Source organism: Rothia sp. P5764, from assembly GCF_048512965.1.
GTDB lineage: Bacteria > Actinomycetota > Actinomycetes > Actinomycetales > Micrococcaceae > Rothia.
Map to the genome: position 1 here is coordinate 57,672 of NZ_JBLXXQ010000002.1, position 115,343 is coordinate 173,014.

Sequence of the window (115,343 nt, forward strand, 5' to 3'; positions counted from 1 at the left end):
GAACAAACCACCCACCAGCGCACCAATAAAGAGCGCTAGGACAACATGCACACGGGCCGCGGAGAGGACAAGCATCACGAGTACTGCAAGCAGAACCGAGTTCATCATTTTCCTAACCTTTGCGAGAAGAAGCCAGTATATTTTAGCTGTGAGGGAGCTGTAAGCCCCTACACATACAGGCCGCTGAGACTGTGATGGTGATTATCTTTACTGCTTCAGGCGCTCAAGGCACTAGCATGGAAACAGCACATCATCTTGACCGAGGAGACTTCATGACCTGCCATATTCACCCGTCTATTCTGAGTGCAGACTTCTCGCGGCTGGGCGAAGAACTCAAGGCTATTTCTTCAGCCGATGCGGCCCACATCGATGTGATGGACGGGCACTTTGTCCCAAACCTGACCTGGGGCCTACCCGTGGTGAAGAGGCTCAAAGAGGTTTCCCCGGTGCCGTTTGATGTGCACCTGATGATTGAGGAGGCTGATCGCTGGGCTCCCGCCTACGCCCAAGTGGGCTGTGAATCGGTGACCTTCCACGCTGAGGCGGCTACCGCCCCGATTAAGCTGGCTCGTACCCTGCGTGAGTCCGGGGCACAGGCCGGTATGGCTCTGCGCCCGGCCACCGGGGTGGAACCCTATCTGGATATGCTCACCGAGCTGGATATGCTATTGATTATGACGGTCGAGCCCGGCTTCGGCGGCCAGCCCTTCTTGGACCTTACTCTGCCCAAGATTCGACGTGCGGCCGCCGCTATTGAAGGCTCAGGCGCTGACCTGGTGCTACAGGTTGACGGCGGGATAACCACCGAAACGATCCTACGCGCGGCAGAAGCCGGTGCCACCTGCTTTGTGGCCGGTTCTTCGGTCTATGGGGCCGACGACATCCCCGCCGCTATTGCCGGGCTGCGCCGGGCGGCAAGTCTCAGCCCGCAAGCATAAATGAAGGGAAAATAATGAGTAGCCAAACACACCTTCTGACCCAAGCTGATGCTGCGCTCTCACGGGCGCAGGAAAAAATCAGCCAGAAACGTCTGGAAGAAGCTCTGGCTGACCTGCGTGAAGCCAGCGCTGGGTTTGAGAATGCCGGCGAAGTCTTTGGCCTGATTCTTGCCCTTAAAATCTCAAGCGAGGTTAACCGCGATCTAGGCAGGCTTGATGGCGCTCTGGAGCAGGTTAAAGAGGCTTACACTCTACTGGCTGAGAAGAAACCCCATGCCGAACAACTCCCGGATTTTGCCACAGAAACGGGTTCAATCTATGCGGAGCTGGGGCAGCTTGAAAAAGCTAAGCAATGGTACGCTCAGGGGCTAGGCGGCTACGAGTCCTCCGGTAACGTCCAAGGGCAGGCTCATAATTACCTGGCTTTAGCGGGTTTAGCGCGCTACGGTTCGCAAGAGAGCCAGGCCCAGGAGCTTTTAGAAACCGCCTATGGGCTCTACCGTCAGGCTGGTATGCCCCAGCAAATGGTGCAGGTACGTAGTGCTATGGCCCAGGGGCTTCTGGCAACCGGTGAAGAGCAACAAGCTCTGAACTACCTCACCGAGGCACTAGACCTTGCCCGCGAACACAATGACCTGGTGGGCTTGGGGGAGACTCACCAGCTTCTAGCCCTGGTTATTGCCCAGCAGGGGAATTCAGAGCGGGCCGAAGAACACCTGCGAGCAGCTACAGAGCACTACCGTGCGGCCGGTGACCTAGAGGCCGCTGAGTTTGTCCAGGACTTGCTTCAGAAACTGCCCCCAAGCTCATAATGCCTAGGCCACAGGTTCAGTTTTTTACTGCCCAGGTTTACTGCCCTCGGTGGTGGTAATGAATTTCCAGTTGCCCTCGATGTACTCAGCAATAAATACGACTTCCATGGCGGGGTCACCCTCGATGTCGTAGGTGTATTCCCTTCCTGTTCGCGGGTCTGTCCCGCGCATGAGGCCGTCTGTAAGCTCAAGGCTGATGACCATACCTTGGGCCCCCTTGCCCACATCGGCTAGGGGAGAGTTGAGCCGAGATATAGACATCGTGTTGCCTTCAATCCACCCCTTGATGGTGTAGACGTCCTTACGCGATGCAATAATCTCTGACCACCGGGGGCTGACTCTGGGTGAAAGTGTATCTTCAAGGGGCTTGAAGTCACCCGTCTCGACCGCGTAGTTGAAGGTTGCGGCCCAATGCTCGGCAAAGAGATAAAGCCCATCTGCGGTTTGTTGGCGAGCACCGGGGTCTGCCACCGGTGGGGCCAGCTCGGTTTTGGGGCCTTCGGTGGTTTTGCCGTGCAACCGGGGTGATACTGATTGTGAAGGAGTCACCCTGCCTGCTGAATCATGGGGTGAGGCAGAGGGCTGGGTCCCTAGCGTACTTTGGGGGCTGGGGCTTGAACTGGCTGAGGGGGTTGAGCTGGTGCTTTGCTCAGCTTTTTGATAGCCAGTCTTCTCTGGCTGAGGGGCTTGAAGAACGCACCCGCTCAGGCTGAGTACGAGAGCAAACCCTAGGGCGGCGGAAGGAAACAGGGAAGCGGTCATTGCGGGCTCCTTAAACACTGGTAGAAGAATCTGATACAACCAAAACAGGCTGTACCTTCTTCTTACTCAAGGAGCCGCATAAGCGCTAGTGACATGGGAAAACTAAGCTATTTATGACTCGGTTGTGACATAGTTATTGCCTCCGGGGGTAACTTATCCACAGATAGATGTAGATTATCTCCCATGCGTCCAGACTTCCCTGCTGGTGTGCTACGCCCTGATGTTTTCCTCTGCCCGCTGGGCCGCTAACGGGTTACCCATCGCCTGATGAATGGTAGCCAGCATCATCCAGTACTCGGTCTGCTCAGCCTCGGGGCGCTTGGCCAGAATGGGCTTGACCAGAGTGAGCACGTTAAGAGCCTGCTTGTTTTGGGCTTCGTCCAAGAGCTTCTGCGCACCGCGAACAGCACGGGCAATGGCCTGTTCCGGCTTGCGCTTAAGCAGATGAGCAACTGCCCCGTGCTCCTGCTTAAAGGTGGTATCGCGTTTTTGGACGTTAGCGGGTTTTGTATCGCTCATGGGCTTTACCCTTCACTGGGGAGAGAAAAAATCTTCACCTATCCTAGCAAGCCGACCTCTTATCTGCCCTGCCCGTTTAGAGCCGCCTAGTCGAGCTGAGTTCGGCGGTCAGCAAACAGGTACCCAAGACAGCCCCGTACGTGCTATAACTTGAACAGTAATAAAACATCGTGCTCCGGGACCCGGTGAAAATCCGAACCGGCGGTGATAGTCCGCTAATCCTTAGCCCCTTTGGGGTAGGGACCTGACAGGTGAAACTCCTGTACCGACAGTACAGTCTGGATGGAAGGTAGCACGAGCAAACCGTCGAGACGGCCCCCGTGCCGTCTGCCGTACCCGTTCGGGTGCAAAGAAGACCTGCCCTGGCGGGCACTATCTTGGCGCACCTGTGCAGGGCACACCTGGTTTTGTTCTCCCGGAGCCACTAGCTTCGGGAGTTTTTATGGATCTCTTGCGGTGGCTCTTCGACGCACAGATTGCCCTTGGCGATCACCAGTCACTGTTGGTGCGCGAAGTCCTCGGAAATATTTTTGGCCTGCTGTCTGCCCTGGGCGGTATGCGCCGTAAAGTTTGGGCCTGGCCGGTAGGCATTATAGGTAATCTGCTCTTGCTCACCGTCTTTTTGGGCACAGTCTTCGGGTCTGACTACGGTACTGCTAATCTCTTAGGCCAAGCAGGCCGACAGCTCATGTTTATCGCGGTATCCATCTGGGGCTGGTACCGGTGGAGCCAAACCCGCAGGGGCCTGGGGGCGAACCAGTCAGCTGTATCACCGCGCTGGGCCAGTGGCCGGGAACGAATTTTTATGGTGCTTTTTATGATCCTGGGAACAGGCTTACTGACCCCGGTATTCCGAGCGCTGGGCTCCTATGAGCCAGTCTGGTCCGACGCCTGGATCTTCACCGGCTCCCTGCTAGCAACCTTCGGCATGGCTAAGGGTTGGGTTGAGTTCTGGCTGGTCTGGGTAGCTGTCGATATCGTCGGTGTTCCTCTGCTCTGGTCAGCCGGTTACTACGCCAGCGCCTTCATGTATATTTTCTACGGTGCTTTCACGCTAACCGGTTTCTTTATCTGGTGGCGAACCCGCAACCGCGAGGCAGACCGGGTGGAACTGGAAACTATCTTCCCTGATCCCACAGTGGATGTCCGAAAATGACGCATGTGGGCAAGGTGCAGGCCATGCGGTTGGCGCTTGCGGCTGCACGGCGGGGCCTTCGGGGCGCCAACCCTCTGGTCGGCGCAGTCATCCTATCAGCCGATGGTCACCATCTAGTGACTGGCTGGCACCGAGGGGCCGGAACCCCGCACGCCGAGGCCCACGCTATTGCCCAGGCTCGCTCAGCCGGTATCGACCTGACCGGTGCCCGTATGCTGGTTACCCTAGAACCTTGCAACCATACCGGCCGCACCGGCCCCTGTGCCCACGCTATCGCCCAAGCCGGAATCAGCGAGGTCATCTACGCCTCCAGCGACACCACCGACCTGGCCGCAGGTGGGGGAGACTACCTGCGCTCCCAGGGAATCACGGTAGGCTCTGGGCTTTTAGCTGAGGAGTCTTTTGCCCTCAACAGGCGCTGGTTCCAGGCCCAGGTAGCCGGTCGCCCCTTCGTCACCGCAAAAATTGCCAGTAGTTTGGACGGCTTTATCGCGGCCGGCGACGGGACCAGCCAGTGGATTACCGGCCCAGAGGCCCGCCAGGATGGGCACACCCTGAGGAGCCGGGTAGACGCCATTGCTGTCGGTACCGCAACCGTTGCGGCTGATAACCCCCAGCTCACCGCCCGTGGTCAGGGCCGACTATCAGAGCGCCAGCCCCTGCGCGTCGTCATTGGGCGTAGCTCACTGCCTGACGCTAGCTACCTGCAATCTGCGGTAGCGGCAGGTCAAGCCCTGCACTACCGTAGGCGTGAACTAACCGAGGTTTTCTCAGACCTCTACAGGCAGGGAGTCCGTCACCTCATGATTGAGGGCGGCCCCACCCTGCTGACTGCCTGCATGGCTCAGGACCTGGTGGACGAACTCTACTGGTACCGGGCGCCCCTGCTCCTGGGCGCGGGGAAACCTGCTCTAGGGGAGCTGGGCATCGACACCCTGAGCCGGGCGGCCCGTTGGGAGCTCGATGACCTGGGCATGTCCCCAGCCCTGCGACAGCTTGGCGTCGACACAGCAACCCACCTGGTACCGGCCTCTCAGACCCCGCACTAAGACTTTTTACCTAGCCGAACTTTCCAACCAGCCCGAAAGACCCCCTCATGTTTACAGGAATTATTGCCGCAACAGGAACCGTAGAATCCATTGAACCGGTCCTCGACTCAGCAGGCCGCCCCAAATCCGCGGTGGTCACAATCAAGGCGGGCGATCTTATCGCTGACCTTGAGCACGGCGGTTCCTTAGCCGTCAACGGCGTGTGTCTGACCGCCACCCGCACCCAGGAAATTGCCAAGGGTAGCTTTGCTGCTGACATGATGGGCGAAACCCTAGAGCGCACCAACCTAGGCAGGTTGGCCCCCGGCGACCGGGTCAACCTGGAACGCTGTATGCCCGCCAACGGTCGCTTTGACGGGCACCTAGTGCAAGGACACGTTGACGGGCTGGGCACCGTTGTGCTGGTTCAGGACCACGAGTCCTGGCGGACCATCCGGATTAGGGCACCCCGTGATATGGCCTCCTACCTGACAGAAAAGGGCTCCATTACCGTATCTGGCGCTTCCCTGACCATCACCGCTGTTTCCCAACCCCAGGCGGACACCACCTGGTTTGAAGTGGGCCTGATTCCTGCCACCCTTGAAGCAACCACCCTGGGCGAACTCACCGTAGGTGATACCGTCAACCTGGAAACCGATGCGCTGGCCAAGTATGTCCAGCGAATTCTGGCTGTTTCCGGTTCTGTGCCGGGCCTGGGTATAGCTGCCCACGTCCCGGCTGCTTCATCGGCCCACCCTACCGAGGCCCTCGATACCGTTGAACGAGCCATCGCAGAAATCGCTCGTGGAGGGGCCGTAATCGTTGTAGATGACGAAGACCGCGAAAACGAAGGTGATATCATCTTTGCCGCCGAACATGCCACCCCTGAGCTCATGGCCTTCACCATTCGCTATACTTCCGGCGTGATTTGTGCCCCGATGAGCGGTGAGCGTGCTGACCTACTCAATTTGCCCCCTATGGTGGAGGTCAACGAGGACGCTAAGGGCACCGCCTACACCGTGACCTGCGATGCACGGTACAAGGTGACCACCGGCATCTCAGCGGCTGATCGAGCCCACACCCTACGAGTACTTGCAAACCCCGAGTCTGGAGCGTGTGACCTGACCCGCCCCGGCCATGTTCTGCCGCTCCGGGCGGTAGAAGGAGGTGTGCGCGTGCGCCCTGGACACACCGAAGCCGCCCTTGAACTGAGCACCCTCGCTGGCCTATCGGGTGTTGGTGTTATCGCAGAAGTAGTGAACGACGATGGCACCATGATGCGCTTTGATGGCCTGCGCGCATTTGCCACCCAGCACAAGATGCCCATGATTTCAATCGCTGATCTCGTGAGCTACCTAGAGGAACGTGACACCTTTGAACAGTAAAATAGCTGAACTGATCCAGAGCAGCGACCCTGTTCTGGTGCCCACTGCGCAGGGTATTTTTGCTGTGCGCGGCTTTGAATTTTCAGATGGTAACGAACACATGCTGGCCACAGCCGTTGATGCTGACGGGAATGAGAAAACGGGGGAGAGCTCCCCACTCATCCGGCTTCACTCAGAGTGCGCTACCGGCGATTTGCTGGGGTCCTACCGCTGTGATTGCGGACCCCAGCTAGAACAGGCGCTAGAGACCGTCCAGCGTCAGGGCGGGGCTGTTCTCTACCTACGCGGGCAGGAGGGCCGGGGCATCGGGCTGGTTAACAAGCTTCGGGCTTATGCCCTACAAGACCGGGGGATAGATACCCTGGACGCCAACCTTCAGCTGGGCTTGCCCGCAGATGCCCGCGACTACACTCAGGCCGCTGCTGTCCTCACAAGGCTGGGGCTCACACAGATCCGCCTGCTCAGCAACAACCCCGCCAAGGCAGAAGCCCTGGAAAGGCTGGGAGTAAGGGTACTTGAACTAGTACCTGACATTGTTGAACCCCGCCCCGAAAACGAGGGCTACCTAGCCACCAAACGCGACCGGATGCGGCACCGCCTGGCCTAGCAACCAGCCCTATAGGGCTCAATGGCCGATAGACTTCAAAACAAGAACTAAGAGAGTGCCTGCCCCTAAGCAGGCAGAACCGAAGGCCCCAAGCAAGGAGAACACCATGAGTGGCGCAGGAGCACCTACACCCACCATTAACCCCCAGGACACCGCCGGGCTATCCCTGGCTATCGTTGCCGCCTCCTGGCACACCCAGATCATGGACGGACTGCTTGATGGCGCCCGCCGTGCGGCCCAGGAGGCGGGAATTGAGCCCCTGATCGTGCGCGTTCCGGGCACCTTTGAGCTGCCGGTAGCTGCCGCTCACTTGGCGGAGAAGTTTGATGCTCTTGTGGCTCTGGGCGTTGTAGTGCGCGGTGATACCCCGCACTTTGACTACGTCTGTGATGCCGCGACCAGCGGTCTGACCAAGGTATCTGTTGAGAGCAAGACCCCTATTGGCTTTGGTGTTTTGACCTGCCATACCGAACAGCAGGGCCTGGACCGGGCGGGGCTTGCCGGTTCATCCGAGGACAAGGGCTATGAAGCTACCGCCGCCGCATTAGAAACCGTGGTCGCCCTGCGCTCAATCTAAGGCTTCATGACTCAGAAGGTAAGTGCTCAGGGTGGTTTTCAGCTCAGCCCACCCCAGCGCTGGCCTACCGGGGTGCCCGAAATGCAAGATGCGGGCTCCCCAGCTACTCCCACCCACCCAAATCACGGTAGGCTAAAGGGCGTGAAGAATTTTGAAACCCTGTTCGCAGAATTAGCTGAAAAAGCTCAAACCCGGCCTGAAGGCTCCGGCACGGTTGCCGAGCTGGACCGCGGTGTACACTTTATCGGCAAGAAAATTGTTGAAGAAGCGGCAGAAGTATGGATGGCTGCCGAATTCCAATCCGACGCTGAATGTGCTGAAGAAGCCTCACAACTGATTTACCATTTGCAGGTCATGATGATCGCCAAGGGACTGACTCCCGAAGATATCTACAAGTACCTCTAAATCTCATCACCTTGCAAAGGACTATAGACTATGCTGCGCGTTGCTGTTCCCAATAAGGGCATGCTCTCCCAAGCCGCCATTACTATGCTGACCGAGGCCGGTTACCTTCAACGTCGTGACTCTCGCGAGCTGGTTCTGGTGGACCGTGAAAATGATGTGGAGTTCTTCTACCTGCGCCCCCGTGACATTGCGGTTTACGTTGGCGAAGGTACCCTGGATGTTGGTATTACCGGCCGGGACCTGCTGATTGATTCTGGTACCCACGCCGAAGAAGCCCTCAACCTTGACTTCGCCCGTTCTACCTTCCGCCTGGCCGGTCCCGTAGGAGTGTACAGCGACCCCAAAGAGCTAGAGGGTAAGCGGATTGCAACCTCTTATAAGCGTTTGCTGACTGACTACCTGGAGCGTTCCGGTATCAAGGCTTCGGTTGTCAGGCTGGACGGCGCGATTGAGTCGTCTATCCGCCTGGGCGTTGCCGATGCTATCGCCGATGTTGTGGAAACCGGTAACACTATGCGTGCCGCCGGTCTTGAGCCTTTTGGTGACCCGATTATGCGCTCAGAGGCCCTGCTTATTAAACGCCCAGGTGTGGAGGACCATGCCGGTCTTGAACGTCTTCAGCGCCGGCTAGAGGGTGTGCTGATTGCCCGCCAGTACGTGCTGATTGACTACAACATTGCCGAAGAAAACCTTGCTCAGGCGACCCAGCTCACTCCCGGTCTTGAGGCCCCCACTATTTCACAGCTCTCTCGGGAAGGCTGGGTAGCTATCCGCTCAATGGTTCCCCGCAAGAGCGCCAATCTGGTGATGGATAAGCTCTATGAGATTGGTGGTCGCGGAATCCTGGTGACCGCTATCCAAGCCGCCCGCCTTTAACCTCCCCGCGCGGTTCCTCTTCGAGGCCCGCCTACCAAAACATTGACTGACCAATAAGAAAGGGCTAACCCGTGGGTGTAGCTATTCGTGTGATTCCTTGCCTAGACGTTGACGCTGGTCGCGTAGTCAAGGGCGTCAAATTCGAGGGCCTACGCGATGCCGGTGACCCGGTGGAACTGGCCAAGCGCTACAATGCCGAGGGCGCCGACGAGCTAACTTTCTTGGACGTTACCGCCTCTTCATCGGAGCGCCAGACCACCTTTGATGTGGTGGCTTCAACCGCTGAGCAGGTCTTTATCCCCCTGACAGTGGGCGGCGGTGTACGGTCGGTGCAGGACGTTGACCGGCTCCTACGAACCGGTGCCGATAAGGCCTCCATCAACACCGCCGCAATCTCCCGACCAGAGGTCATCAACGAGATTACCGAGCGGTTTGGCTCCCAAGTTTTGGTGCTCTCCTTGGACGCTAAAAAATCTGACGCGACTCCCAGCGGCTATGAGGTCACGACCCACGGCGGACGCAAGTCCACGGGCTTGGACCTGTTAGAGTGGGCCGCTGAGGCCGCCGAGCGCGGTGTAGGCGAGATCTTACTGAACTCTATTGATGCTGATGGCACCAAGGCCGGCTTTGACCTGCCCATGATTCGCGCCGTTCGTCGGGTGGTTTCGGTGCCCCTGATTGCATCGGGTGGCGCCGGTGCGACCGAGCACTTCCCGCCCGCCATTGAAGCTGGGGCCGATGCTGTCCTGGCCGCCTCTATCTTCCACTTCGGTGAAGTCTCTATCGGCGAGGTCAAAGCCGCAATCCGCGAGGCTGGCTACCAGGTACGCTAAACCCTCCCGCGCAAACAGGGGATAACTAGAGCGAAAGCGCCCGCCCCAAGAACTATGGAGCCACTGGTCAGCATAAGCTCACGTGGGACAGCCGATCCCCACAAACCACCGGCAAGGTAGCCAAGGAGCAAGCAGATTTTGACCAGCCAACCGTAGGCCGCCCAGGCTCGCCCCTGCTGGTTCTCAGCTACCCTGCTCATGATGGTGCTGTTCATGAGGCTGATAAAGATCCCGTTGCCAGCCCCAGCTACCAGGTAGATTCCTGCCGCCCCCAGCGCCGTAGGCAGAAGCCAGGCAATACTGAAAATACCAGCACCCATGAGCATGCCACCGGCAACCAAGGGTAGAACCGGGCGATGAGCCGGAATCTTAGCTGATAGAAGAGAGCCCATAATAATCCCCAGCGCCCAGCACCCCGAAACAAGACCGAAGACAGTCTCGTTCAAATGCAGGTAGCCGGTCAGCACAAAGACGGACACCACATCGTCTAAGGATGTTCCCAGAACGCAACAGACCAGAAAAAGAAAGCCTGCCCCGCCCAGAAGCTGGGGGCTTGACAATATCCTAAAACCGAGCAGGGCGCCCTTGGTTTCCCTTGCCTCCACAACGAGCGCGTCCCGGGTCGATACCGCAAAAGCCAGTAGGGCCACACAGAAGAGGGCCAGTGAACTGGCCAGCAGGAGCGCCTGAACAAGCCCCTGCCCAACCAGCAAGCCACCCACCGCTAGGCCCAGAACACCGGCAAGGCCCGCAATCATGCTCAACCAAGAACCTGTGCCTTGGGTATCGGTTGAATAGTGGGTGGCCAGTTTGCGAGCTACCGGCCCCACCAGCGCGGTAGCTGTGCTAACGGCGAGCGTTCCCAGAATGATAGCTGGCCAGATGGTCCATGCGGCTATCGCACAATAGATAAGGGACTGAAAGGCCAGGGCGAGCGGCCACCACCACCAACGGATAGCGGTGTCAGCGAGCTTGCCACCCCACAGACCCAGAAGAACCTGCGGTAGTAGGGAAGCTAGCAGGAGAGCTGAAAGCAGATTAGCCTGCCCCTCAGCGGCCGCCTTGAGCCCGAAAGCTATGCTGATCATGGACTCACTGACCGAAGAGAGAAAAACAGCACCCAGGACAAGTTTCAGTTTGAAAGGGGTGGAGCGAGTCATCTGCCTACCTTTCAGCCAGATAACCCGGCAACCAGATAGCCTCCCAATCGGGTGCCTCAGCGTGCAGGAGCGTGCCTTCGCGCACGGCAAGCTGGGTAGCTAGCCGGTAGCTCCTGCCGCTTGAGCTTCGCACCAGATAGCCGTATTGCACCATCTCCCGGCGCATGAACGCAAAGTCGTGCCAGAGTGCTTTCAAAATCTCGTTGACCTCTGGCTCAGAGTAAATTCGGCCCGGCTCAAAGTAGGTGACCAGGTGCAAGAGAATATGGGCCCGCGTTCTGCGTTTGGATGGCCAGCTTGTGAGAACCCCGTCTTTGAAGAAGCGCTGTACCACGGTTTGGTGGGTGAGTTCAGCTTGAGCTACGAGTGAGGGTTCTGCTGTTTGCTGAGCTAGTTCATCGATCAGACCCTGCCGGGCAGCGGTAAAGTTCAGCCCGGTTTCCTGCATGCGGGCGCGGACAAGTTTTTTAAAGTTTCGGTTAGCGGTCATAGATACAACGATTCCTGCGTACTCTAGCTACGCCGTCTATCGGTATTCCTATGCCAGCCAGCCCGCTGTCAGGGCTGCTCCCAGAGAAAATCTATTCCCTTCGCACTGTGTGCCGCTTGCTAGAGTTACGGCTGGTGCTGGGCGTTGGGGCCGCCACAGATATTAAAGCACACCCTCTAGCTTGAAAAAATAAAATAATTTATTTTTCCCTAGTTTTTAAAAAAATAGATGGATTTTTTAGCTTGCGGTGCCAAGCACGATAACCTATCTGATACCCAAACGTGAAAGAAACCGGGAGTCATTATGCCTACGCCTCGCCTGGTACCTCTAAGGCGCCAGCTTCCATCAGCTCACATGCTCAAGGACTTTATGAAGTTCGATCTGCCCACCACAGATTTCCGGGCCCGCCGCCTAGCTAGAGCAGCCGACTCTTGGGACCTGCGCGCTCTAGCCCAACGACGCACCCCAAAGGGTCCTTTTGACTATGTAGATGGTGCTGCAGAGAAAGAGCTGTCACTACAGCGGGCACGTCAAGCCTTTGACAACCTGGCCTTCGAGCCGGGGGTGCTACGAGATGTTGCCCAAGTCGATCTATCAACTGGCATGGCTGGAGCCCCTTCCGCTATGCCGCTGGCTATTGCCCCGACAGGTTTTACCCGCATGATGCATGCCGAAGGCGAAATCGCAGGTGTGAAGGCCGCTCATCAAGCAGGTATCCCTTTTACCCTCTCTACTATGGGAACTGAGACCATCGAAGATGTTGCCGCCGCAGGACCAGACGGTCGCCGCTGGTTCCAGCTCTACCTGTGGAAGGAGAACCGTTCTAAGGCTTTTGAGCTGGTTGAACGTGCCCACAAGGCAGGCTATGACACCCTCATGGTAACCGTTGACACCGCTGTGACCGGTGCCCGCCACCGGGACGTTCGTAACGGCATGACCTTCCCTCCCAAGCTAAGCGCCAAGACTGTCATTAACGCTAGCTACCGGCCTGAGTGGTGGTTCAACTTTCTGACCACCAAGCCTTTAGGTTTCACCAACTTTGGGGAGGGAACCAAGTCGGTGCAAGAGATCGGCAATATGTTCGATCCCACCCTCAACTTTGAGGACCTTGCCTGGCTCAGGCAGCAGTGGCCCGGCCAGTTGCTGGTTAAGGGGATTCAGACAGTATCAGATGCCCAGCTATCTGTAGAAGCTGGTGCTGATGGTGTTGTCCTGTCCAACCATGGGGGCCGCCAGCTGGATAGGGCACCAGTGCCCCTCTATACTCTGCCGGAAGTCCGCCAGCGCCTGGGGAATGACTACACTGTCCTGCTGGATACCGGTGTCATGTCCGGGGCAGATGTCGTTGCTGCCTGCGCCTTAGGAGCGGACGGTGTCATGATTGGACGGGCCTATCTTTATGGTCTGATGGCCGGCGGGGCAGAAGGAGTCTGCCGCCTGCTGGATATCTTCCGAGCAGAGATGACACGTACCCTACAGCTCATGGGCATCAGCTCTCTTGACCAGCTCACTCCCGATCACGTCCGTTTGGATTGGAGGCCTTAGAATGAGCACTCTTGCTACCCTCAAAGCAGACTTGAACCCTAATACCCGCAGAGCACTGCTGGCTTCTATGCTGGGCTCCTTGGTTGAATGGTATGACTATGCTCTATACGGAGCTGCAGCCAGTTTGGTCATCGGTCCGCTCTTTTTTGGGCAGATGGAATCAGGCTCGACCATCGCCGCCTTTGCCACCTTTGCTGTGGGCTTTGTGGCCCGCCCCCTGGGTGGTCTCTTGATTGCCTGGTTGGGGGATAGGCGGGGCCGTAAACCTGCCATGCTCCTGACCATTATCATCATGGGTATTTCTACGGTGGGTATTGGCCTTTTACCGACAGCTGAGCACCTCGGTGTCTGGGCAGTGGTTCTACTGGTTATTTTGCGTCTCTTGCAAGGGCTGGGTGCTGGCGCAGAACTAACGGGGGCACTGACGCTGGTAGCTGAGTACACTCCGGTACAGCGCCGAGGTTTTTGGACCTCTCTGGTTCTTTCAATGCCACCAGCTGGCTCCCTGCTGGCCACTTTAGCTTTTATGCTGGTGAGCGGACTGCCGGAAGAAACTTTTAGAGGCTGGGGTTGGCGTCTTCCCTTCCTGCTTTCGGCGGTACTTTTTGCAGTGGCAATTTTTATCCGTAACAAGCTGGAGGAATCCCCGGAGTACCGAGCTGCTATGGCTCAGCAGGAGCAGAAGAAAGAGGCCCTCAAAGTTCCCTTGGCAGATGTCTTGCGCACCAATTTCAAGCAGGTACTCATCGGCTTTATGGCTGTTACCGGCCACAATGCCAATAACTACATCATTTCGATTGTTTCGATTACCGTCATGATTAACTACGGTGGGCTAAGCCGCAGCGATGCCCTGATGCTGGTTATGCTGGCAACTATTTTTGGTGTTGTGCTATCACCGGTGGGTGGTGCCCTGGGCGATAAGCTGGGAGCTGGCAAGGTCATGCTCCTGGGATCAGTCACAGGACTAATCTTTGCCTTCCCACTGTTTACGGCACTAACGTCGGGTAGTTTCCTGCTCATTTTCTGTGCTCTCTCCATTTCTTTTGGTGTCGTCTTGGCGACGACATCGGGCCCCCAGGGTGCTTTCCTGGTTAACCTCTTTCCCATCAAAACCCGCTTTACTGGCGTTGCCTTGGCCCGTGAACTGAACGGTGTGGTGATTGCAGGTTTCACTCCTATGATCGTTGCTGCACTCTTTGAATTCGGTCAGGGGAGTATCGTTCTGCCCTCCCTCTATATGGCTACTTGTTTCGCTGTGACAGTGGTGGCAACCCTATGGGCTAAGGACTCGGGTAATAATTCCGCTGCCCAGGTTGTCCCGGCAGTCAATGGGTGGGATCCTGAGCTCAGTTCTAAGGTATAAACCGGGCTTTAGTCTGGAAGATTTTTGAGGAATAGATCCCACATGAAAAAGAAAACACGGGGCTTGGCCCTATTCCTAGTGCTGGTAGCCTTGGGTGTTTTAGCGGTGAGTGCTATCTTCCCTAAGAAAGATGACCTCAACCATGAATTGTCGGAGGGCTTTGAACCAATTGCAGAGCTCAGCCTAGAAAAGTACTACTTCACAGATATAGCAGTCATTGATGAGCCCGCAAAGGTTCTTGGCTTGGATATTCCCTTTGCACACAAGAAGGTCATCTTCACCTATGAGGGCTCAGTCAAAGCTGGGATCGATAACTTTGAGGCTATAGAGGTAGCAGTGAATCAGAAGTCACAGACAATCACTCTGAGAGCCCCAGATGTCAGGCTGCTAGAAACCAAAATAGACCCCTCCAGCGTCAGGGTCTACGATCAGTCCATGAACCCTTTCAACCAGCTAAAAGTGGAGGATATTACCGGGTTACTGGCTAGCAAAGAGCAAGAAGCCAAGGACAAAGCCCTTGAAAGCGGTCTGCTGGACCGAGCCCGGGACCGTGCCAAGAGCCTGCTTTTATCCCAGGTGCAGAGCCTGGTTACCGGGACCTCTCTTGAGGGCTATAAGGTTGAGCTTGAGTGGCAGGGCTAAGGGGTGACAGGGCTAAGGACGATCCCTGGGCGGGGGAGAGATGCTGGGCCTCTAGGCCATCAACTGTAGAGACTTTACTCTCATGATTAAGCGGTAGGGGTGGACGTACGCCACTCCTACCGCTGAGATTAAAACACAGGGTGAAAAGGATTAAAGAAAGTTCAGCCATAAAAAATGGCTGGCTCAAGTTAACCTGCGAGGGTAGCCTGAGAGGCATCTTCCCGGCCAAAGAGGTAGAGCACCAGTTCGCCCGGTTGGCCGGTCAGAATCTGCGCCCTTTGACCGGGATGCGGAGCAATAACTGTGTGGACGCTGGGCCGGTATCCCGGTGCATCCAGTACCAGGCCAGGGGGGAACTTCTTACCGGCCATGAGTCGAGCGCGTTTTCGCAGAGCCTCCCAGAGCTTTTGCTGAACTTCGTCCTGTAGGGTGCGCGGTTCCACGGTGGCATCGGCGGCCCGGCGTACGTCCTCGGTATGCACAAAGTACTCCAGCAGGTTCATGGCCAGGTCGAGCTGAGGGGCGCGCGAACGCATGCCCAAATACCCCGGCAGAGCCTGAAAACGCGCCAGCCCCTGCTCGTATCGCTCGGGTTCGGCCAAATCATCAGCCAGTTGCCCGGTCAGTCGGTCAGTGCGGGCGGCTAACGGTCCGCCAACAACACCTGCCGCGGCCAGTGGTTGCGACTCTCTCAGGAGTAGGTGGGCCAGCATGTGCCTGGTTTCCCAACCCTCACAGAGGGTAGGGGCCAAAGGGCCTGCTTGGGACAGTGCCAAGCAGAGAGCTTGGCGTTCAGAAGTTACGAGTTCTAAGGGAGAAAGTGCCGTCATGCTTCCTATCCTAACCCTAGGGCGAGAGCAAAGCGGCTTGGGGCCTATCGGTTAGGATAGTTGGGTGACTACACCACTTCAAACCGCCGCCCCCCAGCCCTCGCTTGACCCCGCTATTGCCGCTCAACTCAAGCGTGATGAGAATGGGCTCTTTGCCGCAATTATCCAGCAGTTCGACAGTAAAGAAGTTCTCATGCTGGGCTGGATGAATGATGAAGCCCTAGGTCGGACTCTGACCGAGGGGCGGGTAACTTTCTGGTCACGTTCTCGCCAGGAATACTGGCGTAAAGGTGATACCAGTGGCCACTACCAGTACGTTAAGAGCGTCAGCATCGACTGTGACGGTGACGCACTTTTGGTGCAGGTAGACCAGGTAGGAGCTGCCTGCCATACCGGAACCCCCACCTGCTTTGAGGCGGGTGGAGTTTTACCCGCCGTCAGCGGAACACGGCCTGTAGAATAGGCCCGACTAGGCCTTTTCGCAGGGCACCTTGTGCGGTTCCCCTGACCCTTGAGGGAACGCCCCCTACTCTCATTCGCCACGTATTGTCAGAGGTAAAGATGCAGGATCTTGGAATCATTGAACCCACCCTTGAAGAGTTTAGGCAACTCGCTACTACCCGCCGGGTTATTCCGGTTCGGGTCAAGGTTTTAGCTGATGCCATGACTCCCATCGGTATTTACCGGTCGCTGGTCCTTGCCGACGGTGCCCCGGCTCCTGGTACTTTCCTGCTGGAATCTGCCAATGAGCAGAAGCAGTGGTCACGCTACTCTTTCATCGGCGCCTCTAGCCGCTCTACTTTGACCACACACGACGGGAAAATTGTCTGGCAGGGTCTCACACCCAGCGGTGCGCCCACCGAGGGCGACCCCGTCCAAGCTATCCGCCAGACCCTTGAGATGCTCCATACCGAACCTTTTGAGAATCTGCCCCCGCTCACCAGTGGCCTGGTGGGCTACATTGGCTGGGATGTTGTTCGTCACTGGGAGAAACTCAGAGGCGGCCCCGCGGATGACCTTAAACTGCCCGAGTTTGCCCTCAATATCGTTTCAGACATGGCGGTTCATGATAACGCCGATGGCACTGTTACCCTGATTGCCAACGCTATTAACTTCAATGGCACCGACGAAAACGTTGATGCCGCCTATGCCGATGCCCTCTCCCGGGTGTACGCCATGATGGACAAGCTGGCCCAGCCTGCCTCCGAGAGCGTATCAACCCTGTCTGATATCGGCCAGCTTGAGGACCGCCTTGCCACCGTCAAGCACACCTGGCAGGAGCAGGGTTTCCTTGAGGCAATCGAAAAAGCCAAGAAGAACATCATCGATGGAGACGTCTTCCAGATCGTGATTTCACGGCGCTTTGAAGTGGAGAATCAGGCAAATGCGCTCGATGTTTACCGGGTACTGCGCCAGTCCAACCCCTCGCCCTATATGTACCTCTTTAACTTTGAGTCCACCGCAGACCGGGAACCCTTCCAGATTGTCGGCTCATCGCCTGAGGCGTTGGTGACCCTCAAAGACGGCCTAGCGACTACCCACCCGATTGCCGGTTCCCGCCCCCGCGGTGCCAGCCGTGAAGAAGACCTGGCTCTGGCAGAAGAACTCCTGGCCGACGAGAAAGAACGCTCCGAGCACCTCATGCTCATTGACCTGGCACGCAATGACCTCTCACGCATCGCTGTTCCCGGGAGCGTTTCGGTCACCCAGTTCATGGAAATTGAACGTTTTAGCCACATCATGCACATCTCATCAGAAGTGCAGGCTCAGCTGGCTCCTGGCATGAACGCCTACGATGTTCTGCGGGTAGCCTTCCCTGCCGGTACCCTCTCCGGTGCCCCTAAGCCCCGGGCCATGCAGCTCCTTGACGAGTATGAAATCAGCGCCCGAGGCGTGTACGGGGGCGTCTGCGGCTACTTTGATTTTGCAGGTAACATGGACATGGCTATTGCCATTCGCACCGCTGTGCTCAAGAGCGGGCGGGCCTATGTCCAGGCCGGGGCCGGGATCGTGATGGATTCTGAGCCCGCCTCCGAAGCCCAGGAAACGGTCAACAAGGCCGCAGCTCCGCTGCGCGCTGTGCTAACAGCATCGGGACTGGCTCCGCTATCCACCGAGGTGATTTCTTAGATGTCTGAGCAAATACAGAGCGGGGCAAAGACCGTGCCCGCTTGGGCTAAGCCATCCCGGGTGATGGCCGGATCTATGCTGGCCGCTGGGTTAGGCTTTGCTTGCACACTGTCCACCTGGATTCGGGCAGAAGTTACCACGGTCATTGATACGAGCGTAATTGATGTTTCCGGGGCTGATGCCGCTTCAACCGTAAGTGCCCTAGCCTTGGTCGCGCTCCTGGCATCGGTGGCGCTCCGTATCGCTGGCCGACGCTTGCGCAAGATACTTTCGGTCCTTATCGCCGGGGCGGGCCTTGGTCTTGCGGTAGCGGCCTATAGCGTCCAGGCAGACCCGCAGGCAGCGGCGGCGGCTCAGGTGAGCGCCGCAACGGGAACAACTGCGGCGGCTAATGGCTATGAGCTCACTGCTATGCCTTGGCTGGGTCTTGTGGCTGGCTTACTGATCACCCTGAGCGGTATCTGGGCCTTTGCTGCTAGCTCTCAGTGGAGGAGTGGCCGCAAGTACGATCCTTCTACCAGGGGCCAGGGGAGCACGCACTCTGACGAGAACCCCGATGAAATTGATACCTGGGACTCCCTGACGGCGGGGGATGACCCCACAAATCGCTAGCGCTGCAGCTGCTCTGGCCGTCATAAGAGGAACACCGGACACACTAAGTCCTGAAGATTTCGGAAAAGTACCGCCTTATCTCCTAAGATAGATACCAAACATAGGTGCACCCCGCCCATACCCGGTGGACACCCACACACATCAAGGAGTCTTACATGGCACAGCATACCGTCGAGATGGTCCCCGACCTTCCCTATAACAACCACGGCAGCACCATCGCGTCCTGGGCAATGATGATTATTATGATGCTCGGTTCTATTATTGGGGCTGTGGGCTTCTGCCTGGCTAATGCACCCATCTTTACAGTGGGTGTCGCCGTGATTGCCCTTGGTGTTGTTGCGGGTATTGTCTTGCGTTCTGCTGGCTACGGCCAGGGCGGTAAGCACACCAAGTACAACCACTAAATGGCTACTGCAAACCAGTAACTTCTTTCAAGGACGTCACGCACCTGCGCGGCGTCCTTTTGCCTTTCTCACCCGGTGAACCCACCTGGCATGTTGCGGTCCATCTGGGTGATACTAGAAGGGCATGCCACAAAGCGCACCGCGCACACAACCCCAGGGGGCACCTATGACCGTACTCGATGACATCATTGCCGGTGTCCGCCAAGATACGGCGGCACGTCAGGCCCTTCTACCGCTTGAATCTGTCAAAGAACGAGCCTCCGCACAGCCTCCTGCCCTGGATGCTTACAGCGCTTTGCGAGGCGCGAGCCAACAGACCGTAGAGGTAATTGCTGAAGTTAAGCGGTCTTCCCCCTCCAAGGGGGAGCTATCCGATATTCCAGACCCTGCCCAGTTAGCATCCGCCTATCAGGCCGGGGGAGCCGCCGCGATTTCGGTGCTGACCGAAGAACGCAGGTTCAAGGGTAGCCTTGCTGATCTCGACGCTGTTCGTGCGGCGGTTTCTATTCCGGTTCTGCGCAAAGACTTTACGGTGGACGAGTACCAGATTTATGAGGCGCGTGCTCACGGTGCCGACCTAATCCTGCTGATTGTTGCGGCCCTCGACGATCAAACCCTCCGACGCTTCTTGAACCTGACCCACGAACTGGGCATGAACGCTCTGGTGGAAACCCACACCCCTGAAGAGATTCAGCGAGCTATCGCGGTGGGCGCCCGCATCGTAGGTGTTAACGTGCGTAACCTCAAGACCCTTGAGGTCAATAAGGACATATTTGGGGAGCTTGCCCCCTTGCTCCCGCAGGATGCAATTATTGTTGCCGAGTCAGGTGTTGCTTCACCCGCCGATGTTGCCGATTACGCCTCCCACGGCGCGCAGGTTGTGCTGGTAGGTGAAGCACTCGTCAAGTCGGGCACTGCCACCGAGACCTTGCGCGATTTTCGGGGCGCTGGGGAGAGCGCCCGCCACAACTACCTCGATACCAACCAGTAACCAGCCCCGCGCCCACCTGCTATCTACCACCCACTTCCTAAGGACAACCACAGTGACCGAAACCCTCGCCGACCAGTTCCTCGCCAGCGGCCAGAGCCTCAAGAACGCTCCGGGCCCCTACTTTGGTCACTACGGTGGCCGCTACATGGCCGAATCCCTCATCGCCGCTATCGATGAACTCGAAGCAACCTTTAACCGTGCAAAAGAGGACCCCGAATTTTTGGCTGAGTTTCGCCGCCTCTCGGCCGAATACTCCAACCGGCCTTCCCTGCTAACCGAGGTTCCCCGCCTCTCGGCTGAGGCCGGCGGTGTGCGCTTCTTCCTCAAACGTGAAGACCTCAATCACACCGGTAGCCATAAGATCAACAACGTGATTGGTCAGGCACTACTGGCCAAACGTATGGGCAAGACCCGCCTGATTGCTGAGACAGGGGCAGGCCAACACGGTGTAGCCACGGCAACAGCTGCAGCCCTTTTCGGCATGGAATGTGTTGTCTATATGGGGGAGGAAGACACCGAGCGCCAGGCCCTGAACGTGGCCCGTATGCAGTTGCTTGGTGCCACAGTTATCGCTGTTCAAACCGGCTCACGCACCCTCAAGGACGCTATCAATGAGGCCCTGCGCGACTGGGTCTCCAACGTGGATACCACCCACTACCTGCTGGGAACAGCCGCCGGCGCCCACCCCTTCCCGGCTATGGTTCGCTACTTCCACGATGCCATCGGTGCTGAGGCACGCCAACAGTTTATTGAGGCAACCGGCGGGCTGCCCACCGGTATTGCCGCCTGCGTGGGCGGTGGCTCAAACGCTATCGGCCTCTTCCACGCTTTCCTGGATGACCCTGAGGTTAAGATCTACGGTTTTGAGGCCGGCGGTGATGGTCTTGATACTGACCGTCACGCCGCGACCATCAACCTGGGCCGCCCCGGCATGCTCCACGGAGCTATGACCTACCTGATGCAGGATGAGGACGGGCAGACCATCGAGTCCCATTCAATTTCTGCCGGTCTGGACTATCCCGGCGTAGGCCCAGAACATGCCTACCTTTCGGATATTGGCCGCGTGGATTACCAGGCCGTGACCGACAGCGAGGCTATGGACGCTCTGCGCCTGCTCTGCCGCACCGAGGGCATTATCCCCGCTATCGAATCGGCGCACGCCCTGGCCGGGGCCCTGCGCCTAGCCCGTACCTGGGCCGAGGAAGACCCCGCAACAGCTTCCGAGAAATCTATGCTGGTCTGCCTCTCCGGTCGAGGGGACAAGGACATGGAAACCGCTCTGGCCTGGTTTGGCCTGGGCAAAGCAATCCCTTCCAGCAGCCTGAGTGTGGGTAATAAAGAAGCCGCAGCAGAGCAGAAGCAAGTCAGTCAGACTGAAAGCAAAGGTGCCTAATGAGCTACATCTACCATCCTGACCAGGCCCGTTACTCGGTGCGCAAGGGAGTGTTCCCTGCCCCCAACCCGGACTCAAAGCTAGCGGCTCGCTTGGCGGCCTGCAAGGCCGAGGGTAGAACGGCAGTCATTGGCTACCTGCCGGTAGGGTTCCCCACGGTTGATGAGTCCATTGAAGCAGCTATTGAGATGGGTCTGAACGGCGCCGACATCATTGAGCTTGGCCTGCCCTACTCCGACCCCGTCATGGATGGCCCAGTGATCCAGCGTGCAACGGCCCAGGCTATTGCCAAGGGTTTCCGAACCGATGATTTGATGCGTGCTGTTCGCGAAATTACCCAGGCAACCGATGCCGTCGTGGTTGTCATGACTTACTGGAACCCCGTGCTACGGCGCGGTATCGACCGGTTCGCTCAGGAATTGGCCGCCGCCGGTGGCGCGGGCCTGATTACCCCCGATCTGGTCCCCGATGAGGCATCTGACTGGTTTGAGGCCTCAGAAAAGTACGGTTTGGACCGTATTTTCTTAGCGGCGCCGTCGTCTTCACCTGAACGTCTGAAAATAATTTCTCAGGCTTCCAGCGGGTTTGTTTACGCTGTTTCGGTCATGGGTGTAACTGGCGCTCGTTCGTCGGTGAGCACAGCGGCAGAGCAACTGGTGGCAGACTTGCGCGAGGCTGGTGCCCCTGCGGCCTGCGTGGGCCTGGGGGTTTCCCGCCGGGAGCACGTCGAAGAAATCGGTGCCTATGCCGACGGTGTGATTGTGGGTACCGCACTGGTCAAAGCTCTCGCCGAGGGGGGCCCTGACGCTGTGGGTGCTTTGACCCGCGAACTGGCTGGCCGTGAGGTGAAGGCCGCGTGAACGATTCAACTTTGCTAGCCTCCATTCCATCACCCAGTATTTCAACTATCGAGCTGGGCCCGCTGACCATCCACTATTACGCGCTCTGTATTCTGGCCGGCATTATGCTCTGCCTGTGGCTGACCTCCCGCCGGTGGCAGGCCTGGGGCGAGGACCCCGAGCGGGTCTGGGATATCGCCCTGTGGGCAATCCCTCTGGGTATCGTGGGTGCCCGTGCCTACCATGTTCTGATTACTGACCCGGGGACCTACTTCGGTCCCGGGGCTGATCCCCTGGATGTTTTTAAAATCTGGGAGGGTGGTATCGGTATTATGGGTGCCATCTCAGTGGGTGGCTTGGGGGCCTGGCTGGCCTGCCGCCGCTACGGTATTTCTTTGGCCAAGTTTGCCGACGCGGCCGCCCCCGGCATTATGCTGGCTCAGGCGATGGGCCGCTGGGGCAACTGGTTTAACCAGGAACTTTTTGGTAAGCCGACCACCCTGCCCTGGGGCCTTGAGATTTCGGCTAGCTCACCTAACTTCCCGTCCCAGTACCCTGTGGGCACCCTCTTTCACCCCACTTTCTTGTACGAGTCACTGTGGAACATTCTTGGAGCAACGCTCTTGCTTTACCTGGGTAAGAAGGGCTTCTTCCAGCGGGGGCAGACCTTTTGGGCTTATGTCGTCTGGTACGGATTCGGACGTCTGATGATTGAGGCTTTCTTGCGCATTGATACCGCTGAGATGCTCTGGGGCATGCGTATCCATGTGTGGACGTCCGGCGCGATTATGCTCCTGGGTATTGTGATGTTCGCAGTCATGGGTCTAAGAGCCCCTAGAGACGGTGAGCGTGCCGGTGCTTATCAGCAGGTTTCCTCCGTCGCGTCAGCTACCCTCAGGGGTGGCAAGGATCAGCCCAGTTCTTCCTGCTTCGGTGCGCAGGATCCTGCCCCGTCCTCCGCTCCTTTGGGCGACTAGCGCTAGTCTTAGACTTGGAGCCTGCCATGACTGCCGCAAGACCCTGTTCTTTCTCTTGAGCCTCTCTTGATTATCCTGGGGCGAAGAGAGAAGGGGTGGGGTCTTTCTCTTCCCTTGAAGAAATTGCTATGCCTACTTATCAAGCACTAGGGGGTATGTAAAAATGGTTAAAATGTGGAGGCCACCATTCGGCATTTTTCTTTCCCTCACTTCACAACCTTTCCCGCTTATGTGCTGTCTTCTGCGCTGTGGGCGCTGGCGATTTTTGGGTTACTGGCCTCACTGGGGACATTTTTTTCTTGGCGATTTTTTGAACCCGGTCTGACTGTTTTCTTAGCCACTTTTGGCCTTATCGTGCTGGCATTCTTACCCACCTACTTCAAGTTTAAAGAAGCGAAGAACCAATCAGGCGAAGTTGTGCGCCCTGGAATGTGGCAAGCCTGGTTGCCCACCAGCCCCCTTGAAGCTGTGCTAGCCCTGGTCATATATGGCTTTGCTGCAAACGGTATCTATTACGCTCTTGCCTCAATAGCCGGTGGAAACTTTACCCGGCTTACGGTGATGCTCGGTTTGGTAACAGCGCTTCCTATGGCTGGAGTCGGCTTCAACCGGCACCTATCGCGGGGGCACTCAGAACCCAAAGTAGTGGAGTAGATCAGGTCACGGGGCCAGCAGGTTTAGCTGTCCATATTCGGTCTCAGGAGGGTATCGCTATTGTCTGTGATTAGCTTTAGCACCCCTGGCTAATCAATGAGTCTTTTGAGGTTGGGGTAGCGGATTAGGTATGGTCCAGGGCCAATCTACCCAGCAATGCGGATGCGCGGTGGGCCCGCATGCTCACCAATGACGAGTTGGTAGACCTGCTAGGCGTGGCTGTCGAGGCGTAGAGGTAATAGCCGGCTAGAGAGATAAGGGTAGCCCTGAGGAAGTCTTCACTGGGCCTATTATGAGCAGGCATGAGTTCAAGGAGCTGGGACAATGACAGCTCTGGATCGGCGATGAGCGCATCCACAGCAATTAGTGCAAGGTCTACCTGGTTGTTGCCCACTGTTGCCCACGGCCAATCCACTAAGATTGCTCTGCCCTGGGGGCCAATGAGGATGTTATCAGCGCGCAGGTCCGTGTGGACGTAGCTATCTCCCGCTAGTCTGCTCATCAATTCCTGATCAACCAAGGTCGCATACTCCGCCGCATGGCTGTTGGCCCAGCTCAGAAGCCCCACGAGCTTGTGGTATGCAGAGGTCTGTGAGGCATGGATAAGCTTCTCCACCCTGATACCTTCAGCCAGTTTGTGCCACAGAGCAAGCTCATCTAGATCCTCTTCAGCCCTGGGCAGTTCAAGGTGCTTAGCAAGGGGAATCTGACCGATATCGGTCAGAGACTGAAAGGTGCTAGCCAGTTCATCCAGTTTCCAGGGGTGGGCTGGCTGGTGCCCCTCGATATCTTCAAGCAGTAGAGCCACCCAGTGACTGCCGTCAGTGGCGGAGATTTCTTGGTTCGCTAAAAGCAGTGGAACCGGTGCATAGGCAGGAAAACTACTAGTAACTCGCGCTTCTTGACGGTGCAGATCTGCTGTATCGGGGTGGGTGGATTCATCAACAGCTTTGAGAAAGGCGCGCTTGCCGGAAGAGAAGATGAGTCGGTCAGCGGTGCCCAGGCTGTAACCTCCGCTCTGCGATATAGCTGTTGTGACGGTGTCTCCCATCGTTTGTTCAACCCAGGTGCGGAGCTCCGTTGGAAGGCCCTGCCAACTGGCCCGCTGGTTGCCAGTAGATAGGGTGCTAGCTGTATCAGCCGTCATTTTTGTTTCCTTTTTCTGCGCTAGTTCAGGCCCTGTTAGCAGACCGCATCTTAAGCAAGTCTGGCGATTAGACGCAATCAGGCATTGTGTACTCAATTTTACATACCGTAAGAGTGTTCACAATGTGAGAGAAAAGGTTTCAAGTATGTATCTTTTCGCTCAAATTCTTGGGGCTAAGGCAACCCATAATTACGAAATATATTCATTTCCTAATACGCTATAAGCCTTGGTTTGCCTGCCTCTATAGTGGAGTTTTGAGCCAATTTCCAAGGCGATAGAGGGTAAACCGATCGACTCATTAGCCGGCGCCTTGTTGTATCTTTACACGCAAGAGCGTATATATTTACACAGATGTAACTCTGTCTCAGAAGACTAGTGAAGCACCCCTCGGCACCCCCTACCAGGGCAGAAGGGAAGGGTGCGAGAACAGTCCCATCCGGCACCCCGGTGATGAACTGTCCACCTGCGCTCCACCGAATCAGCGAGGAGACCACCGACCAGTCAGGCTGCCACTGTCCTAGCAGAACCGAAGAGACTCTCGTGAGACTCAGGCGGGAATGTCTATCCAGCGGCGGCACCCGAACAACGTAAGTAGGAATGGCCCCCATGAGTCACACCCCGATCGGCGGTGCAGCACACGCTGCAGAGAACCTTACCCAGGAGTTAACCCTGGATCACGCGCCCTCACCCTTTACCACTTTTGCCTCTATTCCAGAGGCTCGGGGGCTCTATCACCCCGAGAACGAAAAAGACGCCTGCGGCCTGGCAATGATTGCAACTCTGCGCGGTGAACCTGGACATGACATTGTCGACTACGCGCTGACCGCCCTGCGCCGTCTTGAACACCGAGGCGCTGTGGGCGCTGACGAGGGTACCGGTGACGGTGCAGGTATCCTGCTCCAGATCCCCGACACTTTCCTCCGCCAGGCAGTGGACTTTGAACTTCCTGCACTCGGCAAGTACGCCGTAGGTACAGCTTTCCTGCCCACCGGTGGTAACAACGCCACCGAGCTCATGGAGGGACTCACCCAGATTGCAGAACGTGAGGGCTTGCGCGTATTGGGCTGGCGCGAGGTGCCAGTACGGGCAGAGATTGTAGGTAAGGCCGCCCGTGAGGTCATGCCCCACTTTGTGCAGATGTTCATTGCCGAAGCTAGCGGTGAAGATCTGGATGCCGTCAATGCCCCCTTCACCGGGCATATCCCCATTATCGACCTGGATGAAGACGCCGAACGTCGCCAGCTTGACCAGAAAGCCTTCCGCGTCCGTAAGCGTGCCCAGCACAAGCTGGGTGTCTACTTCCCGTCATTTTCATCGCGCACCATTGTCTATAAGGGCATGCTGACTACTGCTCAGCTTGAGCCTTTCTACCCGGATCTTTCTGACCCGCGTTTTGCCACCAAGCTGGCTATTGTTCACTCGCGTTTTTCGACCAACACCTTCCCCTCGTGGCCGCTTGCTCAGCCTTTCCGCACTATTGCCCATAACGGTGAGATTAACACGGTCAAGGGTAACCGCAACTGGATGCGTGCGCGCCAGTCGCAGCTCAAGTCCCCGGTCCTGGGCCGCAACCCCGAAGAACTCTTCCCCATTTGTTCTGCTGGCGCATCTGATTCCCAGAGCTTTGATGAGGTCGCAGAGCTGTTGATGCTGGCTGGCCGTTCAGCTGCCCAGGTACTCATGATGATGGTGCCCGAAGCCTGGGAAAACCACGAGACCATGGATGAGGACCGCCGTGCTTTCTACCGCTACCATTCATCGCTCATGGAACCCTGGGACGGCCCAGCGGCTATCGCCTTTACTGACGGCGATAACGTGGGTTCGGTACTTGACCGCAACGGTCTGCGACCGGGCCGCTACTGGGTGACCGATGAGGGCCTGGTTATTTTGGCTTCTGAGGTCGGCGTAGTTGATATACCCGAAGAGAAGATTATCGAAAAGGGGCGAGTCTCGCCGGGCAAGATGTTCTACGTGGACACCAAGGCTGGCCGACTGGTTCCCGACGAAGAGGTTAAGGCAACTATTGCTGCGGAACAGCCCTGGAAGCAGTGGGCTGATGAGAATATCGTTAACCTCTCGGATTTGCCCGAGCGTGAGCATATTCGTGCCTCCCGCAAATCTATCCTTAAGCGTCAGCAGACTTTTGGTTACACCGAAGAGGAACTGCGAAAGATCCTTGCCCCCATGGCTAAGACCGGGGCAGAACCCATCTACGCAATGGGTACCGACACCCCTATCGCGGTACTTTCTAGCCGTCATCGCCTGCTCTTTGACTACTTTGTCCAGTCCTTTGCCCAGGTAACTAACCCGCCCTTGGACTCAATCCGCGAAGAGCTGGTAACCAGTCTTAAGACCTCAATTGGTGCAGACGGTAACCTGCTCCGTAAGGGAAGGGTCAAGGTTCAGCATGTGGGCCTGGACTTCCCTGTTATTAACAACGATGAGCTCGATAAAATCGCCCATATTGAGGACGAAGACGGTATGCCCGCCGCCCTCAAAGTGGCTGGCCTGTACCCTGCCCACGGTGGGGAAGAGGCCCTGCGAGCCCGCCTGGCTGAGATCTGCGAGAAGGTTTCAGCTGCTGTTGAGCGCGGCGTTCAGTTCCTGATTCTTTCGGACCGTAACTCCAACGGGGCCTGGGCACCCATTCCTTCCCTGCTGCTCACCAGTGCGGTTCACCACCACCTGCTCCGTAGCGCTACCCGTACCAAGGTCGCCCTGATCGTAGAAGCCGGTGATGTGCGCGAAGTCCACCACGTAGCCACCCTGATCGGCTACGGCGCATCGGCTGTCAACCCCTACCTGGCCATGGAATCGGTTGAAGAGCTAGTAGCCCAGGGAGAGATTACCGGGGTTACCGAATCTGAAGCTGTCTACAACCTGATTAAGGCACTGGGTAAGGGGCTACAGAAGATTATGTCCAAGATGGGCATCTCAACGGTTGCCTCCTACTGTGGCGCGCAGACCTTTGAAGCTCTGGGCCTATCCCAGACCCTGGTTGACCAGTTCTTTACCGGTACCCATTCACAGATGGACGGTGTAGGCCTGGATGTGATTGAAGCCGAAACCCGTAAGCGCCACAGCGATGCCTACCCTGATGACGGCGTATCGGTGCCCCACCGTGCACTCGAAACCGGCGGCGAATACGACTGGCGCCGTGACGGCCCGCCCCACCTCTTTAACCCGGAAACCATTTTCCGTCTACAGCACTCCACCAAGACCCGCCGCTACGATATCTTCAAGTCCTACACCCAGCGGGTGGATGACCAGGCTAAAGATCTGATGACTCTTCGCGGCCTCTTGAGCTTCACCCAAGACCGTCAACCGGTACCGATTGAAGAAGTTGAGCCTGTCTCAGAGATCGTCAAGCGCTTCTCCACCGGTGCAATGTCCTACGGATCAATCTCCCGTGAAGCCCACGAGACGCTGGCTATTGCCATGAATAAGCTGGGCGCTAAGTCCAACACCGGTGAGGGCGGCGAGGACGTTGAGCGTCTGCTTGACCCCGAGCGTCGCTCAGCTATCAAGCAGGTCGCATCGGGCCGGTTCGGCGTGACCTCTCTCTACCTGACCAAGGCTGATGACATCCAGATCAAGATGGCTCAGGGCGCTAAGCCCGGCGAAGGAGGCCAGCTTATGGCCGCTAAGGTCTACCCCTGGGTGGCCGCGACCCGCCACTCCACCCCGGGTGTCACCCTGATTTCACCCCCGCCGCACCACGATATCTACTCCATTGAGGATCTAGCCCAGCTCATCTACGACTGCAAGCGCGCCAATCCGAGCGCTCGCGTCCACGTCAAGCTGGTATCAGAGATCGGTATCGGTACCGTGGCCGCAGGCGTGACTAAGGCTAAGGCCGACGTTGTGCTGATTTCAGGCCATGACGGCGGGACCGGTGCGGCTCCGCTCAACTCTCTCAAGCACGCAGGTGCCCCCTGGGAACTGGGTTTGGCCGAAACGCAGCAAACCCTCATGATCAACGGCCTACGTGACCGCGTGGTCGTTCAGGCAGATGGCCAGCTCAAGACCGGCCGCGATGTCATCATTGCCGCCTTGCTGGGCGCAGAGGAATACGGTTTTGCTACCGCGCCCCTGGTCGTTGAGGGCTGCATCATGATGCGCAAGTGCCACCTGGACACCTGCCCGGTGGGTATCGCAACCCAGAACCCCGACCTGCGCGCCCGCTTTACTGGCAAGGCCGAGCACCTTATCAACTTCTTCGAGTTCATTGCTCAGGAGGTTCGTGAGTACCTGGCAGCCCTGGGCTTCCGTTCATTGGACGAAGCTATTGGCCACGCCGAGGTCCTTGACACTTCAGGTGCCATCGCCCATTGGAAGGCCGAAGGTCTTGACCTGAGCAAGCTACTGGCCTCAACAGCCGTCGAATACCGGGGGCAGGGAATCCGCCACCTGCGCGACCAGGACCACGAACTCGATGCCCATATCGATAACCGCTTTATCGAAGCCTCTGCCGCAACGTTCGAGAGCCGTCAGAAGGTCACCATTGACTCAGCCGTGGTCAACACGGACCGATCCGTAGGAACCATGCTAGGGCACAAGGTCACCAAGACTTTCGGTATCGACCTGCTCGAACCCGACTCCATCACCCTCAATCTCAAGGGCCAGGCCGGACAGTCTCTGGGCGCATTCCTTCCCCAAGGCGTGACCATCCGACTGACCGGTGACTCTAATGACTACGTCGGTAAGGGCCTCTCCGGGGGCCGTATCGTGCTCAGCCCGGACCCCGCCGCACCCCTTGTTGCTGAAGAAAATGTCCTAGCGGGTAACGTCATTGGCTATGGCGCTACCAGCGGCCAAATGTTTATCCGCGGTATCGTGGGCGAACGCTTTCTGGTTCGTAACTCCGGTGCAACAGCGGTGGTTGAAGGTATCGGTGACCACGGATGTGAATACATGACCGGTGGAACCACCCTGATACTGGGCTCAACCGGCCGTAACTTCGGTGCGGGTATGAGCGGTGGCGTTGCCTACGTCCTAGACCTGGATATGACCCGGGTCAATAAGCAGGCACGGGAATCAGGTGAACTCACCTTCCTTGAACCCTCAGCCCAGGACCGCGACCTCATTACCGACTTGCTGACCCGCCACCGCCAAGAAACAAATTCAAGGTTGGCGGCCACCCTGCTGGCCGATATTGAGGGCACCTGCGCCCGCATTACCAAGGTACTGCCCCGCGACTTCGCCGCAGTACAGGACATCCGTGCCGAGGCTAGCGCTCGCGGCCAAGACGCCGAATCCATGAAGGTTTGGAACAAGATTTTGGAGGTGACCGCTTGTGGCTGATCCCCGCGGTTTTCTAAAGGTAACCAGTCGTCAGGACCGCCCTAAGCGCCCGGTGCCAGTGCGTATTTTGGACTGGAATGAAGTCCAGGTTCAGCAGAACTCGGCTGTGCTCAAAACCCAGGCCTCCCGATGCATGGATTGTGGTGTTCCTTTCTGCCACCTTGGGTGCCCCCTAGGCAACCTGATTCCTGAGTGGAATGACCTGACCTGGCGCGAGCAGACCGAGAAGGCTGTTGAACGCCTTCACGCGACTAATAACTTCCCGGAGTTTACCGGTCGTGTTTGCCCAGCTCCCTGTGAGACCTCGTGCGTGCTGGGTATCAACCAGCCCGCCGTGACTATCAAGCAGATTGAATACTCTATCGCAGAGCAGGCATTTGAGGGCGGCTACATTGAGCCGATTATGCCCGACCGCATGATTGATAAGACTGTTGCTGTGGTGGGTTCTGGCCCTGCCGGTCTTGCCGCTGCCCAGCAGCTTACCCAGGCTGGTTTTACGGTTGCTGTCTTTGAGCGTGACGACAAAATTGGTGGCCTCTTGCGCTACGGCATCCCGGACTTTAAGTTGGAAAAGCAGATTCTTGACCGCCGTATCGCGGTTATGGAGGCCGAGGGCACCCGTTTCCGCACCGGCGTTGAAATTGGTCAGGACATCTCCTGGGATGACCTCAAACGCCGCTACGATGCTGTTATCGTGGCAACCGGAGCAACAGCCCCCCGTGCTCTGCCTATTCCCGGTGCGGATCTTGAGGGCGTTCATTTTGCCATGCCCTACCTGACCCAGGCAAACCGGGTGGTAGCTGGTGACCTAGAAGCGCCCAGTATCGACGCCGCTGGTAAGAATGTTATTGTTCTGGGCGGTGGCGACACCGGTAGCGACTGTATCGGTACCGCTGTACGCCAAGGCGCTGCCTCTATCACTAACCTGGCGATTGGTCTCCAGCCACCTACAGACCGCCCCGAAGATGAACCCTGGCCCATGTTCCCCAAGGTCTTTGAAGTCTCCTCGTCACACGAAGAAGGTGGTGAACGCAACTACCTTGTCTCGACCCTTGAATTTGTGGGGGAGAACGGTAAGCTCACAGGCTTGAAGGTTGCCGATACCCAGTACCAGCCCGACGGCCGTCGCCTGCCCAAGGCCGGGACCGAGCGTATCATTCCAGCCGACCTGGTCTTCTTGGCTCTGGGCTTCACAGGCCAGGAGAGCGACACCATTACTGCCCAGGTGGGTGCTGAACTTGATTCGCGTACCAACGTTGCCCGCGACGAGAATTACATGACCGATGTTCCCGGTGTATTCTCCTGCGGTGATGCCGGCCGAGGCCAGTCACTGGTGGTCTGGGCTATCGCGGAGGGGCGTGCCTGCGCTGCGGCAGTGGAGAAGTTCCTGACCGGATCTACCCAGCTCCCGGCTCCGGTTGCACCCAGCGATCGCGCAATTAACCTTTCGGTCTAACAGGCACAGAGTTTTCACGTAAAAAGGCCCTGGCCCCTAGAAAGTAGGGGCCGGGCCTTTCATCTTTATAAAAGAACTAGGACAGCGCGGTTTTGAGTGCTGTTACAAGCGGTTCTATTTGCTCTGGGCTGGAGTAGTCTACCGTTTTAGCGGTGAAGCTATCGAGCATTTGCTGGTTAGCCAGCGATTTGCGGGGGATAGCGGCAATGGCAGAGCGGATCCCAGCAAGTGCGGCTTTGTGTTTGAGCGATAACCTGGTGTGGTCCAAGCCCCCGCGAACGTGGCAGGTGCTGATAGCGTGGCTGACCAGGATTTCTTTAATATTCTTGGACAGCATGGCATCGAGCTTTTCTTGGCTCCCGCCCTCTAATCCGCTAAAGGAAACGGTAAAGAGGGCTAGGGGCCGCTGAGCGAGTAGGCCAGCGTGCTTCTTGAGAGCACTTGCACCGGTGAGAAATCCGCCGTAGTCACTCAGACCCGCAACAACTGCATCAGACTTTTCAATGGCAGCTTCAGTGAGGTCTTCGACGGGCAGGAGCTCACAGCGGTAGCCGCCTCCGAGCTGTTCGCTAATCCAGTGAGCGTATCGTTCGGTGTGCCCGTACTGACTGGCGTAGGTAATAAGGACAGTTGTCATGGTGCGGGTTTCCCCTTCAGTTCCTGTGGTGCTTGGTTTTAGCCCTTGCTATCGTTCAGGTAGGTCTTGACCTGCTCTACCAGGGGATCGATCCACTCACGGTTGGTGTAGTCTCCACCGCCGTTATCAAAGGATTCAATCATCTGGCGGTTAAATTCGTTTTGGTGAGGCTTGAGCCTTAGGGCGGTACGTACACCGGCTAGGACAGTCTTGTGGGTCGTAGACATGTTCTTAAGGTCTAGACCGCCGCGGAAATGGTAGGCGGGGTGGCCTTCAGCTACGTCGGCCTTGTAACTCTTCATGATTTTGTCATCAAGGTAGGAGCGGGGGTAGACCTCGGTGCCGTTGAAAGAGACGGTGAAGAAGAGACGGCGGGGTACCTTGAGCATTGCTTCACGGCGTTTGCGGAGTGTGGGGGCGCCGGTGAGAAAGCCTCCCAGGTAGCTAGCGCCAACAATCAGGATATCTGCCTGTTCAATGAGTTCATCGGTTGCTTCGGCAATGGGGGAGAGTAGCACGCTTGGTGCAGATTCTAGGGCTTCCAAATCTTCAGCAATCCAGCGGCAGTACCGTTGGGTATGGCCGTAGGTTGAACCGAAAAGGATAAGAACAGTAGGGCTGGGCATAGGGACCTCTCACTTATGGGTGCCGTATCGCGAGTATGAAACAGTGTTCAGGGTACGCCCTCATTTTAGCCCGCACAAGGGCAATGTAACCCTTAGCCCTAAAATATTGGAATACTGACTGAATATGTGTGTTTTTGTGGGAATTGGGTGGGGGAAGGGCTAAAAAGTGGTGGAGGACTCCATAAAAACCTCACAAAACAAAGTATACTAGGTGGTAGACACGTTGGTTTCAGACTATCGCTCTGTGAATGCCTTGGTAGTTAGTGAGCGGGTAACCGCGCACTTGCAGAAGCCACGTCATCAGGTTCTCAGACCCCTACAAACCTAAGGTTGATTGATGAGACGCGCAAAGATTGTTTGCACCATCGGCCCTGCAATTTCAGCTCCCGAGAAGATTGCCGCGGCTATCGAAGCGGGCATGAACGTCGCCCGACTAAACATGAGCCACGGTGACCACCAAGTTCACACTGACTCATACGCAACTATCCGCGAGCAGGCCGAAAAGCTTGGTCAAAACGTGGCAATTCTTGCCGACCTTCAGGGCCCCAAGATTCGTTTGGAAACTTTCAAAAACGGTTCAGAACTTCTTGAGCCCGGCGATACTTTCAAGATTACTACCCTAGATGTTGAAGGTAGCAAGGAGATCTGCGGTACTACCTTCAAGGGCCTACCCGGAGATGTTAAGCCCGGCGATACCCTCTTGATTGATGATGGCAAAATCCGTCTTGAAGCCATCGAGGTTAACGAAACCACTGTAACAACCCGGGTGGTTGTCGGGGGCCCGGTATCCAACAACAAGGGTATTAACCTTCCAGGTGTTGCTGTTTCTATCCCCGCTCTGACCGAGAAAGACGAACGCGACCTGCGTTTCGCCCTCAAACTCGGCGTAGACATTATCGCTCTTTCCTTCGTGCGCTCTGGTGATGACATCAAGCGCGTACACGAAATCATGGAAGAAGAAGGCCGAAAGATCGCGGTTATCGCTAAGGTTGAGAAGCCCCAGGCTGTTGAAAACCTGCAGGATATCGTTGATAAGTTTGACGGTATCATGGTTGCCCGTGGTGACCTCGGCGTTGAGTTCCCCCTCGAAGAAGTGCCCCTGGTGCAGAAACGCGCGATTGAGTTAGCTCGTCGCTGGGCAAAGCCCGTTATTGTGGCTACCCAGGTTCTTGAAACTATGATTCAGAACCCCACTCCCACCCGTGCAGAAGCCTCTGACTGCGCCAACGCTATCCTCGATGGTGCCGACGCTGTGATGCTTTCCGGTGAGACTTCTGTGGGTAAGTACCCTATCATCACCATTCAGACCATGGCCCGTATCATCAAAGCAACCGAAGAGCGTGGTCTCTTCCGTGTTCCTGAGCTTGGTACTTCACCTAAGACTCGCGGTGGCGCTATCACCCGCGCAGCTGTCAACATTGCTGACCAGCTCGACGTCAAATACATGGCAACCTTCACCCAGTCCGGTGACACTGCTCGCCGTCTGGCCCGCCTGCGTCCTGCTAAGCCCGTTCTGGCGCTTACCCCTGAGCCCTCAGTTCGTGCTTTCCTCTCACTTCTGTGGGGTGTTGAAGCGGCAGTGGCACCGACTGCTCGTGACACCGATGAAATGACTGCTGTTGTGGACCGCTTCATGCTGGCTAACGGCCTTGCAGAGCCCAACGACCTGATCGTTATGGCCGCCGGTTCGCCTCCCGGGGTTGCCGGTTCAACCAACAGCGTTAAGGTCCACCGCGTGGGTGATCTGGACGATGCCGGGGCGATTCTTCCCGAGGCTCGTGAAACGGTTGGCCCTTTCCACGACTAATAAGCCTTGAAATAACCTAAAGAAGCTCCGCCTGCCCTTCTAGGGTGGGCGGAGCTTGCTAATAACCGTCCTGGCGCTCAGCGCCTGGTGATGGCGACCGGTAGATGCTCAAGCACAGCCTGTGGTGCCCGTATTGTTAGCTCAGAAGGGGGGGCGTGCCAGATGGCGCGCCGCAACCGGGTATAGGCCTATCTCGGTGACTCAGGATTAAGCGCATTAGTCTTGAATTAAACCACCGCAGGAACCACAAGAATAAAACTAGGTGATTTTGTCTCCCCACCGATCCACCTCTTGGCTTATATGTGGAGGGGCGGATTTTCTCTGGGCGGGTATCAGCCAATCTCCAGACGATAAAGACTTCCCCTGGTCAAGAAGCTTTTCTGCATATTGGTATATAACTTCATGGGAGAGCCAGCGACCTGCCCATATGGCCCTAAAAAGCCCCCGACCGGGCTGTCTACCAGGGGCGGGGGCATTTTCTAATGCTTGCCACGGTGTTAAGTATGGGGTGCTGTGTCAACAAAAAACCCTCTCCTGTCAACAGGAGAGGGTTTATAACGCTTTGACTAGGCGTTTTATGGTGCCCAAGGTGGGACTCGAACCCACACTCCGAAGAACCGCATTTTGAGTGCGGCGCGTCTGCCAATTCCGCCACTTGGGCAAGCGGTTAAAGCTCTTCTACCTTACATGTTTCGGCACAAATATGCCAATCCTTGAGTCAAGAGGTGGGCAGCCTCGTGCGGTGACCTGTAATTCGGTGTCTTGCTCTCTGGAATCTGTGCGATTCAGAAGGCTATGGGAGGGGTATTATAGGTAAGAAAGGGTCGGCCCGCTTTACCTCGTTTTACGGGGTAAACGGGCGGTTTGCATGTGAATATCAAGGCACCGTAAACCCCCACACAAGCAGAAACCATAAAAGGAGCGGGAGATGTCGGAGCAGACTATCCAAGAGCCTGAGACCTACGAAGAAAGGCCGCAACGAACAGTTGTTGTTGCTGAAGATGAAGCCTTAATACGCCTCGATATCGTTGAGATTCTTAAAGACCAGGGCTATCAGGTAATAGCCGAGACCGATAACGGTAAGAAAGCGGTTGAACTTGCTGAGGAACACCGACCAGACCTCGTCCTGATGGACGTCAAGATGCCCATTATGGACGGTATCGCCGCAGCAGAACTCATTAATGAGAAGCAACTAGCACCCGTTGTTTTGCTGACTGCCTTTAGTCAGAAAGAGTTAGTGGACAGGGCGACAGAGGCCGGCGCGATGGCCTATGTGGTCAAACCTTTTACCCCCAACGATCTAGTACCCGCTATTGAGGTTGCTATCAGTCGCTACGAGCAGATTCGTGCGCTCCAAAGCGAAGTTGCAAATATCAAGGATCAGTTCGAGACTCGTAAGCTAGTCGATCGCGCAAAGTCGCTCCTGATGACCCGCATGGGTCTGAGCGAGCCTGAGGCCTTCCGTTGGATTCAGAAGACTTCTATGGACCGCCGCCTTTCTATGCGTGATGTCGCGCAGACTATCGTTAAGCAGGTCCAGTAGGGTTAGCTCCTAAGCGATACGAAGCCCGCCTAAACAGCTCGTGCAGTCTAGGCGGGCTTATTTATGGGGCAGGCAGTTTGAAAGCTTCAGTAGCTGTATGAGGTGATAGCTTTTCTCAAGAGCCATCATTCTTGACGCCGATTCCCCACAGAGTCAGTGCAGCAAAGAGGGTAACCCCGGCCCACCACAGACCCCCCTGACTAAGGGCGGTAGCAGTGATAAACAGCGTAAGAATCAAAAAGATATTGCCAAGCATTTTTCGGTGCCGGGGGTTCATCGGTAGCCTTTCGAGTGGGATCGATACAATCGTTTGATTATCTACTTTACCCGGTCAAGAGAAAGGTCCGGCCCCCTGCACTTGCAGGGGGCCGGACCTCATCGTATTGGAGCTACTTCTTAGTGAGAAGCGGCAATAGGCCTATGGGATGCTTCTGCAGTGGGCAGGTCGTCTTTATCGGCACCGAAAACTTTAGCTACACGCTCAGTCAATGATGCAATTGCAGCATCACCGGTCACGTTCGTAGCAGTACCGAAGGAGTCCTGCGCCAGGTAAAGGGCAATCATGAGGGCAATCATGGACTCATCGAAACCCAGCATGGACTGGAGCAGGCCGATTGCGGTCATAACCGCACCACCGGGAACACCGGGAGCGGCAACCATCATGAGACCCAGCACCAGAACCACGGGAATCATAGCGGTGAAGCTCAGTGACCCGCTGGTCATATAAACAACAGCTACAGCGCACGATGTAATGGTAATCATTGAACCGGAGAGGTGGATGGTTGCGCAGAGGGGGATTGCAAAATCAACAATTTTGCCCTTGATACCAACATCCTTAGCTGAGGCGACAGTCACGGGGATGGTTGCTGCCGATGACTGTGTACCGATAGCGGTGAAGTAGGCGGGCAACATGCCGCGCAGCATCTTGACGGGGTTACGCTGAGTAAGGGCACCTGCCAGGGTGTACTGGATAGCCAGCATAATCCAGTGCAGGGCAATAACCATGACAAAGACCTTGCCGAAGACAGCTAGAATCTGACCTACCTGGCCGGCCATGGTCATGTTGGCAAAGACACCCACGATGTGTACGGGCAAGAGCGGGATAATCACGTAGGACAGCAGTCGCTCGATGATGACCTGGAAGTCCTGGAAGAGGTTGAGCATGTTCTTGGTCTTGAGCGCTGTAATACCCAGGCCAAGAATGAAAGCCAGAATCAGGGCGCTCATAACGGACATAATCGGGTCAAGAGTAAAGGTGAGGTAGCCCGCAGAAAGCGCTTCTTCGGGGTTCTCAAAAGCAGTGAGCTGCTGCCCTTTTAAAATGATGGGGTAGAGAAAATGCGCAACGGTGACTGCCAAAAAACCGGCAGTAACAGATGAAGTGTAAGCCAGGCCGACGGTTGTGCCCAGGAGCTTACCTGCGCCCTTGGCTAGCGAGCCGATACCCGGCACGATGAAGCCAATGATAATGAGCGGAATTGCAAAGCTCAGGAAGGCGCTAAATACGGTGGAGAATGAGACAAAGAGCTGTACCACGAAATCAGTGGGAATTGAGCTACCGAGTGCCCCGTTGATGCCGGCGATAGCGCCGGGCGTGAAGGCGCCGATGAGGATACCGCCGATGATGGCGACGATAATCCACACGAGCAGCGGAATCTTCTTCATAAGGGTTTCCTTGTGGTTGTGTGGTCTTTTATGTGCTTGTGTTACCCCATGAGTGTACAGGACAAGGTCCCTGAATTTCTGGTGCTGAACTAGGAGGCAGGTACATCAATTATTTTGTTAGTGATGCGGGCTGTTGCGATGAGTTTGCCGGTCTTATCGGTGATTTCAATAGAGTGAACGCATATACTCCGCCCCAGGTGCACAGCGCGGCAGGTTCCGGTCACTAGCCCTGCTCGCGCAGGCCGTACATGCGTGATGTTCAGGTCAAGGCCCACCGCCGCCCGCCTGCTTCCGGCCACCAAAAGATTCGCGGCACAAGAACCTAAAGTTTCAGCAAGAACCGCTGATGCGCCGCCGTGCAGTATACCTGCTGGCTGTGTGTTACCAGCCACGGGCATGGTAGCAACTGTGAGCTGGGGGTCGGCCTCAAGAATCTCAATGCCCAGTTTCTGTGCCAGGGAACCTGCCCTGATGCTTGCAGCTGCGGGCTTGTCCTTGGGGGGCGCTTGGGTACTGTCCATTGCTTGTTTCCTCCACTGTAATCTGAGGGCTCTTTGAACACCCTTTATCTATAGTAGGTGAGAATAGCTGCCAAGAACGGAAGCTGTCTGGGCACCGGCTAGGGTGGGCTGTAGGATGGGGAGGGTGACTACTACACCTGAAACTTCAGCAGATAACCCCCAGAAACTGATGCTGATTGATGGCCATTCACTGGCTTTTCGATCTTTCTATGGGACTCCCGTCGATGTCTTTGTTAACGCTCAAGGCCAGCACACCAACGCGGTACACGGCTTCCTCTCTACTCTCATGAGCCTCATTAAGACTGAACGGCCCAGCCATATCATTGTTGCTTTTGACCTCTCCGGTGGCACATTCCGTACCGAGGAATACGGCGAGTACAAGGGCGGGCGTAACGAAACTCCCGAAGAGTTCTACGGGCAGATCGAGCTGATCCAAAAAGCCCTCACCGCGCTGAATATCCCATCGGTGACCCTGCCCCGCTATGAGGCTGACGACATCGTGGCAACCTATGCCCGCCAGGGCCGCGAAGCAGGGTTCCAGGTGCAGATTGTTTCGGGAGACCGCGACGCTTTCCAGCTGGTCACCGATACTGTAACCGTGCTCTACCCGGTCACGACCGGCCCCACTAAGGGGATTCGCTACATGACCCCGGCTGCTGTAGAAGAGAAATATAAGGTTGCACCCCACCTTTACCCCGACCTGGCCGCCCTCACCGGGGAACAGGCCGATAACTTACCCGGTGTACCCGGGGTTGGCCCCGGCTTCGCCGCCAAATGGATTAACGAATACGGTGACCTTGCCGGTGTGCTCGATAACGCAGATAAGATCAAAGGTAAGAAGGGCCAAGCCCTCCGTGACCATGTTGAGGACGTTCTGCGCAACCGCCGCCTCAACCGTCTTGTTGATGATCTCGATCTGCCTGTTACCCTGGCCGATGCGGACCACTACGGCCCTAACCAGGAAGAACTGGATGAGCTCTTTGACTACCTGGAGTTCAACTCAATCCGTAAGCGCATGGCTGAGCTCTTTGAATCAATGCTACCGGCTGAACCGGCTATTGAAATCTCTCTCAAAGCTCTTGACACTGTCAGCACGGCACAGGATCTAACGGACTTCCTGGCCCAGGCTCCCCAGAATATAGCAGCGGTGGAGCGGGGGAGCCAGGTGCCCGAGCGTCTTGCCCAGGCGGTTACCCTCTACCCCGTCATCGATCGTGAAGCCCCCGAAACCAGCCCAGCTCACGGGCAGGGCTTACACGGCCTGCTTCTGCTTGCAGGGCATACCGCCATCTATCTTGATGTTCCGCTTGCCGATGCCAGCTTGCAGGCCAAGCTGGGGGACTGGCTGGCAGATTCCAATGCACCCAAGATTGTCTTTGACGCAAAACAGGCCTACAAGACCCTAGACGCCGCAGGACTACCCCTTGCGGGTGTAGTTGAGGACCCGCTCCTTTCCTCATACGTCTGTGGTTTTATTCCCACGGCCCGGCGGCGAGGCTTCCAAGACATGCTCGAAGATTTGAGCCGGGACTACCTCAACCAAACTTTCCCCGCTGAGCCGGAAGGGGCCGACCAGGGCGAGCTGTTCTCCCTGGAACCCGCTGTAGATTTGGACTACCAGGGCAACGTCGCGCGCTACATTCAAGAACTGGCCTACGCCCTGCACCGGGACCTGGTCGCCAAAAACCAGCTGGGGCTTTACCAAGAGATTGAGCTACCAGCAGCAAGCGTCCTAGCGCGTATGGAAATCGCCGGTGTAGCGCTGGATGCCGGAAACGTCACCGAGCTCAAGAACTACTACGGCGAGCACGTTACCCGAGCTACCGAAGCCGCATACCAGGTGCTGGGCCACGAGGTCAATCTGAGCTCACCCAAGCAGCTCCAAGGCGTCCTCTTCGATGAGCTGTCGCTACCTACCACCCGCAAACTTAAGAGCGGCTACTCAACCGATGCTGACTCCCTCCAAGGAATCCTCAACCAGGTGGATCCCGAAAGTCAGGGTGCCCAGTTTCTGGCTGAACTCCAGACCTACCGTGACTACACCAAGCTCAAGCAGACCGTTGAGGGGCTTGAGAAGGCAAGAGCGGTTGACGGACGTATTCACACCAGTTACCAGCAGAACGTGGCTGCCACCGGGCGGCTGTCCTCCACTGACCCCAACCTGCAGAACATTCCGATTCGCACGGAGGAAGGGCGAAAAATTCGAGACGCCTTCGTCGTTGCACCCCAAGCGGTTGACGGTGTGGACTACGTCAGCCTGCTGACAGCAGACTACTCACAGATCGAAATGCGAATCATGGTGCACCTGTCTAACGATGAGGACCTCATCCAGGCCTACCAAGACGGGGAAGACCTTCACCGATTCGTAGGTGCCGAGGTCTTCGGCGTGGCCCCAGAGGACGTCACGCCCGAGATGCGCTCAAAGGTCAAAGCTATGAGCTACGGCCTAGCCTACGGTCTCTCACCCTTCGGGTTATCCAAGCAGCTGGGAATCTCCGTCGATGAAGCCACCAGCCTGCGAAGCACCTACTTCCAACGCTTCGGTAGAGTGGGGAAGTTCCTCCGCTCAATTGTTAAAGAAGCCCACAAGACCGGCTACACCGAAACCATGTTCGGCCGCCGCCGCATCCTGCCGGATCTGCAAAGCTCTAACAGGCAGAGAAGGGAAGCCGCTGAACGTGCCGCCCTCAACTCACCTATCCAGGGAACAGCAGCCGACATCATCAAAATCGCCATGATTAACGTTGATGCACGGCTCAAACATGAGGGGCTTTCAACCCGTATGCTCCTCCAGGTACACGATGAACTTATCCTCGAAGTCGCTTCCGGTGAAGAGGAAGCTGCTGAACGTATCCTCACCGAAGAAATGAGCGGTGCTGCATCCCTACAAGTTCCGCTCGATGTTCAGGTCGGCTGGGGCCGCTCCTGGCACGAAGCTGGACACTAACAAAACCCAAAAGCTACCCCCGGAATCAGGCAGAGTCCGGGGGCAGCTAACTTTAAGACCAACATCACGTGTCAAAGCCCTCAACACATGGCCAAATCGCGGGTCAAACCGTTGACCCACAGATAGCTACCCCCTAGACTTGAACCTGTGCGCTTACTACGTCTATGCGTAGAAAACGCACAGTTAATTTGTCCGTATCAACGCTCAGCGCAGCGAACCACATATTTTCCTACCCTCGGAACTACCCCGGTAGCACCAAGAAGCTAAGAAAATATCTGCACTGACCTAGAAAAACTATCCATATTGGAGCCCTACTCTCTATGAGCACCAACATTCCTCAGGTTGCAATCAACGACATCGGTACCGAAGAGGACTTCCTCGCAGCTGTCGACGCAACCATCAAGTACTTCAACGATGGCGATCTCGTGTCCGGCGAAGTTGTCAAGGTTGACCACGACGAGGTTCTGCTCGACATCGGTTACAAGACCGAAGGCGTCATCCCCTCACGCGAACTTTCCATCAAGCACGACGTAGATCCCGACGAAGTTGTTTCCGTTGGTGACACTGTTGAAGCTCTTGTCCTCACCAAAGAAGACAAGGAAGGCCGCCTGATTCTCTCCAAGAAGCGCGCACAGTACGAGCGCGCCTGGGGCGACATCGAAAAGGTCAAGGAAGAAGACGGCGTCGTTACCGGTACCGTCATCGAGGTCGTCAAGGGTGGTCTCATCCTCGACATCGGCCTGCGTGGCTTCCTGCCCGCTTCACTCGTCGAAATGCGCCGCGTCCGCGACCTGGCACCCTACATCGGCCAGGAAATCGAAGCCAAGATCATCGAGCTCGACAAGAACCGCAACAACGTCGTTCTATCACGCCGTGCATGGCTCGAGCAGACCCAGTCAGAGGTCCGCTCAACCTTCCTCAACCAGCTCGAAAAGGGCCAGGTTCGTACCGGCGTTGTATCCTCCATCGTTAACTTCGGTGCATTCGTTGACCTCGGCGGCGTTGACGGCCTCGTCCACGTATCCGAGCTCTCCTGGAAGCACATCGACCACCCCTCAGAGGTTGTCGAAGTTGGCGACGAAGTTACCGTTGAGGTGCTCGAAGTTGACCTGGACCGCGAACGCGTCTCCCTGTCACTGAAGGCTACCCAGGAAGATCCCTGGCAGGCATTCGCCCGCACCCACGCACTGGGTCAGGTTGTTCCCGGTAAGGTCACCAAGCTCGTACCCTTCGGCGCATTCGTTCGCGTTGAAGACGGTATCGAAGGCCTCGTCCACATCTCCGAACTCGCAGTTCGCCACGTGGACCTGGCAGAGCAGGTTGTCTCCGTTGGCGACGAACTGTTCGTCAAGGTCATCGACATCGACCTCGAACGCCGCCGCATCTCCCTGTCACTGAAGCAGGCCAACGAAGGTGTTGACCCCGAGTCAACCGAATTCGACCCCGCTCTCTACGGCATGGCAGCAGAATACGACGACGAGGGCAACTACAAGTACCCCGAGGGCTTCGACCCCGAGACCAACGAATGGCTCGAAGGCTTCGAAACCCAGCGCTCAGCTTGGGAACAGCAGTACGCCGAAGCCCAGACCCGCTGGGAAGCACACAAGGCACAGGTCGCCAAGGCACTCGAAGCCGACGCAGAAGCCGCAACTGCAGCTCCCGCATCAGCACCCGCCGAAGCAGCACCCACCTCATACTCATCCGACAAGCCCGCCGAAACCGGCACCCTGGCATCAGATGAGGCACTTGCGGAACTCCGCAAGAAGCTGACCGGCAACTAATTCTTGGCTAGATGGTTGCGGAGTTCCGATTCCAGCGAAGATTTGTTTCCTCGCTCGCTCGGAATCTTCGCTTCCATCCCCGCAAGAAGCTGACCGGCAACTAATTCTTGGCTAGATGGTTGCGGAGTTCCGATTCCAGCGAAGATTTGTTTCCTCGCTCGCTCGGAATCTTCGCTTCCATCCCCGCAAGAAGCTGACCGGCAAGTAAACAGCCCGTCAAGCTACCAAGGGCCCTCCCCACCAAGTATGGGGAGGGCCCTTTGCATGCACTATCACCCCGATAGTTCATGCAAAGGCTAGCGTCAGTTAACCATTTGTTAACCTTGTGCACAGACTATTAACAGGGCTCCAAGTGCGCCCTCAAGCCAAACCAAAACTCTATGAAGGGGGCCCTGTGGATTCCAGCGCGAATTCGGGTTCAGATCTTGCAACTCCTGCCTTACAACGAGACACCACCGACAAATGGTGGCACCTGGGATTCGGCGGGCTCATGGCTGTGGCATTCACCCTGTTTACCTTCTGGTCAGTTAGCTACGTCGACCAGCCCAGCCAGGCCATGATCCTAGGTGTAGCAGTTCTCCTAGGCCTCTTCATGGCCTTCAACATCGGTGGCAACGACGTCGCTAACTCCTTCGGCACCAGCGTTGGTGCCGGGACTCTCACCATCAAACAGGCCCTGCTCATCGCAGCTGTCTTCGAGGTTTCCGGTGCCGTTATCGCAGGCGGGTCAGTCACCGGCACAGTCCGCAGCGGTATCGTAGATCTAGGGGCCATAGACCTGGCACCCATGCAGTTCGTCTACATCATGATGTCAGCCCTCCTCGGTGCTGCCATTTGGCTACTTGTCGCAACCCGCATGGGCTGGCCGGTATCCACCACTCACTCCATCATCGGTGGCATCGTTGGTGCTGCCCTGACCACGGGCTTCACCACCGGCGCCGGGGGCCTGGACATGGTTCAGTGGAGCAAGATCGGCCAAATCGCTCTCTCCTGGGTCATCTCGCCCGTTCTCGGTGGTCTCTTCGCCTGGCTTCTCTTCGGCTTTATCAAGAAGTACATCCTGGGCTATAACGAAAAAATTGATGCCGCCATGCTCGAACTGAAAAAGCGCATGGAAGAAGAGCGAGCCACCCACACCCCGCACGTTGGCTTCCAACGCATTACAGACCTGCAGCAGGATGCCTACTCCAACGCCATGCTTCGCAAGAAAAAGTTTAAGCTCAAGAAGCTGGACCCCGATGCACCAGAAAGCGAATACTACCGCCAGGTCCATAAACTTGATAAGAAAGCAAAGAGTAAGGACTCCCACCGGGCCCTTGAAGTTTACGTCCCAGTGCTGGCAGCAGCCGGATCTGTTCTTATCACAGCCATGCTACTTTTCAAGGGGCTCAATAAACTCAACCTGGGCATCTCGTCCATGGGTAACATCCTGATTATGGTCATGGTAGCTGTCATTACCTGGGTCAGTGTCACTATCTTCGCACGCAGTCTTCAGCATCAAGAACTCTCCCGGGCAACCTTTACTATCTTCGCCTGGCTCCAGGTATTTACCGCTGCAGCCTTCGCCTTCAGCCACGGCGCTAATGACATCGCTAACGCGATCGGTCCTTTCGTGGCTATCCTCGACGTACTGAAAACCGGTCTTATCGCCAAGGAAGCTATCGTTCCCTTCCCTGCCCTCATCACCTTCGGAGTTGCGCTGATTGCCGGGCTCTGGTTTGTGGGCCGCAAGGTCATTGCTACGGTAGGTCACGGTCTAACCAAAATGCACCCATCATCAGGCTTTGCTGCGGAGCTAGCGGCTGCAGGTGTGGTCATGGCAGCGTCGGTTCTCGGTCTGCCGGTCTCCTCCACCCACATTCTGATTGGTGCGGTTCTCGGCGTCGGTATTGTCAACCACTCCGCCAACTGGAAACTGATGCGCCCCATCGCCCTGGCCTGGATTATCACCCTACCTATCTCAGCCGCAATCGGCGCCGGTGGCGTTCTGATCATCTCTGCCCTCTTCTAAAAACTGGATGCCCAAAGCCCCGGTAAGTCCCTCCAAGCCAGGCTTACCGGGGCTTTGCCCTATCTGGCAGATCTACAGATAGATTGTTCTAGGGCCTATCAACCCACTCGGTGCCTGCCCACTCGATATGGTAAGCACCGGCTGAAATCTGGGCCAGCATATCCTCCGTCCTTGCCTGTAGCTGCGAATCGTCAAAGACAGCCACCGTAATTTCGGCATGGGAGGCGCTGTAGTCTGTTCCCAGCACAGCGTAGCCCTGCGCTCGTAAATCGTTCTCTAATCGTCCAGCCTCGGAATGGGGGACGCTGATAAGACCCAGTCGGAGACGTTCTCGGGGGGTGAGCCGGGCGGTATCGAGGGCAGCGGCGACAGCCTCTGTGTAAGCTCTGACCAGCCCACCTGCCCCCAACTTGATACCACCAAAGTAGCGTACTACCACAGCACAAATATCTGAGAGGTCAGCTGCTTGCCCCTCTCGGCCTTGGGCCCTGCGGGCCAGCAAGGCCTGCATCATGGGCACCCCGGCTGTACCAGCGGGTTCACCGTCATCACTAGAGCGCTGGAGGTCACGGTCTGCCCCTATGATAAAGGCGGAACATACATGCCGGGCATCGTGGTACTGCTTGCGTTTAGATTCGATAAAGGCGCGCGCCTGGGGCTCAGACTCAACTCGGAGTAGATAGCAGATAAACTCGCTTCGTTTGATCTCAAGGAGATGACGGACCGGCTCCTTGCTTGCAAGTACGGTATAGCGGTTGGCGCGGGTTTTATCACTCATGTGTCCATTCTAAAGTGGCCCGGGAAAGCCGTTAGGCTAGGAAACGGAACTGGCACAGCACATAGGTAAGAGGAAGAGAAGACAATGGTTATTCATATCGGTCTGACCGGGGGAATCGGTTCCGGTAAATCAACGGTGGCTCAGATCTTGGTCAAGCTGGGTGCTACCCTGATTGATGCCGATGCTATCGGTCGTGACTTGATGCAACCTGGTCAGCCTGTGTTTGCTGAGGTTGTGCGTGTATTTGGGCAGGGTGTGCTGGCTAAGAACGGTAGCCTTGACCGTGCTACCCTGGCCTCACTGGTTTTTGCTGATGAGAGCAAGAGAGAGAAACTAAACTCCATTGTTCATCCGGCGATTCGGGTTCAGGCCCAGCGACAGAGGGATAAGGCCGCAGAAAAGCTGGGGCAGAGCGGGGTCATTGTTGAAGATATTCCCCTGCTGGTTGAGACGGGGCAAGCTAACCGTTTTGATGGTGTGATTGTGGTTGAGGCTGACCCAGCGGAGCGGCTCAGACGGCTGGTTGAACTCCGAGGTATGTCAGAGGCTGATGCCCTTGCACGCATGAATGCGCAGGCTACCGACCAGGAACGCCGCGCTCTTGCTACCTGGGTCATTGATAACTCCGGTTCGCTTGCAGAAACGGAGGAACAAGTAGGCAGGGTGTATGGAAAAATCACGGGGAGAGAGTTCTCATAGAGTTATTTATGCAGTCAGTCGATGGGGTGCAACTGTGAGAAAGATCTGTTCTGACTAGTATTGACGGGCGAGAACGGGCCTGTGTCTAAAAATCAAGTGGCCTGGGTATGCAGTGGAAATACAATATAAAGCTGACTTAGTATTAAAGGCGTTGCCTAGATATTGGGTGGCACCTCTGCGGCTGGTGGATGCAAGAAAGCCGGGCAGGGGGAATCGCATTTTCCACCGGGATTGACCGTGCTGACTAAGCTACACAACCTCTTAGGGCTGAGAACCAGCCCTGCAATTTTCTTTTCCTCGGCCTTCTTTATCGTGCTTTTCACGGCCTTGATGGCGGCTTTTCCCACCACGATGTCAGACGGTATCGGCGCGGTTTCCGGCTTCATCATTAAATACCTGGGCTGGGTTTACACCCTGGGTATTGCCATTTTCTTCTTTTTCTTGGTCTATATGGCCATGAGCCGTTTCGGGCGTATCAAAATTGGTGACGACGATGCTGAACCCGCATACTCAGGATTGGCCTGGTTCGGTATGCTCTTTGCCGCAGGTGTGGGTGCTGTCTTGCTCTTCTGGGGTGCTGCTGAGCCCATTTCTCATTACGCCAAGCCACCCTACGATGGCGTAGCACCACAGTCTGATCACGCGGCACTCGATGCTCTAGCGATTGCTAACTGGCATATTGGTCTGGGCGTGTGGATTATTCTGACGGTACCTGCTTTGGCTTTTGGCTACTTCACCTATAAACGTAAGCTACCCCCGCGCGTTTCCTCGATCTTCCAGCCCCTGCTGGGCGAACGTATCCACGGACCCATCGGTAAACTCATCGACTCGGTAGCCATTATTTCTACCGTTTTTGGTATCGCAGTCTCTGTAGGTATGGGTGCCCTCCAGCTTAATTCAGGCATGGGGATCATGTACGGACTTCCCCTGGGCGGTATTATCCAGGCCGGCATCGTGGCCATCATTACGGCCGCGGGTATCACCTCTGTGCTCATGGGTATGGATAAGGGTGTTAAGCGACTGTCCTACATTAATATCCTCTTGGCTATTGCTCTGATGATTTTTATCCTCATGACGGGAGCTACCCGTTTCGTCACCCTGGGAACCGTTGAATCTGCCGGCTACTTCCTGCAGAAGCTCCCCGTCATGATGCTCTTTAACGACGCCTTTGCCGATACCGGTTGGATCGGCAGCTGGACGGTCTTCTACTGGGCATGGACTGTGACCTGGGCACCCTTTGTGGGTCTCTTTATCGCTAAGATTTCCCAGGGGCGCACTATCCGCCAGTTCGTGGTGGGTGTACTGTCTGCCCCTACCGCTTTCACCCTGATTTGGGTTGGTGTCTTTGGGCTAAGCGCCTTTAACATTGAGCGCAAGGAGAACGGCACCCTGGTGCAGACCGTTGTTGAGCAGGGCGATATTCCCGCCGCGCTCTTTGAGTTCTTGAGCCATTTTCCCCTCTTCCCAGTGGTTGCGGTGGTTGCTCTTCTGGTGATTACCATTTTCTTTATCACCTCGATCGACTCAGCCGCTCTGGTCATGGATGCAATCGCTAACGGGCACGAAGACCCGGCACCCAAACGGCAGGGGGTCTTCTGGGCTGCCTCCATCGGTCTTGTGTCAGCCTCAATTCTTGTGGCAGCAGGCGATAACGGGCTCCTTGCCTTGCAGAACGTCATTGTTGTCATCGGCTTCCCCGTCTGGCTCATTGGGTTTATGCAGATATGGATGCTGGTGCGGGCCTTACGAGAAGACGCTGGTGAACTGCCACCCATGAAGACCCGCCAGTGGAAACAAGTTCTCCCCGTGGAGGAATACCACCGCCGAGCCCAGGAAGACTTCTCATCCATTGGTGAAGTCACCATTCGCCCCGAGTATGAGTTAGGCTCAGAGCCGGAATATGAGGGCCTGGTGCCCAAGACGGGACAGATTCCTGTAGTGACTGCTGAAGCTGTAGCCTTGGACGCCACTGAGAAGGCCCAGCAAGAGAAGCAGGTTTAGGGTATCTCAGGTCTGCCTGAGGGGATGGAGCTATTCCTGTTCACCAAGATATACTGCTGGCTTACTGCCTAGAAGATGGGGAGTAAGCCAGCAGTTTTTGCTTGGGGAGGGTAGTGGGGCGAGAACCATTAACCTTCTGCCTGTAAGCTCTAGAGGCTGAATATTCGTACTGGTGTTCTAGTTTTTGCCCTGGTTTTTCGGTAGGGTAGGGGCATGAGTCTTGCCCAGGAAATCAACCGGATTGTTGCCCCCTTTGAAGTCGTCTCCGAATATCAGCCAGCGGGCGACCAGCCCAAAGCTATTGCTGAGCTCACCGAACGAGTGCAGAACGGTGAAAAAGATATTGTTCTGATGGGCGCGACCGGTACCGGTAAGTCGGCAACCTCCGCCTGGCTCATTGAAGCTGTCCAGAGGCCTACTCTGGTCATGGTCCAGAACAAGACCCTGGCCGCCCAGTTGGCCAACGAACTGCGTGAACTACTGCCTCATAACGCGGTGGAGTATTTTGTCAGCTATTACGACTACTACCAGCCCGAAGCCTATGTGCCGCAGACCGATACCTTCATTGAGAAGGACTCGTCTATCAATGAGGAAGTAGAGAGACTGCGTCACTCTGCCACCAACTCCCTGCTGACTCGCCGCGATGTGGTGGTGGTGGCAACCGTCTCCTGCATCTATGGGCTGGGTACCCCCGAAGAGTATGTGGCCCAGATGGTTACTCTGCGGCGGGGCCAAGAACTAGACAGGGACGAGCTACTCCGTCGTTTTGTGGGCATGCAGTACGCACGCAACGATATGGACTTCCATCGCGGAACCTTCCGGGTGCGCGGCGATACCGTAGAAATTATCCCCATGTATGAGGAAAACGCTATTCGCGTGGAATTCTTCGGGGATGAAATTGAGGCTATCTACACCCTGCACCCACTTACCGGTGAGGTCATCCGTGAGGAAGAGGAAATGTATGTCTTCCCTGCCTCGCACTATGTTGCCGGTGCTGAGCGCATGGCAAGGGCCATTAGCTCTATTGAGGATGAACTGCGGGAACGGCTCCAAGAACTAGAGTCTCAGAATAAGCTGGTTGAAGCCCAGCGCTTGCGGATGCGCACCCAGTATGACCTGGAAATGATGGAGCAGATGGGATTCTGCAACGGCATCGAGAACTATTCCAGCCATATCGACGGGCGCGCCCGGGGAACTGCGCCTCACTGCCTACTGGACTATTTTCCCGATGACTTCCTGCTGATTGTGGATGAATCCCACGTCACGATCCCTCAGATTGGTGCCATGTTTGAGGGCGATATGAGCCGTAAACGAACCCTGGTGGAGCACGGTTTCCGCCTGCCCTCAGCCATGGATAACCGCCCCCTGAAATGGGAGGAGTTCCTGGACCGTATCGGCCAGACCGTCTACCTTTCAGCAACCCCCGGCAGGTACGAACTGGCTCAGGCCGATGGGGTCGTGGAGCAGATTATTCGCCCCACGGGTCTGGTTGACCCTGAAATTGTCGTTAAGCCCACCCAGGGGCAGATTGATGACTTGCTTGAAGAAATCCGTGTGCGGGTCCAGGGGGATGAGCGCATACTGGTGACCACCCTGACCAAGCGTATGGCAGAGGATTTGACCGACTATCTGCTTGAACACGGGGTCAAGGTCCAGTACCTGCACTCCGATGTGGATACCCTACGCCGTGTGGAACTATTGAGCGAACTGCGCCAGGGCGTTTTTGATGTTCTGGTGGGCATCAACCTGCTCCGTGAGGGCTTGGACCTGCCCGAAGTCTCACTGGTCGCTATCCTCGATGCCGATAAGCAAGGTTTCTTGCGCTCCACTACCTCGCTGATTCAGACCATCGGGCGTGCTGCCCGTAACGTGGGCGGACAAGTACACATGTACGCCGACAAAATCACCGACTCTATGCGGGTGGCCATTGACGAGACCAACCGCCGCCGCCAGATACAGCAGGCCTACAACAAGGAACACGGCATTGATCCGCAGCCTCTGCGGAAGAAGATAGCCGATATCACTGACAAGCTGGCCCGCGAATCAGAGGACACCGCTGAGCTCCTTGCCTCGCGCAAGGGTAATGCAAAGACTGCATCCAAAAAGGGCACCAAGTACGCGGCTACCTCACCGGAAGCCGAGGAACTTCTGAAAAAGGCCGAAGCCAAGGTACGTGCCGACGGACTTGCCGCCGCTCCCGCCGAGGACCTGATGAGCCTGATTGAAGACATGCACGCACAGATGATGCAGGCCGCTGAAGAACTCAAATTCGAGCTGGCAGGCCGCCTACGAGATGAGATAGCCGACCTGAAGAAGGAACTACGGCAGATGCAGGCAGCGGGGCACGCCTAAACCCGGAAGGGTGGTAGAATTGTGCGGTTTGTGTCCTTACCTTTTCTAGGAGCCACCGTGAAGCAGAGTGTTGCCCGCATGCCCGGTATGCCTCAAATTCTCATCACCTTTGGTCTGAGCATTAGCAGCCTTGCCGTTCTGCTCCCGGCCTCACCCGCCTGGGCTGTAGCCGGCGGTGCTGGCTCCTTCGGGGCAGGCGCAACCAACGCTGTACTCATGGCTGTCACCGTGGCCACGCAGTTCTCGGTGCCCACCCTTACCCGCCATTTTTCCTGGGCACATGTACTGCCCCTTGGCACAATCCTCTTAGGTCTACCCTCCCTCATTCAGCTCATCAGCCCTGCCCTGACCAATATCCTGCTGACCTCAGCCCTGCGAGGGGTCGGCTTTGGCATTGTCACGGTCTGCTGTTCTTCGGCTATGTCCTACCTGGTTCCCCTGGAATACCGAGGCCGGGCGGTGGGTCTCTACGGACTAGCCGCAGCTGGCTCACAAATGTTCTTCACCCCGGTTGCCCCCTGGGCTATCGAAGTCTTTGGGCACCGGCCCGTCATTGCTGTGGGCGCGATTGCTGCGCTCGCCGCACCCTTTGCTTTTCAGCTGGGACGCTCCGTTGATCGCTATCTGGCACAAGACCAAGAGGGCAAGCCAACAATATCTGCTACCCCTAAGACCTCGACCACTACGATTATCAAACGTATCTGGCCCGCCCTGCTGACGCTCACCCTGGTGACCTCAGTGGGCGGTGCCTTCATGACTTTTTCCACTGAAATAGCGCCCACCGCAACACTGGCTACAGGCGGCTTGCTCCTGCTCTGCCTCCTAGCTACCCCCACCCGTCTCTACGGCGGTTCACTTACCGACCGCTTTGGGACCCGTCTGCTGATGACACCGGTACTGGGATTCGTCGCTCTGGGGCTGGTTCTGCTTGCCCTGATGGATGGGGCGAGCTCTCTTTCTGTGCTCTTCTTTCTCCTGGGCGCATCCATCATGGGCTTTGGCTACGGCTTCCTGCAATCGGTGACTATGGTGCGAGCCCTGAGCGATGCCGGGGGAGCCGATGCCACCCAGCGAGCATCGGTTGCTTGGAACTCACATTTTGATATTGGTACCGGACTGGGGGCCCTTGCCATTGGGGCTCTTGAACAGTCCACCAATTTTGCAACTGCCTGGGTGGTAGCGGCACTTATCCTAGCTCTCTGTGCTCTTGGAATGGGTTTACGAGACGCCCGTTCCTGAGTAGTCGCTGTTCAAACGGTGCCCGCGTAGGTTATAGTTGAGGTTCGAGCAAGGGAGTATCCCGCTAATTCCTGTTTCGTCAGCACGTTGATCGATGGCGCCCAACCGGGGCAGGAAACCACATAAGCTAAGGTGGTTGGGAGAGACTTGTGGATTTTGGTTAACCCTCAACCACAAGAAAGGCTCTCATGCATATTAGTGGTTTACAGTGGGCGGTAACTATCGCGGTTATCCTCCTGCTTTTAGCGTACGATTTTTTCTTCCATGTGCGGAAGGCTCACGAGCCCACCATTAAAGAGGCCGCTATCTGGTCGGCTCTCTACATTGGTTTGGCACTAGCTTTTGGCCTGGTCATCCTTTTCTGGGATGGCACCCGGTTCGCCGCCGAATACTACGGCGGCTACATCACCGAGAAGGCCCTGAGCGTTGATAACCTTTTTGTCTTCCTCATCATTATGGCCAGCTTTAAGGTGCCGCGCGCTGACCAGCAGAAGGTGCTTCTCTTTGGCATTGTCTTTGCTCTGATAGCTCGCACTGTTTTCATCCTTGCCGGTGTCGCTTTGATTAATACCTTTAGCTGGATCTTCTACCTGTTTGGTCTGGTACTTATTTACACTGCGGGCAATTTGATCAAGGGTGAAATTACCGATAAAGAGGAAGAAGACGAAGCCAATAACATTGTTATCCGTCTGGCAAAGAGAGTCTTACACACCGTTGACTACTACGATGGCGATAAGCTCTTCACCCTTGAAAACGGCAAGAAGGTCATGACCCCCATGCTGCTCGTTATGGTAGCTATCGGCGGCACCGATATTCTCTTTGCGCTGGACTCAATTCCCGCAATCTTTGGCCTGACCCAGGAGGCCTACATTGTCTTTACCGCAACAGCCTTCTCACTGATGGGCTTGCGTCAGCTTTACTTCCTGATTGACGGCCTGCTGGACCGCCTGATTTACCTCTCCTGGGGCCTGTCTATTGTCTTGGCCTTCATCGGGGTCAAGCTCTTGCTCCACGCTTTGCACGAGAATACTCTGTTTTTCCTCAACGATGGGCAACCCGTTCAGGTGATAGAGGTTGGTATTGAGCTGTCCTTGGCAGTTATTATCAGTGTCCTAGTCATGACAGTTCTTGCTTCACTGTATTCCCCTAAGGGTAGGGCACTTGCTACCATCCAGAAGGTTCAGAATCTCTCTGATGAATACCTGAACCTACCTGCTCATGCTCCTGCCGCACAGCGTGCTGAGCTTCAGAGCAAGTTGGATGCTGCGGCCGCTAAGTCACGTAAAATTCCTCAGAAATACCGGGATGAGCTGATTGAGTCCGAGGCGGAGTACCAGGATCTGGTGCATCGTGCCCGCACGGCCCATGCGGAGCACACTGCCTAAGGGAAGAGGTTCGAGGCTGATCCCTGGGCTTTGCTGACCTTCTTGGCCGATACCGTCAGTATCTTGCCCTACGGGCAGATGCTGACGGTTTTGTTTTGCTTTATCACCGCTGCTATGCGCCTAGAATGAGAGATATATTAAAGGCAGTCTCAGCTCAGTCAACAAGAGGGGGTCCGACTGTGTCGCTCATAGACTATCTACCGCTTGTTATTTCTTTAGTAGGGGCAAGCATAGTATTTGTGGTGACAGCTCAGATGGGAGCACATGGCCGCCTGCCTCCCAATGGGGTTATTGGGTTTCGTACAGCATCGACTCTGCAATCTGATGCCGCTTGGGAAGCTGGACACCGCGCTGCCGTCCCCGCCCTGCGGATCCTGGCATTGGTGCAGGCTGTGGGCGCTGGCCTTACCTTTGTTTTGGGCTGGTTTCTGCAATCACCTTTCGCTATTCCTTGCGGTATAGGCGCCTTGCTCCTGACGGGTGCTGTATTACTTGTACTTTCAGCTACTTCTGTTAAGACTGCGGCTCATACTGCTCATCAAGAGTGGTTAGAGCGCCAGAGCCGAAAGCTATAGCTGACTTACCTAGATGATTATTCGATAGCTCAGGCAAAAAAGCCAGGCGCTGACCCTGATCAGGGGCGAGCACCTGGCTTTTGCTTTCGTAGATCTAGCGCATATCCGCTAGCAGGTTCTTTAGATGACCCAGGATGGCCGGGCCATCGACTCCTAGACCGTCATGGTGGTGAGTCTGCGAGGTCCACACGCGAGTGTTCCCCACAAAATCGGCGGTCTTCATGGAATGGGCATAGTCCACAAAGACATCGGGCACATAGGCCGCCGCCGCTAGAGGCACCCGGTTCTGAGCCAGCTGTTCGTGGTCATAGAGCCTGCCCCAGTCCTGCTTTTCAGCCAGCAGGTGGGCAACCTCGGCCAGCGGGCCTAGAGCCGGGTCCTCCTCAAAGTACCAGGGGAAGATATGCTCGCCCAGCCAGAGCAGGTTTTCTGCATCTTCTGCAAATTCTGGGCGCTCGGCGTGCATACGGGCTGCTGACCAGCGAGTCGGTGCAGGGGAGGGGGAGCCTGGCGCCCCGTCTGCGTAGATACTCTCGTGGAGAAGCCCATAAAGGGGAGCTGATGCGAAACTAACCTGTGCGCTCACCGCAGTCAAGAACTGGTCGGACAGCCAGTTTTTTGACTCGGCAAAAGCAGACTCCAGAATATAGTGCAGGTTGCGTGCCCGCCCGTTGCCGCCCAGAAGATGCCCCAGCATCTGTAGGCGATGGGGTGTCAGCCGTTCACCGGTGGGTAAGACTTCCTGATGGGTAGCAAGGTGCTGCGCGATACGGGCCGCCAGCTCGCGGTCCTGGGGGTACCAGCTGTAGTATTCCTCGCTCCGTTCCTGCATACGGTCCAGGGTTGAGCGGTAGACCTCATCAAGGTGAGAGCGGATGGGGGCAAGCCCGGCCGTCACGCGGGCATCTTTGATGGATTCAGGGGCGAAGGATAGGTAGCTGAGGGTCAAAAAGCCGCCGAAACTCTGGCCCATTGTGGACCAGCGCTGATCTTTGCGGTCAGCTAGAAGGAAGCTACGGACGACCTCGGCATCGGCAATAATAGAGTCTGCCCGGAAGAGCTCACAGTATTCTGCCTGAACTTCTGCTGACCCTAGTTGGGCGAGTGCCTTGGCAGAGAGCGGGGTGGAGTTGCCGGTTCCGCGCTGATCTAAGAGCACCAGTCGGTGGGTCTGTGCTAGCTCCTGCACCCAGCCGCCCTCTGTTGCCGGACGGGGGCTTTTGCCACCAGGCCCACCCTGGAGGTAGACCATGTAGGGGCGCTCATCTGCAGGAAGAGTCAAAGCCTCGGAGGTATCAACTACTTCACGGGCAAAAACGGTCATGCTCTGCTGGGCAAAACGGGACTCTAGTGCCGCTGACTCACTCTTGCCAAAGATTAGGCCGTGGGTCGCGGGTGCGGTGAACCAGTGATCGATGAATTTGAGTGAGCCGATGGTATGTGTAGCCCCAACACGATGGCTGGGTGTTGGTAGGGCAGAGAGGGCCACGGTGACCTCCTAGTAGGGACGGAAAAGACTTTTAAGCTCTCGTTATATATAACAATATACTGTTATATTCCAAGATATAACAGTATATTGTTATATATGTTTGTCATGACCGTAGACCAGCGTAACTCTTCAACCGGCCAAGACCTGGTACCCCAACTGCACAGTGACCTAGCCGGAAACAGCAATATTGCCTCACCGCTAAGGCCCTTCCAACGCACCGCAGGCGACGAAGTCCAAGCGGTCTTCGATGACCCAAACGGCCTGCTCGAAACCGCCCTAGTGCTGGCCCGCCAGGGAACCTGGCATATCGGGATTGGGGTCGGTGCCGTCAATGAGCCGCTACCGGCCAATGCCCGCGAAGGGAACGGCCAAGCTTACAGGAACGCGCGAACCGCAGTGGAGCGCGCCAAACGCTCAGCCGGACACATAGCCTTTGAAGGAACAGGTAGATTTTCCGAACTGATTGAAGCCAGCCTGCAACTTGTCATGGGGCTTGAAGAAGACCGGAACGACTCCTGGCAGGCCATCGGAGAACTCTACGAGCAGGGCATGACCCAGATAGAAATTGCCACGCACCTGCAAACCTACCAGTCAGCGGTCAGCCGTGCCCTCAGACAGGGACGATGGCAGGAAACCCGCCGCATGGTACAGGAGCTCAAAACCCTACTCGCTGAGGAGAATGTATGAACCTGATAATTTGCATCCTGCTGGTAGCGCTTTTTACCCTGTCACTGCTGTGGCTAAAAACCCAGAACGCCAGCGCCCCCAAAACCTGGACTCTCATGACCCTACTCGGCGGGGCCCTTGTGCTGTCTACCCTGGCACAGCCCCTTGAAGCCCCGGTCCGTGAGCTGACCACAACGCTCGCAGTGCTGGTGAGCTGTTTGGGCGGGTCAACTCCAGCAATCTACTTCGTGGGGAAGATTAAACAGAAACAAACAGAAGAAAAGCCCAAGGGCCAGCACATCACCGGCACCCTGGGCATCCTAAACCTACGTGCAGACATCACCCAGTCCGACGAACGTATCGAAGCCGAAGGCGGAGGCCGCCTCATCGGCATCTTCGAACGGCTCGCAGTAGCGCTCTGCCTCATCACCGCACAAACAAGCGCTCTAGCTGTCATCGTTGCAATCAAAGGACTAGCCAGGTACCCGGATATCAAAGCCGGGCACCTGACCGCCGAAAAGTTCATCGTGGGGACTTTCGTCTCCCTGCTCTGGGCAGCAGGCTGCGTCCTGATCGCCGTGAACCTGCGGTCAGTGCTGGGCTAGAAAGCCCCTACGCTCTCAATCAGCACCACGGGAGCGCCTTCCGCATCGGAGGCCGCTAAATCAACCCTGGCAACAATACCGAAGTCATGGTTCTCATCCGGGTCCGAGAAGGTCTGCCTGACCAACCAGAAACCGGGGTGCTCAGCAGTATCATCGTCAATTGTCAGCAGACCAGGTGAACGAGCATCGGCATCGGTGTAGATATCCTCGTACTCCTCAAAGTAATCGTCCATAGCGTCGGCCCAACGGTCAGAGTCCCAGCCAGAGCGCTCGCCGTCTAACTGGCCCAGAATCTTGTCGCGCTCATCGGCAAACAGCTCCACCCTGCGGAAGAGGGCGTTACGCACCATGACCTTAAAGGCACGCGGGTTAGCGGTAAGAGCGGGTGCGCTTTCTGCCACCAGTTCCTCCAGAGAGTCCTGGACGGGTAGGCCTTGGTCACCGGAGGCCATACGCTCCCACTCATCAACCAGGGAGGAGTCTGTCTGGCGGATCACCTCGCCTAGCCACTCAATCAGGTCGGTGAGCTCATCGGTCAGGGCAGAGAGGGGAACGGTCTGGCGCAGTGCCTTATAAGCATCGGAGAGGTAACGCAAAAGAATACCCTCTGAACGTTCCAGCCCGTAGTACTGGATATAGTCGCCAAAGCCCATGGCCCGCTCATACATGTCCCGGACTACGCTCTTGGGCTCTAGCTGGAACTCTTTCATAAAAGGAGCACCGGACGAGTACGTTTCAAAAGCGGCTTCAAGGAGTTCCGCTAGGGGCTGGGGGTAGGTAATCTTATCCAGCTCAGCCATACGTTCGTTGTAGTCCATGCCCTCGGCCTTCATCTCGGCTAGGGCTTGGCTCTTGGCTTTCTTCTCCTGACCCACAAGAACCTGGCGGGGGCGCTCAAGGGTCGCTTCGATGATAGAGACCGCATCGAGGGCGTAGGAATCGCTCTCAGAATCGAGCAGGCTGAGGGAAGCCATAGCAAAGGGGGAGAGCGGCTGGTTCAGAGCAAAGTTCTCTTGCAGGGAGACGGTAAGCCGGACGGTGCGACCAAACTCATCGGGTTCAGCCAGGCGCTCCACGACCCCGCCGTTGAGTAGTTCACGGTAGATACCAATCGCCTTGCGTTTGAGGGATCTCTGCTTGATAGGGGGCTCATGGTTGGCGGTCAAAAAGAGCATGACGGTCTCAAAGGGGTCAGCCTCACGCTGAAGCATATTGAGCATCATGGAGTGAGTGATCTGGAAGGACGAACTTAGCTGCTCTGGCTCAGCCTCAATGATCTGCTCAAAGGTTTTCTCGCTCCAGGCCACAAAGCCCTGCGGTGGTTTCTTCTTTTTACCCCTAAGGGACTGGGCTATTTTCTTCTCGTCGCCACTAAATTTTTCGCGAGCCTTTGCTTCGAGCCGTTCATTTTCAATGTCGTGCTCGGGGGCCTGAACAACCACGTAGCCGACGGTATCAAAGCCAGCTCGTCCAGCTCGTCCTGCAATCTGGTGGAATTCGCGGGACTTGAGCCGGCGGGTGCGCTGACCGTCAAACTTTGAGAGAGCAGTAATCAGCACGGTGCGAATGGGGACGTTGATGCCCACACCCAGGGTGTCGGTGCCGCAAATGACCTTGAGCAGGCCAGCCTGCGCTAGCTGCTCCACCAGGCGGCGGTACTTGGGGAGCATACCCGCATGGTGGATGCCGATACCGTTCTTAATATACTTTTGGAGCACCTTGCCGAAACCCGCAGAATAACGGAATCCCGCAGTGAGCTCATTGATTTTCTCTTTCTCTTGCTTGGTCGCAATCGACAGGGACATTAGAGAAGCCGCCGTGTCGATAGCCTGGAGCTGAGAGAAATGAACGATGTAGACCGGTGCCTGGTGGGTGGAAACCAGCTCGTCAACTTTCTCGACCAGCGGTTGGCGGGAGTAGGAGTAGTTGAGAGGAATGGGGCGGGTTTGGCTGGTGACCAGGGCGGTACCGCGCCCGGTGAGCTCGGTTAGTTCCCGCTCAAACCGGCTGGTGTCCCCGAGGGTAGCGCTCATGAGCAGGAATTGCGCCTGGGGCAGGTCAAGCAGGGGAGCCTGCCAGGCCCAGCCGCGTTGGGGGTCAGAGTAGAAATGGAACTCGTCCATAATGACCTGGGTGACGTCGGCTCCAGCACCCTCACGAAGAACGATATTCGCCAGAATCTCGGCGGTGCAGCAGACGATGGGCGCATCGGCATTGATAGAGGAATCGCCGGTGACCATACCCACGTTCTCGGCACCAAAAATCTCGCACAGGTCAAAGAACTTTTCAGAGACCAGCGCCTTAAGAGGGGCGGTGTAGTAGGAGCGCTGACCAGCGGCCATACCTATAAAGTGAGCGGCCACAGCAACAGTGGATTTACCGGAGCCGGTGGGGGTTGCCAGAATGACGTTATTGCCAGCGGCTAGCTCTAGAACAGCTTCGTCTTGTGCCGGGTAAAGCTCCATACCCCGGGCTGCGATCCATTCGGTAAAGGCCTCATAGGCTTCGTCACCGGTGAGGGGGTTGGTTGCAAAATCTCCACGGTAGTAGTGCTTGGTGGAATCTGCCAGGGATGGGGAAAGGTACTGAAGAATCTTCATGATGTTAACCAGTTTAGTGCAGGCCCCTGAGGCAAGCCGCGTAAATGCACTGCTCCCATTCCGTTTCATCTCGTGGTGGTAGCACATGAAAATTAGACAAAAAATATATAAATGTGATGCTTGTCAAATAAGCTGAGGTGGGGCTACGATATTCAAAGGAAATATCCGCATATCGAACTCACGAAAGGGGGAGCATACAAATGAACACACATCGCTTTCAGGCGCCTTCTGCTTCCCCCTGGGTTTCTCACCGCTAGCGCACTCAGCTAGCTGATCAACCAAGATCAACCTACCGGGAGGCGTTCACACCGGTAGGTATTTTTATGCCCGGTAGATTTACCCCTTGCACATCTTGTGATTGAAAAGAGAATTTCGTGGCTAAGAATCGGACCGAACAATCCGAGCACAAAAATACACAAAATACTGAGAAGTTCCGCATTGCCCCTCCGGGCTTCCGTTGGAGAACACTCTATTTTCTCCCCTTTGTCTTAGATTTCTTTGCTTCACTGGCAACAGTATTTATGCCCGTTCTTGTGGGGCGTATCATCGACCTGCACAGCTCAGGGCTGAGCACCCAGGCCTATCAGGCCATCATGATTCTGGCGGGTGTTATCGCCTATCTGTGCCTGGTCGAGTTTCTGGGTTGGGGCCTCACCTTCCGGGTGGTTGCACGTATTGAACGTGACTGGAGGCTCTACATCAGCCATCTCATAGACCGGGCACCTCACCGTGACCCCGGTGCTCTCATCGCTATTTTGAATAAGGACGCCCGGGCGCTCTCGCAGATGTGGCAACCGATGATTCTGGCTTTTTCGGCGGTTGGTGTCACATCGCTGGGTACCTGGCAGCTGTGGACGATTAGCCCGCTGATAGCTCTAGTAGCTCTTACGGGCCTTATTGTGACCATGATTACCTTGACCTGGGTATCAAAGCTCATCGAAAAGCACTCAGATGCATTCCGTGAAACGGTTAGCGTAAGCACATCCCGGGCATCCGATATCGCTTCTTCTATCCGCACAATCTTGGGCCTGGGGGCACAGAAGCGCATGATGGTGCATTACGGGCAGGCCGCTCAGGATGTCTACTCCTCCCAGATTCGCCTTGAGAGTGTTCAAACCTGGTCCTATGCCACCCGCAACCTGCTCGTGGGTACAGTGACCTGGCTAGCGGTGGTCTTAGCGCTGCGCGGGGCTGCACCAGAGGGTACCTGGCTTACTGACATACCCGCAGGGCAACTAGTCACTATCGTGGGGCTTATCGGTACCCTGACCGGCCCTATCTGGTCAGTGGAGATGCTGCTCATGTCCTGGCGGAATGCTCGTGTTGCCTACAAACGTGTTGTGCGGCTGAAACGAGAGATTGCAGATGCCTCTTCTGCAGCTTCCCCGCCTGCCCCACAAGGCGCCCACACCGCTCGTGTTTTGGTGCCTTCTGGCACAGGGGCCGTTCACTATATCAACCCTCGCTGCGCCGGCATCTCTGCCCAAGAGTATGCTGAAACCCTGGTGCAGAAACTCCGCGATGGTTCGCAGGGAGATAACCACCGGATCTTGCTCTCGGAACCTAACCCCATCATCTTTGCCGGGACTCTCTCTGAGCATCTGACACTAGGGCGTGGCACCCTAACTCGTGACGAGATGGTTGATTTACTCAAAATCACTGACTCCGAAGAAATTGCTATTCGGCTGGGCGGACGAGACCCAGAAAGCTATGTGAAAAGCGCGCTGTCCTCCGAAGGTACCAATCTTTCGGGCGGCCAACGCCAGCGTCTCGCCCTTGCCAGGGCACTGGCACAAAGAGCAGATACCCTGGTCCTGACTGAGCCTCTCAACTCGGTGGATGAACCCAGCCAGAAGTTCATTCTCAACCAGTTAGAAGAGCGCGCTGGGCAACCTGGGGTTCTGGCCCACATTGAACGAATCTACATCGTGAGTACGACCATGGAGGTCGAACGACGGCTGAAAGCAGGTGAGCTCGATGGCTAATCTTTTGCCCATTACGGATGGCAAGACAACCTGGCGGTTGCTTGGGCGCTCTGTCCTCAAGACGCCGTGGCAGTTGGCTCTGCTGATGCTACTTTTTGTTGCCAGTTCGGTTACTGCCCTCGCTACTCCCATTATGGTGGGCCGGCTCGTTGATGCGGTCACCACCGGCCAGCTCACCGGCTACCCCTGGGAGATACTGCTGACCATATTGGGTGCTGTACTTTTGGGGTCGCTTCTGACGAGAGCCTGGACTTTTCAGGGGCAAAAATTGGGGGTCCGCCTGAACCGTGACCTGGGTATTGACCTGGTGGAGGCTTCCCTCCAGCTCGATGCCCAAACCATTGAGGACGCGGGCTCCGGTGATCTGCTTGCTCGCCTGACCGATGACCTTGATAGCGTCCGACTGGTGCTGGCAACCGGTCTGCCGGAGTTTATCCATATTTCCGTATATATGGTAATTACTTCGGTGACAATTTTTACGGTGAGCCCGGTAATCGGTCTGGTTACCGTTCCCATGTTCGTGCTCATGGCCCTTGCCCTGGCAATTTTCCTACCCCGGATAGCCGCAACAACCCGGCGGAAAACTGAGGCAATGAGTGAGCTTACCGTTGTGGCCACAGAGAACGTTCGTGGTGCGACAACGATCCAAGAATTGGGGGTCCAACAGGCCCGTTCCGGTGTCCAGGAGGAAAAAATTTGGGAGGTATTCAGGATCTCCGACCGTATGGTGGTACTCCGTTCAACCTTCTGGGCGGTCGATGCTTTCAACGCCTACCTTCCTCTGCTGCTAGCTATGGTCTGGGGCTCCTACTGTGTTTGCCGGGGTTGGGCCACCTGGGGCGATGTCTCAACAGCCTCTATCATGCTCTTTTCCATGCGGGTAGACTCGGATATCTTCACCTTCTGGCTGGATCGTCTGCGCGAGATGACCGTGACTATGGGCAGGGTTTTTGGTGTCATTGACCTGTCAGATACCCAGCAGGCCCGCCGGGAATCTGAACAATACCGGGGAGAAGCCAGCGGTCAACAGAGTAAGACTGTCTCCGTCCAAGCATGGCCCCCTGCGGCTGTAAAGCTCCAAGGAGTGACCTACGGGTACAATCCCCAGAGCCCTGTTATTGAGGGCATAGACCTCACGGTTGCACAGGGGGAGAGCCTGGCCCTGGTGGGGCGTTCAGGGTCCGGTAAAACGACGCTGGCTCGACTGATAGCAGGATCGCTCACAGCCCATAGCGGAAGGGTGCAGGTCATGGGTCAGATAGTCGGGAACGGCCTCTACCCGACGGAGCCTCTAGCTGACCACCGCCCGGCTCTGCTGATTTGCACCCAGGAGGCCCACGTCTTTGTGGGCACCCTAGTTGAGAACCTTGCTGTAGCGGCACCTCAGGCTAATAGGGAGCAGATGCTTGATGCGCTCCTTGCCGTCGGGGCAAACTGGGTTAGCCGATTACCGGATAGCTTGGATACCCAGCTTGGAGATGGGTCCTACGAACTGACCAGAGACCAGGTGCAACAGCTTGCCCTTGCCCGTATCGTAGCAGCTAACCCGCATGTGGTGATTCTTGACGAGTCAACGACCCAGCTTGAATTGGCAGATGCCAGCCAGTCGCTGGCAGCGGTCATGAAAGGCCGTTCGGTGATTATCATTTCGCATGATTCGCGTATTGCATCGCTGGCTGACCGTGCCGTTCTCCTAGAAGAGGGCAGGCTTGTTGCCGAGGGAACCCCGGACCATATTTTTGCCCGCACCTAACCGCTAGAGGCGCATTGACTGGGTGCTTGGAAAACCTAGAGTGGTACTCCACCCCTTAGAAGAAAGCCTCAACATTCCGCAAAAACTCGGTGTGCTGGTAGCCTGAACCCCGGATAACAGGGTACCCCCGCACTAAAATATGAGTGGCAATAACCACAAAAACCAAGGACACCCCTATGAGTAAGCCTTTTCCCACCGATCTTGAAATCGCTCAAGCAGCGACCCTGCAACCGATTACTGAGATCGCAACAGCCTCTGGCATTGACCTTGACCGTTTAGAACCCTACGGAAAGTACCTTGCCAAAGTAAAACTCACGGCTGACACCAAGGCCGAGAGAGCGCTGGCAAAAGGAGCTAAATATATCGTTGTCACGGCGGTAACCCCGACACCGCTGGGGGAAGGTAAGACCGCTACCTCAGTCTCACTTGCTCAGGGCATGGCCGCTACCGGGCGTAAGGCTATGCTGACCCTACGCCAGCCCTCCATGGGACCAACTTTCGGCATTAAGGGCGGTGCAGCCGGGGGCGGCTACTCCCAAATCGTCCCTATGGAGAAACTGAACTTGCACCTGACCGGCGACTTCCATGCCGTCACAGCGGCTCACAACCTGCTTGCCGCTATGGTTGATAACCATCTGCACCACGGCAACGAACTGCGTCTGGATACCCGCTCTATCACCTGGCGGCGAGTGATTGACATGAACGATCGTGCCCTCCGCAACGTCGTCATAGGCCTGGGCGACCGCATGGACGGCGTGCCCCGCGAAAGTGGCTTTGACATCACCAGCGCTTCGGAGATTATGGTGATTCTGTCACTGGCCACCAGCTTTGAAGACCTCCAAGCACGACTAGCCAAAGTTGTCGTTGGCCTCAACGTAGAGGGCAACCCCGTGACCGCCGCAGACCTCAAAGCAGATGGCGCTATGGCAGTTCTCCTTGCCGATGCTATCCACCCCAACCTGCTCCAGACCCTTGAAAAAACCCCGGCCCTGATTCATGCCGGTCCTTTTGGCAACATCGCCACCGGCAATTCATCGGTTCTTGCAGACTATGTGGGGCTCGAACACGCAGACTATGTGATTACTGAGGCCGGTTTTGGTGCCGATATGGGGGCTGAACGGTTCTTCAACGTCAAGTGCCGTGTATCGGGGCTCAAACCCGACGCCGCCGTCCTAGTAGTGACCGTTCGTTCGCTCAAATCGCACTCGGGCCGTTACACTATTACACCTGGTAAGCCACTGCCTGAAGGCCTGCTTGAGGAGAACACAGCCGATGTTGAAGCCGGGGCGGCTAACCTGCTTAAGCACCTTGAGATTGTCCGCGGCTTTGGTGTGCAACCGGTAGTTGCTATCAATGCTTTCCCCACAGATTTCGAGTCTGAACACGAGACTATTCGCCGGATCGCTGAGGAGGCCGGTGCCCGCGTTGCCATTCACCGTGGTGTGGCCGAGGGCGGGAAGGGCGCAAGAGAGCTTGCCGATGCTGTGGCCGAGGCCTGCGACGACATGAGCGAATTGACCTACACCTACGAGGACTCCGATCCCCTGTCCACCAAGATTGAGAAGGTGGCTACTCAGGTCTACGGTGCGGATGGCATTGAGCTGGCACCAGCAGCTGCAAAGCAGCTGGCACGCTACGAGGAACTGGGCTACGGCAACCTACCCGTGGTGATCGCCAAAACCCACCTCTCCATTTCATCGGATCCCTCGCTCAAAGGCGCCCCGACCGGCTGGACTTTGCCCGTGCGCGAAGTACGCCTGGCGGCAGGCGCTGGCTACGTGTACGCTCTCTGCGGTACCATGCGTACCATGCCCGGGCTAGCTAAATCACCCGCTGCTGAGCGCATTGGGTTCGATGAGAACGGCACTATGGTGGGCCTGTTCTAAAGACTGTAATCACCGGTAAATAGCGCCCGCACCACCAGGAACAGGCTGTGAAGGCAGTCCGGGTGGCGTGGGCGCTTTGTTAGTTAGCTAGTTGCGTAGTTGGGCCTGAGCGAAGAAACGCAACTCGTGGAGGGCGGCCTGCTGGTAGGCCTTCTGAGCCGCTTCCAGGGTCTGGCCCGGGGCCTGCGAGAGCACCTGCTCTGCATAGGCAATAGCCTGCTCAGTTGCCTGGCGGAACTCTGGTGAACCGTACATGCTCAACCAGGCCGAGTAGGGGTGACCGGGAGTATTGACCTGAGCAAGAATTTCACCTATTTCTGCGTAGAGCCAGTAGCAGGGAAGAACCGCCGCCACCCCGATTGCGTAATCGTTGAGAGAAGCGGATGAGGTCAAGAAGTCTGTATAGGCCCTGGTGATATGGGAGGGGCCTGCACTGATATAGTCTGGCCCCAGCCAGTCAGCGTGAAGACTGGATTCGACCTCAATGCACTCCGCCGCCCCTCGCGCCCAGAAGACCTGTTCAGCAGATGAGGGAGCCTTAGCACTTAGGGTAGCAAGTGCCCGGGAGTAGCTCGAAAGATAGAGTGCGTCCTGGTCCTGGTAGAAGGTGAAGTCTGCAGTGGCCAGCGTGCCGGATGCAAGCTGCTGGATGAAGGGGAGTTCACAGATTGAGTCCCAAATCTGGCCGGTGAGTTCCCAGAGCCGTTTGGTCTGCGGGCCCGCCGCTGATATCTGAGGCGGCCTAGTGGTCGCTTCGAAGTCTCCGAGTTTTACCGGCGTCGCATCCGCTACCCGTGATTGTTCCCAGAGCCGCCAGAAGTGGTTGATCGGTCCGTGCCCTTGCCCCACGCTGAGGTGGTGACTGGTTGAGATTGCTCCATGAAGCCAGGTTGAAGTCCATTCCAGGGCTGCTTCAAGGCTTGCTCCTGTTGCCAGTCGTGTAGCGAGCGCAGCAGAAAGGCTGCACCCGGTGCCGTGGGTATTGGAGGTATCTATTTTCTTTTGTCTGAAGACGGCTGTGGTTCCTTGGGTAGTGACCACTGCGTTGCCCGCTTGGTCACCCGGTAGGTGCCCACTCTTAACGATAACTGCGACCTGGTAGCGTTCGGCGACTACCTGGGCGAGAGCACAGGCAGAGTCCCAGGTATCTGGCTCTGAGTCTTCGGCCAGAATGGCTAGCTCTGGGATATTGGGGGTGATAACCGTGGCGTACTTTAGGAATCGGCGTAGGGCATCCTCCGCCTCGGTTTCCAGCAGACGGTCCCCGCTGGTTGCGACCATGACAGGGTCAAGCACAACAAGCTGCTGTGGGTTGCTATCGAGCCATGCGGCTACAGTGTCGATGATGTCAGCAGAGCCTAGCATGCCAATTTTGACTGCATCAATGCGAACGTCCTCGCTGACGGCATCGAGTTGCGCTCGCAGAAAGTCAGCGGGCGGAACCTCGACAGCGCTGACGCCCTGAGTGTTTTGGGCGACAAGGGCCGTGACCGCGTTCATGCCGTAACCGCCTGCTGCCGCAATTGATTTGAGGTCAGCCTGCGCGCCGGCCCCTCCGCTGGGGTCCGTCCCCGCGATAGAGAGCACGTTGGGTACTAACGTTTCGAGAGCGGAAGTGCTATGAGCAAGAGGCGCAGGCAGAGGACGGCGCATGGGTTTCCCTTCGCTAGTTCTAACTAGAGCAGGTTCTGTGGGTCTAATCTCAGCCGCTTCTGCTGCCAGCGGCACCCCAAACCAAATGTCGGTTTTATGCTAACAGCTGGTGAAGCCGAACACAATAAAAATTTAGGGCTCTGGTGTTCAGTTGTTTTAAGATTTCAGCTAGCCCTGCGCTTACCAGCCTCTTTCTTTCCATTCGGGCAGATGAGGCCGCTCAGCACCCAGTGTGGTGGTGTCCCCGTGGCCGGGTAGAACGACCGTGGCATCGTCATATTGGGAGAAGATACGCGCTGAAACATCGGCCAAGAGCTGGGCGAAATCTTCCGGAGCCCGGGTCTTGCCTACCCCACCGGGGAAGAGGGAATCACCGGTGAATAGGAGGACGGGGTGCTCTCCGCTGGGGTCCCGATAGGCAAGAGCAATCGACCCGGGAGTATGCCCGCGCAGGCTGATGACTTCAAGCTCAATACCTGCTAGATTGAGGTTTTCCCCGCCGTTGAGCAGATGCTCAATACGTGTACCTTCCTGTTCGGCAATAGCATCGGCATCGGCCGAACCGCAGTAGGTGGCGGGTGACCACCCGGCAACTGCATCAGGCAAAGCCCGGATATGGTCCCAGTGGGAATGTGTGGTAATTAGTGCAAGGACTCCGGAGCCGGGCTGACCGACTTGGGCGGGGGAGTCAGTGGCGAGTGCGGCCTCAGTGAACTTTTGGATAGCGGGAAAATCATCTGCGGCATCAATGAGAATCTGGGCCCCGCTTTGCTTATGGGTGAGCAGGTAGACCTTGTTGCTCATCTCAGAGACAGCTATGCTACGGATGGTTATCAGTGGGGTAGAGGCATGGAGAGTTCCGGTTTCTGTCATACTAGTGATTCTAGGGCCCGCCCCCTCGCTCGTGAAGTGGTTGTGGAGCTTGAAATATTGCGCAAGGTGGAGCTGATCCCAAGGTCATCAGGCATAGGCTCTTTTGCGGCTCATTCCGGGCACCTCAACTACCCCGGTATCACGGCGGTCTTTGACCGTGCAGATGAGCTGATTCCAGACAAGAACCTTTAGACCGTCACGCTAGCTAACTACTTTCAGCCGGTAGCCTAACATCCAAGCACCCTGGGCGCGGTCTGCCCAAAACTTTACTGCATAGTTTAGAATATATCTTCGAAAAGACTTTCCTGAAGATAGGTAATCGTATGGCAGGCTTAGCCTCTCGCCCCATGGCCAGCGACCTCACGCACATCCGCGTGCAGGGTGCCCGTGAAAACAACCTTAAAAACGTTGACCTAGATATTCCCCGCGATGCCATGGTGGTGTTTACCGGCCTCTCGGGTTCAGGTAAATCATCTCTGGCTTTTGACACCATCTTTGCTGAGGGTCAGCGCCGCTACGTCGAGTCACTCTCCTCTTACGCCCGCATGTTCCTGGGGCAGGTGGATAAACCGGATGTTGACTTTATTGAGGGTCTTTCGCCAGCTGTGTCTATTGACCAGAAATCTACCTCTAAGAACCCTCGCTCAACGGTGGGTACTATCACTGAGATCTACGACTACATGCGTCTGCTGTGGGCACGCGTGGGCCACCCGCACTGCCCTGACTGCGGTGAAGAAATCTCCAAGCAGTCGCCCCAGCAGATTGTGGATGTACTGATGGGCTACCCCGAGAAGACCCGTCTACAGGTTTTGGCTCCTGTTGTCTCAGCGCGCAAGGGTGAATTCGTCGACCTTTTCAAAGAGCTATCCAACGCCGGTTACGCTCGTGCCCGAGTGGATGGGCTAACTATTCAACTGCAAGACCCTCCTCAGCTTGAAAAACAGTACAAACACACTATTGAGGTGGTTGTAGACCGCATAGCTATCAAGGAGAGCGTCCACCAGCGTCTCACGGATTCCATTGAAACTGCGCTTGGTTTGGCTGATGGGAAAGTCCTGATCGATTTTGTGGATGAGGATGAAGACTCAGCAAGCCGTACCCGGTCTTTTAGTGAGAACCTGGCCTGTCCTAACGGGCATGCTCTTTCTGTGACTGAGGTGGAGCCCCGCGCTTTCTCTTTCAACTCACCCTTTGGTGCCTGTCAGGGCTGTGACGGTATCGGCTCCAAGCTCCAAGTCGATGAAGACCTGCTTATCCCCAACCCGGAGCTCTCACTGGCTGAGGGAGCAATTGCACCCTGGTCGCAGGGCAAATCAACCACTGAGTATTGGCTCCGCCTGCTTGCGGGCTTGGGCCAAGAGCTCAATTTTGATCTGGCTACTCCCTGGAAGGATCTGCCAGCAAAGGCTAGGAAGGCGATCCTCAACGGCAAGGATTACCAGGTAACGGTAGCCTACAAGAACCGCTTCGGGCGGGAGCGCCGCTACACCTCAGGGTTTGAGGGAGTCGTCGGTTACATTAAGCGCAAGCACGAAGAAACTGAATCTGACTGGTCCAAGGACCGCTACGAGCAGTACATGCGCAATGTGGCTTGTACCGCCTGCCAGGGTGCCCGTCTCAACCCGACCATCCTGGCGGTCACCGTGGGGGGCAAGTCCATCGCAGAGGTCACGCAGTTGCCTATGCGTGAGGCTCTAGAGTTTATGCGATCCCTGAAGCTGAATGCCCGAGAAGCACAGATCGCTGAGCTGGTTCTTAAAGAAATCGACGCGCGCCTCCAGTTCCTGCTTGATGTTGGGCTTGATTACCTGAATCTGGCCCGTTCAGCCGGCACTCTTTCTGGCGGTGAGGCTCAGCGTATCCGCCTGGCAACCCAGATTGGCTCTGGTCTGGTGGGTGTTCTCTACGTACTTGATGAGCCCTCGATTGGTCTGCACCAGCGCGATAACCGCCGTCTGATTGAAACCCTGACAAAGCTCCGCGATATGGGCAACACTCTGATTGTGGTAGAACACGATGAAGACACTATGAAAGAAGCGGACTGGATCGTGGACGTTGGCCCGGGGGCCGGTGAACACGGTGGTCAGATTGTTCACTCGGGTACGTTTGCAGAGCTCCTTGACAATAAAGAGTCCGTGACCGGGGACTACATGGCTGGCCGCCGCACCATCGAGGTTCCCACAACCCGCCGTGCCGTGGACCCCAAACGCACTATTAAGGTTATTGGAGCACGTGAGAACAACCTTAAGAAGGTGGATGTAGAGTTCCCGCTGGGAGTCCTGACCGCCGTTACAGGTGTATCTGGTTCGGGCAAATCTACCCTGGTCAACGACATTCTCTACACCGCTCTGGCAAACCAGCTCAACGGTGCCAAGCAGGTGCCCGGTCGCCACAAGACCATCAAGGGTGTGGACCAGCTGGACAAAATCATCCATGTGGATCAGTCACCCATTGGTCGTACTCCGCGTTCTAACCCGGCAACTTATACCGGCGTTTTTGACCATATCCGTAAACTCTTCGCGGAAACCACCGAGGCAAAAATCCGTGGCTACCAGCCCGGCCGTTTCTCCTTCAACGTCAAGGGAGGCCGCTGCGAAGCTTGTTCCGGTGACGGTACTCTCAAAATTGAAATGAACTTCCTGCCCGATGTCTACGTACCCTGCGAGGTCTGTAAGGGTAAACGCTACAACCGTGAAACTCTTGAGGTTCATTACAAGGGTAAGACTATTGCAGATGTCTTAGAGATGCCGGTTGCCGAAGCCGCCGACTTCTTCTCGGCCTTCAGTAAGATTTCTCGCTACCTCAACACCCTGGTCGATGTGGGGCTGGGTTATGTACGTTTGGGGCAGTCTGCTACCACCCTCTCCGGTGGTGAGGCCCAGCGCGTCAAACTAGCTACCGAGCTCCAAAAGCGCTCTAATGGTCGGTCAATCTATGTTTTGGACGAACCCACAACTGGCCTACACTTTGAGGATATCCGCAAGCTGTTAGGTGTTGTGCAGGGGCTGGTCGATAAGGGCAACACGGTTATCACTATTGAGCACAATCTGGATGTCATTAAGAGTGCTGACTGGATTATTGATATGGGCCCCGAAGGCGGCGATGGTGGCGGTACTGTCCTGGCAACAGGCACACCTGAGCAGGTCGCTGCCATCCCTGAGTCACATACGGGCCGTTTCCTAGCAGAAATGCTTTTGAGCTAGACCGCGGAGGGTATGCTAAATAGGGTAAAACCGGTCAGAAAAATCAAATAAGCCGTATTTTCCCTGGAAATGAGGCTGTAGGAGCCACCATGTCATTGAAGTACAAGGCAACCCAGAAAAGTATCGAGGCTATTCTGCGTACGGTCTTTCGGGCCCGAGTTACTGGACTGGAGAACTTCCCTGCTCAAGGGCCGGTCATCCTTGCATCCAACCATCTTGCTTTCTTGGATTCAGTGATTATCTCGGCCCTGATGCCCAGGCGTGTAGCTTTCTTAGCTAAAGCTGAGTACGTTAACTCGCCCGGCTTTAAGGGCAGAGCCATGAAAACACTTTTCCAGGTTATCGATATCATCCCGGTCAACCGCACCGACAAAAAAGAATCGATGAAGGCTCTTGAGACAGCGCTCGAAAGGCTCGAAGAGGGCAAGGTCTTTGGGATTTACCCTGAAGGCACTCGATCGCGAGATGGCTACCTCTACAAGGGAAAAATTGGCGTGGCCTGGCTGGCTCACATGACCGGTGCAAGGGTAGTTCCTGTGGGATTAATCGGTACCGATAAGATTCAGAAACCTGGCTCTAACATGGTCTACCCCCACCGTTTTACGGTTCGTGTGGGTGAACCACTCATTTTTGAGAAGCTGGGGGAGAAGATGAGTGGCCGCCAGCGCCGTGAAACGACCGATACCATCATGGACGCTATCGCCCAGCTCTCTGGTCAGGCCCGCAAAAACGAGTACAACGTCTCACCGTCTGCCGAACGAGATTCCGGCAGTCTGTAACCAGTAGAAAGAAGTTTTTCTTGGCTAGTCCTGCCTCTTACCGTCCGGCACCGGGAGAAATCCCTACCCAACCCGGTGTCTACAGGTTCAGGGACGAGTACGGCCGCATTATCTATGTGGGTAAAGCCAAAAACCTGCGTAACCGACTGAATTCATACTTCGCTAAGGTCGATTCGCTGAGCCCTAAAACCTATGCCATGGTTCATACCGCCGCGTCAGTGGAATGGACGGTTGTAGGTAGCGAGCTTGAATCTCTCCAGCTTGAGTACACCTGGATTAAAGAGTTCAAGCCTCGGTTCAACATTGCCTTCCGCGATGATAAGAGCTATCCCTACCTGGCAGTCACTCTCAAAGACCGCTACCCGCGGGCCCAGGTGATGCGCGGTGAGAAAAAGAAGGGTGTCCGCTACTTCGGGCCCTACTCACAGGCCTGGGCTATCCGTCAGACTCTCGATGCCCTCTTGCGTGTATTCCCCGTGCGGACCTGTAGCACTGGAGTTTTCAACCGGGCTCAGGCATCGAATCGCCCCTGTCTGCTGGGCTATATTGACAAGTGCTCTGCACCCTGCGTAGGAAAAATCAGCAGGGAAGACCACGCCGCCCTGGCTGAACAGCTCTGTTCCTTTATGGCCGGTGGTGCTGAAAAATATATAGCTGAGCTGACAGCCCAGATGAAGCAGGCAGCAGCCGACTTTGATTTTGAAAAGGCTGCTCTGCTACGGGATGATATCCAAGCTCTCACTAAGGCTTTTGAACCTAATGCGGTGGTTCTGCCCGATTCGGTCAACGCCGATATCTTTAACTTTGTAGAAGATGATCTTGAAGCTGCCATTCAGGTCTTCTATGTACGCAGTGGCCGCATCCGAGGCCAACGCGGCTGGATCGTCGAAAAGGTGGAAGACTCAAGCCCGCAGGCGCTCATGGATCAGCTTCTCGTGCAGGTCTACGGTGAGTCAGCAGCAAGTCTGGCGGCAGGCACCACCGAAGAGGAGATTAACCATAACCTTAACGAGATACCCCGCCAGATTAATGTTCCTGTGCTTCCTGAGAATCAGGAGCGGCTCGAAGAGTGGCTTAGCGGTGTTCGGGGTGCCAAAGTTTCTATCAGTGTTCCTCAGCGCGGTGACCGGGTAGAGCTCATGGATACGGTGAGGGAGAACGCCCGGCAGGCTTTAGCGCTCCATAAGACCAGACGAGCCGGGGACATTACTACCCGGTCAGCATCACTGGTTGAGCTCCAGGAGACCCTGGAACTCCCCGAACCTCTCATGCGGATTGAGTGCTACGACATTTCGCATACCCAGGGCACCAACGTGGTGGCATCCATGGTGGTTTTTGAGGACGGATTGCCCAAGAAAAGCGACTACCGCAAGTTCTCGGTCACCGGTGATGCTGCGCGGGACGATACGGCCAGTATGTATGATGTCATTTACCGCCGTTTTCGCCGTTACCTCTCTGATGAGGCTGCCGGTGTTCGTTCTCCGGTGTCCGGTGAGATAAGAGACAGAGGTGAGAAGCAACCTGCCGCTTTTGCATATCCGCCCAACCTTGTGGTCGTAGACGGTGGCCAACCTCAGGTTGCTGCTGCATCTCGCGCGCTAGAAGACCTTGGAATTTCCGATATCTTTGTGGTGGGTATTGCTAAACGCTTGGAAGAGCTGTGGCTACCGGGCGATCATTTCCCCCTTATCTTGCCGAGAACTTCCGATGCACTCTACCTGATTCAGCGGATCCGCGATGAAGCCCACCGGTTTGCCATTACTTTCCACCGAACCAAGCGCGGCCGTGAAATGGTCAAATCTGCCTTGGACACTATTGATGGGCTGGGGCCAGCTAAGCGGGAGGCCTTAATCAAGCATTTTGGTTCTCTCAAACAGCTCTCAGCTGCGGATATTGAAGAACTGCAGAAAGTCCCCGGAATTGGCCCCTCTATGGCCCAAAAAATCCACCGTCATTTCTTGTCTGAGGACACCCGGCCATAAATACTTTTTGGGGGACATATCTTGGGCATATTGCCTGCATTTTGCGGGCTTTTATGGGGTGTATGTGCGCTAGGCTATAACTAACATTGGTTCAATTTGGAGAAGCGAGAGACCCCTCACATGTCATCTGACCCCCTTGTATCTGGCGTCAAACCGCAAATCTTGGTCATCACCGGTATTTCTGGTGCAGGCCGCAGCACCGCAGCCAACACCCTCGAAGATGAGGGATGGTACGTGGTAGATAACATTCCACCTCAGATGTTCAGCAACCTTGCTCAACTTGTTAAAGACTCTCCTGCAACCATGCCCAAAGTGGCGGTTGGGATTGATGTTCGTGCGCGTCGTCTTTTGCAAGATTTGCCTGAAGCTATCAATAACCTAAGGGGCCTTGACGTTGATTTCTCCATGCTTTTCATGGACGCAGCGGATAAGGATATTATCGCCCGCTATGAGGCTCAGCGGCGCCCGCACCCCCTTCAGAAGGGCGGTTTGGTGGCAGAAGCGATTTCCGAAGAACGCAAGCTTTTTGCTGAACTCAAAGAGAGCGCGGATTACATCATTGACACCACGGGGATGAATGTTCACCAGCTGGCTAAGAAAGTGCGTGAAACCTATGCTCCAGGTAAGGAGCGCATTGTGAACATTACCGTGATGAGTTTTGGCTTTAAATACGGCACCCCCTCCGATGTCCACTACATGGCTGACATGCGGTTCATTCCGAATCCTCACTGGGTTCCTGAGTTGCGAGCCCAGACCGGTCAGGACGCTGGGGTCCGAGATTACGTCTTTTCTCATGAGGGTACCGAAGAATTTATCTCGCATTACATTCAAGCGCTTCAGCCGGTCATTGCGGGTTACCGAAAGGAAGGTAAACTGTATGCAACCTTTGCTATTGGGTGCACCGGCGGTAAGCACCGCTCAGTTGCTGTAACTGAAGAAGTTGCCCGCCGACTGCGCCAAATGGACGATGTAAACATTTCGATTCATCACCGTGACATGGGTAGAGAATAATGCCTGAGACTTTTCGCGCACCCCGTTTCCCCGAGACGGGACTCCTGCCAATCATTCATCAGGGGCACCCTCTTCCGGTCAGAGTGACAGCTCTGGGCGGGGGGCACGGCCTCTATGGATCCTTGTCTGCCCTTAAATTGATTACCAGTGCTCTGACCGCAGTGGTAACGGTTGCCGATGATGGGGGTTCCTCCGGCAAGCTACGCTATGAACTTGATGTTTTACCTCCAGGTGATCTGCGTATGGCGCTGTCTGCCCTGTGCGATGACACTGACTGGGGACGTACCTGGCGTGATGTTATGCAGCACCGTTTCACGCAACGGACCGATGCCCGGCCGACTGCCCTGGAGAACCATGCCTTGGGTAACCTGCTGATTGTGGCTCTATGGGATCTGCTGGGTGACTGCGTTGCCGGTCTTGATTGGGCAGGTGCCCTGCTCAACGCACGAGGGCGGGTCCTGCCGATGTCGCTGACACCTCTGGTTATTGAGGGCGATATTGTAAGCACCAATGAGCACGGCGTGGAATTTCGCGATACCGTGCAGGGCCAGGCGACTTTGGCTAAGGCCGGTAGAGTAGATAAAGTTCGTCTTCTTCCTGCGGAAGCTGAGCCCTGCCCCGAAGCAGTCAGCGCGGTTCATGAGGCTGACTGGGTAGTTCTGGGTCCTGGTTCATTCTTTACCTCCCTTCTGCCTCACCTCTTACTGCCCGGTTTACGTGAAGCGATTCTCAATACCAGTGCCAAGATTTGCCTGGTGATGAATTTGGAGCTGGACGGTAAAGAAACGCAGGGTATGAGTGCCGCCGACCACCTTCTCGTTTTGCGTGATTACGTTCCAGAAATTAGGGTTAATACAGTTATCGCTGACCCTGCCGCCACTGGGGAGCGAGAAATCTTTGAAAATGTTGCTAGCCAGCTCGGTGCCGAGGTCCTTTGGGTCGAGGTGGCGGAAACCGATCAGCCGGGGGTCCATGACCCCCTCAAATTGGCTGCGGCCTATAAGCAGGTTTTCAAATACTGAGGTCGGGATCTCCCGGCACACCCTACTGACTTGAGCAGTTAAACTTTTGGAGGAAGACCAGCATGGCCCTAACGGCATCGGTCAAGGAAGAGCTGGCACAGTTTGAAGCGAACCGCTCATCTGTGCGTAAAGCTGAGGTAGCCACTATCTTGCGTTTTACCAACGGCTTGCACCTGGTTCAGGGCAAAATTGTGGTTGAGGCCGAGGTCGATTTGGAGTCTACTGCTGAGCGGCTCAGATACAACATCGCAGAGATGTATGGGCATGAAGCATCTATTACCTCTATCTCTGGTGGCGGCCTGCGCCGCGGTGGTCGCTACGTGGTTCGCGTTGATCAAGGCGGCGAAGCTCTGGCTCGTCAGACCGGTCTGCTTGACGGGCGAGGTCGCCCGGTTAGGGGCCTACCTCCGGCTGTTGTAAACGGTTCCTTGGCTGACGCCGAGGCTGTGATGCGCGGTGCCTTCTTAGCGCACGGTTCGTTGACTGAGCCGGGCCGCTCGTCAGCTCTTGAATTTACCTGCCCCGGTCCTGAGGCCGCGCTGGCCTTGGTGGGGGCGGCTCGTCGTCTGGATGTTATCGCTAAGGCCCGCGAAGTGCGCGGTGTTGATCGCGTTGTAGTGCGTGATGGGGAGACCATTAGCTTGCTCCTTGAGCGTATGGGGGCTGTTGATGCTCTGGATAACTGGCGGGAGCGTCGCGCCCGTAAAGAAGTGCGTGCCACTGCCAACCGTCTGGCTAACTTTGACGACGCTAACCTGCGTCGTTCAGCTCAGGCTGCTGTTGCCGCCGGGGCCAGGGTTGAACGTGCTCTTGAAATTTTGGGCGATAAAGTTCCTGACCATCTACGCTATGCAGGTGAGTTACGTGTAGCGCATAAGCAGGCCTCACTGGATGAGCTGGGTCGTCTGGCTGACCCACCTATGACTAAGGACGCTATCGCAGGTCGAATCCGTCGTCTCATTGCCATGGCCGATAAGCGAGCTGCTGAACGCGGTATCCCCGGTACTGAAGCCGGGGTGGGGGCACACGGTCAGCACCAGTAGTTTCTTACTTTTTTGAGTGTGGTGAGCCGTCCTTACTTGCGGGTGAGGACGGCTCTTCTGCGTCTTGAGCGGTTCACCGCTGGTCATATGCTCAACGTGCAGATAGTAACTTCTAACCTTGGCCAATCAAGAACCCAGCTTGTCTTCAGATAATCGATGTGGGTTTTTGTTGGTTTGCCCTTTACTGGGTGGCATTTATCATGAATTTAAGGGGTGGGAGCCACATTCGGTGGGGAAAACTGAGTGAACAATGAGTGAAACACACTTAAATCCACCTTTAAATACGACAGAAACACACCAAAACTCACATAAACAGGGTATGATAGAAAACGAACCGGACGAGAGCTCGGCTGCCGAGCTGACAGGAACTAAAGTTCCCGAGTTCGGCAACGATACGCCCTTCAGAGGGAGTCTCGTCCACCTTGTCACTAACTGTATCTAGGAGTTTGATTTCAGTGACTGTACGCGTAGCAATTAACGGCTTTGGCCGCATCGGCCGCACCTTCTTCCGCGCTGCCCAGCAGCATGGCGAGGGCTTTGAGATCGTTGCTATCAACGATCTGACCGACATAAATACCCTTGCTCACCTTCTCAAGTACGACTCAATCATGGGTCGTTTCGACGGTGAAGTAGCTGTTTCCGAAAACGGCCTGGTCGTCAATGGCACCGAAATCAAGGTTCTGGCAGAGCGTAACCCTGCTGATCTTCCCTGGAGCGACCTTGGCGTAGACGTTGTTCTTGAGTCCACCGGTTTCTTTACCGATGGCGAGAAGGCTAAGGCTCACCTGGAAGCTGGTGCAAAGAAGGTTATCCTCTCTGCACCCGGCAAAAACATTGACGGCACCTTCGTCATGGGCGTCAACGACGACCAGTACGATTCAGCCACCATGAACATCGTTTCAAACGCATCTTGCACCACCAACTGCCTGGCTCCCATGGCCAAGGTACTGAACGATAAGTTCGGTATCGAAAAGGGCCTCATGACCACCATCCACGCATACACCGCTGACCAGCGCCTGCAGGATGCTCCTCACAAGGACCTGCGCCGTGCACGCGCCGCAGCCCTGAACATGGTTCCCACCTCCACCGGTGCCGCTGCAGCCGTTGGCCTGGTTCTTCCTGAACTCAAGGGCAAGCTGGACGGCTTCGCTGTTCGCGTTCCCACCCCCACCGGCTCCATCACCGACCTGACCTTCACCGCTTCACGCGAAGTAACCGTTGAAGAAGTTAACGCAGCCGTCAAGGAAGCAGCTGAGGGCGACCTCAAGGGCATCATCAAGTACAACGAAGAGCCCATCGTTTCCAAGGACATCGAGGGCGAGCCCGTTTCGACCGTATTCGATGCCCCCCTGACCAAGGTTATTGGCAACCAGGTCAAGGTTATCGCCTGGTACGATAACGAATACGGCTACGTGTCACGTCTGGTCATGTTCACCAACAAGGTTGTAGCAGCCCTCTAAGCTGATAGACCACCGTCTTATATGAGACACCAATGAGAGACAGGGTTAGCGAACTGGCGCACGCATAAAGCGCAGTTGGCTAACCCGTCCTCATATCTGGGTTCCTCAACCGGGGGAGCCTACCTATATCAACCTCACCGTATGGAGATGAGAAGTCCCATGGCAAAAACTCTTGCAGAGCTTATCGAAAGCGGCCTTGCTGGTCGCCGCGTCCTGGTCCGTTCAGACCTGAATGTTCCCCTCAAGGACGGTGTGGTCACCGATGACGGCCGCGTCCGCGCTTCCTTGCCCGTCCTGAAGAAGCTGACCGATGCTGGTGCCCGCGTTATTGTGACCGCTCACCTCGGTCGCCCCAAGGGTCAGGTTGACCCCCAGTACTCCATCAAGCCTGCCGCTGAGCGTCTAGCTGAGCTCGCAGACTTTCCCGTTGTAATTGCTGCTGACCTGGTCGGTGAGGATGCCAAGGCCAAGGCTGAAGCTCTCAAGGACGGCGAACTGCTGGTTCTCGAAAACGTCCGCTATGATGCGCGCGAAACCTCCAAGGACGACGCTGAGCGCGCCGAGTTTGCTGCTGAACTTGCAGCTCTGACCGGTGAAAATGGTGCCTACGTCAACGACGCATTCGGGGCAGTTCATCGCAAGCATGCCTCTGTCTACGACATTGCTAAGGTACTTCCGGCTTACCTGGGCGACCTGGTCAAGACCGAAGTTGACGTTCTGCAGAAGGTCATCAAGAACCCTGATCGCCCCTTTGTCGTTGTTATGGGCGGCGCTAAGGTCTCCGACAAGCTCGCTGTGATTGATAATCTGATCGGTAAGGCTGATGCTCTGCTCATCGGTGGTGGCATGGGCTATACCTTCGCCAAGGCACTGGGCTACGAAGTAGGCCAGTCACTTCTTGAAGAGGACCAGATTGAGAACTGCAAGCGCTATCTGAAAGAAGCACCCGAAAAGGGCACCGAGCTCATTATCGCCTCCGACATTGTATGGGCAGACGATTTCTCCAACGATGCGAATTCTGAAATCCGCCCCATCGAAGATCTGACAGGTGGCAAGCTGGGTGCCCAGGCAGAAGGCCTGGACATTGGCCCCGCCACCCGTGAACTCTTTGCGCAGAAGATCAAGGATGCCAAGCTAGTCTTCTGGAACGGCCCCGTAGGTGTCTTCGAAATTGAAGCTTTCGCAGCCGGTACTAAGGCCCTTGCAGAGGCCCTGGTTGAATCTGATGCTTTCTCCATCATCGGTGGCGGCGACTCCGCATCGGCTGTGCGTAACCTGGGCTTCTCGGACGACCAGTTTGGCCACATCTCCACCGGTGGTGGCGCCTCCCTCGAATACATCGAAGGTAAGACCCTGCCCGGCCTCGAAGCACTCGGCGCCTAAGCACTCGACGCCTAAGCACACTAATTTTTGACGAAAGGACGAGCCACATGAATCGTAAGCCTCTTATCGCTGGCAACTGGAAGATGAACATGGACCACACCGAAGGCGTGACCCTGCTCCAGAAACTGGCATGGACCCTGGATGACACCAACTTTAACTATGGTCAGGCTGAAGTTGCTGTTTTCCCTCCCTTCACTGATATCCGTTCAGTACAGACCCTGGTTGACGGTGACAAGCTAGAGATTGTCTACGGTGCACAGGACCTCTCCGACCAGGATTCCGGCGCCTACACCGGCGATATCTCCGGCGTATTCCTGAACAAGTTGGGTGCAAGCTACGTTCTGGTGGGCCACTCAGAGCGTCGCACTATTCACGGTGAAAGCGATGCCGTGTGTGCCGCTAAGATTCAGGCAGCATACCGCAACGACCTGGTTCCCGTATTGTGCGTAGGCGAAGGCCTGGACAAGCGCGAAGCCGGCGAGCACGTCGAATTTACGCTGGAACAGCTCCGTGGCTCCATCGAAGGCCTGACCGCAGAACAGGCTGAAACCCTGGTCGTTGCCTACGAGCCTGTCTGGGCAATTGGCACCGGCAAGGTTGCAACCGCAGCTGACGCTCAGGAAATGAGTGCCGCTATCCGCGCTGAGCTAACTAAGCTCTACTCAGCTGAGATTGCAGACAAGGTGCGCGTGCTCTACGGTGGCTCGGTCAAGGCTGCTAGCGCACCTGAAATCATGGCAGAAGCAGATGTGGACGGCGTACTGGTAGGCGGTGCCTCACTGGACGCTACCGAGTTCGCTAACATTGCTCGCTTCAACTCCTAAACCTAAGGGTTCCTGTAGCCCGGTAGCCGGTTCAGCTATGAATCGGTCTGCCGGGCTAAGGGTCATAGAGCATGAAGCTCAGCGGTGTTAGCCGTGCTTTTACAGCCTAAAGAGCGTATAGTTTTTGGGGTGGCTTGAGAACGCCACCTTCTCTGTTCATGTGAAAGGTTCTGCGTGGAAACCCTAAAGATTGCCCTGATGGTGGTTATTGCTATAACCAGCGTCCTCACCGTGCTCCTGGTTTTGCTCAACCGCGGCAAGGGCGGTGGCCTTTCAGATATGTTCGGTGGCGGTATGACAACCTCCCTGAACTCCTCGGGTATGGCCTCTAAAAACCTTATCCGACTTACGGTAACCGTTATCCTCCTCTGGGCATTTGCCATTATCGGCTACGCCCTGGTACTCCGTTTTGAGACCGTGGCGGTTATCTAAAAAGACTTATATAAAATGCCCGATAGTTCACAGAACTATCGGGCTTTTTCATGCTCTCTGCCTATTACAGCTAAAGAACAGCGGCCAGGGGGTAAAGCAGCGGCCGCTGTTCATCAAGCTCAATTGGCGTTTGATGCCAGCGCATCTTCTGTTACCAGAATCAGTGTTTCAAGCAGACCTCGGGCACCTGCGGCGGGAGTCGCTGTGAGAATCTTGGCGGTGAGCTCGCTTTCTGCTAGCTGGCTAGCAGCCCTCAGCCGAGCCGTTGCATCTGCCTTATCGCTACCAGCAATAAGGAACCAGATACGCTCTGAGTAGTTAATGACCGGCAGGGTCAGGCTCACACGCGTGGGTGGCGGCTTAGGGGAGTTATGAACCGCGATAGCAACTCCCTCAGCGTCCAGGATCTCGGTTCGGTCGGGGAAGAGCGAAGCAATATGCCCATCAGGCCCCATACCTAGTAGGGTGAGGTTAAAGAGAGGGGAGCTCTCACCAGCGGGTGCAAACCGTGCCAACTCTTCGGTGTAGGCAAGGGCCGCTGCCTCAGGCGAATCAAAGGTGTCAGAAGCCCCCATGACATGCAGGTTCTCCGTGGGTAGGCCCAAAGAGGTGAGCAGGGCATGGCCTGCCTGCTGCTCGTTGCGGTCAGCATGACCGGTGGCAACAAAGCGCTCATCAGACCACCAGAAATGAACCTTAGACCAGTCCACGGTAGAACTTAGCGGGTGCTCAGCGATACCAGCGAGAACAGCGATACCCATAGTACCGCCTGTGAGCGAAATATGGGCCACGCCCTGAGCCGCCACAGCGGTCGCCGCAACATTGATGATGCGGGTTGCCCCAGCTAGCTGGAGCTGAGCCTTATCGGTGTGGGCAACAAGAATGGGTTTAGGCATCGTAGACCTCCGTGTAGTCAGCGCCTTCGGTTGCGGTATCTTCCGCATTAATATCAACCACGATGTTGCAACCATCGACAACCGATTGCAAGACCTCCCCGTAAACTTCATCGGGGTCCAGGCGACGCAGTTCTTCAGCCAAGCAATCTGCCAGGGACCGGACCGGCAGAGAGATCTGCTGGTCAGGTGTACCGGGGGAAGAGACTGTGGCAATGTTCCTGCCGGGGCGGTGGATGGTTACCCTTCCATCTTCACGTTCAAGCTGCACCCGGTAGAGGCCACGCTGAACATCGGTGGTGCGCAGATGAACGGTCGCACCCAGTCGGGTGCCCAACCATGCACCCAGCAGAACGACCGAGGGCGACAGGGATGAGCCTGAAACGGTCACCTTGCTGACGGGCGCGGGGCCGAGCTGATCAAGTACAGCAGCAATTTGGATGCGCCACAGCGTTAGACGAATCCAGGCCAGGTCGGTATCTCCGTCCTTGTAACTGTCGGCCAGTTTTTCAAGCACGCCAAGCGGGTCGTAAGCACGAGCCGAATCGGTGATACGACGCTGAGCAATCCGGCCGATAGAGTGCTCCGCTGGGTTCTCCGGAACCGAATGCGGCCACCAGGCAACAATGGGGGAGTCAGGCAGTAGAAGTCCGGAAATGAGAGATTCAGTAGCCACAGCCGCACTACCGTAACCGCGTAGAATGATCAGCTCTGAGGCACCGGCATCGCCACCAACGTAGATGCTTGCATTGAGCTGATCAGGGGCATCCTGACCGTAGTCAATATGAACAATAATGCGGGAGGGATGCTCATAGGAAGCCTTGAGTGCCGCCTCAACAGCGGTCTTCGAATGCCCCTTTTCAGCCAGAATCACCAGGGTCAGTACACGAGAGGATGTGGTAGCGCCCTCTTCGTTGCGCAGACGGGCAAGTTCCTTGGCGATTTCGCCAACGGTGGTGTCATTAAGTTTTCTCATTATGGGCGTCTCCAAGTGCGACCGTCACGTTCAAGCATGCTGTGGGCAGAAGCCGGTCCCCAAGAACCGGGGGCGTAAGGCTCAGGCTTAACCTGGTGCTCTTCCCAGTACTCTTCAAAGGGGTCAAGAATCTTCCACGACAGCTCAACTTCCTCGTGACGGGGGAAGAGCGGTGGCTCACCGAGTAGTACATCCAGAATCAGGCGCTCGTAAGCCTCTGGTGATTCTTCGGTAAAGGAGTGGGAATACCCAAAGTCCATGTTCACATCACGAATCTCCATCTGGGTGCCGGGTACCTTAGATGAGAAACGTAGGGTCATACCCTCATCAGGCTGGACGCGAATCACGATAGCGTTCTGACCTGCCAGGTGGGAGCTACCTCCAAAGAGCTGGTTGGGGGACTTTTTGAAGACCACCGCAATCTCGGTGACGCGGCGGCCCAGACGCTTGCCCGCACGCAGGTAGAAAGGAACACCGGCCCAGCGGCGGGTATTAATGAAGAGTTTGAGGGCCGCAAAAGTTTCGGTACGCGAATCCGCGGGGATATCATTCTCATCAAAGAAGCCGTTGACCTCTTCACCACCCTGGTTGCCGGCCGCATACTGGCCAATAGCAAAAGCCTTCTCGATATCCCGGGGCACCTGAACGGCCTCAAGAACCTTAGCTTTCTCTGCCCGCAGGTGCTCAGCGTTAAAGCTGACGGGTTCTTCCATAGCGGTCAGCGCCAGAAGCTGGAGCAGATGGTTCTGGATTACATCGCGGGCCGCACCCACCCCATCGTAGTAGCCAGCACGGGTTCCAATGCCGATATCCTCGGCCATTGTGATCTGCACATGATCCACATTGTTGGCGTTCCACAGGGGCTCAAACATTTGGTTAGCAAAGCGCATGGCCAGAATGTTCTGAACGGTTTCCTTGCCTAGGTAGTGGTCAATGCGGAAGACAGAGTCTGCTGGGAATACGCGCTCGACAATAGCGTTGAGCTCACGAGCGCTCTGCAGATTGTGGCCAAAGGGCTTCTCGATAACGACCCTTCGCCAGCCCTCATGCTGATTGTGGTTGGCTAAATCATGGTCAGCCAATTTTTGGAGAACCTGGTCAAAATCCTTGGGCGGAATAGATAGGTAGAAGGCATGGTTACCACCAGTACCACGGGTTTTATCAAGCTCGGCAAGGGTTGCCTTGAGCTTCTCAAAAGACTCGTCGGAGTCAAAAGTACCGGTCACAAAACGAATACCGGCAGCAAACTGGTTCCAGACATCCTCACGGAAGGGCGTACGAGAATGAGCCTGGACGTGGTTCCGAACCTCATCACGGAAATCCTCGTGGCTCCATTCGCGACGCCCAAAACCCACCAAACCGAAGCTGGGCGGTAACAAGCCACGGTTGACCAAGTCATACACTGCTGGAAGCAGTTTCTTGCGTGCTAGGTCACCGGTGACGCCGAAGAAAACCAGAGAACTGGGGCCAGCGACGCGGGTCAGACGGCGATCGCGTGGATCGCGCAGAGGGTTTGATTCGTGAGTGTTGGCCACTGCCATGAATCCTTCACAGGTTGCTATGGGCGGTAGCTGTAGCTGGCTTAAAGGCCAGGGGGATACGCGCTACCCTGTCTATGCATTAGTTTACCGGGCTTACCTGGCCGAGAACCGAGAAGGGTACCGGCCAGGTCAAACCCCGATCTACTGGGGTCCTTATGCCTCAGAGCTGAGTGCTGCCTGAACGGTATCGAGTAGTTCCTTCCAAGAAATCTCGAACTTATCTAGACCTTCGGTTTCCAGCTTCTCAACTATCTCCTTGTAGGAGATACCTACTGCTTCAAGTTGGTTGAGTACCTGGCTTGATTCTTCGTAGGTGCCTGCAATCGCATTACCGGTGACCTCTGCATGGTCAAAGGTCGCCATGAGAGTTGCCTCAGGCATGGTGTTCACGGTGCCGGGGGCGGCAATCTCGGTGACATAGAGGGTGTCGGGGTAGGCGGGGTTTTTGACACCTGTTGAGGCCCAGAGCGGGCGCTGGCGGTTAGCCCCAGCGGCTTCAAGGCGTGCCCAGCGCTCTGACTCGAATGCCTGCTCGTAGACCTCAAAAGCCAGACGGGCGTTAGCAAGACCGGCCTTGCCACGCAGGGCCAGGGCCTCCTCGGTAGCAATGGCATCGAGACGGGCATCAATTTCGGTGTCGACACGGGAGACAAAGAAGCTAGCTACAGAGTGAATCTTTGACAGATCCTTACCGTTCTCCAGTGCTTTCTCTAGGCCCAGCATGTAAGCGTTGATGACTGCGCGGTAGCGCTCCAGCGAGAAGATCAGAGTGACGTTGACCGAGATACCCTCGGCCAGGGTCTGCGCAATGGGGGCAAGACCCTCTTCGGTGGCGGGAATCTTAATCATGACGTTTTCACGGCCAACAGCGGTGTAGAGCTGCTTTGCCTGAGCAAAAGTTGCATCAGATTGGCGAGCCAGCAGGGGGCTGACCTCAATGGAGACGCGACCGTCAAAGCCCTGGCTTGCCTCGTAAATGGGAGCAAAAACGTCGCAGGCATCGCGTACATCATCAATCATGGCGGCGAAGCCCGCGGCTTCTGCCTCTGTGCCCTGCTCTGCGAGTTTTTTCATCTGCTCAGCGTAGGCCGCGCCGTTGCTCAGTGCTGCGGCAAAAATACTGGGGTTGGTGGTCACGCCAACAACGTTTTTGGTATCAATCAGGGTCTGCAGGTTACCGCTGGACAGGCGTTCACGGGAAAGGTCATCGAGCCAGATGGAGACGCCGGCGTCGGAAAGCTTCTGGGTAGGTGTAGTCATTGGTATATTTCCTCTGTAGTTGCTTGCCCTAGCCGGGCTGATGTGCTCCGGCTAGGGCTCATATAGGTCGAGAGCAGAGAGCAGAGAGCAGGTCAGCCGCCGCTCTTTGTACGGGTACCGCGCACGGAACCCTGTGGTTATTGGGCGGCCTGGATGGACTCGCGTGCTGCTGCAGCTACTTTCTCGGCGGTGAAACCGAAATCAGCGAAGAGCTCTTCGGCTGAGGCAGATGCACCGTAGTGTTCCAGAGAGACAGCGCGACCAGCATGGCCCAAGAGGTCCTGCCAAGACATAGCCAAGCCGGCTTCGACAGTAACTCGTGCCTTGACAGCGGCAGGGATAACCGACTCGCGGTACTCCGCACTCTCAGCGGCAAACCATTCGCGGCAAGGCATGGAGACAACACGAGCCGCAATGCCTTCTTCTGCAAGCTGGGTGCGTGCGGCCAGAGCAAGCTCAACCTCGGAGCCGGTAGCAATCAGAATGACATCCGGGGTTCCCTCGGTATCAGCCAGCACATAGCCACCGCGTGCGGTGCCCTGGGCTGAAGCGAACTTCTCACCCTCAGCCTTGGGGTGCAGGTCTTCACGAGCAAGGTTGGTCAGGTTCTGGCGTGAGAGCACCAGGCCTGCCGGGTGATCTTTGATCTCGAGAATCTTACGCCAGGCAACGGCGGTTTCGTTACCGTCTGCGGGGCGGACGACATCCAGGTTGGGGATAGCGCGCATTGCTGTCAGATGCTCTACAGGCTGGTGGGTGGGGCCATCTTCACCCAGCCCGATGGAGTCGTGGGTCCATACGAAGATGTTGGGTACACCCATGAGTGCTGCCAAGCGAACTGCAGGGCGCTGGTAGTCGGTGAAGACAAAGAAAGTGCCGGAGAAGGGACGGGTTGGTGAGGACAGAGCGATACCGTTGGTAATAGCCGCTGCTGCGTGCTCACGAATACCGAAGTGCAGGACGCGACCGTAGGGGTGGCCAGTCCAAGCCTTGGTGGAGCGGGCCTGAGGATTGAAGCTCTTCTCGGTGTCAATGGTGGTGTTGTTAGAACCGGCCAGGTCAGCGGAGCCACCCCACAGCTCTGGCAGGTGGGGGGCCAGGGCGTTGATGACCTTACCGCTGGCGGCACGGGTAGCCACAGCGGTACCAGCCTCAAAGACAGGTAGAGCCTGGTCTAGGTCCTTGGGAAGTTCACCGGCAATAAGACGCTCGTAGAGGGCAGCTTCTTGGGGATGAGCCTGCTTCCAGGTCTCAAAGTTCTTGTCCCATTCGGCGCGCTCAGCGGCACTACGAGCAAGCAGCCCGCGAGTGTGCTTAAGAACCTCAGGCTCAACAGCAAAGTGCTGTTCAGGGTCAAAACCTAGAATCTTCTTGGTGGCGGCTACCTCGTCGGCACCCAGTTTGGAGCCGTGAATGCCGCCGGTGTTCTGCTTATGAGGTGCCGGGTAGCCAATGATGGTGCGCAGTTCAATAAAGGAGGGCTTATCGGTAACCTTCGTGGCCGCCACGATAGCATCGTAGAGCGCCTCAACGTCTTCCTGGTACTCTCCGCCTGCGGTCCAATCGATTGTGGTGACATCCCAGCCGTAGGCCTCGTAACGGGCTGCTACGTCTTCGGTGAAGGCAACATCCGTGTCATCTTCAATTGAGATGTGGTTGCGGTCGTAGATGACAACCAGGTTGCCGAGCTGCTGGTGACCGGCAAGCGCGCTGGCTTCGGCGGTAACGCCTTCCTGAACATCGCCTTCAGAAGCAATGGTGAAGATGGTGTGGTCAAAAGGCGAGGTGCCGGGAGCTGCTTCGGGGTCAAATAGACCGCGCATGCGGCGCTGCGCATAGGCAAAACCTACTGCCGAGGCCAGGCCCTGGCCCAGTGGGCCGGTCGTAATTTCTACACCCTTGGTGTGCCCGAACTCGGGGTGGCCGGGGGTGAGGGCTCCAGCGGTACGCAGAGCCTTGATGTCGTCGAGTTCCAGACCAAACCCGCCTAAGAAGAGCTGGTTGTAGAGAGTTAGCGAGGTGTGTCCAGGAGAGAGGATAAAACGGTCTCGGCCTGCCCAGCGATCATCGGTAGGGTCGTGGCGCATTACTTTCTGAAAGAGCAGGTATGCAACGGGGGCCAGGCTCATTGCGGTACCGGGGTGGCCTGAACCGACCTTCTCAACTGCATCCGCTGCAAGTACGCGGGCGGTGTCAACTGCCCGCTGATCTTTTTCAGTCCATTCAAGTTTCTGGTTCAGATTAGGCATAGGCCATCCTCTCTCGCTCTGGTTGCCCAGATATAGTGACAATTATTTGTCAATCTGCCCTGCCAGCACTGGTCTTCCGTGCGGGGTAAATGGGCAAAAAGTATCTTCTCTAAGGATAGTTCACACCTGCACCTACTGGCCGGGTTCGCCTGTGGGCGGACGGAGGTGCTAAAGGGCACCCGGGCAACATTAGGCACAGCCTGCCCTGTCGTTATACGATGTAATTTGAACAAAAGCTCTTTTGGCCTGCTTGCAAACGATTTTTACACCCCTCATAAGTGACCCAAAACACTAAAAACTGGGTAACTTGGTGTAACAGCTGGCCATAAAAAGATTGAGTGGGCATGCGCCACGAAATCACCGGGAATTTCACATAGTGAATACCACTACCGGTAGGTAGTTATAAGAGCACGACACTCGACCTGTAAGGGAAGTCAGTATACGTGAAGGGCCATGGCATCAACACCGTGATTGACCGCGATAAGGTGCGCTCTACAGCACCTGAGTCGGTTGTACCCGGCCAGATTTCCCTGATGCGCAAGGTGAAGGCGTACATTCATCTGACTAAGCCTCAGATTATCGAACTCCTTTTGGTGACAACAGCACCCACCATGATCTTTGCTGCGGGGGGCTTCCCCAATCTCTGGCTCGTTCTCAACACCATGATCGGTGGATCCCTGGCTGCCGGTGCCTCGTGTGCCTTTAACTGCTACATCGACCGCGATGCCGACCGACTGATGAAGCGTACCGAGAAGCGCCCCTTGGTCACCGGTGAGCTCACTGACCGCCAAGCCCTGGTATTCGCTTGGGTGCTATCGGTTATTTCGATTATTTACCTCTACTTCTTGGTGAACCCGCTAGCCGCAGCTCTGGGCCTAGTCGCAATTTTCCTCTATGTCGTCTTCTACTCGCTCTGGCTCAAGAAACGCACCAAACAAAATATCGTTTGGGGCGGCCTTGCCGGGTGCATGCCGGTATTCATCGCCTGGGCCGCTGTCGAAAACACCATTTCCTGGGCCGCTCTTGTGCTCTTCATGGTGATTTTCCTCTGGACACCCCCGCACTACTGGCCTCTCTCCATGAAATATGCCGAGGACTACCGTGCCGCCGGTATTCCCATGCTAGGAGCCACAGACTCTGCTAAGAGTGTCTCTGTCCAAGTCGTTCTCTATGGATGGGCTATGGTGATTTGTTCCCTGCTGCTGATTCCCTTGGGGGGAGCAGGCTGGGTGTATACGATTGCCGCCTTGCTGATTGGTGCCTGGTTTCTCTACCACTGCCACAAGCTTCATGCTCTGGCCCTCAAAGAACAGGCTACGAGCCGAACTGCCATGGTGGTCTTCCACGGTTCCATTACCTACTTGACTGTACTTTTCATTGCTCTGGCTATTGATCCTTTTGTGGGTTCAGCTGTTCTGTCAATATAAGCGCAAGACAGAATAAAATTGGGGCCCGGCCTGCTCGCTGCAGGCTGGGCCCCCATTTTTTGCATTCAGTCGTGGCCTAGCTGATACGCTCCAGTGCACGCTTGCGGGAGGCTGCACTGGATAGAACCAGCTGACGCTCAATAAGCGACGCAGCGGCTAGAGAGAAGATACCTGACCCAATCAGGTGGAACTCAACCAGCCAGGCAGGTAGGCCGTTGAAGTACTGGGTGTAGCCCACAACTGCCTGGTAGCCCAAAACAAGCAGAACCCAGAAAAGGGACTTGGTGAAGATCGGGGCTAGAGCGTATTTACGGACCAATACGAAGAAAGCCAAGACCGTGGCGCAGTAGGTCCAGACTAGGGTTCCGTGGAGTCGGGTTACCAGCACAGGGTCAAAAGCATGACGGTGGGTTTCAGCATCACCAGCGTGAGGTCCGGTACCTGTGGTCACGGTACCCATAAAGATGAGTGCGGCAACCAGAGCGAAGCCTAGCCAGCCGAGGACCCGCATAAGGCCTGAGCCTTCACGAGGTGCCTCTGCCGCCAACCCCTCAGCCTGAGCAGTACCACCAAAGTACCGGTAAATACGATTGAGATAGATAGCCGCAAGTGCAATCATGATTGCCGACAGGATGTAATGGGCCGTGACCATCCAGGGGTTGAGTTTCTGCCAGACAGAAATACCACCGACAACCGCTTGGACGGGGATGCCCCAGAGCAGAAGCAAAGTGAGATTGAAGAGGTCCGCATAGCGGGACTCGTGGGCACGGGCACCAAAGATGAGCTTTTTGACGAAGAAACCGGCGCTGACCCGCTGAGGGAAAACGATGCCCAGGATAGCGATAAAAGCGACAATTGTGATAATAACCAGCACAAAAGTCAGGAGGCGGTTACCGAACTCCACCAAGCCGTGGATGCCCATTTCGGGGGTGGTTGTCCAGGATCCATCGGAGGTGCACTTAGGCCAGGTGTCACAGCCCAGCCCTGAGCCCGTGAGACGAACAACGCCACCGGAGATAATCAAGAAGATATTGGCGATAGCTAAAGCCCAGGCTGTTTTTTTAATCCAGGGGGTATAGCTGCGGGGTATGACCTTGCTAGCTACTGGTAGCCGCTGAGCTCTCTCAGATGAGGGGGTAGATGAGTTCCTGCTAGTCATGAACTTTTCTTTCACTGGTGGAGGGTGGTCTTAGGCAGACCATTTGAAGAAACGGACGGCCAGAGCGCCAAAGAGCACGGTGCTCAGAATCAAAATAATGTGAGGTACCAGGAGGAACTGGTGGCCCACAAAATCCCCGCGTAGAGCATTACCGAGTGCCGCTGAGGGCAGGAGGTCGATCAGCTGCGAGAGCCATGCCGGGTAACGGTCGGTGGGAATAAGGATACCGCCTGCACCTGCCAGGATGACCCAGGCCATATTGACAATTGCTAGGGTGGCTTCAGCCCTGACAGTACCAGCTATGAGGAGTCCTAGGGAGGTGAAGCAGGCCGCGCCCAGTAGGAGTGTTGGGGCTGAGAGCAGTAGACCGGGGATAGTTGCCGTCCATCCAAGAAGCTGCCCGAGCGCACCTACCAGCAGGTACTGAATGAGGAGGACCGAAAGTACGGCCAGTACCTTGCCGGCTACCAGCCCGCCGCGCCCCAGCGGAGTGGTGGAAATAAATCGGAGAACACCGTAGCGGCGGTCGAAGCCTGTGGCGATGCCCTGACCTGAGAGCGCCGTGGAGAGAACACACAGGGCAAGCACACCGGGGATAGCAACGTCGATACGGGCTACCCCGTACCGCTGTGCCCAGGGGTCTAGGAAGCCAGTGAAGTTGAGGGCCAAAATCGCCATGACTGGGAAAGCGACATTGAGCATGAGCTGTTCACCATTTTTGAGCATAGCCAGGGTTTCAAAACGGCCCTGAGCAAGAATGCGCGCAGGGGAGGAAGCGGCTGTGGCCTGTTGGGTTTTGGGTGCTGTAGTGCTCATCGGATTTCTCTGCCTGCTAGTTCAAGGAATACGTCTTCGAGGGAGCGGTTAGCCAGTTCAAATTCACCGGGCATGATCTTGTGTTTAGCCCAGTAAGCCGTCAGCTCCGCCAGATGCTGGGGGGTGATGTCCCCGACTAGCCGGTAGAAGCCAGACGATTCTTCAAGTAGGGTGATCTGCTGAGCCTGAGCGGGGGTAAAGATAAGGCTGCTGGTCAGGCCGGGCAGAGCAGTGAAGGTCAGGGTCTTTTCTGCCTGGCTACCAGCCATAAGCACCCGGTCCATAGTCCCAGAGAGAACCACTGAACCGCGTTCAATCATGTACACATAGTCGGCAATTCGCTGGGCATCATCGAGCAGGTGGGTGGTCAAGATAACCGCGACACCGGCCTGGCGCTGTTCACGAATAATGTCGAAGACAACGGCCCGTGATTGCGGATCGAGGCCAGCGGTTGGCTCATCGAGAAAAAGAACCTCTGGACGTCCAATAAGTGCTGCTGCCAGGGCAACCCTTTGTTTCTGGCCGCCGGATAATCTGCGAATAGTGGTTCCGTTGAAAGCGTCAATTCCCAATCGCCTGGCTATTTCATCGACGTTCAAGGGGTCGGAGTACATGCGGGCGACATGCTTAAGAAGGGGGATAGGCCTAACAGCCGGAGGTAGGCCGCCGTCCTGAAGCATAATGCCAACCCTAGCACGCAAGTCGGGGGAAGCTCCCCAGGGGTTCTGGCCCAGCAAGGAGATAGTCCCAGCATCAGGATTGAGCAGGCCCTGGGCGCATGCAAGGGTAGTCGTTTTGCCAGCACCATTGGCACCTAATAGGACGGTTACCTGCCCCCTATGAATTTCTAGGGAAAGGCCATTGACCGCGCGCTTAAGACCAGTGTCAGTGAGGGCATCTGGGTGCTGGCGTGCGTATGCCTTTGAAGGGGAGAAGTCCTTGACCAGCCCGTCAATCATGAGAGCAGGTGAGCTCTGGTGAGCTGGGTTTTCTTGAGGGCAGGCGGTGCCGGGGCTATGGGAGTGTGTAATCACCCGTCCATTCTAGTGGCTTCCAGAGGATGTTGAGGTCTAGCTGGGCGTTTGAAACAACTTTCTCAGCTAACTTTGACCGCCCGCGGTCGATGACTCCTACTTTAGCGGGCAAATAAGAGGTTAATATGAGAAACTCATAATAAATGTGACCAACTGTACCCCGTTAAATAGGGTGACCTTACTAGCTTAATGTCGGCCAATTACGACATACTTTATTGGTGTATTCCGCAGAGAAAGGCAGCACTGTGTCCGTAAAGACAACGCGCCCTGCAGAAACAGAGGAACGCACCCGCGATCGCGTTCTGCAAGGAGTTCTCACTCACGGCCCTGTTTCTGCGGCCAAACTGGGTGAGCTACTCAGCCTTACCCCGGCAGCTGTACGCCGTCACCTTGACGCCCTTGAAAAAGATAACCTCATTGAGGTTGCCAGCCACCGACAACACGGGGCAGGCGCTGGTCGTCCCGCCCGGCGCTACGTCATAGCACCCCGCGGCCACAGCGAACTGGGCAACGACTACTTGGACATTGCCCGCGATGCCCTCACCATGCTCAAAGATGCCGTAGGGGAGAGCGCGCTCCGTCAATTCGCCAGCGCGCGGGCCCACGAGATGGCAGAACGCTACCGCCCGGTTGTTGAAGCAGCGGGAGACGATGTATCAGCCCGAGCTGAAGCCCTGGCTGAAGCCATGACTCGAGACGGCTTTGTGGCCACTGCCCAAGAGATGAGCCCGGCACGCCCAGGCTCTCGCACCAAGCTCCCCGACCACCTGCTTGCATCCATTCAGCTCTGCCAGGGGCACTGCCCGGTCAGGGACCTCGCCGAAGACTTCAGCGTTTTCTGCGACCAGGAAACAGAGATTATTTCCGACCTCCTGGGAGTTGACGTGCGCAGGCTTTCAACCATGGCCAATGGCGCCCACGTCTGCACCACCCACATTCCGCTGGGGCGGGCAGCGGCCACTCAGCTCACCGAGCAAGACGCAAGAGCTACCACCGCTGATAGAAACCAATAGACTTTCCCACCGGGCCTTACCCGCCACAAGAGGTCAAGCCCGGAGAGAAGAAGATTTCGCTGGCCACCCAGCGAAAACCAACCCACCAAGAAAGGCCGTAATGACTGAACAGGTTGAGCGCAAGGCCAACAACACCGTCATTTCAGAGATTCTGGAGGCAAACCCCGAACTCGAAGGTATCGGTACCTACGAGTACGGCTGGGCCGATTCAGATGAAGCGGGCCAGGCTGCAAAGCGTGGTCTGGACGAAGATGTCGTGCGCGACATTTCAGGCAAGAAGAGCGAACCCCAGTGGATGCTTGACCTCCGCCTAAAGGCTCTCAAGTTCTTCGACCGCAAACCCATGCCCAGCTGGGGCGCTGATCTGTCGGATATCGACTTCGACAACATCAAGTACTTCGTTCGCTCCACCGAACGACAGGCAGAAACCTGGGAAGAACTGCCCGAAGACATCCGTAACACCTACGAAAAGTTGGGTATCCCCGAGGCAGAACGTAACCGCCTCGTCGCTGGTGTTGCCGCTCAGTACGAGTCTGAGGTTGTCTACCACCAGATCCGTGAAGACCTTGAAGCCCAGGGCGTCATCTTCTTGGATACCGATACCGCCCTCAAAGAGCACCCCGAATTCTTCGAGGAATACTTCGGCTCCGTTATCCCCGCCGGCGATAACAAGTTTGCAGCGCTGAACACAGCTGTATGGTCCGGTGGCTCCTTCGTCTATGTTCCCCCGGGAGTCCACGTAGAAATCCCTCTGCAGGCCTACTTCCGTATTAACACCGAGAACATGGGCCAGTTCGAGCGTACCCTCATCATTGCCGATGAAGGCTCCTACGTTCACTACATTGAGGGTTGCACCGCCCCCATCTACAAGACCGACTCACTGCACTCCGCTGTGGTTGAAATTGTTGTCAAGAAGAACGCTCGCGTTCGTTACACCACCATTCAGAACTGGTCCAACAACGTCTACAACCTTGTGACCAAGCGCGCTATCGCTCACGAGGGCGCAACCATGGAATGGATTGACGGCAATATCGGCTCAAAGGTCACCCAGAAGTACCCCGCCGTATACATGGTCGGTGAACAGGCTAAAGGCGAGACCCTATCCATCGCATTCGCCGGTGAAGGCCAGCACCAGGACACCGGTTCCAAGATGGTGCACATCGCCCCCAACACCTCATCAACTATCGTCTCCAAGTCGGTAGCTCGTAACGGCGGCCGTGCGGCCTACCGAGGCCTGGTTCAGGTCCGTGAAGGTGCCTCACGAGCTAAGAGCTCCGTGGTCTGTGACGCCCTGCTGGTGGACACCATCTCCCGCTCAGATACCTACCCTTACGTAGATATCCGCGAAGACGACGTCACCATGGGCCACGAAGCGACCGTCTCCCGTGTTTCTGAAGAGCAGCTCTTCTACCTCCAGCAGCGTGGCCTGCCCGAGGACGAAGCCATGGCTATGATTGTTCGCGGCTTCGTAGAGCCCATCGCCCGCGAGCTCCCCATGGAATACGCCCTAGAACTCAACCGCCTGATCGAACTCCAGATGGAAGGATCCGTAGGCTAAATTATGGCTAACGAAGCAAACCAGGGGCACAACAACCCCCTCATTCCCGGTATGGACCAGGAAGGTGAAAAGCTGGCATCAGAGCTGGCCACCGACGACACCATCCGCGTCTCTCAGCACAACACCGACAAGGTAGAAATCGACGCTTCGCGCGCCGAGCGCAAGACCTCCTTTAAGGTAGAGGACTTCCCCGCCCTAACAGGCCGTGAAGAAGACTGGCGTTTTACCCCCCTTAAGCGGCTGGGTGGCCTGCACACCGAGCAGCTGACCGGTGAGGCACCCGCTACGCAGGTCACCGCTCCCGCCGAAGTCCAGGTAGAAACCGTCGAGCGCACCGATGCCCGTATCGGGTCCGCCGGCATCCCCGAGGACCGTGTAGCGGCAAACGCGTGGAGCGCTTTCGCCCAGGCAACCGCTATTACCGTCCCCGCAGAAGCCGAGCTGACCGAGCGCATCGAGGTCAATATCGAGGGAACCCACAAGGACCCGTCCGCTCAGCACCTCTTTATCGAAACTAAGCCTTTCTCCAAGGCCCTTGTGGTTCTGCGCCACACCGGTAGCGCTGTGCTCTCACAGAACGTGGAGTTCAAGGTGGGCGACTCGTCCTCCCTGACCGTCATCACCCTCCAGCAGTGGGAGAAGGACGCAATCCACGCCTCAGCCCAGTACGCTTCACTGGGGCGCGACGCCAAGTTTAAGCACATCAACATCAGCCTGGGCGGCGACCTCGTCCGAGTTACCCCCTCCACCAAGTTCACCGCCCCCGGCGCTGAAACTGAGATGTACGGCCTCTACTTTGTCGATGCCAACCAGCATATGGAAAACCGCCTGTTCGTTGCGCACACCGTGCCCAACTGCAAGTCCCGCGTCACCTACAAGGGTGCACTGCAGGGCAAGGGCGCGCGCTCTGTATGGGTGGGTGACGTTCTGATCGGTAAGGACGCCGAAGGCACCGACACCTACGAGCTCAACCGAAACCTGATTCTGGAAGACGGCCCCCGCGCCGACTCTGTGCCCAACCTGGAAATCGAAACCGGCCTCATCGAGGGCGCCGGCCATGCTTCCACCACCGGCCAGCTCGATGAAGATCACCTCTGGTACCTGCAGGCTCGAGGTATCCCCGAAGATCAAGCCCGCCGCCTGGTCGTTCGTGGCTTCCTCAACGAGATTATCCAGCAGATCCGCATTGACGAGCTCGAAGAACAGCTCTTCGCGGCACTTGAAGCCGAACTCGCGCTATCCAATAACTAAAGCTTTACCTCTCTAGGAGAAACAACTCATGGCAACCCTTGAAATCAAGGACCTACACGTTTCAGTCATCCTCGATGACGACAACACCAAGCCCATCCTGAAGGGCGTCAACCTGACCATCAACTCTGGCGAAATCCACGCCATTATGGGCCCCAACGGCTCAGGCAAGTCAACCCTGGCTTCCACTATCGCCGGTCACCCCAAATACCAGATCGATTCCGGTCAGATCCTGCTTGATGGCGAAGACGTCACTGAAATGTCGGTCGATGAGCGTGCACGTGCTGGCCTCTTCCTGGCTATGCAGTACCCCGTTGAAATCCCCGGTGTCACTATGAGCAACTTCCTACGCTCAGCTAAGACCGCTGTTGACGGCGAAGCACCTGCCCTGCGCACCTGGACCAAAGATGTTAAGGCAGCGATGGAGAACCTCTCCATTGATCCGGACTTCATTAGCCGTAACGTCAACGAAGGCTTCTCAGGTGGCGAAAAGAAGCGCCACGAGATTCTGCAACTGGAACTACTCAAGCCCAAGTTCGGCATCCTGGACGAAACCGACTCCGGCCTGGATGTTGATGCACTCAAGGTCGTCTCTGAGGGTGTTAACCGCGCTCACGCCGAGAACGATATGGGCGTCATGCTCATTACCCACTACACCCGAATCTTGCGCTACATCAAGCCGCAGTTCGTGCACGTTTTCGTAGATGGCAAGATGGTAGACCAGGGCGGCTCCGAACTGGCAGACCGCCTGGAAGAAGAAGGCTACGAGCGCTACCTAGCCGCTAAGTAAGCCCACCAAACCGCTTACGAAAGGTGACTGCAATGTCTGAGGCTCCCGCTGGTGCCCCCAGCCAAGAAGAGATTGAGGAAGCCCTCATGAACGTGATTGACCCCGAGCTAGGGATCAATATCGTAGATTTGGGCTTGCTGTACGGTATGCGCTGGAACGATGAAGGTGCCCTGGTGCTGGATATGACCCTAACCACCGCAGCCTGCCCCCTACAGGACGTCATCGAGGAACAGGTTGCTCAGAACCTGGAAACCATGATTGATGAGTGGCATGTTAACTGGGTCTGGATGCCCCCGTGGGGCCCAGAGCGCATTACCGAAGACGGCCGTGACCAGATGAGAGCCCTGGGCTTCAACATCTAAATTGTTGCCAGCAGCTGTGCTTCTTTTCTGAGCCAAAAGTCCCTTATCCCGCTGAGCGCGGGGTAAGGGACTTTTCCTCTAAGTAGCTCCATGTATCTGGGGTTAGTGGGCTATTCAGCTAAAAATTCCGGTGGGTTGTGGGTGAAGAAACGAGTCTTAACGGCTAGGAGCAAGAGCCCTAAGCCCAACCAGATAAGACCCAGCCTGATAGCGGCGCCGTCTAGCTGTAGCAACAGGTAGACGATAACCAGGGCGCCGATGGTGGGTGCCACCAGGTCTCGGACTAACCTGCCTTGGTGGCCTGCATTTTTCTTTGACTGCGCCCACAAAAGGATGAGGGAGATATTGACCATGGTGAAGGAGACAAAGGCACCGAAATTAATGAAAGAGGTAGAGGTAGTAAGGTCAAGGAAAACGGCTAGAGCGCCGACAAGGCCGATGGTGATGATGCTGTAGACGGGGGTCTGTGTGCGGCGGCTCAAAAAACCAAAGATTTTGGAGGGTAGCATTTTATCTCGCCCCATAGCGAAGAGCAGGCGACTACCTGCTGCCTGGGCTGCGATACCTGAAGTAAACTGAGCAATAATGAGCGCCGCAACGAAGATAGAGGCAAAGAGGTTGCCTCCTACGGTCTTGGCAATTTCAAACCCAGCAGAATCTACATTTTCGAAGATACCGCCGGGGTGCACCAGCTGGCCAAAGTATGAAACGACGATAAAGATTGCACCTCCAATTAGAGCAACAAAGAAGATAGCTCTGGGTACGGTTTTTTCAGCCTCATGTGTTTCTTCGGCTAGGGTCGTTACCGCGTCGAAGCCTAAGAAAGAATATGCTGCAATGGCGGCGCCTGCGGTGATGAGCGCAAAGTTTGAATTAGATCCACCCGTAAAAGGCGCCAGGCTTAAGAGGTTCTGCGATGCCCCTGCCAGGGTCAAGCAGGTGAGCACGACGAATATGACCAGCACCAGGATCTGGAAGGCCATGAGAATTAGATTGACCTTATCGGCTACTTTAATCCCAATGATATTCAGAGCTGTGGTAATGAGGACGAATAGGATAATCCACAGGGCGGTTGGGATATCTGGGAATTGGGCGTTGAGGTAGGCCCCGCCAATTAGCCAGATCACCATGGGCAGGAAAAGATAATCGAGGAGAGTGAGCCAACCGACCAAAAACCCTATGCGGTTGCCTAAGATCTTACGGACGTAGGTGTAGGCAGAGCCCGCTTCTGGGTAGATACCGGCTAACCTACTGTAACTGTTGGCAGTAAAGAGCATTGCTAGCAGAGCAATAAGGTATGCCCCTGAGCTAGCCCCTTGGGTAGTGGAGGCGATAACTCCAAAGATTCCGAGGACGATGAGCGGGGTAAGGTAGGCCAGACCAAAAATTACTAGGGAGGGTAATTTGAGGGTTTGAGGTAGCCGTGCTTGGCTATTTTCTGTCATGAGTGCGCTCCTTGTACGGAAGGTGCCCAGGTTGCAGGGTTAATTTGTCCGCTGTACATGGGTAGTGCGATGGGTGGGTCTTGGGGGGTGAACTGATGCCAGATACGGTTGGTTCCGCAGGTGCCTTCTTGCCTTACCCTGTCTAAAACCTCCTGCGAGTATTGGACAAGGAGCGTTTCCTCTCCACCTGCTGCCTGGGCTAGAATCTTTCCTTCTGGATCTACGGCGATACTGCCGCCTCGCCCTAGCGGCTCAGCGCAATTGACGCTGAAGAAGTAGATCTGGTTACTGATGGCGTTGGCTTGTGCAAGGGTGAGTTCTTGTTGACGGTCATCACTGGTTGTTTTGACTATGTTGATAATAGCCTGGGCCCCTAGCCAGCTTAGATGTCTGCTGTGCTCAGGGAACCAGGTGTCGTAGCAATTTGAGAGCCCTAGAGTCAGGCTGGATTGATCTTGTCCAGCTGCTGCCGAATCTGACACTTGGCTGGGGTGCATAATTGTGCTGGTAATAAACTCCCTGCCGTAGTCATGGGGTTCGTGGGGTCTCCAGGGGAACATCTTACGGTAGGCCGCCTGTAGGTGACCGCTGGGTGCTATGAGGAGCTCAGTGTTGTAGAGCTTTCCTTGGTGGCTTTCGTTGATACTGCCGGGAATCAACCAGATCTTGAACTCATGGGCCAGTTGCCCCAGTGCCCTGACCAGATCCCCGTCAAGGGGAGTGGCCCAGTTCAGCATGTGTTGTCGGTGTTCATCTGGTGGGTAGGCAAAGACATCTTGGAGGTGCATTTCGGGGTAGACCAACAAGTCAAGCTGGGGGTGCTTGTGGAGGGTTTCCTGAATGTCCTCTCGTAGGGCTTCAAGATTGTTGAGGCCTGGCAGGGGTTTGCGTTGGGCTAGTCCCAGATTCCACTCTGTTTTTGACATGTTGCACCTTATTTCTGATCTGGCTCTAGCAATAGCTAGACGGCTAGAAGTGTGTTTTCAAGCACTGTATTTGACCATACTGTACACTGCCAAAGGTGAACCAATCATCCATGCTCTATCAATATTTTTTCTCGGAGCAAATCAGCCTGGCTCAGGCGCCTGCCCCATTCTTCCACCAGATACAGAGCAATCCAGGGGGCAGAAGAAGCGGGCTCCGTCCTTGAGCCTACCTGTGCTTAGTTGGCTCCAGTCGCTGGCTTCTAGGAGCCTCAGCCGGGTGACCGGAGCGGAGGTTAAGAGGAGTAAGATGGGCAGGGAAAATCCACAGAAAATCTATGAGGTAAGGAGCAGGATGGAAGAGTTAACCGTTGATGTGCTGGTACTTGGCTTTGGCAAGGCCGGCAAAACGATCGCCATGAAACGAGCTGCTGCTGGCGACAAGGTAGCGCTGGTGGAAGAAGACCCCGCAATGTACGGCGGTACCTGCATCAATATTGGTTGCGTACCGACCAAGTTCCTGTTGAACCAGTCTCACAAGCGCAGGGAGTTTAAGCCGGCACGAGATGACCGTAACAGCTTCATCGCCCGTCTTAGGGCCGCTAACCAGAAAATGGTGGAGGGCAAGGGCGTGCTCCTGCTCGATGGACCGGCCCGGTTCGTTGATTCTTCAACCGTGCAGGTGGGGGAGCAGGTACAGGTCAGGGCATCCACTATCATTATTAACACCGGTGCTTCTTCTGGAGTTGAGGTGGGTGGACGACTGCACGACTCCACCAGCATCCAGCAGCTTGAGCATACACCGGCTACCCTGGCTGTTATTGGCGGTGGACCGATTGGTCTTGAGTTTGCCACCATGTTCTCTGGCTTCGGTAGCAGGGTGACTATCTATAAGGGTGAAGGTGACTTTCTACCCGCCCTGGACAGGAACATTGCCCAGGCGGTGCGTGAGCACCTAGAAGCTCAGGGTATCGCCATTGTTGACCGGCGTATTTCCGCAGAGCAGGCCAATGAACAGCTGGGCGATGAGGTTATTCTGGTAGCCACAGGACGCCGTCCCGCAGTTGCCGGGCTGAACCTTGAGGCAGCCGGTGTCGACTACACCGAAAAGGGGATCAAGGTCGACCAGCACTGTCGCACCAGTGTAGAAGGAATTTACGCGGTCGGAGACGTCACAGGTGCACCCCAGTTCACTTACGCCTCCTATGATGATCACCGCATCGTGCTGTCTCACCGATGGGGCGATGGCTCCCGTACCCGCACCGGCCGCCTGCTACCGGCCACTACCTTCATTGACCCACCGCTCTCTACCGTGGGACTTACCGCCCAGGAAGCAGCCCGAGACTATGAGATTGAGGTGCGTGAATCTGCAATCGCTGACCTGGCGATTGTTCCCCGCCCCAAAATAATGGGCCAGCCCGAGGGTATCGCCCAGTTTGTAATAGACCGGACGACCAATCAGATTCTTGGCGCTACCCTCTGGTGCATCGACTCCCAAGAACTGATTAACACGGTAGCCCTGGCCATGACCCAGAAGATTCCTGCTGAAGCTCTAGGAGAGGGTATCTACACCCACCCCTCAACTTCTGAGCTTTTTAATGCGCTACTAGCCTAGCTGAGCACTCTAGGCAGCTCCCAAAAGGCTTGAAGAACCCAAGAAGGAAGTGGGGGTGCACTTTTGGGGTGCCTCCATGCTGACAGTTAGCTCTCAGACGGGGCAGAGCTTGCTCGATGGGGGTGCGAGAAACCCAAGAATGCTGGTTCCTCAATCACCCACCGTCCCGTCAATATTTTCTCGGAGCAAATCAGCGTGGCCCAGGTGCCTGCCCCATTCTTCCACCAGATGCAGGGCAACCCAGCGGTAGGAGAAGCGGGTGCCGTCCTTGAGTTTACCTGTGCTTAGTTGGTCCCAGTTGCTGGCTTCTAGGAGCCGGTGGGTTGCCTGCATAGAGTCTTGTAGGTGTGTGACACACTGAGGGGTTGGGAGTCTAATGTGCCAGTCAGCGTCTGGGTCAGTGTCCCAGTCCATTGATTGCCAGGGCTGGGGTAGATTTTGGCCTAGGAGAACTTCTTGACGCCAGTAGTCTTCTACAAACCATAGGTGGGCGATCATACCTTTGAGGGTCATAGTGCTGGGTGGAAGAGCCTTGGAAAGCACTTCATCAGACAGTAGGTCCCCGTGCTCATTGTGTATCTTACGTGTAAAAACTTGTTGCTGAAAGCTGAGGTAGCCCAGGACAAGCTCTTTTTCATTGCCGGTTAATGATGGTTCACGCAAAGGGGTTTTCATGGTGATTTAGAATACTATAGGTAAATATGAATATCATGATTTACGGTGCAGGAGCCATGGGGCTCTATTTCGCCGCAACCCTGGCTCAAGCCGGTCACGATATCCACCTGAAAGCACGAAGCCCCTGGCCTCTTGCTACGGGGAGCCAGCCAGAGATTACCGTCCAGCGGGCAGACGGTAGTCAGGAGTCGGTCAGCATTGCCAGCGTATTCACCGATGTGACTGAGCAGCTTGATGTTGATGCGGTGCTGATTGCTACTAAGGCCTGGCAGGTGCCAGGAGCCCTTGAGGAGCTTGACGGTAAAATTCCCAGCTCGGCCCTGCTGTTGACGGTTCAAAACGGTATCACCGCTCCGGAACACTGCGCCCGCACTCTACCGAAAAACCCCACGCTTGCTTCAACCTGCGTGGTCATTGTGGAGCGCAAAAGCCCGCAGACCGTTCACCTACTGGGTCGAGAGGCGCAACTGACGGTGGGGGAGTTCCAGGCCGGAAATAGCTCCGATGGCCTGAGCCGTGTACAGGACATGTTTGAGAGGACACCGGTTGAAATCACTCCGACCAGCGATATTCAACGTGCCCTCTGGAAGAAGCTGGCACTGATTGCCTCCTACGGCGGTGTCGGCGCCGTATCGCAGCTGACGGTGGGCCAAACTCGCTCCCACGACTCAACCCGCAACCTCGTGCTCGAAGCTATCCAGGAAACCGCGAGAGTTGCCCGTGCACACGGCCTTACCTTCACCGAACAGGACGTGCAGGATACTTTTGCGATTTACACCGATGTTTTTGCTCCCGGCACTACATCGTCCATGCAACACGACTTGGCCGAGGGGCGACCCTCCGAACTGGATGACCAGGTGGGGGAGATTGTCCGGCGCGCAGAAGCGAGCGGAGTAGATGCACCCGTGCAGAACTTCCTCCACCGGGTACTCCGCGCCCGAGAAGAGATTGTACGAGCCCGATAAGCATAAAATTCAGCTTTAGACCTGATGGTTACTGGGTAGTAATGTAATAAAAAAGAATAATTACTTTTCATCTCGTTCAATATATTAAAGTATTGTAGGCAACTTTATCTTGGTTGCCTTCGCACACACATATATCAACGAGAGACACCCCCCATGTCAAAAATGTATAAGGCTAAAAGTTCCTGGGCTCAGGCATCTGCCGGTAAAAAGACCGGCCTCTCTTGCCTGGGTTGCTTAGGATGTGGCGGTATTGGTTTTGTTTTCCTCATCATTGTGGCGCTGATTGGCGCTATTGTTTCCCCTAGCAAAAATACAGATACATCCGCGGTTGCAAGCACTGCCAGCGTGAGCGCATCGGTATCGCCATCTGAATCTGCCTCACCGAGCTCCAGTGAAGAGGCTGTGGCCCTTGAAAAGGAAGTAGACGTTCAAGCTATCCCTGCTTCGGATACAAAGGTGGGGCCAACGGCCCAGGCCGCCCTTGACTTGCTCAACACTCTGGAAGTTAAAGGCCGCGCTGAGAAAACCGGGTATGACCGTGCCCTCTTTGGTCAGTCTTGGGCTGACACTGACCGCAACGGTTGCGATACCCGCAATGACATTCTTCGCCGCGATTTAATCGAAATTAAAGTTAAGCCAGGCACTAACGGCTGTAAGGTTTTGAGCGGAGTTCTCAAGGATCCCTATACCGGGAAAACAATTAACTTTACTCAGGGTAAAGACAGCTCAAATACTGTTCAAATTGACCACGTTGTTTCCCTTTCTGATTCCTGGCAAACCGGTGCTAAAGATTGGGACTCCGTCAAGCGCGAAAAGTTTGCAAATGATCCCGCTAACCTCCTTGCCGTAGACGGTCCCGCAAATGAGCAGAAGGGTGACTCCGATGCTGCTTCTTGGTTGCCAGCCAACAAGGACTACCGTTGCACCTACATCAGTAAGCAAATCGATATTAAAGCTAAGTACGGCTTGTGGGTAAAGCAGGCTGAAAAAGACGCGATGATTCAGGTGCTTGAGAAATGCGGTGCTAAAGCTACTCCTAAGCCTTCACCTACACCTTCAACCGAGTCCCCCGCCAAGAAAGAAGAATCTGTTCCGGTTCAGGAAGAATCTCCCGCTGTTAAAGAAGAGCCTGCACCTGTTGTTGAGGAACCCCAGCCTGCCCCCGCGGTGGAAGATCCTGCGCCTGCCCAGCCCGCGCCTCTCTACCAGCCACCGGCTGAACCTGCTCCTGCTGCGGTCTACTACAAGAACTGTAGTGCAGCCAAAGCAGCCGGTGCCGCCCCCATCTATGCAGGACAACCCGGCTACGGTTCGCACCTTGACCGTGATGGTGACGGCGTGGCTTGTGAGAAGTAACGTTGGATAACATCAGCTTTTCCGAAAGCTTCTAGTGAGTGCCCCGCACCTTGTTAAGGTGCGGGGCTTTTGCTGTTATGAAGCGATAAATTGAGGCGTAGGTCATATAATCGCTGTATGACTGATTTCCCCCTGACTCGCCGCCACCTTTTCCTCGGCCTAGGTGCAACAGCCTTGGCCGCTTCCCTCGTATCCTGCTCAGCCAAAGACACGACCCAGGAACTAGCTGGGCAGCTCGCGGAGGCTCTGAGCAAAAAGGACATAGCCGAGATAGAGTTCTCCGCTGAGAGTGCCGTGTCACCCGCCGATGACTACAAGAAGATAGTGGCCTACATAGGGGAGTCCACCCCGACTGTCACCGTTGCCGGAATCGACAGTGCAGACAGCGGCAAGACCGTTCGGTTGGCCTGGTCGTGGGCTATTCCCGGTGCAGACCAAAAGTGGGAGTACGAGACCCAGGTAGCCCTGACCGAAACCGACAAGAAATGGTTACCGACCTGGGACCCGGCGCTGGTACACCCGAAACTGAAAGAATCGCAGGGGCTTTACGCTAAGACCGAAGAGGCAAAGCGCGGTGATATTTTGGGTGCCTCGGATAAGCTCCTAGTCACCCTACGCCCGGTGGTTATTGTGGGGCTGGATAAATCAGTCCTGACTACCGCCCAGGAACAGGAAGCCTCTGCACGGGCACTCGCCAAGCTCCTTGAGATTGACGCCGATACCTATGTGCAGGCCGTCAAAAACGGCGGGGAACAGCAGTTCGTTGTTGCTATTACTCTGCGGCAGGAGGCCTTTGATGCCCTGGACGGTGCCCAGCTTGATGTAATTGCCGGTAGCCACACCGTTAGCACCACTAAGGAGCTTGCCCCCAGTGCCCAGTTCGCCCCGGATATCCTTGGTACGGTGGGGGAGATAACCGCTGAGGACATCGAAAAGTCCAACGGTGCGCTGAGTGCCGGTGATGTTACTGGCAAGGGCGGGCTCCAAGAGAAGTTCAACAGCCTGCTAGCCGGCTCTAACGGCTACAGTGTAAGCCTGATAAACCTCGATGAACAGGGCGTGCTCCTTGAAGGTGGAACCCCCGAAGAACTTACCAGCGTTGAACCTGTCTCCGGTACTAACCTCACCACAACGCTTGATGCTGATTTACAACAAAAAGCTGTTGATCTGCTTAAAGACCAGACCTCGCCCAGCGCGCTGGTAGCCCTGCGGGTCTCTACGGGGGAGGTGCTGGTAGCGGCTAACGGCGAAGCTTCCGAAGGTTATTCCACGGCTCTGCTGGCCCAGTACGCGCCGGGTTCCACCTTCAAGATTGCGACCTCACTGGCTCTGCTCCGCAAGGGTATGACCGCCCAGTCCACGGTGAACTGTAGCGAAACGGCCCAGGTGGAAGGGCGCGTCTTTAAGAATGCCACCGGCTATGACCCTGCCGCCCTGGGCAAGCAGCCTTTGACGGTAGCCATGGCCCATTCCTGCAATACGGCTTTTATCAATGAGCGCGATAAGGTGTCCCAGGCGGATCTGCAAAATGCGGCGCAGGGGCTGGGCCTTGGCATGGAGCTAGATCTGGGTGTTGCCACCTACATGGGTGCGGTGCCCGATACCGATGATGCGGTCACTCACGCCGCTTCTATGATTGGGCAGGGCCAAGTGACGGTTTCCCCGCTGACCATGGCTGTGATGACGGCTTCTGCTGCCAAGGGTGAGATTGTTAAGCCGGTACTGGTTAAGGGCCAGAGCCTGGCGGAGGCTAAGCCTACCGGTTCGCAGGCTGTGACGACGGCTGAGAGCAAGGAACTGAGCACCCTCATGCGGGCCGTGGTTACGGAGGGCTACCTGCAAGACCTCAAGAACCTTACCCCCGATGATGCTATGGGCAAGACCGGCACCGCCGAGTTCGGCAACGACAACCCGCCCAAGACCCACTCATGGGTGGTAGCGGTCCACAAGGACATAGCGGTAGCAGTAGTAGTGGAGGACGGCGACCTGGGCGTGGTGACGGGCCAGCCGATTGTGTACGAGTTCTTAAAAGGATATAAAATAGTTTAAACGCATCTTATATTCGACAAGAAAATATTTATATAAGGAAATGAAACTCGCTAACTCAAAAAAATACTTACCTGTTATGGAATCTATTTTTACTGACTTCAACTGAGTAGCATTGTCGCTGGTAAATTTTACAATATAGGGGGGGGAAAGATTTGCTTTTAGCTCTACTTTGTATTGAGGTGGAGCTGACAGGTTTTGTGATCGATATTCAACAACAGCAACTGTTTGTCGATCACCAGGCACCTTACCTGAATTTAGGTTTCGCAATTCTAACTTATTAAATTTAGGCCCATTGGAAGTAATCTTTAAAGGACTGTCACTTTGACATACTAAAGCGTAATGGTAGTTCTTATTTTTCTCACTAGAATCCGTTACTACCTGCGCGCCTGCTGGCATGTCGAATATAGTTCCATCAAGCTTTTCGGCTTCTCCCAAAATCTTATGTTTTTGTATTCATTTGCAATTGATTCCACGTCAATAGGCCTGAACTTAGAAATGATATGGGTAAAGAGAACTAGTGGTTTGCTATTCTTTGCGAGAAGCAACTCGAGAGTTTTTTCAGAAAATGAGTTTCCTACACCCCAAAGAAAAATACCTTCTTCATTTTGTGCTCTCTGTATTTCTTTGATTGTAACAGTCTGTTGAAAATCTGAGCTAGATTCTGCGCCTGCCCTTTGCCAGACAAATATATTAGGAACTTGTTGGATGTTCATTTCTTCCTTCAATCTCAAATTTATTGTTTTCGACACCGAGAATAAAATTTGTATAAAAATATTTTCAGTGCGGCTGACTTGTGATATGAAATCACCACTATTGAATGCAGGGAAGGTGTTAGTCATAGTTGAGCTTATTATACTAAAATTTAATTTTTTTAGATTCCATCAATAACATCCTTCAGGATAAAAACCTCAATTTCTTCTAAAATTGAGTCGATATTTTCAATCAAATCAATATTTTTTAATTTTCTACATGCAGTTTCGAATGAGTCAGACTCCAAAAGAATTCCCAAATCGTGCAACTTCTCAGTCAAAGGGGATGGGAGTCCTATTTCTTCAAGTGATTTGCAAAGATGGAAGCCCCTCGCGTTCTCAATTTGCGAAATAAATAGTTGATAGTTAGAAGATTCTTCGCCGTATAAGAATTTTAATACTTCATTTAACATCAAAAGTGCTGAGGGAATTAGGTACTCAAGATTATTTCTCTTAAAACTAATTAAATCTTTAATTGCCGTTTCTTTATCCTTTGCTGCAGTGTATTTTATCTGCTTTTGAACAGAAGAAGAAAAAGAATCTGAATAAAGAATATTTTTTAGTATAGCAATTTCTCTGTTAGCCCTCCCTGCATTTACTTGTAAAAGATTTGCAAGTATAAAAAGAATAGTGTAACTAGCGCTTTCTGAATCAGGAAGACTCTTCCATAAGAGTTTTTCTCGGTCCTTACGAGAAAGCTTTATAATTTTATCTGCAGTTTCAATGAGTATCTCTGGATTCCAATGCGGATATTTCTGAGTAAAAGAAATTGGAAGAATATCTGAATTTTTGATATTGTTATATACTTCTATATGGCGTTTATTTATTTGGGACGGGTCGATTTGGATTATTTCTTGTGCTGTGATTTGTGGTGTTTGAGTCTCGATTGGAATATCGATTGTGGTTGGTGCACTACGAGGCGACGAAGCTAGATTGTAAACCCTACCTACTAAATGTTTTCCCATTCTTCCGCTTCTGCCACATATATTTCTGTATGTAAAATAGTCTATTTTACGTGTTGCAACTAAATTATCAAAGATAACGATATTCTTAGCGGTAGTATTCGCCCCTTCAATGATTGTTGAAGTACAGATTAATATTTTAACATGGTTCTCGTTAAAAAATTTCATTGATAAACGTTGGAAACTTCTTGGCAATGGACCGCTATGTAAAGCAATACCATGCTTTAAAGAGTTAGGGTAAGACCAATCTTTAATGTAATTTCTTTCTACCCAATCAGCAAATAAATATGCTTTTGATGACGACTCAATCTCAGTGGAATCTATAATTATTTTGTTAGATAGATCTAAACATGCCTTCGGTGATTTTGTGTAGATAATAGTTGACTCATCATATGTTTCTTCCAAGATTTTTTTTAGTTCTTTATATCTATCGCTGTGATTAGAGCGATCAATATATTCTGTTGCTACCGTCGAAATATCTGTTGAAATAAAAGTTTCTTTTATTGTGTTAGCTATTGCGGGAGATAAATCATCAATAAAAGGACCGAGTAGACAATACTGCGCACCTGAATTTTTTAGCTTATGCCATGCAACGTTAAGCGTAGCTCTTCTACTATCATGGAAGGACCCAAGTTTATAAAATTCATCAATAAGGAAAAAATCAACATCAACAGTCATTGGCGTGGAAAGAAATCTCTCTGCTGTCATTATATAGATATTTCTTTCTCCAGCTTCCTGACTCACTTGAGTTAATATTTGGTAACCCAGAGCCTGATCCCGGTTCAGAGAATTTATTTTTCTCCGATTTTCATCAACTAAAGCCAAAGTTGGAAAAATTAAAACTATATTATCCCATAGTGATTTCTTGATTAATTCTACAATAATGCTTGTTTTGCCATAGGAAGTTGGGGCGGATAGTATTACATTTTCACCTCGATAAAGCTTGTCAAAAATATATTTTTGATGTGGGTGGAATGTAAAGTTTTCATTGGAGTGCAACTCAAAATCTATTGCGCTGGTTGCGGACGCTAATTCATTAAGATTGTTAAATAGTTTTAGATACGGGTGAAGCCCATACGCAACGATTAAATCAATAATTATTTCAGCTTGCTGGCAATTTTTGTAGTTTTTGTTAATAAATTTAATTAATTGGTCGCGTCCTTCTGCTTCCTTATCTGTACCAAGGTAAAAAGATATCTTTCTTAATTCTTCGAACATCTTAAAGATCCTTATATATTGTAATCATTTGATGGAAGTTTTCTGTTAGTTCATCTTTTTGTAGAACTGGAAGAGCAAGGAATATAAATTTTACTTTACTTATTATCCCAAGACTATTTAATTTTTTTCAAGATGATCTCTATAGCCTGCTACTTCTAGAGCGAAAGCTTGGTTAAACTGGTCGTTAACTGTAGTGAAATTGGTGATAACTTGACTATCGTAGGTAATAAATATTGGTATTGTAATTTTGCTAATTATTCGATCTAGTGAGGTATTTTCATTTAATAAATTCCGAATTAATTTGAATTCCTCATCTGATGCTTCAGGTAATTTATTTGTTATTGCCAAAAATTCTGACCTAAGATAATCGGGCTGCAGGTGGTCGTTAATTTCAGCGACGACATTTCGTATTGCTTCCTTCGCGTCCTTGTAAAATTTTGATTCCCCAAGAAGTAGCTCAATTTCATTATCATTATTTTTTTTAAAATGGACTGCGTCAAAGCCTTTGACTGTTTCGTTGGGTCCATCTTTGAAATAAATTTTACTGACGATGGGTAAGGAGCCAATAAAATCTCTAAGTAAGCCGTATAAAATTATTTCACCAAATTCTCCCCGTTTACTATATTTATCGGTACTATAAATTATTTTAGCGGCTTGGGAGAGGCTTTCGGCTGCATTGTCGCCATTTATCTTTGAATATTGATTAAAGCTTAGTGCAAATGAAGCAAGATGCCGTCTTATGATATCTCTTGCTAGCGCTTCGGAACGCCAGGTGCTATCTTCGTAATCAGGGCAAAAAGACATCACTGGGGGATTTTTATTTGCTTCCTCAAATCTTACTTCGAGTATCGGATTTGTCATTTTAAATTCTTTTCAATAAATCTTTGTGTGGGCTTAGAGTCTGAATCTTCTGCTAAAAATATTTTATTCAGATACATCCATCTACATAAAGTTTTGTCTTGGCTCGGGTAGAAATTCAAAGTTAGACATGAATACCCTTAAGTTGTTCTTACAATTATAACCAATCTTACCCATGAGTCCCGTCCTTGAGTCCACTATACCGCCCTGGGCAGTTCCTTTATTAGCTTATCGTGTGGCATAACTTTGTGTGTGTGTTGGGGCAAATGCCTTATATGAATCGTCTCGCATCTGAATGAACACATCGGCAGAGGCGAATAGGGTAGTTTTTGCATGAATCGCCCTGTGAGCATTAGCGAACTGGGCGAGAAGGTGCCTTCGCTGGAACCTTTGCGCTATAGGTATGCCGCGATTATTTCAGGGTTATGCCGCACAGGAAAGTTCAATGAGCGAGCTATAAAACAAAACTCGGGAACCTTATGGTGAAGTTCCTGAGCAAGATTCGGGTCACCTGAAGAAATCGTCACCTTGGGGTTCAGCTCGATTAACGAAAACTGCCCAGCCCCGCTTGGCTCAGTTTCCATAACTCCTTCTGCCGCATCTTTATAGGATTTAACAACAATCCCATGCTGTGCTGCCAGATGCAGGCACCAGAGCATATGACACTGTGACACAGAAGCTACAAGTAACTGCTCAGGATCCCACCGGGTCTCATCGCCAAGGAACGCAGGGGCAGCACTCGCTTCAATAGCCGGCACAAGTGGTGCAGATACAAGATGGTTTCGGCTATAAGCCTTGTATGAAGACGTACCGGAACCAGTATTTCCAGTCCACTCAACCTGAACCTGATAATGATGTTTAGCCATAGTACGCAGACTACAACACCGGTTAATCCTTACAACCAAGTTTTCCTTTTATGACTAACCAAACATCATTTCTGTAAGCAAAAACCGCCTCGGCCAGCTACTTCTGTAACTGGCCGGGGCGGCTTAACTTTGTGGGTGCTGGGGAAGGACCCTGGCTGATTGTCCCGCACCTGTAATCGGGCGCGCAGGCACAGCAGGGGAGCAAGCTGGCTGGGTCTGGCGTCAATCGCTCTGTGCGCCTTAGCGAACCGGGCGAGAGGATCAGCTTGCCGCCGCTATGCTTGCGCCCCAACCAGGCGGGGGCCTGAGAGCAGGCTCCAACGATGCCAACCCTGCCCTCAAGCCCCTACCCGGTCCCTAGTCCCCTTGACTGAACTGCGAGTTGTAGAGTTCGGCGTAGAAGCCGCCTGCCTCCAAAAGCTCCTGGTGGGAGCCGGACTCCACGATGTCGCCGTCGCGCATAGCGAAGATAAGGTCGGCGTCTCGGATGGTGGAGAGGCGGTGGGCAATCACAAAGGAAGTCTTGCCCTCAGCCAGCTGGCCCAGGGCGCGGGCAATGAGCAGTTCGGTGCGGGTATCAACGGAACTGGTTGCTTCGTCCAGAATCAGTAGCGGCTTATCAGCAATCATGGCCCTGGCGATGGTGACTAGCTGTTTCTGGCCGGCTGAAAGCTGGGTCTGGTCGGTCAACACGGTGTCGTAGCCGGCGGGCAGCTGGGCTACTAGCTCCTCCAGCCCCACAGCTGCAATGACCTCATCCAGCTTGTCCTGACTGACCTGCTCCAGGCCGTAGACCACGTTCTCCCGCAGGGTTCCCTCAAAAAGCCAGGTATCTTGTAGAACCATGGCGAAGAGCGAATCAACTTGCTCGCGGGTGAGCTGGTCGGTGGGTACACCGTCAATGCGGATCTGCCCGGAGTCCAGCTCGTAGAAGCGCATTAGCAGATTGACTAGGGTGGTTTTGCCGGCACCGGTGGGACCAACAATTGCAACCTTCTGGCCGGCTTTGACCGATGCGGTAAAGCCGTGAATGATCTCCTTTCCGGGTTCGTAGCTAAAGCGGACCTGCTCAAAGTCCACGTTACCGCCTACCGGCTGATCCAGCTCGGTTGCCTTACTGCTTTCGTCCTCTAGTTCCTCTGCTTCAAGGAACTCAAAGACACGAGCACCGGCGGCTGCCGCAGACTGCAGAGCGGTAGCTGACTGGGCCAGTTGCCCCAGGGGGTTGGTGAAGAGCCGAACATAGACAATAAAGGCAACAATCACACCAAAGGTAATCTGCCCCTGCAACACCAGCGCGGCACCCACCACGCAGACCACCACATAGCCCAGGTTACCGATAAAGCCCATGAGCGGGAACATTAGCCCCGAGAAGAACATGGACTTCCAGGCCACCTGGTAGAGGTCCTCGTTGCGGCGGGCGAACTCTGCGCGGGCGGCACCCTCACCGTTGTAGGCCCGAATGAGCGAATGTCCTGAGAGGGTTTCCTCAATATGACCGTTGAGCTTACCCAAGAGCCGCTGCTGGGCCATAAAGTATTTCTGGCTGCGTGAGAGCACAAAACCGCTGGCAAACACACCGATCAGGGAAGCTGCAATAGCGGCCAGGGCCATACGCCAGTCGGTGTAAAACATCATGACCGCTGAACCAGCCAGAGTAACGACGCCGGTGACGGTAGTGGCCAGGGAGTTGTTGAGGGTCTGTTGGAGGGTATCGACGTCGTTAGTTACCCGCGAGAGGGTGTCACCGGTGGAGCCCTTATCCAGGTAGGCCAGGGGGAGCCGATCAATCTTGCGGTCAAGGTCAGAGCGCATGGTGCGGGAAACCCACACGGTCGAGCGGGCCATGACCAAACCCTCAACCAGGCTGAGCACCAGCGATGTCACCATGAAGGCCACAGAAATCCAGGCCAGCTTCCAGACCTGGTACATATTGACAGATCCGGTAAAACCCTTTTGAATCTCATCGGTAATAGCGGAAAGGAACTGGGGAGAAATGATATTGAGAATAACGCCTAGCACCGCGGCTACCAGGGCAACCACCATGCGGGGGAGTACCGGGCGCAGATAACCCAGCAGCTTGCCCATGGTTTCTTTGAAAGGCGCGGTGCTCTGCCCCTGGACCCGGTGGCGGGGCGGGCCTCCGGGGCCGGGGTGACCGCCACGGCCACTGGGCTTTTCACTTTTGAGCTGTTGATCGCGTAGCTGGGCAGCCTGTGCTAGCCCCTGCTGCGCAGATTCAAGCAGATCAAGGTCACCGGTTGTTTGGCTATGTTCGGGGTTGGTGCTCATTGGGCAAGCTCCTCTTCGGTCAGCTGGGAGAGGGCAATATCCTGGTAGACCTCATTGGTTGCCAACAGTTCTTGGTGGGTTCCGCTTCCCACGACCCTGCCCTTATCGAGCACGATGATGCGGTCAGCATCGCGGACCGTACCGATACGCTGGGCCACAATCAGCAGGGTTGCCCCGCCAGAGGCCTCCTTGAGCCGGGTGCGGATATCTCGCTCGGTCTTGTAATCCAGGGCAGAAAAAGAATCATCAAAGATCATGATGTGCCCGCCGCGCGCGAAAGCCCGCGCTAGAGAGATACGCTGTTTCTGCCCGCCCGAGAAGTTCTTGCCGTTTTGGGCCACGGGGGCCGCAAAGCCTCCCTCCTTGGTAGAGACAAAACCGGTGGTGGCTGCGCGGTCAGCGGCGGCCACCAGGTCCTCGGCAGTGACAGGTTTTAGCCCCTGGCCAAAGGCAATGTTGGAGGCAATAGTGCCAGAAAACAGGGTATTTTTCTGGGCCACAAAAGCCACCCGGTCACGCAGGTCTTTCTGGTTCCAGTTACGCACATCAACCCCGTCCACCAGTACGGCGCCGGAACGCACGTCGGCAAATCGGGGGATTAGGTTGACCAGAGTGGATTTTCCGGAGCCGGTAGAACCAATAATGGCCACGGTTTGGCCGGGATCAGCTGTGAAGCTGACAGAGTGCAGGGCATCACCGTCGGCACCGGGGTAGCGGAAGCTCACGTCCCGGAACTCCAAGCTGCCAGCGGGTGCGGTGCCGGTGCTGGCTCCGCCATCTTGGATACCTGCTTGGGTATGGAGAACCTGGCGGATACGTCGCCAGGATACCAGTGCCCTGGGGCCCAAGACAAAGACCATGGTCATCATCATGAAACTAGTAACCACCAGCAGGGCATAGGTGGAAAAGGCAATCATCTGCCCGAAAGTTCCCATACGTTGAGTCAGCTCATCGGTGGAGTTAATGAGGGAGGCACCCAGCACGTAGATAGAGAGCGAGAGCGCGGTCATGATAGCTGTCAGCAGGGGCATAATGAAGGCCATGGTGCTGGAAATAAAGAGGGTGTTATCCCGTAGGTCTGTGTTGACGCTCTCAAAGCGGTTACGGTGAAAGTCGCCGGTGATGTAGGCACGAATCACGCGCAGGCCGGTCAGATGCTCACGAGTTACCCGGTTGAGCTGGTCAGTGATCTTCTGCATGCGAATCATACGGGGAATGGCCAAGGACATAGCGGTAGCTAGCACCAGAATGGTCAATAAAACTGCGATGCCGGTGGGAACCGTCCATGTCCAGGACTGGCTGGCAATTTTTGAGCTTGCCCAAAAGGCCATAATGGGTGCTTTGATACTGACCTGCAGGCCCATAACCATGAAGATTTGTACCTGAGTGACATCGTTGGTAGTTCGGGTAATGAGTGAATCTGTACCCAAGGTGTTGACCTCGGCGCTGGATAGCTCAAAGGTTTTATCGTAGACAGCGGCTCTGAGGCGTCGAGCCAGGGTAGTACCAATAATCGCGGTACAAAAACCTGTAAGAATGGCACAGACCATGCTGGCTAATGCTGCGGCCAGCATCAGGGCACCATCCGGTGCAATGTCGGACAGGGATCTAGTTGGCTGAGAAATGGTGCGGGTAATCTGCTCCATGTACTGGGGTATGCGCAGGTCTAGGTAGACCTGGCTCAGGATAGTCAAGAGAGCAAGGAGGGCTAGTGCCCATTCTCTTCGGTGGATAAAATGATAAATTTTCATGTTTTGCCTGGGTGGTATCTTAAAAAAGAAAAGCACCGCTGCGGACGGCACCGGTGCTTTCCAATTATGAACTACTGCCTGACTTTTGGCTAGGTCAGCTCTTGCTTCTCATCGTTCAGCGTAGCGAACTTTCTTGACTAGGCCTTAGGGTTGTTGAGATCAGAGGCTTGGAAGGTGTTGCAACGGTTCATGTCAGCTGTCTTGTAACCGGTCATGAACCAGGCTGTACGCTGGGCACTGGT

At 55.4% G+C, this 115,343-nt stretch carries 96 protein-coding genes, 1 tRNA gene and 2 riboswitches (2 of these 99 cut by a window edge); of the genes, 61 read left to right on the top strand and 36 right to left on the bottom strand.

Translation table 11 applies throughout. The annotated features are described in order from the left end of the window. Positions 1-108, bottom strand: partial view of a Na+/H+ antiporter family protein gene (locus tag ACN08Y_RS03950; RefSeq protein WP_419111899.1) — the 5' portion only. The gene continues 1,248 nt to the left of window position 1, outside the view; the window shows 108 of its 1,356 coding nt (coding positions 1-108); it begins with the start codon at positions 106-108; the stop codon falls past the left edge of the window. 164 nt (positions 109-272) lie between these two features. On the opposite strand from ACN08Y_RS03950, the gene rpe reads away from it, so the two are divergent. Together rpe and ACN08Y_RS03960 are read left to right on the top strand one after the other, a co-directional pair. Then, the gene (rpe, locus tag ACN08Y_RS03955) at positions 273-938 is read left to right on the top strand and encodes a ribulose-phosphate 3-epimerase (protein ID WP_419111900.1); all 666 of its coding nucleotides are present in this window, start codon (positions 273-275) and stop codon (positions 936-938) included. Positions 939-952: 14 nt separating this feature from the next. Beyond that, entirely contained in the window at positions 953-1,750 is a 798-nt protein-coding gene (locus ACN08Y_RS03960; RefSeq protein ID WP_419100477.1) for a hypothetical protein, read from the top strand. Between the two features lie 24 nt (positions 1,751-1,774). On the opposite strand, the gene ACN08Y_RS03965 is transcribed toward ACN08Y_RS03960, so the two are convergent. Next, complete coding sequence (locus ACN08Y_RS03965; protein WP_419111901.1) at positions 1,775-2,512, bottom strand: DUF6318 family protein; 738 nt, start codon at positions 2,510-2,512, stop codon at positions 1,775-1,777. A 210-nt stretch (positions 2,513-2,722) separates the two neighbouring features. After that, positions 2,723-3,031, bottom strand: coding sequence for a hypothetical protein (locus ACN08Y_RS03970; protein ID WP_419100475.1), 309 nt, complete (start codon positions 3,029-3,031; stop codon positions 2,723-2,725). Positions 3,032-3,198: 167 nt separating this feature from the next. Further along, a riboswitch (FMN riboswitch) is annotated at positions 3,199-3,330 on the top strand. Between the two features lie 143 nt (positions 3,331-3,473). Between ACN08Y_RS03970 and pnuC the strand changes: the two genes are divergently transcribed. The 8 genes from pnuC to hisF all read left to right on the top strand — a co-directional run bounded on the left by pnuC (position 3,474) and on the right by hisF (position 9,898). Then, positions 3,474-4,187, top strand: coding sequence for a nicotinamide riboside transporter PnuC (gene pnuC / locus ACN08Y_RS03975; RefSeq protein ID WP_419104324.1), 714 nt, complete (start codon positions 3,474-3,476; stop codon positions 4,185-4,187). After that, positions 4,184-5,236, top strand: coding sequence for a bifunctional diaminohydroxyphosphoribosylaminopyrimidine deaminase/5-amino-6-(5-phosphoribosylamino)uracil reductase RibD (gene ribD, locus ACN08Y_RS03980; protein ID WP_419111902.1), 1,053 nt, complete (start codon positions 4,184-4,186; stop codon positions 5,234-5,236). Before pnuC ends, ribD begins: the two co-directional genes overlap by 4 nt. Positions 5,237-5,283: 47 nt before the next feature. Then, positions 5,284-6,600 (top strand): 3,4-dihydroxy-2-butanone-4-phosphate synthase, encoded by a 1,317-nt coding sequence (gene ribB, locus ACN08Y_RS03985; RefSeq protein WP_419111903.1) that lies wholly within the window; start codon positions 5,284-5,286, stop codon positions 6,598-6,600. Further along, on the top strand, positions 6,590-7,207 hold the full coding sequence (gene ribA / locus ACN08Y_RS03990) for a GTP cyclohydrolase II (protein ID WP_419100471.1): 618 nt from the start codon (positions 6,590-6,592) through the stop codon (positions 7,205-7,207). Before ribB ends, ribA begins: the two co-directional genes overlap by 11 nt. A 106-nt stretch (positions 7,208-7,313) precedes the next feature. After that, positions 7,314-7,784 (top strand): 6,7-dimethyl-8-ribityllumazine synthase, encoded by a 471-nt coding sequence (gene ribH, locus ACN08Y_RS03995; protein ID WP_419100470.1) that lies wholly within the window; start codon positions 7,314-7,316, stop codon positions 7,782-7,784. A gap of 141 nt (positions 7,785-7,925) precedes the next feature. Beyond that, positions 7,926-8,189, top strand: a complete 264-nt coding sequence (locus tag ACN08Y_RS04000) for a phosphoribosyl-ATP diphosphatase (protein ID WP_419100469.1) — start codon at positions 7,926-7,928, stop codon at positions 8,187-8,189. A 30-nt stretch (positions 8,190-8,219) separates the two neighbouring features. Continuing rightward, a complete protein-coding gene (gene hisG / locus ACN08Y_RS04005; protein WP_419100468.1) occupies positions 8,220-9,065 on the top strand; it encodes an ATP phosphoribosyltransferase in 846 nt (281 codons plus the stop codon). A gap of 71 nt (positions 9,066-9,136) precedes the next feature. Continuing rightward, positions 9,137-9,898, top strand: coding sequence for an imidazole glycerol phosphate synthase subunit HisF (gene hisF / locus ACN08Y_RS04010; RefSeq protein WP_419111904.1), 762 nt, complete (start codon positions 9,137-9,139; stop codon positions 9,896-9,898). On the opposite strand, the gene ACN08Y_RS04015 is transcribed toward hisF, so the two are convergent. Further along, the gene (locus ACN08Y_RS04015) at positions 9,895-11,058 is read right to left on the bottom strand and encodes an MFS transporter (RefSeq protein ID WP_419111905.1); all 1,164 of its coding nucleotides are present in this window, start codon (positions 11,056-11,058) and stop codon (positions 9,895-9,897) included. The genes hisF and ACN08Y_RS04015 overlap by 4 nt on opposite strands. A gap of 4 nt (positions 11,059-11,062) precedes the next feature. Continuing rightward, positions 11,063-11,548 carry a DUF2087 domain-containing protein gene (locus tag ACN08Y_RS04020; RefSeq protein WP_419100465.1) on the bottom strand — a complete coding sequence of 162 codons (486 nt, stop codon included), beginning with the start codon at positions 11,546-11,548 and terminating at the stop codon, positions 11,063-11,065. Between the two features lie 303 nt (positions 11,549-11,851). Here ACN08Y_RS04020 and ACN08Y_RS04025 point away from each other — a divergent pair, with 303 nt between their 5' ends. The 3 genes from ACN08Y_RS04025 to ACN08Y_RS04035 are packed head-to-tail and all read left to right on the top strand — an operon-like array spanning position 11,852 to position 15,098. Beyond that, positions 11,852-13,093, top strand: a complete 1,242-nt coding sequence (locus tag ACN08Y_RS04025; protein WP_419104331.1) for an alpha-hydroxy acid oxidase — start codon at positions 11,852-11,854, stop codon at positions 13,091-13,093. 1 nt (position 13,094) lies between these two features. Then, positions 13,095-14,456, top strand: a complete 1,362-nt coding sequence (locus tag ACN08Y_RS04030; protein WP_419111906.1) for an MFS transporter — start codon at positions 13,095-13,097, stop codon at positions 14,454-14,456. Positions 14,457-14,498: 42 nt separating this feature from the next. Further along, the gene (locus ACN08Y_RS04035; protein WP_419100462.1) at positions 14,499-15,098 is read left to right on the top strand and encodes a DUF4230 domain-containing protein; all 600 of its coding nucleotides are present in this window, start codon (positions 14,499-14,501) and stop codon (positions 15,096-15,098) included. Positions 15,099-15,286: 188 nt separating this feature from the next. Here ACN08Y_RS04035 and ACN08Y_RS04040 read toward each other — a convergent pair whose 3' ends face one another. After that, the gene (locus ACN08Y_RS04040) at positions 15,287-15,928 is read right to left on the bottom strand and encodes a TIGR03085 family metal-binding protein (RefSeq protein WP_419100461.1); all 642 of its coding nucleotides are present in this window, start codon (positions 15,926-15,928) and stop codon (positions 15,287-15,289) included. Positions 15,929-15,992: 64 nt separating this feature from the next. On the opposite strand from ACN08Y_RS04040, the gene hisI reads away from it, so the two are divergent. From hisI to ACN08Y_RS04085, 9 genes are all read left to right on the top strand, one after another. Then, positions 15,993-16,391 carry a phosphoribosyl-AMP cyclohydrolase gene (gene hisI / locus ACN08Y_RS04045; protein WP_419100460.1) on the top strand — a complete coding sequence of 133 codons (399 nt, stop codon included), beginning with the start codon at positions 15,993-15,995 and terminating at the stop codon, positions 16,389-16,391. A 98-nt stretch (positions 16,392-16,489) separates the two neighbouring features. Beyond that, positions 16,490-18,058 (top strand): anthranilate synthase component I, encoded by a 1,569-nt coding sequence (locus ACN08Y_RS04050; RefSeq protein WP_419111907.1) that lies wholly within the window; start codon positions 16,490-16,492, stop codon positions 18,056-18,058. After that, a complete protein-coding gene (locus ACN08Y_RS04055; RefSeq protein ID WP_419111908.1) occupies positions 18,059-18,670 on the top strand; it encodes a Trp biosynthesis-associated membrane protein in 612 nt (203 codons plus the stop codon). It begins immediately after the preceding gene. Between the two features lie 155 nt (positions 18,671-18,825). Continuing rightward, positions 18,826-19,074 carry an HGxxPAAW family protein gene (locus ACN08Y_RS04060; protein WP_419100457.1) on the top strand — a complete coding sequence of 83 codons (249 nt, stop codon included), beginning with the start codon at positions 18,826-18,828 and terminating at the stop codon, positions 19,072-19,074. Between the two features lie 166 nt (positions 19,075-19,240). Next, the gene (trpC, locus tag ACN08Y_RS04065; protein WP_419111909.1) at positions 19,241-20,065 is read left to right on the top strand and encodes an indole-3-glycerol phosphate synthase TrpC; all 825 of its coding nucleotides are present in this window, start codon (positions 19,241-19,243) and stop codon (positions 20,063-20,065) included. Positions 20,066-20,117: 52 nt separating this feature from the next. After that, on the top strand, positions 20,118-21,458 hold the full coding sequence (trpB, locus tag ACN08Y_RS04070) for a tryptophan synthase subunit beta (RefSeq protein WP_419111910.1): 1,341 nt from the start codon (positions 20,118-20,120) through the stop codon (positions 21,456-21,458). Beyond that, the gene (trpA, locus tag ACN08Y_RS04075; protein WP_419111911.1) at positions 21,458-22,318 is read left to right on the top strand and encodes a tryptophan synthase subunit alpha; all 861 of its coding nucleotides are present in this window, start codon (positions 21,458-21,460) and stop codon (positions 22,316-22,318) included. Before trpB ends, trpA begins: the two co-directional genes overlap by 1 nt. Further along, positions 22,315-23,274, top strand: coding sequence for a prolipoprotein diacylglyceryl transferase (gene lgt / locus ACN08Y_RS04080; RefSeq protein ID WP_419100453.1), 960 nt, complete (start codon positions 22,315-22,317; stop codon positions 23,272-23,274). The genes trpA and lgt overlap by 4 nt, the downstream gene beginning before the upstream one ends. A 174-nt stretch (positions 23,275-23,448) precedes the next feature. After that, positions 23,449-23,928 (top strand): hypothetical protein, encoded by a 480-nt coding sequence (locus ACN08Y_RS04085; RefSeq protein ID WP_419111912.1) that lies wholly within the window; start codon positions 23,449-23,451, stop codon positions 23,926-23,928. 124 nt (positions 23,929-24,052) lie between these two features. On the opposite strand, the gene ACN08Y_RS04090 is transcribed toward ACN08Y_RS04085, so the two are convergent. Next, positions 24,053-25,075, bottom strand: a complete 1,023-nt coding sequence (locus tag ACN08Y_RS04090; protein ID WP_419111913.1) for a phosphotransferase — start codon at positions 25,073-25,075, stop codon at positions 24,053-24,055. A 606-nt stretch (positions 25,076-25,681) separates the two neighbouring features. Here ACN08Y_RS04090 and gltB point away from each other — a divergent pair. Both gltB and ACN08Y_RS04100 read left to right on the top strand, forming a co-directional pair. After that, positions 25,682-30,379, top strand: coding sequence for a glutamate synthase large subunit (gltB, locus tag ACN08Y_RS04095; protein WP_419111914.1), 4,698 nt, complete (start codon positions 25,682-25,684; stop codon positions 30,377-30,379). Further along, positions 30,372-31,835, top strand: coding sequence for a glutamate synthase subunit beta (locus tag ACN08Y_RS04100; RefSeq protein ID WP_419100449.1), 1,464 nt, complete (start codon positions 30,372-30,374; stop codon positions 31,833-31,835). Before gltB ends, ACN08Y_RS04100 begins: the two co-directional genes overlap by 8 nt. A 76-nt stretch (positions 31,836-31,911) precedes the next feature. Here the strand turns inward: ACN08Y_RS04100 and ACN08Y_RS04105 are convergent, their stop codons facing one another. After that, positions 31,912-32,472, bottom strand: coding sequence for a flavodoxin domain-containing protein (locus tag ACN08Y_RS04105; RefSeq protein WP_419111915.1), 561 nt, complete (start codon positions 32,470-32,472; stop codon positions 31,912-31,914). A 38-nt stretch (positions 32,473-32,510) separates the two neighbouring features. After that, the gene (locus tag ACN08Y_RS04110; protein ID WP_419111916.1) at positions 32,511-33,098 is read right to left on the bottom strand and encodes a flavodoxin domain-containing protein; all 588 of its coding nucleotides are present in this window, start codon (positions 33,096-33,098) and stop codon (positions 32,511-32,513) included. Positions 33,099-33,435: 337 nt separating this feature from the next. Between ACN08Y_RS04110 and pyk the strand changes: the two genes are divergently transcribed. Further along, positions 33,436-34,905, top strand: a complete 1,470-nt coding sequence (pyk, locus tag ACN08Y_RS04115; protein WP_419100446.1) for a pyruvate kinase — start codon at positions 33,436-33,438, stop codon at positions 34,903-34,905. 578 nt (positions 34,906-35,483) lie between these two features. Here pyk and ACN08Y_RS04120 read toward each other — a convergent pair. Further along, positions 35,484-35,566, bottom strand: a tRNA-Leu gene (locus ACN08Y_RS04120). Positions 35,567-35,833: 267 nt separating this feature from the next. Here ACN08Y_RS04120 and ACN08Y_RS04125 point away from each other — a divergent pair. Further along, on the top strand, positions 35,834-36,448 hold the full coding sequence (locus ACN08Y_RS04125; RefSeq protein WP_419100445.1) for an ANTAR domain-containing response regulator: 615 nt from the start codon (positions 35,834-35,836) through the stop codon (positions 36,446-36,448). 396 nt (positions 36,449-36,844) lie between these two features. On the opposite strand, the gene ACN08Y_RS04130 is transcribed toward ACN08Y_RS04125, so the two are convergent. Together ACN08Y_RS04130 and ACN08Y_RS04135 are read right to left on the bottom strand one after the other, a co-directional pair. Next, positions 36,845-38,113, bottom strand: a complete 1,269-nt coding sequence (locus ACN08Y_RS04130; RefSeq protein WP_419100444.1) for a dicarboxylate/amino acid:cation symporter — start codon at positions 38,111-38,113, stop codon at positions 36,845-36,847. Positions 38,114-38,202: 89 nt separating this feature from the next. After that, entirely contained in the window at positions 38,203-38,634 is a 432-nt protein-coding gene (locus ACN08Y_RS04135) for a PaaI family thioesterase (RefSeq protein WP_419111917.1), read from the bottom strand. 115 nt (positions 38,635-38,749) lie between these two features. On the opposite strand from ACN08Y_RS04135, the gene polA reads away from it, so the two are divergent. The 3 genes from polA to ACN08Y_RS04150 all read left to right on the top strand — a co-directional run bounded on the left by polA (position 38,750) and on the right by ACN08Y_RS04150 (position 45,373). Next, positions 38,750-41,581 (top strand): DNA polymerase I, encoded by a 2,832-nt coding sequence (gene polA, locus ACN08Y_RS04140; protein WP_419111918.1) that lies wholly within the window; start codon positions 38,750-38,752, stop codon positions 41,579-41,581. Positions 41,582-41,901: 320 nt separating this feature from the next. Further along, a complete protein-coding gene (rpsA, locus tag ACN08Y_RS04145) occupies positions 41,902-43,362 on the top strand; it encodes a 30S ribosomal protein S1 (protein ID WP_419110502.1) in 1,461 nt (486 codons plus the stop codon). 394 nt (positions 43,363-43,756) lie between these two features. Next, a complete protein-coding gene (locus ACN08Y_RS04150; protein WP_419111919.1) occupies positions 43,757-45,373 on the top strand; it encodes an inorganic phosphate transporter in 1,617 nt (538 codons plus the stop codon). Positions 45,374-45,461: 88 nt separating this feature from the next. Here the strand turns inward: ACN08Y_RS04150 and ACN08Y_RS04155 are convergent, their stop codons facing one another. Then, complete coding sequence (locus ACN08Y_RS04155) at positions 45,462-46,151, bottom strand: IMPACT family protein (RefSeq protein ID WP_419111920.1); 690 nt, start codon at positions 46,149-46,151, stop codon at positions 45,462-45,464. A gap of 84 nt (positions 46,152-46,235) precedes the next feature. On the opposite strand from ACN08Y_RS04155, the gene coaE reads away from it, so the two are divergent. The 6 genes from coaE to ACN08Y_RS04185 all read left to right on the top strand — a co-directional run bounded on the left by coaE (position 46,236) and on the right by ACN08Y_RS04185 (position 54,402). Continuing rightward, on the top strand, positions 46,236-46,850 hold the full coding sequence (coaE, locus tag ACN08Y_RS04160) for a dephospho-CoA kinase (protein WP_419111921.1): 615 nt from the start codon (positions 46,236-46,238) through the stop codon (positions 46,848-46,850). 237 nt (positions 46,851-47,087) lie between these two features. Then, positions 47,088-48,851 (top strand): BCCT family transporter, encoded by a 1,764-nt coding sequence (locus ACN08Y_RS04165; protein WP_419111922.1) that lies wholly within the window; start codon positions 47,088-47,090, stop codon positions 48,849-48,851. Positions 48,852-49,064: 213 nt separating this feature from the next. After that, positions 49,065-51,203, top strand: coding sequence for an excinuclease ABC subunit UvrB (uvrB, locus tag ACN08Y_RS04170; protein ID WP_419099793.1), 2,139 nt, complete (start codon positions 49,065-49,067; stop codon positions 51,201-51,203). A gap of 57 nt (positions 51,204-51,260) precedes the next feature. Continuing rightward, positions 51,261-52,442 carry an MFS transporter gene (locus ACN08Y_RS04175; protein ID WP_419111923.1) on the top strand — a complete coding sequence of 394 codons (1,182 nt, stop codon included), beginning with the start codon at positions 51,261-51,263 and terminating at the stop codon, positions 52,440-52,442. Between the two features lie 188 nt (positions 52,443-52,630). Further along, the gene (locus tag ACN08Y_RS04180) at positions 52,631-53,827 is read left to right on the top strand and encodes a TerC family protein (protein ID WP_419110496.1); all 1,197 of its coding nucleotides are present in this window, start codon (positions 52,631-52,633) and stop codon (positions 53,825-53,827) included. 254 nt (positions 53,828-54,081) lie between these two features. Then, the gene (locus ACN08Y_RS04185) at positions 54,082-54,402 is read left to right on the top strand and encodes an SdpI family protein (protein WP_419111924.1); all 321 of its coding nucleotides are present in this window, start codon (positions 54,082-54,084) and stop codon (positions 54,400-54,402) included. Positions 54,403-54,496: 94 nt separating this feature from the next. Here the strand turns inward: ACN08Y_RS04185 and ACN08Y_RS04190 are convergent, their stop codons facing one another. Continuing rightward, positions 54,497-55,891, bottom strand: a complete 1,395-nt coding sequence (locus ACN08Y_RS04190) for an alpha/beta fold hydrolase (protein ID WP_419111925.1) — start codon at positions 55,889-55,891, stop codon at positions 54,497-54,499. Positions 55,892-55,987: 96 nt separating this feature from the next. Here ACN08Y_RS04190 and ACN08Y_RS04195 point away from each other — a divergent pair, with 96 nt between their 5' ends. After that, the gene (locus tag ACN08Y_RS04195) at positions 55,988-56,578 is read left to right on the top strand and encodes a hypothetical protein (protein WP_419111926.1); all 591 of its coding nucleotides are present in this window, start codon (positions 55,988-55,990) and stop codon (positions 56,576-56,578) included. After that, complete coding sequence (locus ACN08Y_RS04200) at positions 56,575-57,162, top strand: hypothetical protein (RefSeq protein WP_419111927.1); 588 nt, start codon at positions 56,575-56,577, stop codon at positions 57,160-57,162. Before ACN08Y_RS04195 ends, ACN08Y_RS04200 begins: the two co-directional genes overlap by 4 nt. On the opposite strand, the gene ACN08Y_RS04205 is transcribed toward ACN08Y_RS04200, so the two are convergent. Further along, on the bottom strand, positions 57,159-59,762 hold the full coding sequence (locus ACN08Y_RS04205) for a DEAD/DEAH box helicase (protein ID WP_419111928.1): 2,604 nt from the start codon (positions 59,760-59,762) through the stop codon (positions 57,159-57,161). The two genes, ACN08Y_RS04200 and ACN08Y_RS04205, sit on opposite strands and share 4 nt — an antisense overlap. A gap of 374 nt (positions 59,763-60,136) precedes the next feature. Here ACN08Y_RS04205 and ACN08Y_RS04210 point away from each other — a divergent pair, with 374 nt between their 5' ends. From ACN08Y_RS04210 to ACN08Y_RS04220, 3 genes are all read left to right on the top strand, one after another. After that, entirely contained in the window at positions 60,137-61,747 is a 1,611-nt protein-coding gene (locus ACN08Y_RS04210; RefSeq protein ID WP_419111929.1) for an ABC transporter transmembrane domain-containing protein, read from the top strand. Further along, positions 61,740-63,500, top strand: a complete 1,761-nt coding sequence (locus ACN08Y_RS04215; RefSeq protein ID WP_419111930.1) for an ABC transporter ATP-binding protein — start codon at positions 61,740-61,742, stop codon at positions 63,498-63,500. The genes ACN08Y_RS04210 and ACN08Y_RS04215 overlap by 8 nt, the downstream gene beginning before the upstream one ends. Before the next feature lie 176 nt (positions 63,501-63,676). Next, on the top strand, positions 63,677-65,386 hold the full coding sequence (locus tag ACN08Y_RS04220; protein ID WP_419111931.1) for a formate--tetrahydrofolate ligase: 1,710 nt from the start codon (positions 63,677-63,679) through the stop codon (positions 65,384-65,386). Positions 65,387-65,473: 87 nt separating this feature from the next. Here ACN08Y_RS04220 and ACN08Y_RS04225 read toward each other — a convergent pair whose 3' ends face one another. Both ACN08Y_RS04225 and ACN08Y_RS04230 read right to left on the bottom strand, forming a co-directional pair. Continuing rightward, positions 65,474-67,039 (bottom strand): bifunctional hydroxymethylpyrimidine kinase/phosphomethylpyrimidine kinase, encoded by a 1,566-nt coding sequence (locus tag ACN08Y_RS04225; RefSeq protein WP_419111932.1) that lies wholly within the window; start codon positions 67,037-67,039, stop codon positions 65,474-65,476. After that, a riboswitch (TPP riboswitch) is annotated at positions 67,028-67,128 on the bottom strand. It overlaps the preceding gene by 12 nt. 91 nt (positions 67,129-67,219) lie before the next feature. After that, entirely contained in the window at positions 67,220-67,912 is a 693-nt protein-coding gene (locus ACN08Y_RS04230) for an MBL fold metallo-hydrolase (protein ID WP_419111933.1), read from the bottom strand. Positions 67,913-67,954: 42 nt separating this feature from the next. Between ACN08Y_RS04230 and ACN08Y_RS04235 the strand changes: the two genes are divergently transcribed. The 11 genes from ACN08Y_RS04235 (at position 67,955) to secG (ending at position 81,051) form a co-directional block, all read left to right on the top strand. Beyond that, the gene (locus tag ACN08Y_RS04235) at positions 67,955-68,104 is read left to right on the top strand and encodes a hypothetical protein (RefSeq protein WP_419099781.1); all 150 of its coding nucleotides are present in this window, start codon (positions 67,955-67,957) and stop codon (positions 68,102-68,104) included. Between the two features lie 131 nt (positions 68,105-68,235). Further along, entirely contained in the window at positions 68,236-71,115 is a 2,880-nt protein-coding gene (gene uvrA, locus ACN08Y_RS04240) for an excinuclease ABC subunit UvrA (protein WP_419111934.1), read from the top strand. A gap of 89 nt (positions 71,116-71,204) precedes the next feature. Then, positions 71,205-71,894, top strand: coding sequence for a lysophospholipid acyltransferase family protein (locus ACN08Y_RS04245; RefSeq protein WP_419099779.1), 690 nt, complete (start codon positions 71,205-71,207; stop codon positions 71,892-71,894). 20 nt (positions 71,895-71,914) lie between these two features. Next, entirely contained in the window at positions 71,915-73,876 is a 1,962-nt protein-coding gene (gene uvrC, locus ACN08Y_RS04250; protein ID WP_419105270.1) for an excinuclease ABC subunit UvrC, read from the top strand. 120 nt (positions 73,877-73,996) lie between these two features. After that, the gene (rapZ, locus tag ACN08Y_RS04255; protein WP_419099777.1) at positions 73,997-74,887 is read left to right on the top strand and encodes an RNase adapter RapZ; all 891 of its coding nucleotides are present in this window, start codon (positions 73,997-73,999) and stop codon (positions 74,885-74,887) included. Next, on the top strand, positions 74,887-75,909 hold the full coding sequence (locus ACN08Y_RS04260; protein WP_419111935.1) for a gluconeogenesis factor YvcK family protein: 1,023 nt from the start codon (positions 74,887-74,889) through the stop codon (positions 75,907-75,909). The genes rapZ and ACN08Y_RS04260 overlap by 1 nt, the downstream gene beginning before the upstream one ends. 62 nt (positions 75,910-75,971) lie before the next feature. Next, positions 75,972-76,952, top strand: coding sequence for a DNA-binding protein WhiA (gene whiA / locus ACN08Y_RS04265; protein ID WP_419099775.1), 981 nt, complete (start codon positions 75,972-75,974; stop codon positions 76,950-76,952). A 455-nt stretch (positions 76,953-77,407) separates the two neighbouring features. Further along, positions 77,408-78,412 carry a type I glyceraldehyde-3-phosphate dehydrogenase gene (gap, locus tag ACN08Y_RS04270; protein WP_419099774.1) on the top strand — a complete coding sequence of 335 codons (1,005 nt, stop codon included), beginning with the start codon at positions 77,408-77,410 and terminating at the stop codon, positions 78,410-78,412. 159 nt (positions 78,413-78,571) lie between these two features. Continuing rightward, positions 78,572-79,795: a phosphoglycerate kinase gene (locus ACN08Y_RS04275; RefSeq protein WP_419111936.1), complete on the top strand. Its 1,224-nt coding sequence runs from the start codon at positions 78,572-78,574 to the stop codon at positions 79,793-79,795. Between the two features lie 47 nt (positions 79,796-79,842). Then, entirely contained in the window at positions 79,843-80,619 is a 777-nt protein-coding gene (gene tpiA / locus ACN08Y_RS04280) for a triose-phosphate isomerase (RefSeq protein ID WP_419111937.1), read from the top strand. A gap of 174 nt (positions 80,620-80,793) precedes the next feature. Then, entirely contained in the window at positions 80,794-81,051 is a 258-nt protein-coding gene (secG, locus tag ACN08Y_RS04285; protein WP_419111938.1) for a preprotein translocase subunit SecG, read from the top strand. 119 nt (positions 81,052-81,170) lie between these two features. Here the strand turns inward: secG and pgl are convergent, their stop codons facing one another. The 5 genes from pgl to tkt form a co-directional block, all read right to left on the bottom strand. Beyond that, entirely contained in the window at positions 81,171-81,947 is a 777-nt protein-coding gene (gene pgl, locus ACN08Y_RS04290; RefSeq protein ID WP_419111939.1) for a 6-phosphogluconolactonase, read from the bottom strand. Continuing rightward, positions 81,940-82,923 (bottom strand): glucose-6-phosphate dehydrogenase assembly protein OpcA, encoded by a 984-nt coding sequence (locus tag ACN08Y_RS04295; RefSeq protein WP_419099811.1) that lies wholly within the window; start codon positions 82,921-82,923, stop codon positions 81,940-81,942. Before ACN08Y_RS04295 ends, pgl begins: the two co-directional genes overlap by 8 nt. After that, the gene (gene zwf / locus ACN08Y_RS04300; protein WP_419111940.1) at positions 82,920-84,461 is read right to left on the bottom strand and encodes a glucose-6-phosphate dehydrogenase; all 1,542 of its coding nucleotides are present in this window, start codon (positions 84,459-84,461) and stop codon (positions 82,920-82,922) included. Before zwf ends, ACN08Y_RS04295 begins: the two co-directional genes overlap by 4 nt. Before the next feature lie 153 nt (positions 84,462-84,614). Beyond that, on the bottom strand, positions 84,615-85,721 hold the full coding sequence (gene tal, locus ACN08Y_RS04305; RefSeq protein ID WP_419099768.1) for a transaldolase: 1,107 nt from the start codon (positions 85,719-85,721) through the stop codon (positions 84,615-84,617). Positions 85,722-85,858: 137 nt separating this feature from the next. Beyond that, a complete protein-coding gene (tkt, locus tag ACN08Y_RS04310; protein ID WP_419111941.1) occupies positions 85,859-87,970 on the bottom strand; it encodes a transketolase in 2,112 nt (703 codons plus the stop codon). Positions 87,971-88,455: 485 nt separating this feature from the next. Between tkt and ACN08Y_RS04315 the strand changes: the two genes are divergently transcribed. Further along, positions 88,456-89,397 carry a heme o synthase gene (locus ACN08Y_RS04315; protein ID WP_419099810.1) on the top strand — a complete coding sequence of 314 codons (942 nt, stop codon included), beginning with the start codon at positions 88,456-88,458 and terminating at the stop codon, positions 89,395-89,397. Between the two features lie 76 nt (positions 89,398-89,473). On the opposite strand, the gene ACN08Y_RS04320 is transcribed toward ACN08Y_RS04315, so the two are convergent. From ACN08Y_RS04320 to ACN08Y_RS04330, 3 genes are read right to left on the bottom strand one after another with little or no spacing between them, the layout of a single operon-like run. Next, on the bottom strand, positions 89,474-90,556 hold the full coding sequence (locus tag ACN08Y_RS04320) for a COX15/CtaA family protein (RefSeq protein ID WP_419111942.1): 1,083 nt from the start codon (positions 90,554-90,556) through the stop codon (positions 89,474-89,476). Between the two features lie 30 nt (positions 90,557-90,586). Further along, on the bottom strand, positions 90,587-91,372 hold the full coding sequence (locus ACN08Y_RS04325) for an ABC transporter permease (protein WP_419099765.1): 786 nt from the start codon (positions 91,370-91,372) through the stop codon (positions 90,587-90,589). Beyond that, on the bottom strand, positions 91,369-92,331 hold the full coding sequence (locus tag ACN08Y_RS04330) for an ABC transporter ATP-binding protein (protein ID WP_419112051.1): 963 nt from the start codon (positions 92,329-92,331) through the stop codon (positions 91,369-91,371). The genes ACN08Y_RS04325 and ACN08Y_RS04330 overlap by 4 nt, the downstream gene beginning before the upstream one ends. Positions 92,332-92,651: 320 nt before the next feature. On the opposite strand from ACN08Y_RS04330, the gene ACN08Y_RS04335 reads away from it, so the two are divergent. The 5 genes from ACN08Y_RS04335 to ACN08Y_RS04355 all read left to right on the top strand — a co-directional run bounded on the left by ACN08Y_RS04335 (position 92,652) and on the right by ACN08Y_RS04355 (position 97,377). Beyond that, positions 92,652-93,419 (top strand): helix-turn-helix transcriptional regulator, encoded by a 768-nt coding sequence (locus ACN08Y_RS04335; protein ID WP_419110478.1) that lies wholly within the window; start codon positions 92,652-92,654, stop codon positions 93,417-93,419. A gap of 100 nt (positions 93,420-93,519) precedes the next feature. Next, positions 93,520-94,977, top strand: a complete 1,458-nt coding sequence (gene sufB, locus ACN08Y_RS04340; protein ID WP_419099763.1) for a Fe-S cluster assembly protein SufB — start codon at positions 93,520-93,522, stop codon at positions 94,975-94,977. A gap of 3 nt (positions 94,978-94,980) precedes the next feature. Then, on the top strand, positions 94,981-96,228 hold the full coding sequence (gene sufD, locus ACN08Y_RS04345) for a Fe-S cluster assembly protein SufD (protein ID WP_419099762.1): 1,248 nt from the start codon (positions 94,981-94,983) through the stop codon (positions 96,226-96,228). Positions 96,229-96,256: 28 nt separating this feature from the next. Beyond that, complete coding sequence (gene sufC, locus ACN08Y_RS04350) at positions 96,257-97,015, top strand: Fe-S cluster assembly ATPase SufC (RefSeq protein WP_419099761.1); 759 nt, start codon at positions 96,257-96,259, stop codon at positions 97,013-97,015. 32 nt (positions 97,016-97,047) lie between these two features. After that, positions 97,048-97,377 carry a metal-sulfur cluster assembly factor gene (locus ACN08Y_RS04355; protein WP_419099760.1) on the top strand — a complete coding sequence of 110 codons (330 nt, stop codon included), beginning with the start codon at positions 97,048-97,050 and terminating at the stop codon, positions 97,375-97,377. Positions 97,378-97,487: 110 nt separating this feature from the next. Here ACN08Y_RS04355 and ACN08Y_RS04360 read toward each other — a convergent pair whose 3' ends face one another. Together ACN08Y_RS04360 and ACN08Y_RS04365 are read right to left on the bottom strand one after the other, a co-directional pair. Then, positions 97,488-98,822 (bottom strand): APC family permease, encoded by a 1,335-nt coding sequence (locus tag ACN08Y_RS04360; protein WP_419110476.1) that lies wholly within the window; start codon positions 98,820-98,822, stop codon positions 97,488-97,490. Continuing rightward, positions 98,819-99,748 carry a carbon-nitrogen hydrolase family protein gene (locus tag ACN08Y_RS04365; protein WP_419111943.1) on the bottom strand — a complete coding sequence of 310 codons (930 nt, stop codon included), beginning with the start codon at positions 99,746-99,748 and terminating at the stop codon, positions 98,819-98,821. Before ACN08Y_RS04365 ends, ACN08Y_RS04360 begins: the two co-directional genes overlap by 4 nt. Before the next feature lie 352 nt (positions 99,749-100,100). On the opposite strand from ACN08Y_RS04365, the gene ACN08Y_RS04370 reads away from it, so the two are divergent. Further along, entirely contained in the window at positions 100,101-101,360 is a 1,260-nt protein-coding gene (locus ACN08Y_RS04370) for an FAD-dependent oxidoreductase (RefSeq protein WP_419105262.1), read from the top strand. A gap of 150 nt (positions 101,361-101,510) precedes the next feature. On the opposite strand, the gene ACN08Y_RS04375 is transcribed toward ACN08Y_RS04370, so the two are convergent. After that, complete coding sequence (locus ACN08Y_RS04375) at positions 101,511-102,035, bottom strand: DUF664 domain-containing protein (RefSeq protein WP_419111944.1); 525 nt, start codon at positions 102,033-102,035, stop codon at positions 101,511-101,513. Positions 102,036-102,061: 26 nt separating this feature from the next. On the opposite strand from ACN08Y_RS04375, the gene ACN08Y_RS04380 reads away from it, so the two are divergent. The 3 genes from ACN08Y_RS04380 to ACN08Y_RS04390 all read left to right on the top strand — a co-directional run bounded on the left by ACN08Y_RS04380 (position 102,062) and on the right by ACN08Y_RS04390 (position 106,405). After that, positions 102,062-103,000: a ketopantoate reductase family protein gene (locus ACN08Y_RS04380; protein ID WP_419111945.1), complete on the top strand. Its 939-nt coding sequence runs from the start codon at positions 102,062-102,064 to the stop codon at positions 102,998-103,000. A gap of 153 nt (positions 103,001-103,153) precedes the next feature. Beyond that, positions 103,154-104,356, top strand: a complete 1,203-nt coding sequence (locus ACN08Y_RS04385; RefSeq protein WP_419111946.1) for a GmrSD restriction endonuclease domain-containing protein — start codon at positions 103,154-103,156, stop codon at positions 104,354-104,356. Between the two features lie 117 nt (positions 104,357-104,473). Beyond that, the gene (locus ACN08Y_RS04390) at positions 104,474-106,405 is read left to right on the top strand and encodes a penicillin-binding transpeptidase domain-containing protein (protein WP_419111947.1); all 1,932 of its coding nucleotides are present in this window, start codon (positions 104,474-104,476) and stop codon (positions 106,403-106,405) included. On the opposite strand, the gene ACN08Y_RS04395 is transcribed toward ACN08Y_RS04390, so the two are convergent. From ACN08Y_RS04395 to ACN08Y_RS04430, 8 genes are all read right to left on the bottom strand, one after another. Further along, positions 106,382-106,801, bottom strand: coding sequence for a hypothetical protein (locus tag ACN08Y_RS04395; RefSeq protein WP_419111948.1), 420 nt, complete (start codon positions 106,799-106,801; stop codon positions 106,382-106,384). The genes ACN08Y_RS04390 and ACN08Y_RS04395 overlap by 24 nt on opposite strands. Continuing rightward, entirely contained in the window at positions 106,780-107,244 is a 465-nt protein-coding gene (locus tag ACN08Y_RS04400) for a hypothetical protein (protein ID WP_419111949.1), read from the bottom strand. Before ACN08Y_RS04400 ends, ACN08Y_RS04395 begins: the two co-directional genes overlap by 22 nt. Before the next feature lie 32 nt (positions 107,245-107,276). After that, the gene (locus ACN08Y_RS04405; protein WP_419111950.1) at positions 107,277-109,334 is read right to left on the bottom strand and encodes a DEAD/DEAH box helicase; all 2,058 of its coding nucleotides are present in this window, start codon (positions 109,332-109,334) and stop codon (positions 107,277-107,279) included. Positions 109,335-109,451: 117 nt separating this feature from the next. Then, positions 109,452-110,195, bottom strand: a complete 744-nt coding sequence (locus tag ACN08Y_RS04410) for a DUF1837 domain-containing protein (protein ID WP_419111951.1) — start codon at positions 110,193-110,195, stop codon at positions 109,452-109,454. A gap of 392 nt (positions 110,196-110,587) precedes the next feature. Further along, entirely contained in the window at positions 110,588-111,058 is a 471-nt protein-coding gene (locus ACN08Y_RS04415; protein ID WP_419111952.1) for an OsmC family protein, read from the bottom strand. A 357-nt stretch (positions 111,059-111,415) separates the two neighbouring features. Further along, positions 111,416-113,350: an ABC transporter ATP-binding protein gene (locus ACN08Y_RS04420; RefSeq protein WP_419111953.1), complete on the bottom strand. Its 1,935-nt coding sequence runs from the start codon at positions 113,348-113,350 to the stop codon at positions 111,416-111,418. Further along, positions 113,347-115,101, bottom strand: coding sequence for an ABC transporter ATP-binding protein (locus tag ACN08Y_RS04425; protein WP_419111954.1), 1,755 nt, complete (start codon positions 115,099-115,101; stop codon positions 113,347-113,349). The genes ACN08Y_RS04420 and ACN08Y_RS04425 overlap by 4 nt, the downstream gene beginning before the upstream one ends. 137 nt (positions 115,102-115,238) lie before the next feature. Next, positions 115,239-115,343: the 3' portion of a neutral zinc metallopeptidase gene (locus tag ACN08Y_RS04430; protein ID WP_419104469.1), read on the bottom strand. Its footprint extends 831 nt past the window's final position; the window shows 105 of its 936 coding nt (coding positions 832-936); its start codon lies beyond the right edge, outside the window; the stop codon is at positions 115,239-115,241.

Excerpts from the sequence above, each read along its gene's own strand:
- hisG (WP_419100468.1), top strand. The coding sequence starts at position 8,220 with ATGCTGCGCGTTGCTGTTCCCAATAAGGGCATGCTCTCCCAAGCCGCC.
- ACN08Y_RS04320 (WP_419111942.1), bottom strand. The coding sequence starts at position 90,556 with ATGACTAGCAGGAACTCATCTACCCCCTCATCTGAGAGAGCTCAGCGG.
- polA (WP_419111918.1), top strand. The coding sequence starts at position 38,750 with ATGGGGAGGGTGACTACTACACCTGAAACTTCAGCAGATAACCCCCAG.
- ribB (WP_419111903.1), top strand. The coding sequence starts at position 5,284 with ATGTTTACAGGAATTATTGCCGCAACAGGAACCGTAGAATCCATTGAA.
- ACN08Y_RS04380 (WP_419111945.1), top strand. The coding sequence starts at position 102,062 with ATGAATATCATGATTTACGGTGCAGGAGCCATGGGGCTCTATTTCGCC.
- ACN08Y_RS04400 (WP_419111949.1), bottom strand. The coding sequence starts at position 107,244 with ATGACTAACACCTTCCCTGCATTCAATAGTGGTGATTTCATATCACAA.
- ACN08Y_RS04040 (WP_419100461.1), bottom strand. The coding sequence starts at position 15,928 with ATGACGGCACTTTCTCCCTTAGAACTCGTAACTTCTGAACGCCAAGCT.
- ACN08Y_RS04325 (WP_419099765.1), bottom strand. The coding sequence starts at position 91,372 with ATGAGCACTACAGCACCCAAAACCCAACAGGCCACAGCCGCTTCCTCC.
- ACN08Y_RS04225 (WP_419111932.1), bottom strand. The coding sequence starts at position 67,039 with ATGCGCCGTCCTCTGCCTGCGCCTCTTGCTCATAGCACTTCCGCTCTC.
- ACN08Y_RS04030 (WP_419111906.1), top strand. The coding sequence starts at position 13,095 with ATGAGCACTCTTGCTACCCTCAAAGCAGACTTGAACCCTAATACCCGC.
- ACN08Y_RS04035 (WP_419100462.1), top strand. The coding sequence starts at position 14,499 with ATGAAAAAGAAAACACGGGGCTTGGCCCTATTCCTAGTGCTGGTAGCC.
- ribD (WP_419111902.1), top strand. The coding sequence starts at position 4,184 with ATGACGCATGTGGGCAAGGTGCAGGCCATGCGGTTGGCGCTTGCGGCT.
- ACN08Y_RS04375 (WP_419111944.1), bottom strand. The coding sequence starts at position 102,035 with ATGAAAACCCCTTTGCGTGAACCATCATTAACCGGCAATGAAAAAGAG.
- tpiA (WP_419111937.1), top strand. The coding sequence starts at position 79,843 with ATGAATCGTAAGCCTCTTATCGCTGGCAACTGGAAGATGAACATGGAC.
- ACN08Y_RS04155 (WP_419111920.1), bottom strand. The coding sequence starts at position 46,151 with ATGAGTGATAAAACCCGCGCCAACCGCTATACCGTACTTGCAAGCAAG.
- ACN08Y_RS04275 (WP_419111936.1), top strand. The coding sequence starts at position 78,572 with ATGGCAAAAACTCTTGCAGAGCTTATCGAAAGCGGCCTTGCTGGTCGC.
- ACN08Y_RS04415 (WP_419111952.1), bottom strand. The coding sequence starts at position 111,058 with ATGGCTAAACATCATTATCAGGTTCAGGTTGAGTGGACTGGAAATACT.
- ACN08Y_RS04020 (WP_419100465.1), bottom strand. The coding sequence starts at position 11,548 with ATGACCGCTAACCGAAACTTTAAAAAACTTGTCCGCGCCCGCATGCAG.
- ACN08Y_RS04395 (WP_419111948.1), bottom strand. The coding sequence starts at position 106,801 with ATGCCAGCAGGCGCGCAGGTAGTAACGGATTCTAGTGAGAAAAATAAG.
- gltB (WP_419111914.1), top strand. The coding sequence starts at position 25,682 with ATGAGTCACACCCCGATCGGCGGTGCAGCACACGCTGCAGAGAACCTT.
- ACN08Y_RS04405 (WP_419111950.1), bottom strand. The coding sequence starts at position 109,334 with ATGTTCGAAGAATTAAGAAAGATATCTTTTTACCTTGGTACAGATAAG.
- ACN08Y_RS04135 (WP_419111917.1), bottom strand. The coding sequence starts at position 38,634 with ATGGACAGTACCCAAGCGCCCCCCAAGGACAAGCCCGCAGCTGCAAGC.
- ACN08Y_RS04125 (WP_419100445.1), top strand. The coding sequence starts at position 35,834 with ATGTCGGAGCAGACTATCCAAGAGCCTGAGACCTACGAAGAAAGGCCG.
- zwf (WP_419111940.1), bottom strand. The coding sequence starts at position 84,461 with ATGGCAGTGGCCAACACTCACGAATCAAACCCTCTGCGCGATCCACGC.
- ACN08Y_RS04420 (WP_419111953.1), bottom strand. The coding sequence starts at position 113,350 with ATGAGCACCAACCCCGAACATAGCCAAACAACCGGTGACCTTGATCTG.
- ACN08Y_RS04410 (WP_419111951.1), bottom strand. The coding sequence starts at position 110,195 with ATGACAAATCCGATACTCGAAGTAAGATTTGAGGAAGCAAATAAAAAT.
- ACN08Y_RS04195 (WP_419111926.1), top strand. The coding sequence starts at position 55,988 with ATGTTTGTCATGACCGTAGACCAGCGTAACTCTTCAACCGGCCAAGAC.
- pnuC (WP_419104324.1), top strand. The coding sequence starts at position 3,474 with ATGGATCTCTTGCGGTGGCTCTTCGACGCACAGATTGCCCTTGGCGAT.
- ACN08Y_RS04390 (WP_419111947.1), top strand. The coding sequence starts at position 104,474 with ATGACTGATTTCCCCCTGACTCGCCGCCACCTTTTCCTCGGCCTAGGT.
- sufB (WP_419099763.1), top strand. The coding sequence starts at position 93,520 with ATGACTGAACAGGTTGAGCGCAAGGCCAACAACACCGTCATTTCAGAG.
- ACN08Y_RS04215 (WP_419111930.1), top strand. The coding sequence starts at position 61,740 with ATGGCTAATCTTTTGCCCATTACGGATGGCAAGACAACCTGGCGGTTG.
- trpA (WP_419111911.1), top strand. The coding sequence starts at position 21,458 with ATGAGCTACATCTACCATCCTGACCAGGCCCGTTACTCGGTGCGCAAG.
- tkt (WP_419111941.1), bottom strand. The coding sequence starts at position 87,970 with ATGCCTAATCTGAACCAGAAACTTGAATGGACTGAAAAAGATCAGCGG.
- ACN08Y_RS04205 (WP_419111928.1), bottom strand. The coding sequence starts at position 59,762 with ATGAAGATTCTTCAGTACCTTTCCCCATCCCTGGCAGATTCCACCAAG.
- ACN08Y_RS04090 (WP_419111913.1), bottom strand. The coding sequence starts at position 25,075 with ATGACGGCTGATACAGCTAGCACCCTATCTACTGGCAACCAGCGGGCC.
- ACN08Y_RS04355 (WP_419099760.1), top strand. The coding sequence starts at position 97,048 with ATGTCTGAGGCTCCCGCTGGTGCCCCCAGCCAAGAAGAGATTGAGGAA.
- ACN08Y_RS04055 (WP_419111908.1), top strand. The coding sequence starts at position 18,059 with ATGTCTGAGCAAATACAGAGCGGGGCAAAGACCGTGCCCGCTTGGGCT.
- ACN08Y_RS04230 (WP_419111933.1), bottom strand. The coding sequence starts at position 67,912 with ATGACAGAAACCGGAACTCTCCATGCCTCTACCCCACTGATAACCATC.
- trpC (WP_419111909.1), top strand. The coding sequence starts at position 19,241 with ATGACCGTACTCGATGACATCATTGCCGGTGTCCGCCAAGATACGGCG.
- tal (WP_419099768.1), bottom strand. The coding sequence starts at position 85,721 with ATGACTACACCTACCCAGAAGCTTTCCGACGCCGGCGTCTCCATCTGG.
- ACN08Y_RS03970 (WP_419100475.1), bottom strand. The coding sequence starts at position 3,031 with ATGAGCGATACAAAACCCGCTAACGTCCAAAAACGCGATACCACCTTT.
- ACN08Y_RS04360 (WP_419110476.1), bottom strand. The coding sequence starts at position 98,822 with ATGACAGAAAATAGCCAAGCACGGCTACCTCAAACCCTCAAATTACCC.
- ribH (WP_419100470.1), top strand. The coding sequence starts at position 7,314 with ATGAGTGGCGCAGGAGCACCTACACCCACCATTAACCCCCAGGACACC.
- ACN08Y_RS04105 (WP_419111915.1), bottom strand. The coding sequence starts at position 32,472 with ATGACAACTGTCCTTATTACCTACGCCAGTCAGTACGGGCACACCGAA.
- rpsA (WP_419110502.1), top strand. The coding sequence starts at position 41,902 with ATGAGCACCAACATTCCTCAGGTTGCAATCAACGACATCGGTACCGAA.
- ACN08Y_RS03960 (WP_419100477.1), top strand. The coding sequence starts at position 953 with ATGAGTAGCCAAACACACCTTCTGACCCAAGCTGATGCTGCGCTCTCA.
- ACN08Y_RS04260 (WP_419111935.1), top strand. The coding sequence starts at position 74,887 with ATGCCTGAGACTTTTCGCGCACCCCGTTTCCCCGAGACGGGACTCCTG.
- ACN08Y_RS04130 (WP_419100444.1), bottom strand. The coding sequence starts at position 38,113 with ATGAAGAAGATTCCGCTGCTCGTGTGGATTATCGTCGCCATCATCGGC.
- ACN08Y_RS04060 (WP_419100457.1), top strand. The coding sequence starts at position 18,826 with ATGGCACAGCATACCGTCGAGATGGTCCCCGACCTTCCCTATAACAAC.
- pyk (WP_419100446.1), top strand. The coding sequence starts at position 33,436 with ATGAGACGCGCAAAGATTGTTTGCACCATCGGCCCTGCAATTTCAGCT.
- ACN08Y_RS04330 (WP_419112051.1), bottom strand. The coding sequence starts at position 92,331 with ATGATTGACGGGCTGGTCAAGGACTTCTCCCCTTCAAAGGCATACGCA.
- ACN08Y_RS03965 (WP_419111901.1), bottom strand. The coding sequence starts at position 2,512 with ATGACCGCTTCCCTGTTTCCTTCCGCCGCCCTAGGGTTTGCTCTCGTA.
- ACN08Y_RS04370 (WP_419105262.1), top strand. The coding sequence starts at position 100,101 with ATGGAAGAGTTAACCGTTGATGTGCTGGTACTTGGCTTTGGCAAGGCC.
- rpe (WP_419111900.1), top strand. The coding sequence starts at position 273 with ATGACCTGCCATATTCACCCGTCTATTCTGAGTGCAGACTTCTCGCGG.
- ACN08Y_RS04245 (WP_419099779.1), top strand. The coding sequence starts at position 71,205 with ATGTCATTGAAGTACAAGGCAACCCAGAAAAGTATCGAGGCTATTCTG.
- ACN08Y_RS04220 (WP_419111931.1), top strand. The coding sequence starts at position 63,677 with ATGAGTAAGCCTTTTCCCACCGATCTTGAAATCGCTCAAGCAGCGACC.
- sufC (WP_419099761.1), top strand. The coding sequence starts at position 96,257 with ATGGCAACCCTTGAAATCAAGGACCTACACGTTTCAGTCATCCTCGAT.
- ACN08Y_RS04015 (WP_419111905.1), bottom strand. The coding sequence starts at position 11,058 with ATGACTCGCTCCACCCCTTTCAAACTGAAACTTGTCCTGGGTGCTGTT.
- ACN08Y_RS04385 (WP_419111946.1), top strand. The coding sequence starts at position 103,154 with ATGTCAAAAATGTATAAGGCTAAAAGTTCCTGGGCTCAGGCATCTGCC.
- ACN08Y_RS04200 (WP_419111927.1), top strand. The coding sequence starts at position 56,575 with ATGAACCTGATAATTTGCATCCTGCTGGTAGCGCTTTTTACCCTGTCA.
- ACN08Y_RS04025 (WP_419104331.1), top strand. The coding sequence starts at position 11,852 with ATGCCTACGCCTCGCCTGGTACCTCTAAGGCGCCAGCTTCCATCAGCT.
- pgl (WP_419111939.1), bottom strand. The coding sequence starts at position 81,947 with ATGCCTAAACCCATTCTTGTTGCCCACACCGATAAGGCTCAGCTCCAG.
- whiA (WP_419099775.1), top strand. The coding sequence starts at position 75,972 with ATGGCCCTAACGGCATCGGTCAAGGAAGAGCTGGCACAGTTTGAAGCG.
- ACN08Y_RS04050 (WP_419111907.1), top strand. The coding sequence starts at position 16,490 with ATGCAGGATCTTGGAATCATTGAACCCACCCTTGAAGAGTTTAGGCAA.
- ACN08Y_RS04365 (WP_419111943.1), bottom strand. The coding sequence starts at position 99,748 with ATGTCAAAAACAGAGTGGAATCTGGGACTAGCCCAACGCAAACCCCTG.
- ACN08Y_RS04180 (WP_419110496.1), top strand. The coding sequence starts at position 52,631 with ATGCATATTAGTGGTTTACAGTGGGCGGTAACTATCGCGGTTATCCTC.
- uvrB (WP_419099793.1), top strand. The coding sequence starts at position 49,065 with ATGAGTCTTGCCCAGGAAATCAACCGGATTGTTGCCCCCTTTGAAGTC.
- coaE (WP_419111921.1), top strand. The coding sequence starts at position 46,236 with ATGGTTATTCATATCGGTCTGACCGGGGGAATCGGTTCCGGTAAATCA.
- ACN08Y_RS04110 (WP_419111916.1), bottom strand. The coding sequence starts at position 33,098 with ATGCCCAGCCCTACTGTTCTTATCCTTTTCGGTTCAACCTACGGCCAT.
- ACN08Y_RS04425 (WP_419111954.1), bottom strand. The coding sequence starts at position 115,101 with ATGAAAATTTATCATTTTATCCACCGAAGAGAATGGGCACTAGCCCTC.
- uvrA (WP_419111934.1), top strand. The coding sequence starts at position 68,236 with ATGGCAGGCTTAGCCTCTCGCCCCATGGCCAGCGACCTCACGCACATC.
- ACN08Y_RS04185 (WP_419111924.1), top strand. The coding sequence starts at position 54,082 with ATGGGAGCACATGGCCGCCTGCCTCCCAATGGGGTTATTGGGTTTCGT.
- rapZ (WP_419099777.1), top strand. The coding sequence starts at position 73,997 with ATGTCATCTGACCCCCTTGTATCTGGCGTCAAACCGCAAATCTTGGTC.
- sufD (WP_419099762.1), top strand. The coding sequence starts at position 94,981 with ATGGCTAACGAAGCAAACCAGGGGCACAACAACCCCCTCATTCCCGGT.